A 115,343-nucleotide genomic window follows, 5' to 3' on the forward strand; every position below is an offset into this window, starting at 1 on the left:
ATAACCCTATTTATTTGGCCAGTAAAAAATGATATAGTAGTCTCAAAAAGGTTATATGTCTAATGTCAGAGGTCTGACTCTTACAGGAGATCATGTGGAGGACGTTGTCATGTCAATCAAATCAGACAACCGCCATCTGTACTTGCAAGTCATCGACCGTTTGAAACACGATATTGAAACTGGCGTGTACAAAGAAAAGCAAAAGCTGCCGTCTGAGTTTGAGCTTGCCAAACAGCTTGGCGTCAGCCGGGCGACATTGAGGGAAGCGCTCAGGGTGCTGGAAGAAGAAAACATTATCATCCGCCGCCACGGCGTCGGAACGTTTGTCAACGCCCGGCCGCTGTTTACGTCCGGCATCGAGCAGCTCTCAATCATCACGGACATGATCCGCCAAGCCGGACGAAAACCGGGAACGATTTTTTTGTCTTCTTCCATCCAGCTGCCGACAGAAGACGATATGCGCCGTTTTCAATGCCGCCCGGACGACGAGATTTTGTTGATCGAGCGGGTGCGCACCGCCGACGGGGAGCCGGTCGTCTATTGCCTCGATAAAATTTTGAGCAAGTATTTGCCAAAAGGCATTTCGTACGAACACGAATCGTTGTTTGAAAACTTGCACAACCAAACGCATCGCGACATCGCCTATGCGGTCGCGCGCATCGAGCCGCTCGGCTATCATGAAAAAGTGTCGCCGATTTTGCAATGCGACCCGGAAACGGCGCTGCTTGTGCTCAAGCAAATGCATTTCGACAAAAACGACGAGCCGATTTTTTATTCCGTCAACTACTTCCGCTCCGACAAGTTCAGCTTCCATGTCATGCGGAAGCGGTTCAGCTTTTAAGGGGGTGAAAATGGGTACATAGAAAGAGAGCGGAAGCTTTATACTAATTAAAGAACAAATTTTCAAGCCAGGGGGTAGTGAATGTGAAAAAGCGAATCGGATTGGTGTTGTCCGTCCTGTTTGCCGCCGGCACGCTGCTTAGCGCCTGCGGACAAGCCGGCAACAATGCGGGAGGCGGCAATCAGAAAGATACGTTCAGTGTCGCCATGGTCACCGACGTCGGCGGCATTGACGACAAATCGTTCAACCAGTCGGCTTGGGAAGGGCTGCAAAAGTTCGGCAAAGACAACGGGTTAGAAAAAGGCCGCGGCGGCTACGACTACTTGCAGTCATCGAGCGACGCTGACTATGCCACGAACTTAAACAAGCTTGTGCGCAGCGACTTTGACTTGATTTTCGGCATCGGGTATTTGATGGGCGACGCGGTGAAAGAAGTCGCGAAGCAAAACCCGAAAAAACATTTCGCCATCGTCGACACGGTTGTTGACGAGCCCAATGTCGCCAGCATCACGTTCAAGGAGCATGAAGGCTCGTTCCTTGTCGGCGTTGTTGCCGGTTTGATGACGAAAACGAATAAAATCGGCTTTGTCGGTGGGATGGAGATTCCGTTGATCGAAAAATTCGAAAGCGGATTCCGCGCCGGCGTGAAAGCGGTCAATCCGAAGGCGACTGTGAAAGTGCAATACGCCGGGGCGTTCGACCAAGCGGATAAAGGGAAAGCGATCGCCTCGAGCATGTACGCGTCTGGCATCGACATCATCTACCATGCAGCTGGAGCGACTGGGAACGGCGTCTTCTCGGAAGCGAAAGATTTGAAGAAGAAAGATCCGAACCGCGAAATTTGGGTCATCGGTGTTGACAAAGACCAAGCGCCGGAGGGAGAAGTGAAAGTCGGCGGCAAAACGTACAACGTAACGCTCACTTCGATGGTGAAACGCGTCGACGTCGCTGTCTATGACACGGCGAAACGGGCGAAAGAGGGCGACTTCCCGGGCGGCAAAACGATTGAGTACGGGTTGCCGGAAAATGGGGTTGGCATTGCCCCGACGCAAGACAACATTCCGGAGAACGTGTTAAAAACCGTTGACGAATGGAAGCAAAAAATCATCAAAGGCGAAGTGAAAGTTCCGACAAACCGGAAAGAGTACGAGCAATTCGCTGCGACGATCAAGTGACGAACAACGGCGAAGAAGGCTAGCGCGAGCCGCTAGCCTTCTTCAAAATCGTCAACTACTCCCACTTCGCGAACGCTTGAAGTGGGGGCTTGCCACTCCCCAGAAGTGCAAACGGACTTCGTCCTCCTTTCCTTGACTTGGGGTTGCATCAGGGGGCAGGTTGACCGCTGCCCAACGACGCAGGTCATGCCTGCATCGTTGCCGATTCTCTCGGTGTGTCTGTTGGCAGTACTTGGCTTCCACACACAACAGACGGACCTACGCTCGATGTTTGACGGTTACAACGTTTCCTGCAGCCAACTCCATCCATCGAGCAGCCGTGATTGGAGTGCCTTTATTGAACGGTTTTCTCCACGTCTTTATTCGATCATACACAAAAGAAAGGGGGAACGCGCATTCCTCTCCCACTTACTCCCTTTGGTCGTTGAAGTGGGAGTCTCCTGCGCGAAATAGGATGAAGGGCGGCCGTTTCGCTGTCGCCTTTCATTTTGTGATTTTGACCTTGCTTGAGTAAGGAGTGAATCGCTTGGAATACGTGATTGAAATGCTCAATATCCGCAAAGTGTTTGGCACGTTTGTCGCCAATGACAACATTACGCTGCAAGTGAAAAAGGGGGAGATACACGCTCTGCTTGGCGAAAACGGGGCCGGCAAATCGACGCTCATGAACGTGCTGTTCGGTTTATACCAGCCGGACGGCGGCGAAATCCGTGTGAAAGGAAAGCCGGTGCGCATCACCGACCCGAACGTCGCCAACGATCTTGGCATCGGCATGGTGCATCAGCACTTTATGCTCGTCGATACGTTCACGGTGACGGAAAACATCATCTTAGGCAGCGAACCGACGCGGGTCGGAACGATCGATATGAAGCGGGCGGAGCGGGAAGTGCGCGAATTGTCGGAACGATATGGACTCGCGGTCGATCCGACAGCGAAGATCGCCGACATTTCCGTCGGCATGCAGCAGCGCGTGGAAATTTTAAAGACGCTTTACCGCGGCGCCGATATTTTGATTTTTGACGAACCGACAGCGGTGTTGACGCCGCAGGAAATCCGCGAGCTCATCCAAATTATGCGCACGCTCGTCCGCGAAGGAAAATCCATCATTTTAATTACACACAAACTTAAAGAAATTATGGAAGTGTGCGACCGCGTCACCGTCATCCGCCGCGGCAAAGGAATTGCGACGCTCAATGTGGCGGAGACGAATCCGAACGAACTGGCGGCGCTCATGGTCGGCCGCGAGGTGCAGTTTACGACCGCTAAGAAACCGGCTGAGCCTGGAAAACCGGTGTTGGAAATTAAAGACTTAGTCGTCAAGGACGCGCGCGGGATCAAAGCGGTCAACGGTTTGAACTTGACGGTGCACGCCGGCGAGATCGTCGGCATTGCTGGAGTTGACGGCAACGGCCAGACCGAGCTCATTGAAGCCATAACCGGGTTGATCAAAGCTGAATCAGGGACAATCCGCCTCAACGGCCGAGACATTACGAATTTGCCGCCGCGCAAAATCATCGAAGCCGGCGTCGGCCATATTCCGCAAGATCGGCATAAGCACGGGCTTGTCCTTGACTTTCCGATCGGCGAAAACATGGTGCTGCAAACGTACTATCAGCCGCCGTACTCGAAACGGGGTCTGTTGAATTTTCAAGCCATTTACGAAAAAGCGCGCCAGCTCATCCGCGAATTTGACGTGCGCACGCCGGATGAATATACGAAGGCGCGGGCGCTGTCGGGCGGAAACCAGCAAAAAGCGATCATCGGCCGCGAAGTTGACCGCGACCCGGATTTGTTGATCGCCGCCCAGCCGACAAGGGGGCTTGACGTCGGCGCGATCGAGTTTATCCATAAGCGGCTCATCGAACAGCGCGACCGCGGCAAAGCGGTGCTGCTCGTCTCATTTGAGCTCGATGAAGTCATGAACGTCAGCGACCGGATCGCCGTTATTTATGAGGGGAAAATTGTCGCCATCGTCGATCCGAAAGAGACGACGGAACAAGAGCTCGGGCTGCTGATGGCCGGAAGTAAACGGAAGGAAGCAGGTGTGTCGTGATGAAGTCAAACCGTCTCCAGCAATTGTTGATTCCTGTATTGGCTGTCTTGCTCGGCATGGCTGCCGGATCCATCGTCATGCTCGTGAGCGGCTACAACCCGATCGCTGGGTTTTACGCTCTCGTGTACGGGGCATTTGGCGATACGTACTATATCGGCGAAACGATCCGCCAGACGACGCCGTACATTTTAACCGGGTTGGCGGTGGCGTTTGCTTTTCGCACCGGCTTGTTTAACATCGGGGTCGAAGGGCAGCTGATCGTCGGCTGGCTGGCGGCCGTCTGGGTCGGCGTGTCGTTCGACTTGCCGAAAATCATCCATTTGCCGCTCGCCATTTTGGCGGCCGCCCTCGCCGGAGCGCTTTGGGGGCTGATCCCGGGCGTGCTAAAGGCGTATTTAAAAGTGCATGAAGTCATTATTACGATTATGATGAACTATATTGCTTTGCATGTAACGAACGCCATCATCCGTTCCGTTTTGTCCGATGAGGGATTTAAATCAAAGCCGGTGAAAGAAAGCGCATCGCTTCACTCTGACTTTTTTGATGCCATTACGTATCATTCCACCATGCATTACGGCATTTTCATCGCTGTCGCCGCCGCATTTGTCATGTGGTTTTTGCTTGAGCGAACGACGAAAGGGTTTGAGCTGCGGGCGGTCGGGTTCAACCAGCATGCCTCCCAGTATGCCGGCATGAACGTGCGCGCCAACATCATTTTAGCGATGGTCATCTCCGGCGCTTTTGCCGGCGTCGCCGGGGCGATGGAGGGTCTTGGCACATTTGGAAACATCTCGACGAAAGCCGGCTTTACCGGCCTCGGGTTTGACGGCATCGCCGTCGCCTTGATCGGCGGCAACAACGCGTTTGGCATTTTGCTCTCCGCCTTGTTGTTTGGCGCCTTAAAAGTCGGGGCGTTGGAAATGCCGTCAAGCGCCGGCGTGCCGACCGAACTCGTCGATATTATTATCGCGCTCATCATTTTCTTTGTGGCATCGAGCTATATGATTCGATGGCTGTTATCTCGCTGGAAAAAGGGGGCGGAGTAAGTGAGCGTGTATGACGTGTTGCAGACGATTATCCCGACAGCGATTTTCTTTGCGGCTCCCCTCATTTTCACGGCGCTTGGCGGTGTGTTCAGCGAACGGTCCGGCGTCGTCAACATCGGGCTTGAAGGATTGATGACCATCGGCGCGTTTGTCGGCATCGTCTTTAATTTGACGTTTGCCGATCGGTTTGGCGAATGGACGCCGTGGCTTGCCTTATTGGCTGCCATGGTGGTCGGCGCTGTATTTTCCCTGCTGCACGCTGTCGCGTCGGTTACCTTTCGCGCCGACCAAGTCGTCAGCGGGGTGGCGATCAACTTTTTGGCGCTTGGCCTGTCGCTGTTTTTAGTCAAAAAAATGTACGGCAAAGGCCAGACCGACCAAATTCAAGTCGGGTTTGACAAAATCGATGTGCCGGTGTTGAGCGACATCCCGGTCATCGGCCCGCTGTTGTTCTCCAATGCGTATGTGACGTCGTACATCGCCATTTTGTTGGCGTTTGTCTCTTGGTATGTGATTTATAAAACGCCGTTTGGCCTGCGGCTGCGTGCGGTCGGCGAACATCCGATGGCGGCGGATACGATGGGGATTCATGTCGCCAAAATGCGCTACATCGCCGTCATGATCAGCGGGGCGCTCGGCGGTTTGGGCGGTGCGGTATACGCGACGATCATTTCCCGTGATTTTAGCCATGCGACGATTTCTGGGCACGGATTTATGGCGCTCGCCGCCATGATTTTTGGTAAATGGCATCCGATCGGCGCGATGGGAGCGGCGCTCTTTTTCGGACTGGCGCAAAGCTTAAGCATTGTCGGGCAAACCATTCCGTTTTTGAAAAACGTTCCGACGGTTTACTTGCTCATCGCCCCGTACGTGCTCACCATTTTGGCGCTCGCCGGCTTCATCGGGCGGGCGGAGGCGCCGAAAGCGGCCGGCACGCCATATATCAAAGGGAAACGGTAGAACTTGCAGCTGTCCGGCGCAACCGGACAGCTGTTTTTCATTCCCATGATGGCAATGTTTCCAAGCGCATCGGACGAACTAGGCGGATTTGTTTGCATTTGTCGCTTGGCAACAGGTATATTGTTGATAAGACATCTCACAATAAGCATGCCGCCCATTTTGCGACAGAAAAGGAGGAGTTGGATTGGTCGACGAAAAAGTCACAGCGGTCGGACCGGTTCGCGTCCATACGATTTCGACCGATAAGTACAAAACGAACACGATCGTTTGGAAAATGAAGGCCCCTCTTGCTAAAGAAACGGTCACGCTGCGCGCGCTTTTGCCATACGTCTTGCAAAGCGGCACGGCCGACTATCCGAGCGTTAAGGCGCTGCGCACCTATTTGGATGAACTGTACGGGGCGACGCTGAACGTCGATTTAACGAAAAAAGGCGAACATCATATCATGACGATTCGCATCGATGTCGCCAATGAACGATTTTTGCCGGAGCAAACGCCGTTGCTTTCGAAAGCGCTTCAGCTCTTGGCCGATCTTCTGTTCCGCCCGGCTCTTGATGGCGGGCGGTTTGTCACCGACATTGTCGAGCAGGAAAAGCGGGCACTCCGTCAACGCATTCAGGCGGTGTATGATGACAAAATGCGCTATGCGAACATGCGCCTTGTAGAAGAAATGTGCAAAGGCGAACCGTACGCGCTCTCGCCTAATGGCGAGCTCGAGGATGTCGACGCCATTACAGCGGAAAGACTGCACCGCTATTATGAGCGGGCGTTGGCTGAAGATGAGCTTGACTTGTATGTCATCGGCGATGTCGACGAAGAAGAGGTGCTCAACACCGTCCGTCAGCGCTTTTTGCTGCCCGACCGCGCAGAGCCGGCGCGTACGCCCCAAGCTCAGGCAAAAGCGCGTGGGGAAGTGAAGGAAGTGATCGAACGGCAAGACGTCAAGCAAGGGAAATTGAACATCGGCTACCGAACGAATGTCACATACGAAGATGACGATTACTACGCCTTGCAAATGTTTAACGGCATTTTTGGCGGTTTTTCCCATTCGAAGCTGTTCATCAACGTCCGCGAGAAGGCAAGCCTTGCCTATTATGCCGCCTCAAGGCTTGAGAGCCATAAAGGGATTTTGATGGTCATGTCCGGCATTGAACCGTCCAACTATGAGAAGGCGCGCCGCATCATCGATGAGCAAATGCAGGCGATGAAAAACGGCGATTTCACAGATGAAGAAATGGCGCAGACGAAAGCGGTCATCCGCAACCAGCTGCTTGAGACGCTCGATACGCCGCGCGGGCTTGTCGAGGTGTTGTACCATAACGTCGTCTCAACGCGAAAGCGCCCGATCGATGAATGGATGGCCGGCACCGATCAAGTGACACGCGAGGATGTGGTGCGCGTCGCTGACAAGGTGGAGTTGGATACGGTGTACTTTTTGACCGGAATGGAGGCGACGGAAGATGGAAAAACGGGTGTATGAGACGCTGCGCGAAGAGCTGTTTTATGAAAAAATGGACAACGGTCTTGACGTGTACATTTTGCCGAAAAAGGGATTCAACAAAACGTACGCCGTGTTTACGACGAATTACGGTTCGGTGGACAACCAGTTTGTCCCGCTCGGTAAAACGGAGATGAAGCGCGTTCCGGACGGCATCGCCCATTTTTTGGAGCATAAGCTGTTTGAAAAAGAAGACGGCGACGTGTTTCAGCAATTCAGCAAACAAGGCGCCTCGGCGAACGCCTTTACGACGTTCACCCGCACCGCCTATTTGTTCTCAAGCACCGACAATGTCGAGAAAAACTTGGAAACGTTGATCGATTTTGTGCAAAGCCCGTACTTTTCCGACAAGACAGTGGAAAAAGAAAAAGGGATCATCGGCCAGGAAATCCGGATGTACGACGACAACCCAGACTGGCGCGTCTATTTCGGCGCCATCGAAAGCATGTATCACAACCATCCGGTCAAAATCGACATCGCCGGCACAGTTGAATCGATCGCCCAAATTACGAAAGAGTTGCTGTATGAGTGCTACGAAACGTTTTACCACCCGAGCAACATGCTTTTGTTTGTCGTCGGCCCGGTCGATGAACAAAAAATCATGCAGCAAATCCGCGACAACCAGGCGAAAAAGTCGTTCCCGCAAGCCCCGGAAGTGAAGCGGTTTGCGTATGAAGAACCGAGCGCAGTAGCGGAAAAGAAAAAAGTGATTCCGATGCATGTGCAGACGAACAAGTGCTTTGTCGGCATCAAAGCGCCGTCCGTTCCTGAAGCCGGCGAACAAAAACTTCGGCATGAGCTTGCCTTCCACGTCGCATTAGACTATTTGTTTGGAAAAAGCTCGCCGCATTATGAACGGCTGTACCGCGAAGGATTGATCGATGATACATTTATGTACGATTATACAGAAGAGCGCGGGTTCGGCTTCGCGTTGATCGGCGGCGATACAAGGGACGCTGAACGGCTCGCTTCGGAAATTCAAACGGTGCTGCTGTCGTTTGCCGCGGAGACTATAAAAAAGGAAGAATTTGAGCGGGTGAAAAAGAAAAAAATCGGCGCTTTTTTGCGCGCGCTCAACTCGCCGGAGTATATCGCCAACCAGTTTACGCGCTACGCGTTTTACGGCGCGAGCTTGTTTGACATTTTGCCGGCGTTGTCATCGTTGACGCTTGACGACGTTGCAGCCATTGCCGATGTGTGTTTCCGCGATTCGCAAATCGCCGTTTGCGAGGTTGTGCCAAAAGGGCAATGACAGGGGCTGACCGAAAGAGCGGTAATGCCCCTATCTGGGGCAGCATGGAAAACTAGACCACCCTGAAACCCCTGGTAAAACCAACGATTTCAGAGGTGGTCTCTTTCCCATGTTTTTCAGTTTCATTTCATCAAAAAGGGGCTTTTGCGTCAGCCCCTTTTTTGCGTCCAACAGAAGGAGGAGAACGTTCGATGCGCTATGCGTTAATTACCGGAGCGTCAAGCGCGATCGGGCAAAGCATCGCCCGCGAGCTCGCGCAAGGCGGCTATGGACTTTTTCTTCATTACTACCGGCGCCGCGCGCCCATTGAGGCGCTACAAGCCGAACTAACCGGCGTGCACACCGTGCCGGTGGAAGCGGATTTGTCGATGCCGGGCGGGGTCGACCAACTGCTTTCCCGCCTCGACCGCCCGATCGATGCCATCATTTATAACAGCGGGGCCACGTATTACGGGTTGCTTACCGACATGAATGACGAGCTGATCGAACGGATGGTGCGCCTCCATGTGACAAGCCCGGCGCAGCTTGTGAAAAAACTGCTGCCGCCGATGATTTCGAAAAAGCGCGGCCAAATTGTGTTCATTTCTTCGATTTGGGGGTTGTGCGGCGCCTCATGCGAAGCGGTGTATTCGATGACCAAGGGCGGGCAAAACGCGTTCGCCAAGGCGCTGGCGAAAGAGCTCGCCCCGAGCGGCATCCGCGTCAACGCCGTCGCGCCGGGAGCGATCGCCACAGATATGCTCCGGCCGTTCAGCGAAGAAGAATTGGCGGCGCTCGCCGATGAAATTCCGGCCGGCCGGCTCGGGACCCCTGAGGAAGTGGCGAAAACAGTGGCGTTTTTGTTGTCGGACGCCGCTTCTTACATCACCGGCCAAATCATCTCTGTCAACGGCGGCTGGTATTGTTGAGCGTATATTTTTTTTGCCCGCAGGCAAACTATCCTTGAAACGTTCATCAAGGAGGGAGGGAATGAACATGTCGGTACTGGATAACTTTGAACAATGGAAAGACTTTTTATCGGAACGTCTGCAGCAAGCGCAGCAACAAGGTTTGACCCAGCAAGTGATCTCAGATGTCGCCTATCAAATCGGGGACTATTTGGCGAAACACGTCGACCCGAGAAACCCGGAAGAACGGGTGCTCGCCGACCTTTGGAGCGTTGCGGATGAAAAAGAACAGCATGCCCTTGCCAACATGATGGTGAAACTTGTCCAACAAAATAACACCCGGTAAAGAGAGGGGCTCCCTCTCTTTTTTCTTTCCTCTTTTCGGTTGCTTTTCCGTTCGCGGTTATAGTAGTATGAACTTAGCATAAGGCGTTCGTGCGGACAGCGGCAAGGGAGGAGACGGGATGGGCAAGCAGGAGTGGTATTTGGAGTATGAGATTCATGTCAACCGTCCAGGGTTGCTCGGCGATGTCGCCTCGTTGCTCGGCATGTTGTCGATCAACATCGTGACGATCAATGGCGTCCGGGATTCGCGCCGCGGCATGTTGCTTCTTTGCGACAGCAACGAACAAATCGAGCGGCTGGCGACAATTTTGCGGACGATGGACAACATTACGGTGACGAAACTCCGCCAGCCGAAGCTGCTTGATCGTTTGGCCGTCCGCCATGGCCGCTACATTCAGCGCGATGCCGACGACAAAAAGACGTTTCGCTTCGTTCGCGACGAGCTTGGGCTGTTGGTCGATTTTATGGCAGAAATTTTTAAAGAAAAAGGGCATAAGCTCATCGGCATTCGCGGGATGCCGCGCGTCGGCAAGACGGAGTCGATCGTTGCTGCGAGCGTATGCGCCAATAAGCGGTGGCTGTTTGTATCATCGACGCTGATCAAGCAGACCGTCCGCACGCAGCTGATGGAAGACGAATATAGCGAGGACAACATTTTCATTGTCGACGGCATCGTTTCGACGCGCCGCGGCAATGAGCAGCACTGGCAGCTCATCCGTGAGCTGATGCGCCTCGAGGCGACGAAGGTCGTGGAACATCCGGACATGTTTGTCCGCCATACGGAATATACGCTTGATGATTTTGACTATATTATTGAGCTGCGCCATGAACCGGATGAAGACATTTCCTACGATGCGATTGAACGCCCGTCCTTGCTGGGCGGAGACGGATTTTCCGAATTTGGATTTTAATTTTAACAAGTGGAAGGTGTTGGCTGTTGACGGAACTGGGAAAACGTTTGCGGGAAGCGCGAGAGGAAAAAAACATCAGCTTGGACGAGCTGCAAGAGATGACGAAGATTCAGAAGCGGTATTTGATCGGCATTGAAGAAGGGAATTACGCCATTATGCCGGGCAATTTTTATGTGCGCGCCTTCATTAGACAATACGCCGAGGCGGTCGGCCTCGATCCGGATGAGCTGTTTGAACAATATAAGCAGGACATTCCGCAATCGTACCAAGATGATCTTCCGCAGCCGCTGTCGCGCGTGAAAACGCGCCAACAGCTTTCCGCCGAAGGGACGAAATGGCTCGACTGGCTGCCGAAAGCCTTGATCGCGGCGGTCGTCGTCGGGGCGGCCGTTCTTGTTTGGGTGCTGCTCCAGCGCGGCACGGCAAACGAGCCCCCGGCGAAAACGAGCCCGGAGACGGCGGAAGTGGAAAAGCCGAAACAGTCGCCGCTTGAACAGGCGAAACAAAAGCAGTCGGCGAAGGAAACGGACGAGAAGGAAACGAATGAAAACGGACAGCAAAATGAACAGCCAGCGCCGACTGGCGAAGAAGAACAGCCGGCTGCGGCGATGAATGTGACGGAAAAGCGCGGCAACACGGCGACGATTGAAGTCGCCAGCTCTGGCGCGTTTTCCATCGAGCTTTCATCCAAAGGAACGTCATGGGTCGAAGTATACAATACGAAAGGCCATACGTTTTACCGCGGCAACTTGACAAGCGGGCAGACGAAAACGTTCGATCTGTCGGCCGAAAGCGAAGTATGGGTGAAAATCGGGCGCACGCTCGATGTTGAGATGAAGGTGAACGGCCAACCGTTTGCCTACCCGTTTGCCCCGAAAGAGGAAGTATACCAAAAGCTGCATTTCGTGTTGAAGAAATGATGGAACACGGCGCTTTTCCGCAGGAAGGCGCCTGCTTTTCGCACGGACTGAACTATGTTGAATGAGCGGAGGTATTTGTGGTGAACTTGCCGAATAAAATTACGGTAGCGCGCATTATGCTCATCCCGTTTTTCTTGATCGTGATGCTCGTTCCGTTCGGGTGGGGAAGCATCCAAATCGGCGGGACAGAGCTTCCGGTTGCCCATCTTGCCGGCGCGCTCATTTTCATCATCGCCTCAGCCACGGACTGGATCGATGGCTACTATGCCCGCAAATACGGGTTGGTGACGAATTTAGGAAAATTTTTAGATCCGCTTGCCGATAAACTGCTTGTGTCAGCAGCGCTCATCGTGCTCGTTGAACTCGGCGCCGCTCCGGCTTGGATGGTGATCGTCATCATCAGCCGCGAATTTGCCGTTACCGGCCTGCGGCTCGTGCTCGCCGGGGAAGGGGAAGTCGTCGCTGCCAACATGCTTGGCAAAATCAAGACATGGACGCAAATTGTCGCCATTTCCGCTTTATTGTTACATAACTTCCCATTCTCGCTCATTTCGTTTCCGTTCGCTGAATTGGCGCTGTGGGTGGCGGTCATTTTTACGATTTGGTCTGGCTGGGATTATTTTGCGAAAAACAGACATGCGTTTTCCCATTCGAAATAGCCGGCCACAAAGGGGGAGAAAAGTCTGTTGAACGCGGAGATCATTGCTGTTGGCTCTGAGCTGTTGCTTGGGCAAATCGCCAATACGAACGCCCAGTTTTTGTCGCAGCAGCTGGCGATGTTTGGCATTAACGTCTATTTCCATACCGTCGTCGGCGACAACGCCGACCGCCTTGAGCAGGCGGTGAAAACGGCGCAAACGAGAGCGAACCTCATCATTTTCACCGGCGGCCTCGGCCCGACGAAAGACGATTTGACGAAGGAGACGATCGCCCGTTTGCTTGGCCGCCGGCTCGTGATCGACGAGGAAGCGCTCCGAGCGATTGAGGTGTATTTTGCCCGCACAAACCGGCCGATGACAGAAAACAATAAAAAGCAGGCGCTCGTCTTGGAAGGATCGACGGTGCTGAAAAACGAGCACGGCATGGCGCCAGGGATGGCGCTTGTGGCAGACGGCATTACGTACATGCTGCTGCCCGGGCCGCCGAAAGAAATGCGGCCGATGTTCAAAAAATACGGAAACGCCTTTTTGCGCCGTACGTTTTCGCTTTCCGAGCGCATCGAGTCGCGCGTCCTCCGCTTTTTCGGCATCGGCGAGTCGGCGCTCGAGACGGCGATCGCCGACTTGATCGACGCCCAGTCGAACCCGACGATCGCCCCGCTTGCAAACGACGGTGAGGTAACGCTCCGTCTGACGGCGAAACATCGGGATCAGGCGAAAGCCAAGCGGCTGCTCGACGAGGCGGAAGCCGCCATTTTGACGCGCGTCGGCCGTTATTGTTACGGGTATAATGATGAAACGCTGTTTACAAAGACATTGGCACGGTTAAAAGAAAGAGGATGGACAATCGCTGCAGCGGAAAGCTTGACTGGAGGCATGTTCCTTGAAGAGCTGACAGCTGTGCCGGGGGCGTCGGCTGCTGTGCGCGGCGGCGTTGTCTGTTACACAAACGGCGTAAAAGAACACATCCTTGGCGTGCCGCGGCCGCTGCTGGAGACGGACGGAGCGGTAAGCGAACCGTGCGCACGCCTGCTCGCTGAGAACGTGCGCACGATGTGCGATGCGGATATCGGCATCAGCTTCACCGGCGTCGCCGGCCCCGATCCGCTTGAGGGCCATCCGCCGGGCACCGTGTATGTCGGCATCGCCATGCGCGGGCGCGACACCGTCGTCCACCGCCTCACCTTATCCGGCACGCGTGATGCCATTCGCATCCGCACCGCCAAATACGGCTGTTTTTTTCTGCTTGAGATGCTCGCGGCCGACTGCTGATCGGCCTCCCCCTTCCTTCTCCATTCTCCACCGCACATCGTTTTTTCCACCGCATGAGTATGGCGATTGTTGCTAGTTTCTCCACCGAAAAAACGAATGGACGTTCGTTTTTTGCTTGGCAATGGCCGCAAAACGCGGTATAGTATAAGTAGTCCTAGAATAAGGAGGAGTAGGTTAGTGAACCAAGATCGTCAAGCTGCATTGGAGCAGGCATTAAAACAAATTGAACGACAGTTTGGCAAGGGGGCCATCATGAAGCTCGGCGAGCAAGTCGACCGCAAAGTGTCGGTCGTGCCGAGCGGTTCGCTAGCGCTCGACATCGCGTTAGGCGTCGGCGGCTATCCGCGCGGGCGGATTGTGGAAATTTACGGCCCGGAATCGTCCGGGAAAACGACCGTTGCCCTTCACGCGATCGCTGAAGTGCAAAAGCGGGGCGGGCAAGCAGCTTTCATCGACGCAGAGCACGGTGCGACCTGTTGCTGACTGAAGTATGGCGGAAACGCCGTGCGAAAAGTCAGCGGGACTGAGCATGAGTAGGTCCTAACTGCATCACCGAGAGCTCGGTGAAAATCCGAGACGGGAATGAAGGTTGGCATTCCCGCCCTAATACCCCGACGTGCGGTCATGGTGCGCAACATGACTGTACGAAGCTCGGAGAGGACGGCGAAAAGCAGACCTGAGAAGCGGTTAGCGAAGTAGCCGGGGGTCCATAAAGCTCCTATGGCTAGAGAACGCATAGCGTTGGAACGAACCACCGGAAGTACGGCTCGTAAGGCGTGGGGCGCCGAAAAAAGAAGGCGCTCACCTCCTAAGTGAGGTTCAGCCCTGGATGAGGTATTCGTGTTTGCCGAGTCTGGATTGATCCCGTAGAGGATCTTTGCCTTGAGCCCTCCAACCATGGGTAGAAAGGCGGCTGACGGGTCAGAGGTGGAGCCTAAGGGAGCATGCAAGGATAGGTGATGCGGTACAGGTGAACCACCCCAGCGGATGCCAAGGGATGCGCATCCCGATGCCGCTAAGCAGGAGGAAATGACTGCTGAAGGGGTGGGGCAGCAGCCCGTAGTAGTGATGAAGCAGGGTAACTCCTGCGGAGCGAAGGGGCATAGTCGAGTACCCTAGGTTACTAACCCAGACAATGATTAGGAAGCCGTGAGGAAATCCGTAAGGGTTTCGGTGAGCAAAACTGACTAAAAACGTGTATGGTACAAATCCGCTAGAAAGGATTTGATACTATCAACCAAACGTTTCAAGAACTAATCATTCCTAGGTCGGAGCAGGAATTCCGCGACCTACAAGACAAGATGTACGCCATTACACAATAAGTAAACTCGAGGAATACAGAAAGTGCGTACACTATATAGATGCAACGAAGAAGTTTAACATATCCTTGACGGAAAAGCGGTTTGTCCATTTTCGACTGTCGAAGGCAAGCCCTAGACTTCTCCGTCACGCCAAGGCGTGACGGAAGACCGAACAACCACCTGCTTCACAGACCCATATATGGGTCTGTGAAGCGGCGTTGTTCGGTCGCCTGACAGTCGATAAAAGCTGCAAATGGGAAATCTTCAAATTGCATCTATCCTGAAAATACCCGAACTCCAAAATGTGTAAAGTTGTAAAATTCAACATAGAGGTCTTTTCATCCTTCCGATGGTGACGAAATTTTTTTGTCATGGGAGTCTATATAGTAAAGTCTAGAGCGGATTAGTAACCGGGGTACTCGATGGAACGCCGTGTGCGGGGAAACTCGCACGCACGGTGTGAAGCGGGGGAAAATAGCCCCTCCGGGTAATGCCGAGGGTGACTATTACCTATCGCTATCGCTCGACCCCATCTATGCACAAAAATTAGGGGTCAATATCGATGAATTGCTGCTTTCCCAGCCTGACACGGGCGAGCAGGCGCTCGAAATCGCGGAAGCGCTCGTGCGAAGCGGCGCGGTCGATATTATCGTCATCGACTCGGTGGCGGCGCTTGTGCCGAAAGCGGAAATTGAAGGGGAGATGGGCGACGCCCATGTCGGCTTGCAAGCGCGGCTTATGTCCCAGGCGCTTCGCAAGCTGTCCGGCGCCATTAACAAGTCAAAAACGATCGCCATCTTCATCAACCAAATTCGCGAAAAAGTCGGCGTCATGTTTGGCAATCCGGAAACGACGCCGGGCGGGCGGGCGCTCAAGTTTTACGCTTCCGTCCGCCTAGAGGTTCGTCGCGCCGAGCAAATCAAGCAAGGCAATGATATGGTCGGCAACAAGACGAAAATCAAAGTCGTCAAAAACAAAGTCGCGCCGCCGTTTAAAACGGCTGACGTCGACATTATGTACGGCGAGGGCATTTCCCGCGAAGGGGAAATCATCGATATGGCGTCTGAACTTGACATTGTGCAAAAAAGCGGCTCATGGTATTCGTACAAAGACGAACGGCTCGGCCAAGGGCGGGAGAATGCAAAACAATTTTTGAAAGAAAACCCGCATATCGCCGAAGAAATCGCCCGCGCCATCCGCAAACATTACGGCATCGATGATGGCGAAGCAGGCGGCGAACCGATGCAAGACGAATTTGGGCTGCTTGAGGAATAACAGACGGAAGGCGTCCTGGCATGACTGGGGCGCCTTTTTCCTAGCTGCCGAAACGGAACGGCCATTCACGTCCCTTTGCAGGATATGCCGGAGGACGCCCGACTAACTTGCAGGCGGTTCTGTTTCTTTTCGCATTTTGCCAAAAAGAAGAGGAAGAGCAGAACGCTCTGTGTGTCGCGGCTTAAGAAGGGCTCCTGTGTAATATCTTGACAATTCCTACCGCCGCCTTTACAATGAACATGTATATTTATCCATGTACACGGCAGGGTCGCGTGACCGCCCGCAGCGGCGTACTGCTTGGATGCGGGGGCGCGTGGAAATGGCCAGGCAAACGACCAAGCCAATGGGTTGAAAACGGGAATGTCCATCTGCGTCGGACGATGGCGCGAAGAAGGCGCAAGGGAAAACGAAACAGCAAGAGGAGGTGAAACGATGGGTTCGATCATCATCTCCGCTTTGCTTGCCTTAGTCATTGGTGCCGTTGTTGGCTTTTTTGTTCGCAAATCGATTGCCGAAGCGAAAATCGGTGGCGCGAAAGCAGCTGCCGAGCAGCTGATTGAAGAGGCGAGACGCGAGGCGGACGCCTTGAAAAAAGAGGCGCTTCTCGAAGCGAAAGACGAGATTCATAAATTGCGGACGGAAGCGGAGCGCGAAATCCGCGACCGGAGAAGCGAGCTCCAAAAACAAGAAAACCGCTTGATGCAAAAGGAGGAAAACCTCGATCGCAAAGATGAAGCGCTCAACAAACGCGAGGCGCTGCTTGAAGCGAAGGAAGAAGCGTTAAACGAAAGACAACAGCATATTGAACAAATGGAAAGCAAAGTGGAAGCGCTCGTGAAGCAGCAACAAACCGAACTCGAACGCATTTCCGGCCTGACGCGCGACGATGCGCGCCAGCTCATTTTGGAACGCGTTGAAAAAGAACTGTCCCATGAGATTGCCATGATGATCAAAGAGGCGGAAACGCGGGCGAAAGAGGAAGCGGACAAGCGGGCGAAAGCGATTTTGTCGCTGGCCATCCAGCGCTGTGCCGCCGACCATGTCGCCGAAACAACGGTGTCCGTCGTCAACTTGCCAAACGATGAAATGAAAGGGCGGATCATCGGGCGCGAAGGGCGGAACATTCGCACGCTTGAGACGCTGACTGGCATCGATTTAATTATCGATGATACGCCGGAAGCGGTGATTTTGTCCGGATTTGATCCGATTCGCCGCGAAACGGCGCGCATCGCGTTAGACAAGCTTGTGCAAGACGGACGCATCCACCCGGCGCGCATTGAAGAAATGGTGGAAAAGGCGCGCCGCGAAGTCGATGAGCACATTCGCGAAGTCGGTGAGCAGACGACGTTTGAAGTCGGCGTCCATGGCTTGCATCCGGATTTGATCAAAATTTTAGGGCGGCTGAAGTTCCGGACGAGCTACGGACAAAACGTCTTGAAACATTCGGTGGAAGTGGCGTTTTTAGCCGGACTGATGGCGGCCGAACTCGGAGAAGACGAAATGTTGGCGCGCCGGGCCGGCTTGCTTCATGATATCGGCAAGGCGATCGACCATGAGGTTGAAGGCAGCCACGTGGAGATCGGCGTCGAGCTGGCGACGAAGTACAAAGAACATCCCGTTGTCATCAACAGCATCGCCTCCCACCATGGCGACACCGAGCCGACATCGGTCATCGCGGTGCTTGTGGCGGCGGCGGATGCGCTCTCCGCAGCGCGGCCGGGAGCGCGTAGTGAGACGCTGGAAAACTATATTCGCCGCTTAGAGAAACTGGAGGAAATTGCGGAATCGTACGAAGGCGTGGAAAAATCGTACGCCATCCAGGCCGGCCGCGAAGTGCGCATCATGGTCAAGCCGGATATGATCGACGATTTGGAAGCGCACCGGTTGGCGCGTGACATCCGCAAACGGATTGAAGAAGAGCTCGACTACCCGGGCCATATTAAAGTGACCGTCATCCGTGAAACGCGCGCGGTCGAATATGCGAAATAAAGTGGCATCCTATTGCCACTTTATTTTTCTTTGAAAATAATGAATCCATGAGCGGTTATTTTCATGCTTGGGTGGCGAGTAAAAGCTTACTCATGGATGTTTTTTGTGCGTAAAATGAGAAAGTACAATGGATCCGCGCCACCTTTGAAGCGAAGCGCCATATTTTTTTGATTAGAAAGGGATCGATCATGAGAATCTTATTTATCGGCGATGTCGTCGGTTCGCCAGGGCAAAAAATGGTCGAGCATTATTTGCCGAAATTAAAAGAAAAACACCGTCCCGATATCGTCATCATCAACGGTGAAAATGCCGCCGGCGGGAAAGGGATCACCGAGCCGATTTACCGGGCGTTTTTGGCCCAAGGAGCCCATGTTGTGACATTAGGCAACCATGCGTGGGACAAGCGTGATATTTTTGAATTCATCGATCAGGCGAAGGCGCTCATCCGCCCGGCGAACTATCCGCCCGGCACACCGGGAAAAGGCATCGTCTACGTGCCGACCGAGCAAGGGGAGGCGGCGGTCATCAACTTGCAAGGGCGGACGTTTTTGCCGGCGATTGACTGTCCGTTTCAAAAAGCGGATGAATTGATTGCCGCTGCCTCGACGCGCACGTCGGTCATCATTGTTGATTTTCACGCTGAGGCGACAAGCGAAAAACAGGCGATGGGCTGGCACTTGGATGGGCGCGTGTCGGCCGTCATCGGCACGCATACGCACGTTCAGACGGCGGACAATCGCATTTTGCCGAAGGGTACGGCGTACATTACCGATGTCGGCATGACCGGCCCGTATGACGGCATTTTAGGGGTTGACCGCGACGCGGTGCTGCGCAAATTTTTAACCGGACTGCCGGTCCGGTTCGGCGTCAAGGAAGGACGAAGCCAGCTGAACGCGGTGCTTGTCGATGTTGATGGAAAAAGCGGGCGTGCGCTTGGCATTGAACGGTTGATCATTAATGACGACCACCCATATTTTGAATAATCGTTTCTTTAAAAAATTTTAAAAACAAGCTTCTCCTCAGCAGGAATAGTTGTCGAAACAGTGAATATAGTTACAGTGAAGACATTTTACCGTAATCTATTTTTCAAGGGGACGAGGGAGGAGCTAGAAATGGAAATATTAAAAGTTTCAGCAAAGTCGAATCCGAACTCTGTAGCCGGTGCACTTGCCGGGGTGCTGCGCGAGCGCGGCGCGGCGGAAATTCAGGCGATCGGTGCAGGTGCATTGAACCAAGCCGTTAAGGCAGTAGCGATCGCACGAGGGTTTGTGGCACCAAGCGGCATGGACTTGATTTGCATTCCGGCGTTTACCGATATTATTATTGACGGAGAAGAGCGGACCGCCATTAAATTAATCGTCGAACCTCGTTAACTCGATGATGAGTCAATGGTAAAATATAACCTGTTGGCGCCTTCGCTGTAGAAGGCAGGCAGGTTATTTTTGCTTTTTTAAGGGGGAAAACGAATGATTTTCGATGTCCACTGTGATGCGCTCATGAAGCTATGGCAAGACCGGTCGTTGTCGTTTCACGATGGGGCGCCGCTTCATGTCACCTTTTCTGGCATGGCGGAAGCGGGAATAAAAGTGCAATGTTTTGCCATTTACGTGCCGGAAACCGTGCCGGAAGAAGCCCGGTTCACAGCGGCATTGGAGATGGTGGACATTTTCTTTGCCCGCATCGTCGAGGCGTTCCCGTCCGTCAAGTTTGTGCGGACGAAGCAGGATATCGCCGCACTGAAAGAAGGGGAAATTGGCGCGATGTTGACGCTCGAAGGATGCGACGCCATCGGTGCCAACCTTGTCAAGTTAAAGACGCTTCTTCGCCTCGGCGTCGCTTCTGTCGGCCTGACGTGGAACTTTCCAAACGCCGTCGCCGACGGGGCGTGGGAGAAGCGCGGCGCCGGCTTGACCGCGTTTGGCCGGCAAGTCGTCGAGCTGCTCAATGAAACAAAGCGGTGGGTCGATGTGTCCCATTTGTCGGAAAGAGCGTTTTGGGATGTGATCGAAACAGCCTGTTTTCCGATCGCTTCTCATTCGAACGCCCATCGCCTCTGCCCGCATCCGCGCAATCTGACGGACGAGCAGCTGAAAGCGCTGATTGAAAAAGACGGGATGATTGGCATCAATTTTGTCCCGTACTTTTTAACGAAGGACAAACGGAGAGCAACGATCGCCGATGTGCTTCGCCATCTTGACCATGTATGTGCGCTCGGAGGGGAAAACAACGTCGGGTTCGGCTCCGACTTTGACGGCATTACGGAAACGGTTTCCGGTCTTGAAACGGTGAAGCAATACGACCAGCTCGTCAATGAGTTGTACAAGCATTACTCCGCCGAACAAGCATCCCGCTTTTTATTCGGCAACTTCTACGCCCATTTACCGGAGTGACGAATATCACGGAGTATCGGATCTGCGTATCCTAAAATATATAGATGCAATTTGAAGATTTACCATTTGCAGCTTTTATCGACTGTCAGGCGACCGAACAACGCCGCTTTACAGACCCATATATGGGTCTGTGAAGCAGGTGGTTGTTCGGTCTTCCGTCACGCCTTGGCGTGACGGGGCAAGCCATAGGCTTGCCTTCGACAGTCGAAAATGGACAAACCGCTTTTCCGTCAAGGATATGTTAAACTTCTTCGTTGCATCTATCCTGAAAATACCCGAACTCCAAAATGTGTAAAGTTGTAAAATTCAACATAGAGGTCTTTTCATCCTTCCGATGGTGACGAAATTTTTTTGTCATGGGAGTCTATATAGAAGACAGGGCATCCGCGGTGCCGGCTGAAAAAGGCGTTCAAAATGATAGTTTCCTTGTCAGAAAAGTGGTACAATAGTAGCGAAAGGCTGGAGTGAATATGAAGGGGTGTAAGCATGATCGAACAGCTGTCATGGAAGGTGGGCGGCCAGCAAGGGGAAGGAATTGAAAGTACAGGAGAAATTTTTTCCACAGCGCTGAACCGCCTCGGATATTACTTATATGGATACCGTCATTTTTCTTCACGCATCAAAGGGGGTCATACGAACAACAAAATCCGCGTCAGCACGAAGCCGGTGCGGGCGGTCGCAGACGATTTGGACATCTTGGTGGCGTTCGACCAAGAGACGATTGACTTCAACTTTCACGAGCTGCACAGCGGCGGCATCGTCATGGCGGACGCCAAGTTCAATCCGGTCATTCCGGAGCGGGAAGGGGTCGTCCTTTATGCCGTTCCGTTTACTGATATCGCCACAAGCCTTGGCAACTCGCTCATGAAAAACATGGTTGCCATCGGCGCGACGAGTGCAGTGCTCGGATTGGATCCGGCCGTGTTCGAAAGCGTTGTCGCCGACACGTTTGGCCGCAAAGGGGCGCAAGTCGTCGAGAAAAACATGGAAGCGATCCGCGCCGGAGCCGAATATATGAAAGAGCTGTTGGGCGGGCGCGTCGAACCTATGAAACTGGCAAAAGCGGACGGCAAACAGCGGATGTTCATGATCGGCAACGACGCGATCGCCTTGGGCGCCTTGGCCGGCGGGGCGCGCTTTATGGCGGCGTATCCGATCACCCCCGCCTCGGAAATTATGGAGTATTTAATTAAAAAGCTTCCGGATCTCGGCGGCACGGTCATCCAAACAGAAGACGAAATCGCCGCCTGCACGATGGCGATCGGCGCCAACTACGCCGGCGCCCGGGCGTTCACCGCTTCCGCTGGTCCGGGTCTGTCGCTCATGGCTGAAGCGATCGGCTTAGCCGGAATGACAGAAACGCCGCTTGTTGTGGTTGACACGCAGCGCGGCGGCCCGAGCACCGGCTTGCCGACGAAGCAAGAACAATCGGACTTGCTTGCGATGATTTACGGCACGCACGGGGAAATCCCGAAAATCGTCATGGCGCCAAGCACGGTTGAAGAAGCGTTTTATGACATGGCAGAAGCGTTCAACTTGGCTGAAGAATATCAGTGTCCGGTCATTTTCTTGTCGGATTTGCAGCTGTCGCTCGGCAAACAAACGGTCGAGCCGCTTGATTACGACCGGATCGAGATTCGCCGCGGCAAACTCGTCAGCGAGGAATTGCCGCCGCTTCCGGGCAAAGACAACTTCAAACGATATGAGGTGACGCCGGACGGCATTTCGCCGCGGGTGCTGCCGGGAACGAAACACGGCATCCACCACGTCACCGGGGTCGAGCATGCCGAAACGGGCCGCCCGTCGGAAACGGCAGCGAACCGCCGGACGCAAATGGAAAAGCGGCTGCGCAAACTCGAGCACATCCACTTCCCGACGCCGGTGCACAAACAACTCCGCCACGAAGAACCGGATTTGCTCCTTGTTGGCTTTTTATCGACGCGCGGAGCGATTGAGGAAGCGATCGAACGCCTCGAGCAGGACGGTGTTAAAGTCAACCATGCGCACATCCGCCTGCTTCATCCGTTCCCGGTTGACGACGTGCGGCCGCTTGTCGAAAAAGCGAAGCGGGTCGTCGTCGTTGAGCAAAACGCGACCGGGCAATTGGCAAGCTTGTTGAAAATGCATGTCGGGCATGCGGACAAAATCGCCAGCGTCTTGAAATTTGACGGCAATCCGTTTTTGCCGGGCGATGTCTATACTAAATGCAAGGAGTTGTTAGCACAATGGCCACCTTTAAAGATTTCCGCAATGACGTGAAGCCAAACTGGTGTCCGGGCTGCGGCGACTTTTCCGTTCAGGCCGCCATTCAGCGCGCCGCTGCCAACCTCGGTTTGGAGCCGCACCAACTCGCTGTCATTTCCGGGATCGGCTGCTCCGGCCGCATTTCCGGCTACATTCATTCCTATGGGTTTCACGGCACGCACGGCCGCGCCTTGCCGCTCGCCCAAGGGGTGAAAATGGCGAACCGCAACTTGACGGTCATCGCCGCCGGCGGCGACGGTGATGGGTTTGCGATCGGCATGGGGCATACGGTTCATGCCATTCGCCGCAACATTGACATCACGTATATCGTCATGGACAACCAAATTTACGGGCTGACAAAAGGCCAAACATCGCCTCGCAGCGCCACCGGGTTTCAAACGAAAAGTACGCCGCAAGGGTCGATCGAGCCGGCGTTGTCGCCGCTTGAAATCGCGTTAAGCGCCGGAGCGACGTTTGTGGCGCAAAGCTTTTCAAGCGACCTAAAAGAGTTGACAAGCTTAATTGAAGAAGGCATCAAACATAAAGGATTTTCCCTCATTAACGTCTTCAGCCCGTGCGTCACGTACAATAAAGTCAACACGTACGAATGGTTTAAAGAGCGGCTGGTGAAAGTGAGCGACATTGAAGGGTACGACCCGTCCGACCGGGCGATGGCGATGCAGACGGTGATGAAATACGACGGGCTTGTCACCGGGCTCATTTACCAAAATAAAGAGCAAAAATCATACCAAGAACTCGTCCCGGGCTACCGTGATACACCGCTTACTGAAGCCGATTTGAAATTGAGCAAAGAAAAGTTTGCCGAGCTTGTAGCAGAGTTTATGTAACATATAGAAAGATTGGAAGTGATTCACACTCGATGGGGGGCTTGCCTCATCGGGCGTTTTTTGTTATCATGACGTGTTCCGGACATCCGGAATAAATCCCATTGTGTTTCATGACGGTTGACGCTATACTATGGTAGTGTGTGATGGAAGAAATTTGCGAGGAAGGCGGGCGGCCAACAAAGCGCCTGCGATCTACATTATTACGAATGAGGAAAGGAGATTGCGATGAACGAAAAACAACGGTTGGAACAAACAGCGCAAATTGAGACGGCAAGCCATCCAGCGGACAGAAAATCCGCCTTGGACCGGCTGAAGGAAAAAACGACGAAAGACTACGAGAAATATTTCACGAAAGTGTTTTTGCCGCCGAATTTGAAAGAAGCGAAAAAGCGCGGCAAAGAGGAAGTTCAATATGTAAAAGACTTTGCGATTCCGGACGAGTTCCGCGGCATGGGGCGCGGGCGGAAGTTTTACATCCGCACATACGGCTGCCAGATGAACGAACATGATACGGAAGTGATGGCCGGCATTTTCATGGCGCTCGGCTATGAGCCGACCGACCGTCCGGAAGAGGCAAACGTCATTTTGCTCAACACGTGCGCGATCCGTGAAAACGCGGAAAACAAAGTGTTCGGCGAGCTCGGCTACTTAAAGCCGCTCAAAACGACCAATCCGGACTTGCTTCTTGGCGTGTGCGGCTGTATGTCGCAAGAAGAAGCGGTCGTTAATAAAATTTTAAAGCAATACCAATATGTTGATATGATTTTCGGCACGCACAACATCCATCGACTTCCTTACATTTTGCATGAAGCATATATGTCAAAAGAAATGGTTGTCGAGGTGTGGTCGAAAGAAGGCGACGTTGTCGAAAACTTGCCGAAAGCGCGAAAAGGCCGCATTAAAGCATGGGTCAATATTATGTACGGCTGTGACAAGTTTTGCACGTATTGCATCGTTCCGTATACGCGCGGCAAGGAGCGAAGCCGCCGTCCGGAAGACATCATCCAAGAAGTGCGCCAGCTCGCCGCCCAAGGCTATAAAGAAATCACGCTGCTTGGGCAAAACGTCAACGCTTACGGGAAAGACTTCACCGACATCCAGTACGGCCTTGGCGATTTAATGGATGAGCTGCGCAAAATTGACATTGCCCGCATCCGCTTCACAACGAGCCATCCGCGCGACTTTGACGACCGGCTCATCGAAGTGCTCGCCAAACGCGGCAACTTGGTTGAGCATATCCATCTGCCGGTGCAATCGGGCAGCACAGAAATTTTAAAAATGATGGGCCGCAAATATACGCGCGAGGAGTACTTGGAGCTCGTCCGCAAAATTAAAGCCGCCATTCCGGACGTCGCGTTGACGACGGACATCATCGTCGGCTTCCCGAACGAGACGGACGAGCAGTTTGAAGAAACGCTGTCGCTTTACCGCGAAGTGGAGTTTGATTCAGCGTATACGTTCATTTACTCGCCGCGCGAAGGCACGCCGGCGGCGAACATGAAGGACAACGTGCCGATGGAAGTGAAAAAAGAGCGGCTCAAGCGGCTCAACGACCTTGTTCAAGAAATCGCGGCCAAGAAAATGAAGCAATACGAAGGCCAAGTCGTCGAAGTGCTCGTCGAAGGCGAAAGCAAAACGAACCCGGACGTGCTGGCCGGCTACACACGCAAAAACAAGCTCGTCCACTTCGTCGGCCCCAAATCGCTCATTGGCCAATTGGTCAACGTGCGCATTACAGAAGCGAAAACGTGGACGCTGACGGGCGAATTCGTGAATGAAGCGATCGAGGTGAACTGATATGGCGAAATATACGCGGGATGAAGTGCTGGCGCAGGCGAAGCAGTTGGCGAAAATGATCGCCGAAACCGAGGAAGTCGACTTTTTCAAACGAGCGGAGGAAAAAATCCACCAAAATGAAAAAGTGCGCACATTGATCAACGAACTAAAATCGCTGCAAAAACAAGCCGTCAACTTGCAACACTACGGCAAACATGAGGCGCTCAAGCAGGTCGAGGCCAAAATTGACGCCATTTACGAGCAGCTCGAACAAATTCCGATCGTGGGCGAGTTCCAGCAGTCGCAAGCTGAGGTGAACGACCTGCTTCAGCTCGTCGCCTCGACGATTTCGAATACGGTGACCGATGAAATTCTCGCTTCGACGGGCGGCGATGTGCTGCGCGGCGAAACAGGTGCTGCCCTTCGCTACAACAAGCACGGCGGCTGCCATTAATGGCATGCGGCTCAAAAGCGTCCTTCGGGGCGCTTTTTTTCTTATGGGCGCGCTCTCCCTTCCCCCAAACCGCGGGCGGCTGCCTGGCGGCAAAAAAGAAGGCACATCGAACGGAGCAGGCGCATACAATGAACTATACGGAATAATGATTCATTTGCTGTGCACATTAGCGGAGATGGCGCATAGGATGAAATGAAGATTCATTTGAGGAGGGTTCCGTTCGATGTCTGAATACAGAGAAATTATTACGAAAGCCGTTGTTGGCAAAGGCCGCAAGTTTACACAATCGACCCATACGGTGACGGCGCCGAACCGCCCGTCAAGCATTCTTGGCTGCTGGATCATCAACCACCGTTATGAAGCGAAAAAATGCGATAAAACGGTCGAAATTCACGGCCATTATGACATCAACGTCTGGTATTCGTACAACCACAATACAAAAACCGAAGTCGTCACCGAAACGGTGTCGTATACGGACGTCGTCAAATTAAAATATCGCGACAAAGATCATTTAATCAGCGATGACACCGATGTCATCGTCCGCGTCATCCAGCAGCCGAACTGCCTCGAATGCACGATTTCGCCAAACGGCAATAAAATCGTTGTCGATGTTGAGCGGGAGTTTGTCGCCGAAGTGATCGGCGAAACGAAGGTGTGCGTTGCCATCAATCCGGAAGGATGCGGCAAGGACGACGATTTTTGCGACGAGGATGACCTTGATGAAGAATTAGAAGATTTAAGCCCAGATTTGCTGCTTGGCGAAGAAGAATAAAACTAGGAAATTTCTTTCCTAGTTTTTTCTTTTGCCGCTTGTTATAATAGTAGCGCAATCAACGAGCCTTCGGGCCGAAAAGGTTGGGGAGAAGCGATGCCATCGTACACACCGATGATCCAGCAATATTTGCACATTAAAGCGCAATATCCGGACGCGTTTTTATTTTTCCGGCTTGGCGATTTTTACGAACTGTTTTTTGACGACGCCATCAAGGCGGCGCAAGAGCTGGAAATTACATTAACAAGCCGCGACGGCGGCGATGAACGGGTGCCGATGTGCGGGGTGCCGTACCATTCGGCGCAAGGATATATTGAACAGTTAATCGAAAAGGGATATAAAGTCGCCATTTGCGAACAAGTCGAAGACCCGAAAACGGCCAAAGGCGTCGTTCGCCGCGAAGTGGTGCAGCTCATCACCCCAGGGACGCTCATGGAAGGCAAAGGGCTCACCGAGAAGGAAAATCACTACTTGGCGGCGCTCACGCCGTTTGCTGATGGTACATACGGATTGGCTTACGCCGATTTGTCGACCGGCGAGATTCGGCTTACGCTTCTTTCTTCGTGGGAGGAAACGGCAAACGAATTGCACGCCGTTGGAGCGCGGGAGATCATCGTTGCCACAGACAGCGGCGAAGAGTGGGTGCGCGAGCTGAAAGAGCGGTACGGGGCGGCGGTCTCTTATGAGGACGACACATCGCTATGCGACGAATGGAACGGCGTCATCGGCCATGTGGTGCAAGAAAAGCTGCGGCAGGCCGCAGCCCGTTTGCTTCATTACCTCGTCCGCACGCAAAAGCGGCGGCTCGATCATTTGCAGCCGGCTGAGTTGTATCAAGTTGACCACTATATGAAAATGGACCGACATTCCAAGCTGCATTTGGAATTGGTCGAAACGGTGCGGTCAAAAGGAAGGAAAGGCTCGTTGTTATGGCTTTTGGATGAAACGGTGACAGCGATGGGCGGGCGGCTCTTAAAACAATGGCTGGACCGGCCGCTCATTGATCGGCGCGAAATCGAACGGCGCCTCGATTTTGTGGAAACGTTGAAAACGAGCTATTTTGAACGGCAGGAGCTGCGCGACAGGCTGCGCGGCGTTTACGACATTGAGCGCCTTGTCGGCCGTGTCTCCTACGGCAACGCCAATGCCCGCGATCTCGTGCAGCTGAAAAAGTCGCTTCTTCAAGTGCCGGCGCTCCGTCAGACGGTCGGCGCGCTGCCGCTCGCTGAAGCGGACAAGCTGTGCGAGCGCCTTGACCCGTGCGAAGAGCTCGTCGATTTGCTCGAGCGCTCGATTCAAGAACAGCCGCCGCTTTCCGTCAAAGAAGGGAACCTCATCAAAGACGGGTATGACAAGCAGCTCGATCGCTACCGCGATGCGAGCCGCAACGGCAAAGCGTGGATCGCTGAACTTGAGGCGAAAGAGCGGGAAGCGACCGGCATCAAATCGCTCAAAGTCGGCTACAACCGAGTGTTTGGCTACTATATTGAAGTGACAAAGCCCAATCTCCCCCTTGTTCCGGAAGGACGTTACGAGCGGAAGCAGACGCTCGCCAACGCCGAGCGGTTTATCACCCCGGAGTTGAAGGAAAAAGAGGCGCTCATTTTGGAGGCGGAAGAAAAAAGCATCGAACTCGAATATGAACTGTTTGTCGCCATTCGCGAGCAGGTGAAGCAATACATCCCGCGCCTGCAGACGTTGGCGAAAGCCATTGCCGAGCTTGATGTGCTTCAATCATTCGCAACGATCAGCGACGAGTATCGCTACGTGCGTCCGCAGTTTTCCACGGAGCGCGTCTTGGTGATTCAAGGCGGCCGCCACCCGGTTGTCGAAAAAGTGCTCGGCGCGCAAATGTACGTGCCGAATGACTGCTACATGAACCGCGAGCGGGAAATGCTGCTCATCACTGGACCGAACATGGCTGGAAAAAGCACGTACATGCGGCAAGTGGCGCTCACCGCCGTCATGGCGCAAATCGGCTGTTTCGTTCCCGCCGAGCGGGCGGTGCTGCCCATTTTTGACCAAGTGTTCACCCGCATCGGCGCCGCTGACGACCTGTCGGCAGGGCAAAGCACGTTTATGGTCGAGATGCTCGAAGCGCGCCGCGCCATCGCTCATGCGACGCAAAACAGCCTCATTTTGTTTGATGAAATCGGGCGCGGCACATCGACGTACGACGGCATGGCGCTCGCCCAGGCGATCATTGAGTACATTCACGACCATATCGGCGCGAAAACACTATTTAGCACCCACTACCATGAACTCACCGCCTTGGAGCGTTCGCTCCCGCGGCTTTCGAACGTCCATGCCCGCGCCATCGAGGAAAACGGCAAAGTCGTCTTTTTGCATCAAATCGCCGACGGGCCGGCCGACAAGAGCTACGGCATTCACGTCGCCGAACTGGCCGGGCTGCCGGCTTCGCTCATTGAACGCGCGCGGTCCATTTTAGCGGAACTGGAGAAAGCGGCGGGAAAACAGGAAGCCGCCGCAGGCAGGATGGACGATGGCGCTTTGGCGGAAGCGGGTTTGGCTTTTCAGGGGAACGAAGCGTTAGACGTCGGCAGCAAGGTTGAGCGCGAGAAGGCCTCCCGTCCGTCAGCCGGCGCGGCGCGGGATGGCGTTTTGGCGGAAGCGGCGTTTGAGCAGCTGAGCATGTTTCCTGACCTTGCCCCGGCGCCTGTGGAGCCGCCGCTTTCAAGCAAAGAGAAAAAGGCGCTCGCGGCGCTGAAAGAGATCAATTTGCTCGAGATGACGCCGCTTGAGGCGCTCAACAAACTGTATGAACTGCAAAAGCTCCTCAAGTAAAGGAGCATTCCCGTTAGGAGCTTTTCCGGGGACTTGATCAAAAAAAGCCCTCTTGGTATGATGCAGGGGTGTCAACCACATCACTCACCATACCAAGGAGGACTTCAGATGAATTGTACACAAAACTATAAAATTGATCAAGTAACCGAACAAACGCTTGTCGTGGGTATTGATATCGCGAAACGAACCCACTACGCCTGCTTCGTGGATGACCGGGGGCGCGTGCTTCGCAAGTCGTTCCCGATCTTCCAGTCGAAAGAGGGGTTTCAGCAGCTGTATAAAGCGATTCAGGAGGCGATGCAAGCGTTTGGGAAGTCAGAGGTGATCGTCGCSGTGGAGCCGACCGGGCACTACTGGTTGAACCTGGCCTACTTCCTCGAGGAGCACGGGATCCCGTTGGTCATGGTCAACCCGGCGCATGTGTGCCGGTCGAAAGAACTTGATGACAACCTGCCGACGAAACACGACGCCAAAGACGCCCTGGTCATTGCCAGACTGGCAAAAGACGGACGATTCCTCGTTCCCCGGCTGCTGCACGAGATTGAAGCCGATTTGCGCGTGGGGAGCACGCTCAAAGAGAAGCTCCGCAAGGAACAGACGGCGGTGAAAAACGCGATCGTCCGCTGGACGGATCGGTATTTTCCAGAGTTTTGGACCGTGTTTCGTGACTTGGGGAAAACGGCGCTTTCGGTGTTGGAGTGGACGCCGCTTCCGGCTGATATGGCCGGCCGGACGGTGGAGGAGCTTCTTGAGGTGTACCGGCAAAGCGAAGGGATGAAATGCCCGCAGAAGGCCAAAATTCAGGCGTTGATCAACACCGCGAAGGACTCGATTGGGGTGACGGAAGGGACAGCGATGGCCCGGTTTGAGATCGCCGCGCTCGTCCGCCGATACCGCCAATTGGAGGCGGAGATCGCTGCACTGGACGCCGAGTTGAAGGCATTGGTTCAAACGACGATGGAGTACCAATGGTTGAAAACGGTCGACGGGTTGGGAGACGCCACGATCATCGATCTGCTGGCGGAGATCGGCAGCTTCGCCCATTATCGGGACCCGCGCCAATTGGTGAAGTTGGCGGGCCTGACGCTCAAGGAGAACTCCTCCGGCCAGCGCAAAGGGCAAAAGCACATCTCCAAACGGGGACGGAAACGGCTGCGCTCGGTGCTGTTTCGGGCGATGATTCCGCTGATTCGGCAYAACGAGGCGTTTCGCGAGCTGCATGAGTATTATACGACCCGATCCGTCAATCCGCTGACCGGAAAGCAGTCCATCGTCGCCTTGTGCCGGAAGCTGTTGAATGTGCTGTTTGCGATTTGTACGAAGAAACAAGCGTTTGACGCGGAGCGAATGAAACAGGACGTCTTGTCCCAGGTGCAACGGGCGGCCTAAGGCCTCCCCCTGCGAACGGAAGAATCGTTGGACAACGAGATGACACCGGAGAAGCTGGCGTGATTTTATCCATTCGACCTTGAGTCCCCAAAGGAGCTTGGCCGGCCTCCGCCTGATGACGAGACCGAACGAGGGAATGTTGGCGCGAAGACGCCCGGAGACATGGGAGGGTTCGTCCTCATCAGCGACGCGGAGATCCAAAGGGTGCATCGAATACGCTTCCCCCACGGCAGGAAAATATAACCAGCCGTGGCCGCGAAGCGCACCCTAGGTCTGTAAGATATCCACAAAACTGAAAAAGGATGTAAGAGATTTTGTCGAAAAATATTTTTTGGACACCCCTGAGGGGCCGAAAAGCCTTGATAAATCAACATTTCTAGAGGGAGGATGAGAGACATTGAATATTGAAGAGCGCCTGCAGTGCATTGCTGAACAGCCGCGGGCTTACGTGCAAGGAACAGCGGAGTTTGTCAACAATGAATGGGTGTTTTTTGATGAGGAAGCAGAGGAAGCGGTGTTAGTCGAGGAGATGGCCCAGCAAGGGATTAAACTGTTCCGCTATGGGCATTGGCTGTCCGGACGGTGGCAGGAAAACGGCACGATCGCGACCGACCTCGGCATCTTCCCCCTCACTGACGGCGACCGCATCCGCTTCCGCAAACAGCTGACATACGCGTACCGGCAATGGCTTGCCTCGCTTCCCAATCCGTCCTTTTTTCAATACGTCCAATGGCTGAACCATCTTGGGTTTTCGCTTTACGACTGCCTGTACTGCTACAACGGCTTATTGTTTGCCAAATCATCCGGCGTCAATTTTATGATCTATGACAATACAGAGCAAATCGCCAGCGTCCATCATTACTATGAACGCGGGCCGATGCCGGCCGACCGATTTGAAATAACATTCAACAGCGGCGAACGGGCGATTTGCGCCCAAATAGGCTGAGGACAAAAGCGGCAACCAATAGAAGGCTGCCGCTTCGCTTTAGAATAAGTCAAAACCAAGCGGCAGCAGCAGGCCAAGGAACAGCGTCACCACAAGGGCAATGACCCATTGCGTCCATCCTGCCGCCGCGCTTTTTCCTTTTTTTACAGCTGCTAAAACCATTTCCATCGCTCCGATCACCCACAGCCCGGCAAGCGCTTTTAGCCAATAAAGCGCGGATATCGAAGCAATGCTATGCAGCAAAAGCCCCCCCGTCGCGATCGTGAGAATGTAAAACAGCCGCAACACCATTTGCACGATCTTGGCTTTGCCCGCCCCTTGCCGCTCCATCGACACCGCAAGGAAAAACAAAACAATCGTGATGAGCCAGCTCGTAATATGGGCATGCGTCAACATCCATCCCTCCAACCATTCCTTGTTCCTTCCCATCATAGCACGGCGGGCGGACGGTTGACAAACTTCACGAAAACGAAAGACGCCCTTTCTTTCAAGAGGACGCCTTTTGAGCATCAATGGGGGCTTCCTCACTTTCGCCGTTTACTCTCCCACTTTGTTGCGCAACATGCCGATGCCTTCCACCGTCACCTCAATGACATCACCCGTCTGCAAAAAACGCGGCGGGTTCATCCCTTTGCCGACTCCAGCCGGCGTTCCTGTCGCAATGATGTCGCCCGGCTCAAGCGTAATGCCTTTGGAGATCGTCTCGATGATCGATTCAATGGAAAAAATCAACTGTTTCGTGCTCGCGCGCTGGCGCACTTCCCCGTTCACCCGCGTTTCAATGCGCAAGTCATTAGGATTCGGGACAAAACGGCGCGGCGCAAATGAACCGCCCGGTCGTCTCCTTGCGGCACGGCTCCAACAAACGTTTCTCCATCGAAAAGTGCGGTGATCAGTTTCATCGTGCCTCTCTCCCTTTCTTTGTTATGTAGCGGACGCTTCGTAAACTCTTCTCTTCCACCCGTCTTCATCATTTTGGCGCGTTGAGGATGATATTCGCCATCGAGGCGAAAAAGTCCTGTTTTTGTAGAATTTTGTCTAAATTAGTAAATTTATCACTTATTTTCCCGAATCGCTTCCTCTTTTCGTCGGGATATGTATAATAATGTTTAGTTTCCACTAGGGCGTCGATTGCGACTTTCGTCATGCAACAAACGTCTTGCATCGACGCGGCATGTCTTAACCAACATTTCAAACATTGATGGTGAAGGAAATGGTTCTGTTGCAAATTGAAGAAAAACGACAACAAATGATTGAATTGGCGCTCACGTATGGGTTCACGGCCAAAGAGACGATCGACTGCAGCCAAGAGCTTGACCAATTGATCAACCAATATTTGCAGCACACGAGAATGTTGGAATCGCCTTCCCCGTCCGTTCAGTAAGCGGGGGTTTTTATTACCCCGGCCGGCGGCGAAACGGCGGCCGCGTTCCGTATATCCCCCACCTCCACATCCACTCAACCGGACCATAATGAAAACGCGCAAACCAAAAGCGGCTTATCCACACTTGAGTCGCATACAAAGCAAACGCAATCAACATCTCCTGCCATGCGCTTGTGCGTCCGTACCACCCAAGCCCATAACCATAAAACAGCGACGTGCAAACGAGCGATTGCGCGAGATAATGAGTGAGCGACATTTTGCCAACGTCTTGCCACCACCGCCAAGCGCGCTGCCAACTTCGTTTCCCGCAGACGAACACGGCGGCCGCCGCGTAGAACACCGCCAATGCTGCGCCTCCAAAGCTGTCTTGGATGTACATGGTCAAGTCGTTGACCCCAGCCCAATACGGAATGGTTTTCAGTGCTAAACCAAAACATAGCGCCCACCTCATCAGGCGGCGCAGCTTCGCAGGCGAGTGACGATCGGCTTCAAGCCAACGTTGGTCGGCGGCATAGCCGCCAAGCAAACAAAACGGCAGCACGGTCAACACCGTAAGCAAAAGCCCTCCATCGCCGTTGATATACATCCAGTCGTTCCACCGTTGCCAAAACACGTCACGAAACGTTCCGTTTCGATAATGGCGAACCGCCGCGGCCGCCGCGGTCTCGTGGCCGCCGGCTGTCTCCATTTCTCCGGTCAATACATTGAGCGTTAACAACAGCGCCATGAGGCCGTGAAAAAGAAAAAAGACGGCAACAGCCGCCGTCCGCCACCAACGAGGCGGGGCGGCGAAAAAGAAAAGCATGATGAACCCGGCGACCGCATAGGGGATTAAAATATCGCCAAACCAAAGGCCAAACGCATGAGCAATGCCGATCCCAAGCAAAAGAAAGAAGCGGCGCAACAGAATCGGAATCGGCCGCTTTCCGCGGCTGCTGATCCGGCGGAACATGGTCATCGCCCCGAACCCGAATAAAAACGCAAACAACGGATAGGCGCTCGCTTCAAACAATACGTCGACGACCGCGTCCAAAACTCGGTCAAAAGCACCGCCCTTGACGCTTTCGTTGTATAACGCTGGCGAGGAAACATAACGCATGTTGACAAGCAAAATGCCGAGCAAGGCGAATCCACGCAACACATCCGCCGCAGCGATTCGCTCGGTCGATCTGATCATCGCTTTCTCCCTTCTTTCTACTGCCTAGTCGTCTGCGCAATCGGCGGCGCCTTACCGTCTTGCCGGCACGCCCGCCGCCTTATTCATTTCATTCGGCGCGCTCTCCTCTGTCCGTCTGAAGACACATGCCTGTATCATCAGTTGACATAGCGACCCGATTTTCCGATTGCATCCCAATATTGGCGGCGCAAGTGTACTTTCTGAATTTTTCCGGAGGCTGTTTTCGGCAGCTCATCAACAAACGTAACACCCGTAATGGCTTTGAAATGGGCTAGTTTTTCCCGTGAGAAAGCAATCAGCTCTTCCTCTGTCACATTGTACCCTGGTCGGACGACGACAAACGCATGCGGCGTTTCGCCCCATTTTTCGTGCGGCGCGGCAATGACCGCTGCCTCGAGCACAGCAGGATGTTCATAAAGCGCCCCTTCGACTTCAATCGACGAAACATTTTCTCCTCCGCTAATAATAATATCTTTTTTCCGGTCGACGATATCAATATGCCCGTATTCATCGACGGTCGCCATATCGCCGGTATGCAGCCACCCGTCACGGATCGTTGCGGCGGTTGCTTCTTCGTTTTTCCAATATCCTTTCATGACGCCATGGCTGCGGACGATCACTTCTCCAATCGTTCGGCCGTCCACCGGCACTTCCTCGCCGTTGTCATTCACCACCTTCACTTCGCAGCCGATCATCGGATAGCCGGCTTTTGCCTTGATCCGCTGCTTTTGCTCCACAGGCAGTCCGTCAAGCTGCGGACGAATGAGCGAAATCGTGCTGAGCGGAGATGATTCGGTCATGCCGTACACCTGGATAAACTCCCAGCCGAGCTTTTCCTCAACGCGTGCGATAAATGCCGGCGGCGGTGCGGAACCGGCGCTGACGACTGGGCGGCGAGCCATTCATCGTAATCGATTTCATCAATCGCCGCCTCTGTTTTATGGTGGACAATGATCTCCTCGACCGTTTCAAGCTTGTTTTTGACTGGTGCAATCAGCCCATACAGTTCCTGATCCACAAACAACACTTTCGTTTCGCTATGATTCAAAATAAAAACGTAATCATCCGATTTCAGCCGCGTATTCAGCGGCACCATCACCCCTCTCACCTCAAATACACCGTAAAACCCTTCCAGCATTTCCAGCATGTTCGGCGCGAGCTACGCCACGCGATCCCCCTTTGCGGATGCCGAGCTCACGCAACCCATTGGCGAGCCTCCGCACTCGTTCGCCAAGCTACCTGTATGTCACCGTCCGTCCGGAACAAATCATCGCCGGCTTGTCCCCGTACAGAGCGACAGCGCGGTCTAAAAAATGGGTCAGAACAAGCGGTGCGTTCATTCTCCCATCCCCCCCAAGCTTATATTTTAGAAAATTCATAATTATATTATAGATGAAGATGGACAAAAGAAAAAGACGGTCTTTTTGGTCATTCGGCCGTCTAATTGTTCCCTTTCGCTCCAGCGTCGAACACATCCGGGTCCACTGTATTGGTGACGCTGCAAAACGTATTCGTCTGCAAAAAGTCGCCCGTATTGCCGCCGCCGGCGCCTGAATTCGTCTTTGAGGTGCTTTTGGGAGCGATTTGCAGCACGTCGCCCATGTTCACCGTGCCGTTGCCGCCTACACTCGTTACTTTAATCCCGCCGATGACGATCGCTGGCATCGGTTGTCCCTTCCTTTCCATTCCTTCTCATTAGCATATGCTGACAACTTAACCTCCGATTGGACATCCGCCCCGCGTTGAACCAGTTACGTGTTTTTTTTATACAATATGCTATAACAATGGGAACAAAAGGAGGGGGAGCGAGTGCCTTCGTTTATCAGCGGACCGATTAAAATCACTCATGTGAGCGGAGATGGCACGGTCAATTTTGGCGATGTTTTGCAAATCGCCCCAAAGAGTACGTCCAAATCGCACACCGGCTCTGGGGGAAGCAACAACGGTGATTTCCTGCAAACGAACACATTTGTCAGCTTTACCAACACCGGCGATCCGGATATGATAGACGCGAACACAGCCGCGAACAATTAGGGCGAACGTCAGCCGGCTTGCGCCCATACACTATAGCAGCAACTGCGAAGCTGGGAAAGGAGCATGCCCCATGCCGGCTTTTGTCGGAATCGTGAAACTGAATAGCATCGGAAGCGGCGGCGTGTTCCATATCGGCGACGTGTTTGCGATTTCCCCGCAAAGCGTGACCAAAACGTTCGCCGGCGCCGGCTCGTTCAACACCGGCGACGGGCTTCATGTCTACAACTATTACAGCAATACGAATACGAATGACGCCGATGTCGCCGATGAAAATGTCGTCGGGAACGTATGAAGGAGGAGAAGGAGGTTGAATGTTTACATCAGCCAAAGCATTTGCATCCATCAATTGCGGATTGGCTCCGTCACCAACTCATCCGTTTTGCAAATCGGCAGCGCCGGCAGCATCCAAGCATTGTCAACGCTTGCCAACACCGGCGGTTTCACTGGCCCGGCTTCGCAAGCGACCGTGCCGCTTGGCACCGCCGCCCAGCCGTCCGCTCCTCTCGTTCCTCTCCATTCGACCACCCGCTAAATGCAGAGAAAAAAAGTGATGAGGACGACAGGCCGTCCATATATTGAAGTAAGAGGGGAATGTAGAGAGGATGATGGTGCACCATGAGTATATACGACTATTTCGTCCAACTGCGCCGCTATTTATTATGGCAGACAAACAAAGTACGGACACTCGAACGACGTCTTTCCGTTCTCGAATCCCGGCTGCGGGAGCTGGAATCGCAGCCGCGCACTACGATCGAGCGAATTGAATACAAATTTGACCAGCTGAAAGTGGAAACGCTCGAAGGAACGCTCAATATCGGCATCGCCCCACCGGGGGCCGGCGGCACCATCGAAGATTTCGCTGTCGAACCGGTGAAAACCGTCGTCCCAAAGCCGGAGCCGGTGTTGATGCGCCCGATTCAGGAAAAAGTAGCCGCCTACTTAAACAGTGAGGCGGCAGAAACATTGAAGCGGCTTGAGCAGCAATACAACCGCCGCCTTGATGATACGTACCGGCAGTTTATTTTGCAAGATATCGCCCGACAGACGGATGAACGCATCCGCTTTTATTTGCAAGAGAAAGCAAACCAAGGCTATGTTCCCGCGGGCGATCGCGATGAAACGGTCGAAAACGAGATCTTCCAAAAAGTGAAAGCGGATATTGAACAATCGCTCGACGCGTTTTTGAAACACTTGCCTTCAGGGGAGGAATCAACGTGAATTATACCGTCATTAACCGCGACGTGCATGTCGGGGACATCCGCTTGACAGCCGTCGCCAGCGCCTCGCTGTTTTTAATCGGCGATGCTGATGTGATCAACTTATCGTCCGCGTTTGATACGCCGCCGGAATCGCTCATCATCGGCCCGTTTGTCCCGCTCGTGCCGGCTCGGGGTGGGGCATCGTGAAACGGACATCGATCGTTCAGGCGCTCCATGCCGAAACGTTGATTATTAGCTCTGTGCTGCAAATCGGCGACTCTGAACGGATTTCCGCCCGCACACGCGCTTTAGCCGTGCAGCGGCAATACGAGCTGTTTTTCGAGCCAGAAGGGGAACAAACACTCCCGATTTTTACCAAGCCGATTCCACGCTGGTCTTCCCCGCCGCCGGTTGCATCACAACAGACGCTCCACGAATCCCCGGTCATTTCCGTCCGGTCGATCCGCGTGCTAGGGATCTCCTCTTCGGCCGTTGTCCACATCGGCTCAACCTCCATCGCTGAAGGCGAAGCGCGCATCAAACATATCCGCCAGCTGGCCGGCCCGATGTCGTCAGCAGCAGATATATAGAGGCAACGAGGAAGTTTAACATGTCCCCTGACGGAAAAACGGTTTGCCCCTTTTCGACTGTCGAGGGAAAGCCACAGGCTTCTCCGTCACGCCTTGGCGTGACGGAGGACCGAACAACCGCCTGCTTCACAGACCTATATAATGGGTCTGGAAGTGGCGTTGTTCGGTCGCCCGACAGTCGATCAAATACTCGGTAAAAGTTGCAAATGGTAAATCTTCAAATTGCATCTATCCTGAAAATACCCGAACTCCAAAATGTGTAAAGTTGTAAAATTCAACATAGAGGTCTTTTCATCCTTCCGATGGTGACGAAATTTTTTTGTCATGGGAGTCTATATAGAAAGGAAGAGCTGTAATGCCTTCATTCGTCGGTCCGATCAAAATCAACAACGTCGGCAGCGGCGCGGTCGTGCAAATGGGCGACTGCTTGTATATCGCACCAAAAGTCGCCACGAAAACGCAGGCTGGATCCGGCGGGTTCAACACCGGCGACTTTATCATGACAAACAACGCAATCAGCTTTACAAATGCGTTTGATCCCGATGTATCTGACCAAAACGTGGCCGCCAACAACTAAATGGGGGCAAAGACCGCCCCCTATCCCCCCGTTCCTTCAATCCAGTGGGCCGGACTAACCAGCCGGCGCAGCGGCCGCTGGCAACGCATCCGCCAAGCACTGCTCCCGACAGACGGGTTACATCCATTCAAGCCGGACGCGCGTGCCGGGGCCGGACGGCTCCGCCGGCTCGACAATGAGACGGCGCGGCAGCCGGTTGCGAATCTCTTGGACATGGCTGATGACGCCGACAGCCAGCTGCTGCGTATGCAACTTTTCCAAAGCAGAAACGACCGTATCGAGCAGCTCGGCATCCAATGTGCCAAACCCCTCGTCCAAAAAGAAAAACCGGAGCGGATATTCACCGCGCAACTGAATTTGCGCCGACAGCGCCAGCGCCAACGACAGCGATGTCAAAAACGTTTCCCCGCCGGACAGCGTCGACACCGGCCGCCGCACCCCCCCGTTGGCATCATCGCGAATCAAAAACCCGCCTTGCGAATCGAGCTCAAGCGCATAGCGATGGCGCGTCAACTGCTGCAGCCGCTCAGACGCCATGATGGTCACCTGTTCGAGTTGCTCTTCCGCCATAAATTCGACAAAACTATTGCCGCGAAGCAACGTTTGCAGCTGTTTGTACCGCTCAATTTGGCGGCCGAGAGTTGCCTGCCTCGCCTCCAATTCAACAAAACGGACATGTTTTTTTCTCAGCTCCGCCACTTTTCCGCGCACCGCGCCAAGCTGCTCGGTCATCATCTCAGTGTGCGCTTTCAACTCGTTGTATACTTGCTGCATCATCTCCCATTGTTCAGCGCTCACCGCTTCTTCGCCGATGACAGCCGCCAGCTGGGCGCGTCGGTGCTCAGCCTGCTCTACCTGGCGCCAGTAAAGGCGGATGGCTTCGTCCCATTCATCACATTGCGCTTTTGCCGCCCTCGACATTCGCACTTCTTCAGCATCAGCGAACACAGTGCCGGCCAAGGCGCGGCGCCAGCGAGCGAGCGCTTCTTCCTCGCGGCGGGCCGCTTCCTCGCACGCCTGCTTCGCTGCCTTCGCCTCACTTTCTGTCGCCTGGTATTGCTGTTGAGCGCGCTGCCATTCATCGTACGCCTGCTGTTCGCCGTTTTGCAGCCGGCGCCATTCGGCTTCCGCTTCCCGAAGCTGCACACCTGCCGGGCCAGGTCCGGCCTTCTCGCGCCGTTGCCGCTCATATTCTTTCCACAGCTCCTGTTTGGCGCTCATAAGCGATTCGAGGCGCACCCGCTCCGCCTCAAGCCGGCGACGCTCCTCAGCCGCCTGTTCTTTTGCTCTTTGTTTTTCTTCTAAAAATGGAACGCTGTCTTCAAGCCGTTTTTGTACATCACGCCACATTTTCTCTTGTTCGCGCAGCTGCTCGTAAACCACCGCGATCGTTTCCAGTGAAAAGGAAGGATGCGCCTCGCGCCACTGCCGTTCAAGCTGCTGTTTCTCCTCTTCAAGGCGCTGTTTCTCCGCTTGCAGCGCTTCGATATCCGCTGCCGCCCATCGGCAGGCGTTTTCCGCTTCACGCCGCGCCGCTTCCGCCTCATTCCACTGCGACAACGCCCGGTAAACCGCTTCCTTTCGTTCAATGACATCCTGCCCGAGCGCCCGGACTTCAACGGCCATATCGACGGTTTCGCCTGCCGGGCGGACAGCCGCCTGAACAGGGGGTGTCCCGTGGCTGGCCGCCAGCGCGGCAAGCTGCTCAAGCTGCGCCTTGAATGAGAACAGTGTCTGCAAATCTTGTTCGCAACGCTGCCGCTCTTGCTCGAGCTCAGACAACCGACCAGAGGCTACCGTCTGCGGCCTGGCGGACGGATGCGGGTGCTCACGCGAGCCGCACACCGGGCACGGTTCACCGGGACGGAGCCGCTCAGCCAGAACCGCTGCCAGTTCGGCCGTCTGCGCCTCTTCGATCCGTTGCTGCTCCGCCTCGATCTGTCGCCGCAAAACATGCAGCCGCTTTTCGATATCTTGTTGCCGGCTGCAGACGGAATGGTGCGTTTGTTCAACAAGCTGAAACAGTTGATGAAGGCGGGCGCCGGCAGCGGCGGCGCGGCACTCCCGCTCAGCCCGCTCTCGTTCGGCTTGGCGCCAGGCAGCTTCCTTTTGCTGGAGCTGCACATCGACGCGGGCGAGAGCGGACGCCGTTTGCTCAATGCGCCGCTTCTCTTCGCAGGCGCGCTCTATTTCGTCTTTGCCAGCGAGCGCAGCGGCATGCCGCTGCAACTCTTCTTTCAGCTCCTGTTGGCGCGCCAAGCCGCGCGCGTACCAGGCCTCCGCTTCCTCGAACTGACGCTGCACCGCTTTTTCCCGGTCCGCCAAGCGGTTCCACTCCTCATGGAGGGCGGCGAGCTCCGCCTTGAGTGTTTTCATTTGCCGTTCGAGCTGCTCCGCCTGCCGCAGCCGCTCCATTTGCACCAACAGCTCCGGCTCGCGCCGCGCTTTTTCCTGCCGCGCCTGCTCATAGCGGCGCACGGCATCCTCATAGTGGGCTTTGGCCGCCTCCAACTGTCGCAACGCCGCCTCCTGCCGCTGCAGCGCCGCGGCCTGCAGGAGGCGCATCTGTTCGTACTGCTCCCAGTACGGCCAAATGCGCTCCGCCTGCTCGGCCCGCCCTTTTTTCGCTTCAAGCGCCCGCACTTCGGGCTCCCGCCGGCGCAATGCCGATAATTCCGCTTCAACCGCTTCTTTTTCCTGCTGCCACGCCCGAAGCTGCCTCGCCCGTTCGACGTCTGCCTCGATTTTCTCAAGCTCTTTTTTGCGCTTGGCAAACAGCGCCGCAAGCTCCCGCTCTTCGGCTTCTGCCTGCTCAAGCGCCGCTTTCGAAGCATCGCCGAGTCCCGCTTTTTCCGCTTCGATTTTTTGCCATTCCTGCTCCGCGGCGGCGAGCCGCTCTTTTAACTTTTTATTCAACTCGTCACCGTATCGTTCAAGATGGAACAGGCGCTGCAGCATTTGCCGGCGCTCCGCCCCTTTGAGGGATAAAAACTCGGCAAACTTCCCTTGCGGCAAAACGACAGCGCGGGTAAAATCTTCCATAGTCAAACCAAGCAGCTGTACGACCGCCTTGTCTACATCAGAGAGCTTGTCCGCGAGCACGACCGGCTCGGCCTGATGTTCGATCAACCGGCAGACGGCGCTCCGCGTCCGCCATTCATCCGCCCTTTTCAAACTGCGTTCCACCGTGTACCGTTTTGCCCCAGCGGCATTTTCCAATTCGAACGTAAAGGAAACGAACAGTTCCTTTTCAGCGTGGTTGATGATCGCTTGTGTCCGATTGGCCGCCCGTCCGACACTTCCGAACAGCGCGAGCGTGATGGCATCCAAAATCGTCGATTTGCCGCTTCCGGTCGGTCCAAAAATGCCGAATACGCCGCCGTCGCAAAGGGCCGTAAAATCGATCGTTTGTTTTTCACGAAAGCTATGAAGCCCGGCGATCGTCAAGGAAATTGGCTTCATTCCTCTTCTCCTTCCCCTTCCTTCTCATCGGCCGCCAATTCCAAAAAAAGGCGCACGAGCTCTTCATCCGGTGTTTGTCCGCCGGTTTGACGTTCGTAAAAACGCCGGAACATTTCCACAAGGGAAAGCGGTTTGCAGTCTGTTTCAGCCGCCGCCTCCCGCTCCCGTTCCGGAAACACCGGGCGGATATGGATAAACCCTTGATGAAGCTTGCGCAGCCGTTGAATCTCTTCCATTGTCAACGGCTCGTTTACATGGACCTCTAAATCGATCCAGCACGACCGGTCTCTTCCTTCCTCGCACCAACGATACACTTGGGCAAGTCCGTCCGTCGCCTTCCAACGGACAAGCGGTTTGCCGGAAACAAGCGGAATCTCCGTCACGTTGGCCTTTCCGCCCGGATGGACGTCGACAACCGTCACCGACTTGGTGTGCCCAGCTTCGGAAAAGCTGTAAGCAAGCGGTGAACCGGCGTAGCGCGCCGCCGTCTCCGCCCGTCTGACGTCCTGCGGGCGGTGCAAATGACCGAGCGCCACGTATTGCGCCGCCCCGGGCAAACTGGCAGCCGCCACCGTATAGGCGCCGCCCACCTCAATCGGCCGCTCGGAATCGGACGTATGGCCGCCAGCCACGTATAGATGGCTCATCACAACATTGACAGTTTCATCGGCAAATGAGGCGGCCATCGCAGCGAACAACGCCCGGATGCGGTCGTCGTACCGATCGCGAAGCGCGGTTTCCTTATGGTCGGATGACAATAGCTCAGCGAGCCGCGATTCAGACGGGTACGCCAACGGCGCAAGCATCATCGCCTCGCCGCACGACGGAACGTCAATTCGGCAAACTTCCGCCTGTGGGCGGCCAAAAAGGAAAATGTTGTAGTCGGAAAGCAGCGGCCGGGCGGCGCTGATGCGGTCCGGATGGTCATGGTTGCCGCTGATGACCGCAACCGGACGCCGGCCTTTATCGGACAGTCGGGCCAAACTCTCGTAAAACAGCTGCTCCGCCGCCGCCGGCGGATTGACGGAATCGAACACATCGCCAGCCATCAAGACGACATCGATTTGTTCTTTTGCTACAATCTCGACAAGTTCGTCGATAAACGCCTCTTGCTCCGCCAACCGGCTTCGGCCTTCAAGCGTCCGCCCGAGATGCCAGTCTGCCGTATGCAAAATGCGCATCGTCTTTCCTCCTCCGCGTCATTCCACCGCGATAATGTATTGGCCGTCAAACGAATACAAATAGCACTCCGCTACCGGCACGCGCCAAATTTGCTCAATCGCTTGCCGATACAGGCGCATTTGCGTTCCGTAGCGGCCGAGCAAAAAGCGGGCGGCCTCCTCTTTCTGGCCGGCAAAACGGCCGGTCACCTCATCTGTTTTATAGTCGATCATCACATAACCGCGCTCATCCGCAAACACACAGTCAATCACCCCTTGGACAAGCACCCGGCGGTCGTCTTCCATCCCGTCATGCCCGTAAAGATGGGAAGCCGGAAGCCCTAGACTGAATGGCACTTCCCGGTGCACCTCGCGGGCGGCGCAAAGGCGGCGGCCGATATCCGTAGCGAAAAAGGCGGCGATCGCGGCCGCATCGACCGCTTCGGCTTGCTCGGCCGACAACAGCTCTTTTTCGATGAGCCGACCCATTTGCTCACGGATGGACGCTTCACTGACCGGCGCACGCAAGTCGAGATGGCGCATGACGATATGAAGCGCGGTTCCTTTTTCCGCCGGCGTCAACGTTTTTTCCTGCATAAAGCGCGGCCGCGAGAAAATCGGCGCTGTTCCTTGGCGCAGCGGCCATTCACTCGCCAGCTCGCCAAACAGCACCCGTTGCTCTTTCAGCTCCGACACCGACTGTTTGGCGCGCACAATCGTCCCTTTTTCATAGCGATACCGCCATAACAAACGCCGCTCTGCTTCCTCTTTCCAGCCGCCGCCAGCCGGAACAGGGCGGCCATGTTCAAGCGCAGCGAGCATGCTCTCGTCCGCCTGGCCGGCAGCCGCCTCGCCGCTGCGCAGCTCGGCCGCGGGCACAATGGCAATACGCCATACGGACGGATGGGAGGCGATTTCATCCGGCGCCTTCTCTCCCGCTAAAATGCGCCCGTCGCGGTGGCGAATGAGCGCCCGGCCGATCCAGTCTAAATAGGAACGGGCCGATGCCCGCACATCGTCGGGAAGCAGCCATTCGCGTTCTCCCGCAACGCCTTTCCATTTTTCGATCTCCTTATCGGCATCGTTGACCGCGGCGAGCAAATAAAGCTTCTCTTTCGCTCTTGTCAGTGCAACGTACAAAATGCGCATTTCCTCGGCGAGCAACTCGAGCCGCTTTTTCACTTGGATCGCCAGCAATGGCAGCGTTGGATAGCTGATGCGCAGCTGTGGGTGGACAAAACGGGCGCCAAAGCCGAGCTCTTTATCCAGCAAGTACGGATGATGCAAATCCCGCGTATAAAACGGGCGGGCGAGTCCGGCCAGAAAGACGACCGGAAACTCGAGCCCTTTGCTGCTATGGATCGTCATCACCCGCACGACATCTTCCTGCTCACCAAGCGGCCGGGCTGCTCCTAAATCATCGCCGCGCTCCTGCAGCCGCTCAATAAAGCGGAGAAAGCGGAACAGCCCGCGAAAGGCCGTCGATTCGTATTGGCGAGCGCGATCATACAAGGCGCGCAAATTGGCCTGCCGTTGCTTTCCACCCGGCAGCGCGCCGACAAAATCGTAAAATTGTGTATCGCGATACAGCTGCCAGATGAGGTCGGCCAACGAGCGGCGGCGGGCCATCGTGCGCCAGCGCCCGAGCTGCTCCAAAAACGCGGCCGCTTTTTTCTTGGCTGCCTCCTCCTCATCCGTTTCCGCCGGCTTTTGCCGGAACAACTGAAGCGCCTCATAAAACGTTCCTTTTGGATCGGCGAGGCGGATCATGGCCAGCTCGTTTTCATCAAAGCGAAACAACGGCGAACGGAGCACAGCGGCGAGCGGAATGTCTTGGTGCGGGTTGTCAATGACTTTCAGAAGCGACAGCATCACCGAAACTTCCGTCGCCTGAAAGTAGCCGGACGATAAATCGGCAGCCGCCGGAATGCCGTGCGCCTGCAGCTGCTCGATCATTTGCGGGGCGTTCGTCATCGAACGGACGAGCACAACGATGTCTCGGTACATGGCACGCCGCGGTTGCCCGCTTGAGCGGTCATGCACATAAAATGGCCGCGACACGATTTCTTTGATTTTCTCGGCCATTAGGCGCGCCTCCAGCTCGGAGCCCTCAAGCTCCGCTGCCTCTTCGTCCTCTTCTTCCGCCGCGCGCTGCCGGTTGATGATCATCACTTCCGGAACAGTATCCGCCCCATCCGGATAATCGGCGCCATACTTAAGCTGGGCTGCTTCATCGTACGCCATCTCCCCAACGGTTTCCCCCATGATTTGTGCAAAAAGGAAGTTCGTTCCGTCCAGCACCTCGGCGCGGCTGCGGAAATTGCGCGCCAAATCAATTCTCATTCCCCCTGCGTCCCCATCAGCGGCAAACCGTTTGTATTTGTCCAAAAACAGCATCGGCTCGGCGAGGCGAAAACGATAAATCGACTGCTTGACATCGCCGACCATAAATAAGTTGCCAGTCCGCTCGCTTCCTTTTTTAACGAGCTGCAAAATCGCTTCTTGCACAAGGTTCGTATCTTGATACTCATCGACAAGCACTTCATCAAACTGCGCTTGGTACTCCAAAGCGGCCGCCGATGGCTGCCATTCGCCCGTTTTCGGGTCGCGCTGCCGCAAAACATGCAGACAATAATGTTCCAAATCAGAAAAGTCGACGATCCCTTTTTCACGTTTCACGGCTTGAAACCTATCGGAAAAAGAGCGGACAAGCGCAACGATCGTCTCAACCGCCGGCTTCATCTCCCGCATATGGCGGATCCAGACAGACGGGGGCAGCGAAAATATGTTGTCGCGCAGCGCTTCCAGTTTCTTCTTCGCCTGGTCGCGAAGCGATTTCGCCTCATCAACGAGCCACTTATCATAGCCATCGCCGCGACAGCCCGGAAGCCGGCCGAACGCCAGCGACTGCAAAGCACGATACAGTCCTTCCCACGATTGCGACCGCCATCTTTCAAGTTCAGCGACAACGGCGGCATCCTCGCGCAGCCGTTTCTCATACGGCCGCGGCCCGCCCGGTTCCTGCGCAAGACGCAACGCCCTTTCGATGAGCCGTTTGGCCGCTGCCAGCTCCATCGCCGCATGTTGGTTGATATAGCGCGATGGCAAAAGCGACTCGGGCGGCGTCTGTTCATCGACCTCATACATGGATACAAGGCCTTTCAGCCATTCATCGGGCGCGGGGTGGGAGCGGGAGAAGTCATGCAACGCGAAAATCATGTCTTGCAGCTCGGCATCGCTCCGGTCTCCGGTGTAAGCATCAATGACGGCAAAAAAGCGCTCATTATCCGCCTTTCCATATTCCTCCTCAAGCAGCTCCTCAAGGACGTCCTCTTTCAGCAGTTCGATTTCTGTCTCATCAGCGATGCGAAACGACGGATCCAGATCGAGCAAATAATAATATTTGCGGATGACATCTAAGCAAAACGAATGGAGCGTCGAAATCGAGGCGCGGTTGAGCAGGCTGAGCTGGCGCCGCAAATGGAGCGAATGCGGCCGCTTGGCGAGTTCGCGCTCGAGCGCCTCGCCGATCCTTGCTTTCATCTCAGCCGCCGCAGCGTTCGTAAACGTGACGACAAGAAGGCGGTCAATATCGGTCGCCTCGTCTTCCGCCGTTACTTTTTGGATGATTCGCTCAACAAGAACGGCCGTTTTTCCAGACCCGGCCGCCGCAGCGACGAGAACGTCCCGGCCGCCGGCCACGATGGCTTTCCACTGTTCATCCGTCCACCGGCTTCCGGCCGGCTTCGGGCGAAACGCAACGCTCAAGACTCTCCCCTCCCTTTCGTTATATTCTTCATCACGTCTTCCCCCGTCTGTGGGGCAAGCTTTCGGAATTCGTTGCCGGACAGCGCCTCGTCAAATTGGCATATGGACTTAAAGGCGCAAAAGTCGCACGCTGTTTTGCTTTTCAGCTTGTACGGGGCAATCGATACAATGCCGTCAGCGATTTGTCCGCCAATATCGGCAAACAGACGGCGGACGTGCTGGCGAAGCGCATCAAAATCAGAAGCGCTCGCGACCGAAGACTGCGAATGAATCGCCCCGCTGCTCGTCAGCCTAACCGGCACAATCAGCGACCGCTGCCCTTTTTCCAATTGACTGTCCATCAGCCGGATTGCCTCCACATCGGCAAGCAGCAGACCGCGCATCCGAAACGGCTCAAGAAGTTGTTTCGCCATCTCCGCTTCATCGTCAAGCCACTGCTTCGCCTTCACAATCGGATTATGGACATGGAAATAGAGCACCCCGGCCGGCAGCGCCGGCTGTTTGACAAGTTGCTCAGCATACGTGAGCACAATGTCCAAATAGGTAAGCATTTGCAACGCCAAACCGTAATACACTTCCGTCAAATCAAGCGTTTTGGCGCTCGATTTGTAATCGATGATGCGAAGAAATACTCCTTCGCTGCTTTCTGCCTTTTCAACGCGGTCGATTCGCCCGACAAGCTCCATAACCGTCCCGTCGCGAAGTTGAAAGCGAAGCGGCGGCAAATCGCCGCCCGGTCCAAACGCCAGCTCGAGCCCGATCGGAACAAAGCCGCTCGCCCGCGCATGCTCGCTCAACACGTGGGTCGTGCGGGCGACAACGTGTTTTAATTTCCGTTTCATATATTCATAGCGAGACGAACTGGACAGCACTTGCTGTTGAATGAGGGGGGCAAGCCGTTCGACCGCTTCATCCGACAGACGCTCGCAATCCGGTTGGGACAGTTCGCTCCAATCAACGTGCTGTTCGCGCAGTCGGTCGGCGATTTGTTTAATGGCCGCATGGAACAACTGGCCGACATCCGGCGCCTCGAGGCGGAAAATGCTTCGCTCCTTCAAGCGCAGCCCGTGTGAAATAAAATGGGCGTACGGGCATTTTTGAAACTGCTCCATGCGCGAGACGCTCGCCTGAATTTTTTTTCCGTACAACCGCCGGCTCCATTGTTTTTTCAACGGCGCGGCTTTGTTTGTATAAAACAGCGCCGACACCGCCTTTTGCACCCTCTCGTTCCATTCCGGGCGGGCGATGAACACGTTGTACACATCCCACCAAAGCGGATCGATGCCATAGTTTCGCTTCCATGCGCGCAGCTGGCTGACCAAATACGTTTGTGTCGCCTGCGGCGCTGTCACAAACGCCTCCGCCTTCTCTTCCGGGGCATCGAACGGATCGTTGCCGCACAAGCGCACCTTCACCTTCGGGAACAGCTCCGACAATTGTTTAATCAGCGGCGATGGCATGAGCGCTTTCCCTTCGCCATCGGCCAGCGGGTATGTAACATACAGCCGTTCGCTTGGACAGGCAAGCGCCAGGTAGATAAAAAACGGATCGTAAAACAGCTGTTCCCGGCTCCCCGGCGCAAGCGCCACACCGAGTTCGCGCAGCTGCTCCCGTTCGATTTCCGCCATAAGCCCATCCTCTTTCGCCCTGGCTGGAATGACGCCATCGTTGGCGCCAATGACAAACGCATACTTCACGCCGATGAGACGCGAACGGTCGAGCTGGGCGACGATCACTTGATCGATGGCCGGCGGCACAAGGGAGAACTCAAGCCGGTCAAGCCCGGCCTCGATAATTTTAGCAAATTCGGCTAACGACAACGGTTCCGCTCCGAGCATTTCAACGTATTGGTCAAGCAAATCGATGACCGCGTTCCACACCTGCTCATGCTGGCGCGCTTCCACGAGGCGGCCTTCCGCTTCCGCCTGCGCGCTCATTTGTTCCAGCTTTTTCGGAATCTGCAATTCTTCTAACAAGAGATATAGCGCCGTGCAATACCCGCGCCCGTCCTTAGCCCGGCGCAAACGGCGCTCAAGGCGGCGGAGCGGGGCGGCCAGCGTCTCCCGCCATTCGTTCAACTTGTCCTCAAATTGCCGTTCTTCATCCGTCTGCGGCACATTCAACCCGTCAAGCGCCCGGTAGCGCCGATACGGCCAGCGCTCGCCGCTCGTCCATTTGTCCCCCTTCACCCCATAAGCAAGAACATAGTTTTCGAGTTTGTCGGCTGCCTCGCGCCACATGACCAAGTCACCGTCCAACGGAAAGAGCAAATCCGTCTTCACAGCGCGAAACACCGCCTCATACCGCCAGTTTGTGGAAATGGTTTCCAAAGCAGCGCGCACAAGTTCAATGAGCGGATGATGGTGCATCGGCTCTTTTTCATCCATAAAATACGGGATGCCAAAATCAAAAAACACCGTCTTCACAAGGTCGCGGTACGCCTCCGTTTGGCGGATGACGAGTGCGATGTCGCGATAGCGCGCCCCTTCGTCGCGGACAAGGCGGATGATTTCCCGGGCGACCGCTTCCAGTTCTGCGCGGCGGTTGGCCGCCTCATAAAGGCAGACCGCACCGTCTTCCGCTTCGTAAGGCGGCAGCGGGCGGCGATGAAACTGCGCCTCGAGATGGGCGAGCGCCCCGCTTTGATGACGTCGGTTTTCCGCGAGCACGACCGGCTCTTCAAGCAAAACATCGTTGGCCAAGGCAAGCTCGCGCAACTGGCGGTACGTCTGCGCCGGCAGATAAAACAAGTCGAGCTCGTCCGGCATCGCACCATCATACGGGCGGTCGACCGTCAGGCAAACGGTGACCCGCCGGCAATGACGAAGAAGCTGCTCAATCACTATGTATTCTTGCGGGGCAAAATGATGGAATCCGTCGATATAAACATCGGCATCACGCAAATAGCAGGAGCGGGGGATTTGTTCGGCGAGCAGGCGCAAATAATCTTCCGAATCGAGGTAATGGCCGCTTAAGCTCCGCTCGAGCTCTGCATAAACGAGCGCGACATCGCTGAGCTTATCGGCCAGCAGGCGCCGTCCCGGCCGGCTCGGCCCGCTTTCCAGCTCCTCGACACGGCGGCGAAGCTCGTCCGGCGTTAAGCAATACCGCTTGCATTCGGCGATCATCTCATGCAGCTGCTCGACAAAACCGCTTTTGTCCGCCGCGCGGCCAAACAGTTTAAGCTCCTGTTTCCGCTGTTCAATAATTTTGCGAATCATCATTTGCACGCCGACATCGTGGACGTGGTAGCGGTTCATGCCTCCCGTCTCCTGCAAGACGCGCCAGGCGAGGCGGGGGAAGCTGAACACTTGGGCGCGGATCATTCCTCCTGCTCCCTCGGTATGGATTAAGGCGTATTCACATTGAAACGTCATCTGCTCCGGAACGAGGTAAACAATCGTCTTTCCTCTCGGATCTTCCTGCAGCTTGCGGCGGATTTCCGCAAGACACATAGCCGTCTTCCCGCTTCCCGATCGTCCAAGCAAAAAGCGAAGCGACACGGCGATCACCACCATTCGTTTCCTTTATCTCTTCTATTTTAGCACATATGTTCGTATTTGGTAAAGAAAAACTGCCTTCCTTGAAAGCAACCGCTCCCTTAGGCAAAACCGTCGCCGCACCTCGATGCGCCATTTTCTCAAAAATGGAAAGCAATCTCCCGAAACGGCCAATAGCGGAGGTCTACCTTGCCGACCACTTGGCTGATTTTGACGAAGCCGAAATGGCGGCTGTCCCAACTGCTGAGCCGATTGTCGCCAAGGACAAAAATGCAGCCGGCCGGCACCCGCTTTTCTCCCGTCACCTCTTCAAGGGTAAAACCGCCTGTCAGCTTCCCGCTAAGGAGTTGCTGCTTATACGGCCGCAAATACGGTTCATCGACCTGTCGACCGTTAATATACAGCACATCGTTTTTGTACTCGATCCGATCCCCCGGCAGCCCGATGACCCGTTTCACGTAATCTTCCTTTTGATTGGCGTGAAACACGACGACATCAAACCGATGAATCGGGGCAATTTCATAACGGATCTTATTGACGATCAGCAAATTGCCGCTTTGCAGCGTCGGCATCATTGACTTTCCTTCCACCATATAATTGCTGAAAACGAAAAAACGGAGCATGGCGACAAACCCGACAGCGGCGAGCCATGGCCAGCGGCGTCCCCGCTTCTTTCCTTGTTTCCGTTTGGTCACTCCCTGTCCTCCTCGCTGCGTTGTTTTTCCGTCAACGAAAATCTTGCCTCTACTCGTTTTCCCGCATACCAAAGCAGCAGCACAACAACAGCGATCGCCGCCGTACGCAACGGCTGGCGGACAAGCGCCACCAAGTCATACCCGATAAAGCTGATCGTAAAAATCATGATCATCTTTCCAAGCAAGACCGCTAATACAAACTGCTGGCGGCTGATGCGTGACAGACCGGCAACGATATTGACAAGCGCCGACGGGGTGAAAGGAAAGCAATACAGCAAAAACAGCGGCCCGAATCCGTGCCGTTCAATCCAGTGCATAAACTGGCGCACTTTTGGATGGCGGCGGACAAAATGAAAGAAACGCTGCTGGCCGATCTTCCGCGTCAGCCAAAAGACGATGAGCGAGCCGAGCGAAGCGCCAATCCAAGAAATGAAAAACCCTTTCCACAACCCGAATGCCGCTGCGTTCGCCATCACAAACACAACCATCGGCAAAATCGGAAAAAACGACTCGAGCAGCGTCGCCGCAATGCCGGGAAATATGCCGAAGGAACGGTAATGGTCGAGTAAGGAAAGCACGTGGTCGAGCGTGAGCCATTGTTTCAAATTTTCCATATTCATCGTTCTTTCTCCATTCAAATGCCGTTTATATTTTTATTTTACACGCTCGGCCGCGCAATTTGAACTTTTGCTTGTGAAAACCCATTTTTTATCATGGCGGTTATTCCGTCACATGCTTTTCTTGCTGCATGCGATATATGTATTGCAGTTTGCGCTCTCTCGCCTCCATTCGCTCCGACAGTTTCGTCCGCAGCTGGGCTGTTCGGTGCAATTGGTTGATGAAAGATTTGCAGGACACATCGAGGACAACGCTTTTCCCGTTGCGGAAGTATACAACCGTCCGCTCATATTTCGCAGGCTCATACCGATAGACATGCATATGCGACAGCCAAACACAGCAGGAATCTTTCGGGGAAGCGGTGGGAAAGAAGTAAATTTCGTTGGACGGTTCAATGGCGATCGGCGCTTTGTGGGTGATGCCGATCACGGCCTTTGTTCCCTCTTTTCTGCCTTGAAAGCTGCAGCCATAATAATCGCAGCTATGTCTAATAATGTCGAGGGGCGTTTGTTTGACAATGTACTCGCCATCTTCCTCGACGACCTTTGCATACAGGTCATTGTTCAACAAATAAGGGAGAATCGCCATCGTATAACGGCTCACGACGAAATGGTTTAGGATGATAAATTCATTTACTTTCATCGTCTCATCTCCTCTCAACGAACTCACCACTCCTATCATACCACCAATAGTTATATTTTTCTATATTTTTAAAAAAGCCAGCGTTTTTTTGCGCAAAAAATCCCATGACGATCGTCATGGGCATTGTCAGGAGTTTTCAAACGTCTGGCCGATTTCTTTCATTGCTAAATACTCGTTCGCTTGCTCGAGCGCCGTATGTTCGCCGACCGAATCGCCTGCATACGTTTCCTCGTTCATCCACGATTGTTCAAAATGGAGATCGGTGCTGACGCGGAATTCGGCAGGGATTAGCTCCGGCAGACTATCTTTTTTCTTTTCCATTTCATCGCCTCCCTCCGTCTATAGAGTGCGCCAGCTTTTTCCTTTTATACGCAAAAAAGCCCGGTCAAACCGGGCTTCCGTCGATATACGGCAATAGCCGCCGTCAAGCGGTCGTAAACTGCTCCTCTTCCGTCGATCCTTTCAAGGCGACGGTGGATGCTTGACCGCCGGAGATGACTTGGGCGACTTCATCAAAATAGCCGGTGCCGACTTCGCGTTGATGGCGCGTTGCAGTGTAGCCATATTTTTCAGCGGCAAATTCTGCTTGCTGCAGTTCGGCGTATGCAGCCATGCCGCGTTCTTTGTAGCCGCGCGCCAGTTCAAACATGCTGTAGTTGAGCGCGTGGAATCCAGCCAGAGTAACGAACTGGAACTTGTACCCCATTTTGCCGAGCTCTTGCTGGAATTTGGCGATCGTTTCATCGTCCAATTTTTTCTTCCAGTTGAACGACGGTGAGCAGTTATAGGCCAGCAGCTTGCCCCGCCCCGGCATCAGCCACGATCGGAACAAAGTAGTCGATGTCTCCACTACCTTCCAAATATTGAATTTGATCAGCGCGCTGCAACGCCTGATTAATGCGTTTGACGACGTGCGGAACACTGTTGGACGGATACAAGCTTTGGTCCGGATACATTTGCCCGGCGAGGTTGGCGTCGGCTGCCACCTGCCATCCACTTAAATAAATGGCTTTCAACCCGGCTTTCACTTGTTGCACGGCCTGATTCCCCGTCAACACACCAAGCGCGTGGACATAGTCTTCGGTATGGAGCAGTTTCCATAGTTTTTCTGCGCCGCGCCGAGCGAGCGTATGCTCAATATCGATCGAGCCGCGCAGTTTAATGACATCTTCGGCGCTGTACGGGCGGACGATCCCTTTCCAGCGCTCTTCATTTTTCCAGCTTTCCTCTAATTGTCGGACACGTTCAGCAAATGACGCCATTTTTCCTTCCCCCATCTCTTTGTTATAATGCATTATTTTTATTTACGGTTTTATTATATAACAGAAAGAGAAAATGCAAGATTTTTTTGAAACTTTCTTTGAATTAGGAAAATAGACACAAACTGTTCGTAAACAACACCGTTTTCCTATCCGTACTTTTGGTATGATCATGAATAGAGGAGTGATGGGAATGAGAAAGTGGTATACGATAGCAACGTGCCTCGTACTGTTCGGAATCGGCGCCGGCATCTTTTACTTTACCGTTTATAAGCCATCTGCCGAGCGCCTTCCCCATGATGTCACAATGGAAACTGCCTGGGGGCGTCCGTATGCGTTCGGCGACTTGCCGCCGAAAGTGCGGCTCGTTGAGTTTATTTATACAAACTGTCCAGATATTTGTCCGAATACGACAATGCAAATGGCGAAACTGCGCGACCGGCTGGAAAGCGCCGGTGTATTTGGGCGGGATGTCGAATTTATCACCATCACGATTGATCCGGCCCGCGACACGAAAGAAAAGCTGCAAACATATGCCCGCACGTTTGGCGTAACCGGCGACGGGCAAGGCTGGGTATTTTTGCGCGGCAGCGAGGACGAAACAAAAAAAACAGCCGACGCCTTCGATTTTCAATACCGAGACCCGGGCAACGGGATGATTGTGCATACAGCGCTCGCGTACTTGCTTGACCGCGATGGCCGCGTCATTGAGCAGGTCGGGATGGGGACTTCGCGGTTTCACGTCGATGACGTATATGAAACCATTATGAATGAGTTGCCGTAATATCGCCGCAACAAACAGGTGTCCCGATCACTCGGGACACCTGTTTGTGCTGGATGATGTGTGTTCCAGGGAAATCCAGCGCCTTTTGCCCCCTTGCCAAAGACAGCATCATTCAAACGACGAGCGAATACAGACTGAGGACCGCAAACGCGGCAAGAACGACGACCATGACATTGGCCCCGAACCAAGCCGCGATGACAGCCGCCGCAAAACCAATGGCTCCGAACACAACATCATCTTGGATGAAAAAAACGTCAGGAATAATGAGCGCCCCAAGCACTGCATACGGCACGTTTTTCAGCACCCCTTGCCAAAACGGCGGCAGCTGGATGCGGCCGAGCAGCACAAACGGCAGCAGGCGGGGCAAGTACGTCACGACTCCCATGCCGATGATCATCCAGACGATCGTGCTATTCATCGCCGTTTCCTCCTTCTTTCGCCAGCCATTGAACGATGACAGCCGACAGCAACGTAGCCAACACGATCGACCATCCTTTCGACAAGTGAAGAACAAACGTGCCGATAGAATTAAACAAAGCGGACAGCCCCGCCAGCCATACGATTTTCCGTTGCTTTTTCAACGCCGGCACAAGCAGCCCGATAAACATGGCGTACAAGGCGATCGACATGCTTTCCTGTAGGCTTTCTGGCAGGCTCGCCCCTACGGCATGCCCAATGCCGGAATTGACCACCCAGCTGCCGTACGCCATGGCAATCAATCCAAACATATACGAAGCGTTGACCGTCCCCTCTTTCATCGCGGCCACTGAAAACGTTTCATCGGTGATGCCAAAGGCGTACAACGCTTTTTTCCAAAATGCATCCGGCTCGGCTTTTTCGCTCAGGGAAGCGGACAGTGACATACTCCCACCACCTACGCTTCGCTTAGAGGTGGGGGCTTCTCGGGTAATCCCATCTCATGATGGGAAGTTGACCGAGCGATCCCCGTGTGCCCCACGGTTCGAGGACAAATTAGACGATCGCCAATCGTTTCATGCCCTCATGTTTGATATTGATGGCCGCATTGACGTCCCTGTCGCTCTCGAATCCACATTCACAACGGAATGTCCGTTCAGAAAGCGATAGAGACTCCTTGACTCGACCGCAACACGAACACGTTTTGGACGAGGGGAACCATTTGTCGATTTTGATCAGCTTCTTCCCCTGTTCGGCCAGCTTGTACTGAAGGAAAGTGGTGAACATGCCCCAGCCGTTGTCATGAACGCCTTGACCGAAATGGAGGGCTTGTGACATCCCTTTCATGTTGAGGTTTTCGATGACCACGCAATCATACCGTTTCGCTAATTTGTGCGACTCCTTATGCAGAAAGTCCTTGCGCTGGTTGGCAATTTTCTCATGCAGCTTCGCTACTTTCAGACGCTGTTTGTGCCAACGATTCGAGCCTTTCTTTTTACGAGACCATTTACGCTGTTCTTTCGCTAATGTTTCCAATGCTTTGCGATAGAATCGAGGATAATTGGCTCTCTTACCCTCGCTATCGACATACAACGTACTCATGGAAAAGATCCATGGGCAATGGTTTGCCCTCCACCCAGGGATGAAAATCCCCCTTTTCTTCCCATAATGAAGAATAGGCGCAAACAGTTCAACAGGACGTTATGCTTAATGGTGGCTTAGACCCTGTACGGAAAAGTGTTTGAATCCACTGGGTGCACCACCCATTGTCCGCCCTTTCCCGATGCGGAGGAAAGGTGACGACGAACGGAAAACTGCCGCATTTCTCCCGTGGATTCGCTGTTTGCGCACTCGATCATCGAAAAGGAGGATTTTCATCATGGATGTCATCTATCCTCGCTGCGCAGGATTGGATGTTCATGCCGAAACCATCGTCGCCTGCGCGCTATGGGAAGAAGATGGACACATTCAAAAGGACATTCAAACCTTCTCCACGTTCTCGAAAGGACTTGGCGACCTGCTTGAGTGGCTCGAAGAACATGGCGTTACCCATGTCGCCATGGAATCCACCGGCGTGTATTGGAAACCGGTCTTCGCCTTCCTCGAGGGCTATGTCGACTTGACWYTGGCCAATCCGCAGCGGATCAAAAATGTCCCGGGAAGAAAAACCGATGTCTCGGACGCCGAGTGGATCGCCAAGCTGCTCCGCCATGGACTCGTTGAAAAAAGTTTCGTCCCCCCAGCGGATATTCGCGAATTGCGGGATTTTACCCGYCTCCGCAAAAAGTGGGTCGGACAGCTGACTTCGGAGAAAAACCGGATTCAAAAAGTGCTCGAGTCTTCCAATGTCAAACTCGGCTCGGTCCTCTCCGATCTCTTCGGCGTTTCCGGAAAAGACATCCTCGCCCGGCTGCTKGAGAAGGGATACGTGGACAAGGACGAGTTGGATCAATGCCTGCGCGGAAGGCTCAAAAAGAAAAAGCAAGCGGTGTACGATTCGCTGCTCGGCACCTTGACCGAACACGAGCTCCGTCTCCTTCGCCTCTTGTGGAAACACGTKGAGGAATTGGAGCGGCTCATCGAAGAAGTCGACCARCACATCGACCGCCTGCTCGAGCCGTATCGCGAGGAAGTGAACCTGCTGATGACCATGCCCGGAGTGAAAAAACAAACCGCCGCCGTCATCATCGCCGAGATGGGAACCGACATGAGCGTCTTTGAAACGCCGGAACGGGCGGCTTCATGGACTGGATTGTCCCCCGGCAACCATGAAAGCGCCGGAAAGCGAAAGAGCACGCGCACGACAAAAGGCAATCCCCATCTCCGATCGGCGTTATGCGAGGCGGCATGGTCAGCAGCTCGATCCAAGACGCATCCCTTGTCCCGAAAGTTTTGGTCGTTGGCGGCCCGGTGCGGGAAGAAAAAAGCCCTCATCGCCATTGCTCGGCGGATGTTGGTGATCATCTTTTGCATGATCTCCCGCAAAGAGCCGTTCCGCCAACCACAACTTATTTAGTCTAGCCAAAAGGCAGACAGGTTATACGAGATGCCTAAAATCGGGCACCTCTGCTTTCCTATTGCCTTTTTTGGCCATTTTCAGTATACCCTCACGGATCAGGAGCGTATACCGCACTCACCAAGTGGTGGGGATTTTCACGGAAAAAGAGACAATTTTAGGCTATACCTAACCAAAATTCATCTCCCACTTTCACTTCGTTTAGAAGTGGAAGACTTCTTTCGGAAAGATGTTAAAATTATGGTAAAACCCGCCTTTCGACGTATCGCTTTCCGCAACGATGCGGTCGACCGTCACGCCGTGGTAGCCGTATTTCTCAAATAAATGAAGCGCCGTATCGATAATGCGGTCTCTGAGCGGTTTGTCAGCCATAGAAAATCCCCTTTGCCATTTATAATACACTATTTTCTGAAAAAGTGAAATATTTTTTGTTTTTCCTTTACCATACCCGAACTGCACCATGATTGTCAACCATTGTTTCTCATGACCAACACGGTCGTACAGGGCCTGCTGATACATAATGGCCGCCATGTTTTCAAATGATAAAGATGGAGGTGGCTTCGATTGGAACCGATGCTATGCCCAAACTGCAAAACGAACCGGACGCGGTTTCATCTCATTGAGCAGCACCCGCGTGCGGTCAAGCTCGATCCGCACACCGGCGACATCGAGCACGAATACACAAACGAAGCGCTCGAACCGTTCCATCTCCCATACCGCGGCCCGAGCTACCGCGTCCAATGCGGCGTCTGCGGGCTGATCGAAGATGCGGACATGTTCATTCAGCGCGCTAAATCGTCTCCATTGAGGTGATTCGATATGGCGAACAAAAAACAAACACCTTCTTCCATCGCTGACCAAAAACAGCTCGTCAACGACAAGGCAAAAGCGATGCGGGAGCACGGCGGCGAGCACATTCGCCGCGGCACGCCCAACGGCGCAGACGGACAATAACCGCCAGCCTGCTTTTGTACACAAGCAAGCTGGCGGGACTTCCTCCCTTCTAACGGTACATCGCCCACAATCCGATATCGCGAAAACCAAGGCGATGGTAAATGCGGCCGGCGTCTGGATTGTCATAAAACAAGCACGGCATCTTCCTTTCAGCGAGCAAATCGCAAACGAGCTTCGCCACGACGGTGCTGGCATACCCTTTCCCTCGATGCTCCTGATCCGTGCAGACACCGACGATCATCGCCGACAATGAGAATTGAACGACGGATCTTGCCGCAAAAACGAAAATACTTGTTGATCGTCTTCGGCCGTTAACCGGCGAATCATAGAATTCCCCCGCTTTTCGAATGATATTTTTTCCATTATACTATGCATCATCCCTGTTGCCAATGGCATTTGTGGCGTCAAACCGAGAGGACTGCCGATGCCCCTAAGTCTGCATCGGCCAACTGCAAAGAAAGGAGGAAGCCCGCTCTCAAAAAAGCGAGGCGACGATGCCGATGAAGTTTATTGATAATCTGTACGAATACTATAAAGATCGACTGACCGGGGATGAAGAAGATGCCGAAGCGGTGGCGATGTCGATTTTAGATGAACTTAGCCGCCGCGATGTGCTCAAGCTGATTGGTGAGATGACTGATGAAGAGCTTCTCGGCATGTTCGGTTTGTATGTCCTGGAAAGCTTGAAAGCGAAAATGGCCCGCGAAGGCCTCGGCGCGACGCGGCCGCAAGATGCGCCGCGCGTGCATTGACAAAACAAAACGGCTGTCCCCCATGTCATAAGGAACAGCCGCTATGTTGGGCAAATGATGGTTTCGTATTCATGTGGCAGCCCTGTGAACATGATTTCGAAGACGGCTTTTCCACTGTTTGCTTAACAGACAGTGGCGAAACACAAACCGTTTTCCCACGCGCGCTCATCGGTAAAACTGTACATCATAGCCTTCTTTCAACAACACTTGGTAGATTTGCTGAATGTGGTCTTCGTTTTTTGTCTCGAGCGAAAAGTGAATTTCCGCCTGACCTGGCAGCACTTTGGCGCCGATGCGCTGATGATGAATCGACATCACGTTTGCCTCAAGCTCCGCAATAATGCGCAGCAGCTTGTTCAACTGGCCCGGCTTGTCGGAGATGACCGTTGTAAACGTCACAAATCGTCCGGCTTCGACGAGCCCCCGCTCGATGATGCGGGAAATGAGCGTCACATCGACGTTGCCGCCGCTTAAAATGGCGGCGACTTTTTTGCCGCGAAACGGCAGCTTTTGATACAACAATGCCGCCAGCGGACAAGCTGCCGCCCCTTCGATTAACAGCTTGTTCCGCTCGAGCACATACAGCATCGTCCGTGAAATTTCCGCCTCTTCCACGCACACAACGCCATCGACGTATTGCTCAATGTATTGGTACGTAATATTGCCCGGCTTTTTCACGGCAATCCCTTCGGCGATCGTATTCGATGCGGCAATGGAGACGGGCTGTTTATGGCGTATGGCCGCCGTCATGCCTGGGCAAGCCGATGACTCAACGCCGTACACTTCAACCGACGGCTTCAGCTGTTTTAACGTAAGCGCCACCCCCGCAAGCAACCCGCCGCCGCCGACTGGACAAAGAACGACATCGACGTCGGGAAGCTGCTCGATCAGCTCTAAGCCGATCGTCCCTTGGCCGGCCATCACCGCCAAGTCGTCAAACGGATGAACGAACGTCATCCCCCGCTCACGCTGCAACTCTAACGCATATTCCAAAGACTCGTCAAACACATCGCCGTACAGCACGACTTCCGCCCCGTAGCTTTTCGTCGCTTCAATTTTGCTGAGCGGCGCCCCTTTTGGCATGACAATCGTGCAAGGAATGCCGAGCATGCCGCTTGCGTAGGCGACCCCTTGGGCGTGGTTGCCGGCCGAGGCGGCGATGACGCCGCGCGCCCTTTCTTCTTCCGTGAGCGACATAATTTTATTGAATGAGCCTCTCACCTTAAACGAACCTGTTTTTTGCAAATTTTCCAATTTCATATACACGTCATTGCCGGACAGCCGGCTGAACGTCTGCGAATGCTCAAGCGGCGTTTGGTGGACGATGCCTTTCATTTTCGCTCGCGCTTGTTCAATGTCTGTTAACGTCAACATCATCAAACCACCCTTTCCGATCGGGCGACCGGTTCTTGTTCACCCCGCTTTATTATATACAAAACATTCCATCACCGACAAATGTTACTTTTCTTTAGTTGGTTTTGGATTATTTTTAGCATATAGTTTTGTTGCATAAAATCATGTTCAACAAACATCGCTGCAACCCGCTTCCTTTGTCAAACCGTTTGAACGTTGGACTTGTCCCAAAACATCAGAGTGTTTCTAGAGGAAGAGCTGTCTACGGTCTGTTCTTTTTCTTTTGTGAATATTGTTTATTTAGAACATTGTTCTATAGATTTGGCCAATTGCCAACGGGAAAAAGCGGCCAAAAAGATCGGCGATAGGCAAACGCGAAGGAATTTGCTAATATGAAAGAAAAGCATTCGGAAGACGAAAGGATGAAACGGTTGTGACGAAAAAGTTGTACTATACGGCGCCGGATGTTGACGTGTGGACGACAACGGTGACAAGCGTCCGCCAAGACGGCGAAACATACATTGTCACCTTGGCGGAAACAGCGTTTTACCCGGAAGGCGGTGGCCAACCGTCTGACGCCGGCACGATCGCCGGCTTGCCGGTGCTCGATGTGTTTGACGAAAACGGGGAAGTGTATCACCGCCTTCCTGCCCACCCGGGAATGGGCGCCGTTTCATGCGTCCTTGATAGGAAACGGCGCCGCGATCATACACAACAGCATAGCGGCCAACATGTATTATCCGCTGTACTCGTTGAACAGCTCGGCGCCGAAACAGTCGGTTTTCACCTTGGGCGCGAGGTCGTCACAATCGACATCACGGCGGGTGCGCTGACGGAAGCAGACATGCTGGCAGTGGAAAACCGGGCCAACGAACTCATTTACGCGAATCTCCCGGTCGAGACGTATTGGGTGACGCCGGAAGAAGCAGAACGGATGCCGTTTCGCAAGCGTCCCGATGTCCAAGGTTCTGTCCGTGTTGTCGAGATGAAAGGGATCGATTTGTCGGCGTGCTGCGGCACCCATGTGAAACGCACGGGCGAAATCGGCGTGATCAAATTGCTGAAAGCAGAGCGCCATCGCGGCATGACGCGTCTTTCCTTTCTTTGCGGCGGCCGGGCGCTTGCCGACTACCAGCAAACCCACCGCGTCGTGCAGGCGGCAGCAGGTCGGTTCGGGACAAGCCGCGATCAGCTGCTCGACGTGATCGCAAAATGGGAACAAGAGAAAAAAGAATGGGAAAAACGGCTGCGCCAATACGAGGCAATCGTCTTTGCCGTCGAAGCCGAACGGGCCGCCGCCGAATCAGGACGTGCAGTGATTGGCTGTTACGACCAATATGGGGCAAAAGAACTGCAAATGATCGCCCGTCTGATCGCCGACCGTTATGGCAAAACCGCGCTTCTCGCCTCCACCTCCGATTGGCGCGCCGTGATCGCCAAAGCACCGTCTTCCTTGCTCCATGCAGGGAACTGGCTGAAAGAACAAGCCGCCCTGTTTGGCGGCAAAGGGGGCGGCAACGAGCGGCAGGGGCAAGCTGCTTTTCCGTCCCTTGAGGCGCTTAGCCAGTTCCTTTCCCGCGTGGAAACGGCAGTCATCGATTGACGGCTCCTGCCCGCACCGCCCGGTTGCTTCGATTCGTTTCGTCCTCCCGTCGGATCGATGCGATGTCCGCCATAGCCGACGGAGGGCGGTTTTTGTAAAATGAAAAACGAAATGTGCAGCTAAGGAGTTTGAAGAGATGAACGATCGACTCGTACAATCGCAAATCGAAGAGCTCGAACGAAAGCTGCGCGCTTATGAGCGGCTCATCGAAACGCTTCCGTTTCCGTTCACCTTTGCCGATTACGAAAGTGGAATCGCCATCGAAAAAAAGCGCGGCGACGTCCGGCCGCACCTTCGCACCATTCCACCGTCCCTTGAAAAGGAAGCCAAATGGCAGTGGGATATTGACTTGTATCACGACGTACCGTTTGAAAAAGTGGAAGCCTTTTTGACGCCGCTGCTCGATCTCGTGCCGCACCATATCGTTTTTGTCGACGACAAAGGGATCATCACGCTTTGCAATTTGCAGGCGGCCATTGACACGGGCGTCGAGCGCGACGCCATCATCGGCAAACATATTCGCGAGCTGCTGAAGCTGCCTGACGAGCTGATCGCAACGCTCGAATCGCTTGAAAAAGGCGAGCCGCTCTACAATCACGAGGTGCTCGACCGATTTTACGGCATCGTCAACACCCGTTTTATTTACAACGATGACGGATCGATCAAACGAGTCATCAGTATGTTTCAGTCGCTCAATATGATGAAAGAAACGGAAAAGCTCGCCGTCGCCGGCCGCATCGCCGCCGGCATCGCCCATGAAATCCGCAATCCGCTGACGACGGTGCGCGGCTATTTGCAGCTGCTCAAAACCGAGCTGCCAGACCGGATCGCCTCGCTCGTCGAACGCCTGCTCATTCCTGAGCTTGACCGGGCAAACGGCATCATCACCGACTTTTTAAACATCGCCAAGCCGGCGGACGTGAAGATGGAAACGTTCCGGCTGCACCGTTTTTTGCGCGACGATGTCGGCGTTCTGCTGCAGAGCGAGGCGTTGCTGCACAGTGTGAACGTCCATTTTGACCTCGACGAACAACTGGACGATTACGAAATGAGCGGCGACCGCCGCCAGCTTTTGCAAGTGTTTTTAAACTTATTCCGCAACGCTGTGGAAGCCAAAGTGGCCAAAACGATGAATGTCACGGTGAGCAGCCGGAAAGTGAACCATATCGTCCAGCTTCGCTTCTGCGACGATGGGCCCGGCATTCCGCCGTCGGTCATCGACCATGTTTTCGATCCGTTTTTTTCAACGAAGGAAACGGGAACTGGGCTCGGCCTGTCGTTATCGAAAAAAATCGTCGAACTGCATCGCGGGACGATGAAAGTGCAAAGCGATGCACGCGGCACTTGTTTTTTGATCGAATTTCCGCTTTGCAGCCAACCGCCGTTTCTTTCGTCGTAAATTGCTTCCGAAGAGGGAGGCCATCCCGGCTTCGGAAACGATGAGGTTGATGATTTAGAACAATGTGTCACTTTATCATAGAAAAAGGGGGAACGATTATGACCACGCCCGCTCCGCCCAACGGCAAATGGCGGCGCCTGTTCGCCTTGTTTCTTCCCATTTTCGTTTCGCAAACGGGCCAATATGCCATGAACTTTGTCGATGTCGCCATGTCCGGCCACGCGAGCGCCGAAGATCTTGCCGGCGTCGCGATCGGCTCCAGCCTATGGGTGCCGGTGTGGACCGGCGTCGGCGGCATTTTGCTCGCCTTGTCCCCGATCGTCTCGCATCATCTCGGCGCCGGACGCCATGACTCAATCGCCCGCGCCGTCACCCAGGCGCTCTACTTGGCTGTCGCGCTTGCTGCTGCCATTGTCATGGCCGGCGCCGCTTCTGTGCCGTTGATCTTGAAACAGATGTCTTTGGACGAAAACGTTCGGCATATCGCCTTTCATTACTTACGCGCCTTGTCGTTTGGGATCGTCCCGCTGTTTCTTTATTCTGTGCTCCGCTATTTCATCGATGCACTTGGGCAAACGAACGTGACGATGTGGATTACGCTCACCGCCTTGCCGATCAATATGCTGTTCAACTGGCTGTTGATTTACGGGCATGGCGGGTTTCCGCGCCTTGGCGGCATCGGCACCGGCTATGCGACAGCGATCACGTACGCATACTGCTTCGCGGCCGCTGCCTTTGCCGCGGTGAAATTTCGCCGTTTGTCTCCCTATCGCGTGCTCGTCCGTTTTTACCGTCCGTCATGGGCCGCATGGAAAGAGTTGCTGAAAACCGGGGTGCCGATCGGATCAGCCATCTTTTTTGAAACGAGCATTTTCGCTGCGGTGACGCTGCTTGTCGGCCGGTTTGGCACCGAAACAGTCGCTGCCCATCAAAGCGCCCTCAACTTCGCTTCCTTGTTGTATATGATTCCGCTCAGCTTATCGATGGCGCTGACGATCGCCGTAGGCGTTGAAGCTGGGGCCAACCGTTATGAAGCGGCCAAACAATATTGCCTGATCGGCATCACCCTCGCCTTGGCGGTCGCTGCCGCCGCTGCATTGTTTCTTTCCATCTTCCGCGGCGATGTTGCTCGACTGTATACAAACGATCCGACAGTGGCGGCGTTGACGGGGAAATTTTTGCTCTATGCGATCTTCTTTCAAGTTTCCGATGCCATCGCCGCTCCCATCCAAGGAGCGCTGCGGGGCTATAAAGAGGTGAACGCTGTTTTTTGGTCCGCTCTTCTCGCCTATTGGGGCGTTGGCCTTCCGCTTGGCTGCGCGCTCGCTCTCTTGACTGCCGCCGGAGCGTTCGGCTATTGGATCGGCCTGATCGCCGGATTGGCAGCAGGTGCTCTGTTTCTCAGCTTTCGCCTGCGGGCCGTTTGGCGCAGACATGACAGCGGGCGTGCGCCGCTCGCCTCCTAAACGGCCGCTGCCCAAACACGGGCTGTTTTTCCTGAACCGAAACACCGCATAAATCGTTGTTTGCGCATATGCAGTCATAGGAAAAGGTGTCCCGCTCCTTTTGGGACACCTTCGCTTTTCATACAACGCCATTCATCCGCCCGACCAACCATGCAGTGATCGTTTTTATTTTTTTATTTTTCCCCCTGCGGCGACGGCTGCTGTTTCATATACGCGAGCACGTCAAGATCGATTTTCCCTTCTTCTAGTTCGCGTTCCTCAAAGTTTTCTGTATGTATATACGCTTTCAGCGCTTCGTGAAGCGCCTCGCTGTCGGCGGCGCGCTCTTTCGGCAAGTAGCCGAGCCGGATCAAGTGGAAAGCCGCCTCTTCCTTGACCGCGCCTTCCATTACAGCCACTTTTTCGGGGCGCGGTTTCTCAAAATAAAGCTGGCGCAGCTCATACAGGCGAATGAGCTCCTCGATCGGCCTCGGGTGGTCGTCAACGCGCAAATCGATATAGCGGTCATTGTACCCGCCATAGCCGCCCCTTTCTTTCACAACGAGCAAGGCAGCCGACTGTTGCCCGCGGCGGTCGCCCCCCGCCGCCTGACCAGCTTGAAGCGCCTTTAGCAATCGCTCGGCGAGCGGCCCTTTGGCCTGCTCGAATGTTCTTCCCATCGCCAGCACCGTTTCCTCCCCGGCTAAAATATTGCCTTGCGCTGCATAGTTCGGTCCGGTAATGCCGCCCGCCCACGGGTAACATTTTTTTCCGGTGAACGTTGCTGCCCGTCCTTTCGCATCCACGATGCCGACCTGGCGCAAATCGCGCTCGCTGTCATCGGCAACGAGCAACTCAAGCGTTTCTTGCGCCGTTTTCCCTTGTTCCATCCATTCGAGGCCGCGTGGGCCGTATGACGTGTTGGCATATGACTGCGTCGCCACGGCGCCGACGCCCGCTTTCGCCCACGGAACAACCGCACCAACGCCTAAAAATTTCGATTGAACAGCGATGCCAAGCTCCCCGGTCGCCGGATCGAACGCGACGATCGAAAACGTCGCGACGATGTCTTTTGCAATATGTGTCATTTCCCCGTCCTCCATATGCTTTCCATTTTCTCATCGTTTATGATTTCTCCACTTCCTTTCGTTGTTCCTGCCTGTTCACAAAAAAAGCGGGGGAAACAGCCGTTGCCCGGCCGTCTCCCTCCGCATGCCCATCATCCGCCTAGCACCATGTTGCCCCGACGATAATGAGCAAAATAAACAAAACGACGATCAGCACAAAGCCGTAGCCGTAGCCGCCATAACCCGGATAACCGAAGCCATAGCCGCCCCAGCCGCCATAAAAGCCGCATGTCATATTCGTCACCTCCTTGCTAGCAAGTAGGGTTCGTTAGTACACCCAACCACCGATACATGCGCATCCGACAATAATCAACAAGATGAACAGAACGACGATCAACGCGAATCCGCCGCCGTAAGCTGCACCCATTTGCCAACACCTCCTTTGTTTTTGTACTAGTAGACTATTCACAAACCAGGAAAATGGTTAGGGGTTTCGGCAAAAATAGGTATTTGCCGTAAAAACAAAAAAACGGCCCGTTCTCGGACCGCTTTTATGCTTTAAGCGAACTTCGCTTCCATTTTTTCTGCCCTGGCGCTTGCTTGATTTGAACAACGGAAAACACGATAAGCGCCGTCCAAATGCAGCTGAATGCGTACAAATGGGCTCGCGTAAACGGTTCGCCGAACAAAAAGACACCAAGGAGAAGACTAATCGTCGGCGACTAGCCGCACTGTTTGACCCGTCTTCCCCTTCTTTTCCGTCCGGCTTCCTACCAGGCGACACATACACAACCGACAATAATCAACAAAATGAACAAAACAATGACGAGCGCATAACCGCTGCTGACCAAACTGCTCATGGCGGACACCTCCTTGGTCCCGTTGATGGGACCATCATATGCGTCCGCCCGCCCAAACGACCGGGCCAACGCCCATTTTTGCAAGCTGGCGCCTATTTTTCTTTCGTCCCAGTCTCCCCCCACCAACCTTTGCGCTTAAAATACAGGGCAATGAGGACGGCGACGGTCGCCATCAGCAGCAGGGCGAACGGATACCCGTACCGCCATTTCAGCTCGGGCATAAACGAAAAATTCATGCCGTAGATACCGGCAATAAACGTCATCGGCAAAAATATGACGCTCACCAATGTCAATGTTTTCATAATGACGTTCATATGATCGGATTTGAGCGACAGTTGCAAATCGAAAATGGCGGACAATGATTCCTTAAACGCGTCGAGCGCCGCCGGCACGCGGGTGAAACGGGAGGCCACCTCATCGATGTATGGATTCGTTTCCGCGTTGATGTACGGCAGCTCGGCATGGCGGATCGTTTTGATCGCCTCTTCCTGCGCTTCGGCCACTTGCCGCAGCTCATGAAGATGGGTTTTCATCCGGTAAATTTCACGCCCGATTTCATTGGCGAACGGCGTCGCAAACACTTGCCGCTCAAGCGCCTGAATGCGGTCGGCGATTTGGTCGATCACCTGCAAAAAGCGAGCGACGGCTAAGTCCAGGAAATGGTAAAGAACATATCCAGGGTACAGCGCCTGATCGCGATGATCCAACAGCCGTTCTTTCACATGGCCGATAAACGGGTCATCTTCATCCATATAACTGATGATATGCCGCTCGGCGGCAAGCAGGCGAATGTTTGCCGTTCGGCCGGACGGACGGATGATAAACAACGATACAAAAAGGAATCCTTCGTACTCATCGACCAGTGGAATGTCTGTTCCACCTATAAGCCGTTTTCGGGCGAGCGGATGAATCGACAGCGAGGAGAGGAGCCGTTCCAAATCCGGCTTGGCGGCGGCGGTGAAATGAAGCCAGCACGACTGGCCGCCCGCCGGCGCATGCCGTTCGTATATTCCGCCAAGCGGCAAGCGGGGGTTCGGATGGATGGCCATACACGAGTCTCCTTTCTAACTGATGCGTTTATTCGTATTGTTTGCCGTTTGCCGAAAAACTACTCCTCGCCGGCCGCCGAAAAAACGGCCGGAACATCGGCGCAGCAACGCCGCCCCGTGCCCGCCGAAAGCCGCTTTTGTCCGCCGAATGGAACGATGCCTTAACAAAGCAGGAGCGTCCATCGGACGGCAGCATTCGAAAAAAAAGGAGGACCATCCCTCCCTCTTGATCGGCAGGCGGTTGGGGCGCGACGGCCGCGCCCCCGTTTGCTTGGCCTCCGCTCAGCGCACCGCTTCCGGCTCCACATGAACGTGCGTCGCCCGGATGTTATGCCGTTTTTTCATTAAACGCTCGACCTCGTCGGCAATTTCATGGCTTTTCACTACCGTCAACTGCGAATCGACGCGGATGGTTACTTCGAGCACAACGTCATCGCCGAGCATGCGCGCCTTAATATCCGCGACATCGCGCACCCCGCTGACCGCAGCGATTTCTTGCCGGTAAATGGCGAGCTTTCTTTCATCAAACCCGTCGGTCAACGCATGGGCCGTTTCCATAAACACCTCCCACGCCGTCTTGCAAATGAGCACACCAATGACGAGCGCCGCCAACGGGTCAAGCCATGCCCACTCAAGATGCGCGCCGACAATCCCAAGCGCGGCGCCAATGCTGACGAGTGCATCCGATAAGTTGTCTTTCGCTACGGCCGCCAGCGCCATGCTGTTCGTCCGCCGCGCCAGCCGCACATTGATGACATAGATGATGAACATCACTGCTGCTGAAGCAAGGGCGACCGCTGCCGCCAGCCAATCGGGGGCGGCCTCCCTCCCGCCGCCAAGAAGCGTGCGGGCGCCGTCTGTAATCACATCAATACCGATGGACATCATGAAAAAGGCGGCCAACAGCGACGAAATGTTCTCCGCCCGCGAATGTCCGTACGGATGATTGCGGTCGCGCGGTTTTTTGGCAATTTTCATGCCGATATAGACAGCGACGGAAGCCATCACATCGCTCAAATTGTTCCATCCGTCCGCTTTCACTCCGTCCGATCCGGCTGCCGCCCCGGCCAAAAGCTTGCCGGCTGCCAGCAGAAGATAGATAAAGAGGCTTAACAACACCCCAGCCTCCGCCCGTTGTTTCCGTTCCACTCCATTCACCAACCTAGCGTTCTCGTTCTTGCACGTATCAGTGTACCAGCTTGATAGCGGTTGGGTCTATAGCAACAAAATTGCTTTTTTTCATGAGTATAGGGACAAGCCAATTTTTTTGCTCAAAGACAAAAAACGGCTCTCTGGCATATGATAAACCAACTGAGTGAAAAAGGAGAGAATGCCATGATGACGTATTTGGACTGGTTGGCGGACATGGGGATTGACGGCGCCCACCCCGGCGGTTTTGAGTTGACAAAACAAATCTTACGTAAACTTAATATTGACCGCTCAACCGCCGTGCTTGACGTCGGCTGCGGCACAGGGCAGACAGCGGCGTATATCGCTAGACAGTACGGCGCGGACGTGACGGCCATCGATCTCCATCCCAAAATGATCGCCAAGGCGAAGCAGCGTTTCGGTGCCATGGCGGTTCCGGTTCGCCTGCACCAGGCTTCGGTCGAATCGCTGCCGTTTCCCGCCGGCACGTTTGATCTTGTCCTTTCCGAATCGGTGCTCGCCTTTGTTTCAGTGCCTGCTGCCCTTGATGAAATCTGCCGCGTGCTGAAGAAAGGGGGCACATTCATCGGCATCGAAGCATGCCATAAGCGGCTCACCGCCGCCGAGCAGCAGCGGATCGCCGCGTTCTACGGCTTCAAGCGGCTGATGACGCCCGGCGAATGGAAAAAAACGCTTGAACAAAACGGATTCCGCTGCCGCCATTTCTTTTACAAAACGGCGGCGGAGGCGGCGGGCGAAGGGGCGCCGGCCGTCATCGTCTTCCCGACGACGCCGGAGATGGCAAGCATGTGGCAGAAGCATCAGCAGCTGACAGCGCAATTTACCGACCGGCTCGGGTACTGCGTGTTTTGGTGTGAGACATAGGGGCTGCAACAAACGAACACGGGTGCTGACTCAAAAGCCCCTTTTTGATGAAATGGAACCGAAAGTATGTAAAAAAGAGACCACCTCTGAAACCCTTGGTTTTACCGGGCTTTTCGCGGTGGTCTGTTTTTCCATGCTGCCCTAGATAGAAGCATTGCCGCTCTTTTGGGCCAGCCCCGTCTTTACACTTTTTTTACCGCTTGAAAATATTCTTCCATTGTCATGCCGCGCTCTTTCATCACGGCGGCGGCCTTCCGCCCGACATAGCGAAGATGCCACGGCTCATACTTGTAGCCGGTCACCGCTTCCTTCCCTTTCGGATAGCGGATGATAAACCCGTATTCGTGCGCGTGGGCAGCGACCCACTGTCCTTCTTTTGTCGCCCCGAACGCCTCGGTCAGCTGGCAGCCGATCGACCGGCTGCTAATGTCGACTGCAAGCCCTGTCTGGTGTTCGCTTTGTCCCGGGTGGGCGACGGCCTGGACGGCGTTTTTCTCCCCTTTTTGCCGCACCTCCTCCGCAAAAATCGCCTTCTGCCGCTCATACGACCGGTAAGCGGACACCATGACAAGCTCGATGCCATCGCGGCGGGCGGCGGCAAACATTTCTTCGAGCGCGGCGGCCGCCTCGGCCCGCATACGCCGCTTTTCTGCATTCGGGTCGGCAAACGAAAACGGCACGCGCGGCACAACCAAATCGGCCGGCTTGTAACCGGACGGAAGCGACTGCTCTTTATTGACGAGCACCAAAATGTTGTCCGGATTCATAATGACCTTTTGGCCGTTTCGCACCTCGATGACGTTCCAATATTTCGCTTCAAGCTGCAAATCCGGGTCAACCGGCCGGTTGAGTTCCTCTCGTTCATGAACGCTGGGCGGCGCCGTATGTTCCGCCGTCTGCCCGGGCGAGCCGGCCGCGCCGCCGTCACCGCTTCCTCCCGTTTGGCAGCCAACGAGCAACAGGCACATAAGCGCCGCCGTTTGCCAACGCTGATTCATTCATCTTCCCCTTTTCTGTTTCCCGGGGCGCACCGAACAGCCGCCGCATCATCAGCTGCTGCGAACCGCCGCTTCGAGCGCCACCTCGATCATTTCGTTAAACGTCGTTTGCCGTTCTTCGGCTGTCGTCTCCTCGCCGGTTAAAATATGGTCGCTGACCGTCAGCACCGACAGCGCCCGGCAGCCGAATTTGGCCGCCAACGTATAGAGCGCCGCCGTTTCCATCTCGACGGCCAATACGCCGTAGCGCGCCCACGTTTCCCAGTTTGGTTCGTCGTTGTAAAACATGTCGGCGGTAAAGACGTTGCCGACTTTGAGCGCCAATCCTTTTTCCATTCCAACGTCGTATGCCGTCCGCAGCAAGTGGAAATCCGCCGTCGGCGCATAATCGCGGCCGCGGAAAATGAGACGGTTCATGTTAGAATCGGTGGATGCGCCGATCGCCAAAATGACGTCACGCACGCGCACATCCGGTTGAATGGCGCCGCATGTTCCGACGCGGATGAGCGTCTTTACTCCATAGCTTTGGATCAATTCGTTGACATAAATCGAAATGGACGGCACTCCCATCCCCGTCCCTTGGACGGAGACGCGATGCCCTTTGTATGTCCCCGTAAATCCGAACATGCCGCGCACTTCATTGTAGCACACCGCCCCTTCCAAAAACGTCTCGGCAATGTATTTGGCGCGCAGCGGGTCGCCCGGCAGCAAAATGCGTTCGGCGATGTCCCCTTGTTTGGCTCCGATATGTACGCTCAAACTCGATTCCTCCTTATGACTTTGAACGGTTATGGTTCGGCCATGCCCTTGTTTATCATATCATATGTTTGCGGAAAATGGCAGTCTTGCCTCGAGTAGCTTGAGCGAAAGGCGGGCATACTATTCGTGCCCACACGGCGGGAAAGGAGGAAAGACGGTGAAAAAGAAACTTGAGCAGGCGGTGGAGTACGCCAACAAAACGAATCCATCCTCAAAAGCGAACAACCAGCCGTCAACGTCCAAAAAAGAAAAAACAAAATTTTAAGGGAGAGCTGCTCTCCCTTTTTAAGACGTTTTTGAACGATAATCGTCGCGATAGCGGCGCGCAAGATACCTTTCGTTGATATACAGCACCTTTTTGTCTTTGCTGCGCGTATATTTTTTCTCGCGCCCGCGCCGCCTGGCGAGCAGCCAGCAGGCGAACAAATAAAGCGGCAGGACAAGCTGCGTTGTTCCGGCAAATACATACCAAAATCCATCGATGTCGGCCAAATCACGCAAGTAGACGCCGATGCCGCTCAGCCGATAATAGGCAGCCGCAACAATGGCCGCAATGATGACGATATTGGCCGCATGGAGAACAGGAACGTTTCTCCAGCGAAACAAAACGCGCTCCACCTGCTCTTTGAGCCAAAGCGACGCGGCGATCGAGACGACGCACAGCGCCAGCGCCAATGCGGCCATATTCCGTCCCCCTCCCAGTTCCCTTCAGTCTCCGCTCCGCCCGCCCGGCGCCGCCTGCAAACATTTTCCGTCGATGAACCGCCCTTTTGCCGCATACACTAACGACAACGACAGTTCAAGGAGGGAAAACGATGGGCAAAAAGCATCGCAACCGCATCAACGGGCAGAAAAAGAACAACCATATTCCAAAAGAGGCGTTGATCGCCGAAGACGCAGCGCACGCCAAGGAATACTCGGCCGCCGGCGGCCGGAAAAACGGCCCGGGCCATCACGACAATCCCGAATCGTAACAAACCCGGAGAAACCCTTGTGCCGCACAAGGGTTTCTATTTCGATCAGGGCTCCGACGGCTCGACTTCGTCCCACGCCAGTGTGACGACTTTCGTATAGTCTCCGCGCTCAATTTCCTCTTCCGTCGCCTTTTCGTTCAACACTTCATCATCGTCAATTCCCGGCGCTACCGTCGGCGTGTCGCGCCGTTGTCTTTGCTCTTCCATCTGATCCGCCCCCTTTCCTTTCTTATCCGTTCCCTAAACGGCCGGGCTTTATTCGATGTTATTGCTATTATACCATCCCCAATCGGTTGAAGGCGACTGTATTTTTGAATATTCCGTCAACAGACAAGCTGGCGTTCCACCCGTTTCCAGCCATCCGGGCAGAGGCGGTAGTACGTCTGTCCTTTCCGCCCTTCGTCGATCAAGACAATATCGCCGGTCCCCATAAACCGAGCTTGGCAGTTTTTCGGAATCAAATCAGCCACGTTAAACATTCGGTACAAAATCGACAGCGCCTCATGATGATCGGCGGCCGTCACGGTCAACCGGCATACTTGACGGTATCCTTTCGTTTCCCCGAAGCGCGGTGTTTGGAAAATGACCGCCTCATACGCGCGTTTGGCCAGCCACACCTTTTTCCCCCATAAGCGAACCATTGTTTTCCTCTCCCTTCCCCCAATAAATCGAACGTTTGTATCTTATACTATTGGTGATCATGCTTGTCGAATCCTTCAGCAAACTATATAGACTCCCATGACAAAAAATTCGTCACCATCGGAAGGATGAAAAGACCTCTATGTTGAATTTTACAATTTTACACATTTTGGAGTTCGGGTATTTTCAGGATAGATGCAACAAAGAAGTTTAACATATCCTTGACAGAAAAGTGGTTTGCCCATTTTTGACTGTCGAAGGCAAGCGTGTGGCTTGCCTCCGTCACGCCTTAGCGTGACGGAAGACCGAGCGACGACGAGGCGGCGGCCGTTGCTATGATTCGGCAGAAAACAGCGGAGCATAACCTCAACAACATCACGCGCACAGCCGCCTATTTCACGTTTTTTGAACGCCACCCAGAAGTGCATTGGGCATTTTTGGCCCATCTCGTTTCGCGCAACGGCGGCTGGAACATGACCGACTTGCGTGGCAGCCTGCTCCCGTTGTTGTTGCCGGAAAAGACGATCGCACCCCTTTTTTTGTTTTTGGAACGGGCCAACGCCCTCATTTTTCACGATGCGTATCCGCAGCTGCTACTGTATGAAGAAAGCAAGCGGAGAAGACGGGCGCCGCCTTTACAGCCCCCGTCTTGAGGCAGCTTGGCCGGATCTCACCCATTCTTTTGACGATCGGCGCGACTGGTTCACCGACGACACGATCATGCGGGCGCTCGAGACGCTTCCGCTTCCGGCCTCAGGCGAGATGACCGACCGCTACGAGCGGCATTTGGCCATGATGAAAGCGGCCGCCATCGCGGCGGCCGAGTAATTGTAAAAACGACGACGGTTACTCGTCGTCGACATCAATCTCTTCGTCGATAATGCATTTTTCCAGCAAATAGTCAAACGTAATATCCGCGAGCTCTTCCAGTTCCTCCTGCGTCGGCACAAAGCCGCGGCGGATGAGTTGTTGGTAAAAAAATTCGGCGATCTCCTCCGTATCAATAATCACTTCAATCTCCTTCACTCCATCTCGCCCCCTTTGTAATGTTGTATGTCGCCGCCTTCCGTTTTATGTCAAAAATCATGTTGTACTACTTTTTCCGCTTCCTTCATACCATATGTACCAATAAAACAAAAAAATACGGAGGCGGAACAAAATGGACAAGTTGACGATTGCAGATAAAATAATGGAAACAATTGTTAACAGAATGGCTGCGTTCGTCCTCTTCGCCGGCATTCCCTACTTTCTCTTTGTTCTTTGTCAGTTCCTATTATGGTAGTTTACAATCGTTTGCAACCGTTGAACAACCGTTTCCATCATTCGTTTGTATTGGTCATCGCCGAACCATTCATACAGCGCTTTGTAGTCATTGTACATATCAAGCAGGTCGTCAACCGACGGCCCACTCTTTTCGCCGGCGGACGGCAGCGCGATCGAGGCCTTCATCGGCGCGGCGATCACGATATCTTGCACGAGCGTGACGGACGTTTCGTCCCCATCGGCCAGCGGAGTCATATCTTCGAGATGGACTTCAATTTCCCAGCCGTCCGTCAGCCGTTTCAATTCATAAATCGTCTCTTCCCATCCTTCCCCATAATAGCGGTAAATTTCTGTCCGCACTCCAACGACTTTGAACAATTGGCCGCCATAATCGCGGACGCGGACAATTTCGCCAAGGAAAAACGGCAGCTCAATTTCAATTTCTTCGGCAATCCACAAATCGCCGGTAAATTCAGACAACAACACGAGCGTCTGCTCAGCAAACAGGCTATGGCCATGGTTGATTTCGTACAAAAACGTGCCGTCTACTTGCTGAATATCGGTGACGGTTCCGACTGTTCCGTACAATGTATTGACGACGATATCGCCGACAGAAAATTTCGGGCGTTTCGGCGCGCTCATTGGCATCTCCCACCCTTGTTGAACAAATGGTTAGTATAGTATATGCATGCATACAAGGGTGGACACCTTTGCCAGCGCGGAAAAACGATTGAAAGCGCTGTCAATATTCGGAGCAAAACCCTCTTCCATGTTATGCTTCGTGTAAAAACTGCTCCCATAGTTCATCAAAGAGAACCATGCTTTCCAAATAATCGCCATGCACCTCCAAATACCCGCTGAGCTCCTCGTAGTCGGCCGATCCTTTTGGAAAGCTGTGGTCATCGTACGCCCCGTTCGCAAACCGGACGATTGGATCTTCTTCACACCCGTGGCGGAAGCGCAATAAGTAACGATAAAACGATCTTGCCATGTTTTCCCATCCCCTTCCTTTCTCTTTGTTGCTATTATAATGAGCTTTTTTCTGTTTGTGAAGCTTTTTTGCCGCTTGTATTGCCATCGTACGCGCCACGTTCGCGTTTCATGCCAACCATCGGGCCGCTGTTTCCATAAAATCCCCGTCCTTCTAGAAGCCGTTTCCAATGACCGATCCCGGACTAGCCATATGAAAAAGGGCTGACCCAAAAGAGCGGTAATGCTCCTATCTGGGGCGACATAAAAATAGACCACCACGAAAAACCCGGTAAAACCGAGGATTTCAGAGGTGGTCTCTTTCACATACTTCGGTTACATTCCATCAAAAAGGGACTTTTGAGTCAGCCCCGTCAACCGTTACACCACCCCGGCGGGCGGTGCTGGGGCAAATTCAATTTCAAATCCGAGATCTTCCTCCGCGGAGCAGCGTCTCCTTATCAACCATTTTGTACGTTTTCACGGGCGCCGTCGCTACGGCCGACTGGGAACAGTAGCCGCAATTTTCCGGACAGAGACCGGACTTAGCGTTAATGATCATATTCAGTTTTACCTTGTTGCCATAGTACGCCGAGCGGATGCGGTATGCCCCTTGCAAAAGAAGGAGCAGCTCCTCGTCCGGACAATCCAATATCGCCAGCGCTTCCTCGTCGGTCAGTTCATGGCCGTCGAGCACTTGTTCAGCCAAATGAAGCCAATTTGCCATCGTTCCTCTCCCCTTTCCACATCATTACATTTATCGTAACGAATCGGGCGATTGATTGTCAACCTAAATTGATTTTAAGTTTACTTTTCGGGCGAACGCCCGCCGATGAACCATCCGATGCAAAACAAGGCAAGCTTCCGTTTCGGACAGCCTGCCTTGCCGCCTTCAGCTTAGCGCGTCAATTTTTCGACGATGTCGCGGGCGATCCAGACGCCGCAAGCGCTCGCTTGGGCAAGGCCGCGCGTAATGCCGGCACCGTCGCCGCCAACGTACAGCCCAGCAATTTCTGTTTCAAACCGGTCGTTTAGCTTCGGGCGCGCCGAATAAAACTTCGCCTCGACGCCATAAAAGAGCGTATGTTCCGACGCCAGCCCCGGGGTGACGTGATTGAGCGCTTCCGTCATCTCAATCAAGCTTTTCATCGTGTTGTACGGCAACACAAGGCCTAAATCGCCCGGCACCGCCTCTTTTAGCGTTGGTTCAATAAATCCTTCTTTAATCCGCTTTTCCGTCGACCGCCGTCCTTTTAAAATGTCGCCGTATTTTTGCACGATGATGCCGCCGTTTGACAACGCGTTCGCCAGCCGGGAAATTTCATGGGCATACTCGTTCGGCTTGTCAAACGGATCGGAAAATTTATGCGAGACAAGAAGGGCGAAGTTCGTGTTGTTGCTGCCAAGTTTCGGGTCTTTGTAGGCGTGTCCGTTGGCGAGCATAATGCCGGAATGGTTTTCGACGACGACATGCCCGGACGGATTGCTGCAAAACGTCCGCACTTGCGTCCCGACCGACGTATTGAAAATAAACTTCCCCTCATACAAATGCTCGTTGATTTCCTGCATGACGATGTTCGATGTCTCGACGCGCACCCCAATGTCCACTTGGTTGTTGATCATCCGCAAGCGGCGTTTGCGCAGCACTTTGCTCAGCCAAACCGATCCGTCGCGCCCCGGGGCGATGACGACTTTTTCCGCCGTCAGCGTTTCGCCGTTTTTCAGCACTACTCCTTTGACAACATGGCCGCTTTCCGTCCGCTCCGTCAAAATATCGTCCACTTCCGTCTGAAAGCGCATCGCAATCCGCTCGCGCAAATACTCAAAAATGCTTTTTAAAATTTCTAAGTTTTGCTCCGTGCCCAAATGGCGGACATAGGCGCGCAGCAGCTTCAGCCCGGCGGCATACGCGCGCCGCTCAATCTCTTTCACTTTGTCGGTCATCGGGTCGGTGATCGATGTCGTCGCCCCATGTTTTAAGTTGATCTCATCCACATAACGGATGAGGTCAAGCACGGTTGAGGCAGGCAAATAATCGGTCATCCAACCGCCGAATTCGCTCGTGATGTTGAATTTGCCGTCCGAGTACGCTCCGGCCCCGCCGAACCCGTTCGTAATCGAACAGGCCGGCACGCAGCCGGCATAGTCTTTTTTACCGGCCGGCGGCGGGCATTTCTCAATTTTTTTCTGCAAAATCGGACAGTTTCGCCGGTATATATCATGCCCTTTATCAATCAAAAGCACGTTCGCTCCAGGCAGTTTCAGCGTCAGTTCGTAACAGGTGAAAATGCCAGCCGGCCCGGCGCCGACCACGATGACATCGTAATGGTTGTTCATTGCGCCATCCCCCACTTTTCGTATTCCACTTGGAAAGTATACGGAATACGAGGCGGTTCGTCAAGGTAAAATACGAACTTTTTTACCGTTTACACTTATAAATGTTCGACATTTTAAAAGCGTTGTCGGCAAAAAGAAAAACTGGTATGGTAGGAAAGGAGCAGCTTCCCGCTTGTTTCCGTCGATCGAAGTGGGGAGCTCCGCGCCAAAGAGAATGAAGGAAAGGGGAGCAAACGGATGCGCTTTTTGGCCAAAAATTTCCTAAACGGCATGTTGACGATCGTGCCGATTTTCGTAGCGGTCTATGTGTGCTACAAAGTATTCACCGTTTTGGACGGATTGCTCGGTCAATACGTCCGCCCGCACCTAGACGGCCGCTACGTCCCCGGCCTTGGTTTGCTCGCAACGGTTGCGCTCATCACGGTCTTCGGCTGGCTGTCGACGCAATACGTGAGCGGCCGCCTCATTCGACTGATCGACCGGTTGCTTGAAAGCATTCCCTTCCTGAAAACCGTTTATTCGGTCGCCAAAGATACGATCGCCTCTTTGATCGGGGAAAAACGGTCGTTTTCCAAAGTCGTGCTCGTCACGCTGCCGGAAAGCGGCTGGAAATGCCTCGGCTTCATTACGATGGATGACGTCGGCGCCTGGCACGATCCGCTGGCCGATTATGTGGCCGTCTATGTTCCGCAGACGTTTCAAGTTGCGGGGCTGACGCTCCTCGTTCCAAAAGAACAAGTTGAAGTCATCGACATGGCGCCGGAAGAGGCGATGAAGTTTATCCTCTCCGGCGGAGTGGCGGCAAGAACGCAAAAACGGCTGCCCGAACAATAGGGCAGCCGTTGTTCCGCCGGCCGTCAAAAGTATCGCTTTTTCCAAAAGATGTACGCCGTCGCCGCTGACAGTAAACCGGCGAGCGCCATCGCGATCAAAAAGGCGTACGGAGAGTGTTGGTACGGAATCGGTACGTTCATGCCGTAGAAACTCGCCACCATCGTCGGCAGCGAAATGACGATCGTAATGGCGGTCAAAAACTTCATCACAATGTTTAAGTTGTTCGAGATGACCGAAGCGAACGCATCCATCATGCCGCTTAAAATGCTGCTGTATACTTCGGCCATTTCAATCGCCTGCTTGTTTTCAATAATGACGTCTTGCAGCAAATCTTGGTCATCTTCGTACATGCGCAAATAGTTGAGGCGCATAAGCCGCTCCATGACGATGTTGTTCGCCTTGAGCGACGTCATAAAGTAGACTAAGCTTTTTTCCATGCTAAGGAGCGAAAACAGCTCTTTGTTTTTCATCGACTGGTGTAGCTCTTTTTCAATTTCGCTCGTCCGCCGGTTGATTTGCTTCAAGTAGCGCAAATAATACGTGGAAATCATGTACAGCATTTGCAACGCAAACCGCGTCTTCATAAACGTGTAAAAGTTTTTGATTTTGTTTTTTGAAAATTCCTCAAAAATCGGATTTTCTTGCAAACAGACGGTGATAAAGCATGTGTTCGTAATGATCATGCCGATCGGAATCGTTTCATAAATCGGGCCGTCCACTTCATCATGGGCGACGATCGGAATGTCGACGATAATGAGCACATGGTTGTCTTCCTTTTCGACGCGCGACCGCTCCTCGTCGTCCAACGCGTCTTTGATCGAATCGATCGGAATGTCCAAATGGTGGGCGATGTAGCGAATTTCGTCCTCGGTCGGAGCGACGAGATTGATCCAGCAGCCGTTTTCGATCCGGTCAATTTCGCGCATTTTGCCGCTCGCATCAGACAAATACATTTTCATCATCTGGCATCCTTCCTCCTTTTCATGCGAGGAAGGCGGCGCCTCTTCCTTTCCGTCCGGAGCTCGTTTTCGTATGATGAGCAGCGGGCGGAAAAAGGAACAGGCCGCGTTCCCCGCTATATTCCGGTTCCGGTTCGTTCGGGCTCGAACTACTCATATACGAAAACGCCACTCCTTTCGAAAAAGATGTCCCTCAAGTAATGATAACGCGGACCGGCCCGTTTGTATAGTAGTTGCCATGAAAAAAAGCAGCCTACTGGCTACTTTATTCACAAAACAGCGCGATGTTCAACCATCGCCCGTTCGATTCGGCTTTTTTATTCGCTCGATGGCGTCGTGTTGAAAAAATCAGGCGCTTGTTTGCCCGTTTGCCGGCTGTCCGAGCGGCGCGGATGCTTTTCATTGCTTTTCCCCATCAGTCCGTCGGATTCGTAGCTGAGCGGAAACGTCCGCTTTTTGCCCACCGCCCTCACCCCCTTCGCTTTTACTGTTTGCCGCCAGCCAGCGTTTTACTCCAACCGATGAAAACAAGGACACCGCCACTTTATGGAAAGCGTTTTATCCTAAAATTGTCAGCTAATGTTCACACAATCGTTTTACAGGCGCCGTCCATTCACTTATAATAAACAAGGTAGCGTCAAAAGTTCTATGAAAACTCCACACAGATCATACCATTGAGCATCGTGGGGCATGCGGAGGGCCGGATTCGCCCTTGACCAACACCCGCCAAAGGTGGGAAAGAGTCGTCAAGGGCGACGGGGACAAAAAGAAGGCAATAGGAAAGCCGCCCTTGCCATGACCGAATTTTACCTTTGGCGGTGTTCGGTTGGTCAAGGGTTCGCTTCGCCGAATCCGGCAGGAGTTCTGTTCAACGGGCTCCGGCGGACAAAAAAGTCAGGCCGCCTCTTGTTGGAGAAACGCTTGTGCCATGGCGATGAGCTTCGTCCACCGGGCCGGCATATGCGGAAGATCCGCCAGTTCCGGGATGACGACCGGGACCCGGCCTTCGAGTGCGCTATGCGGGCGCAGGAAGTTGAAATACGCCACAAACAGCGTCACAAAGGACACCGAGCCTTCTTCCGCACCAAACCCATGGGTCGGGCGGTAGTTGCCTTTAAAGGTCCGGTTGAATCGCTCGATGATCTGTTTGAGAGGGCGAAACTCTTCCGAGACCGGATCTTCGTTGGTTAGGCCGATCACCTGGCGGACGTCAAACGAAATCCCGTGCTGGGCGAAGAAGTGTTGCGCCAGCCGGTAAATCGGGTTGCCATCCACGACAAACGACAAGTCGTCTGGGAGGGACGGCAGCTTTCGCAGGACATCATCGATGGCCTGGATGGCCGAGAGCGTGTCCCGCTTGGGCGAGACGCGATACGACAGCACGATCTTTTTGACGGCATCAAACATAAAGAACAGGTAATGCCAGCGCCCTTTGACGCGAATATACGTCTCGTCCCCGCAAAACGAACCGGACAGCTCATACGGGAACCGGTCGACAAAGGGCTTGATCCAAAGCGCGACGCTGTTGGCGTAGTTGAGCACCGTCTGATGGGAGATCGAGACGCCATGGATGTCCTTCATGGCGGCGGCGGTCTCCCTCGAGGACATCCCAAAGTTGACGTAGTACGTCAACACGAGCCCCAACACGTGCGGCGACGCAGCCAGCCGGGACAAATCGACCTTCGGYTGGATGGGCGACGAGGAAGCCAACGGGAGAAAGTCAAACAAGAACTCTCGAAACAAATACCGCACCTTGAAGGCTTGAGGATCCTGTTGAAACTGTTGGCGCTCCTTCTTGGTCATCCGGCGAAGGTTGGCCTGGTAAAACGGGCAATCGTTGTTCTTGCACTTATAGATGTKGTATTCTTTGCGTTCCTTGATYTTTTCCAGCGTCTTTTTGCAGTGCGGGCAGCGAAAGACCGCTTGCTTGGTGAACCGATTTCGGTGGTTGAACCGGCACTGGCACACTTTGCATTGGTATTGCCCKTTTCCGCCGTTATTGGCGTACAGGTAAGAAGAGGGAGCCTGGCAGCGAGGGCAGGTCAACGAATCCGGAACACGGTGTTTCGCATTCGCGCGGCGCTGGATGGGCCGTAAAGGACGTCCGTGCTGGGCTTCATAGTCTGCCAACAGCTTCCGGTAATCAAGGGTTTCCGGCACATCGATGATCGGAAGGTCATCGACCTGAAGTTTCCGGTACGGCTTTTGGATGGGTTCGTCCAAGTCCTCGAGATTCAAGGATTTTCCCACGATCACACCCATCAAATACACAATGATTTGATATTGGGTCTTGATTATTTCGAGCAAATAGGCTAATAATTGAGGTAACAAAGCTTGTCACTCCTTTGTTTTGGCTGTTGGGTGTCGTTACCTCAATGATGGCCGAAAACAACGGGGGTGGCAAGCTTTTTTTCTTCCAACCGTTGAAACTCAAGGTAAAACCGTGAGTGTGGAGGATAAACTTTTGACAATACCAGCGACGCACAGGAGGGAAAAATATGCTCATCATTGCCGTTATTGTGATCATATTCGCACTCGTTTATCTTGATGACAAGCTTGGCCGGCTGATCCTCCGCAACGGGCGCAAAAAAGTCGTGTACCCAAAGCGGCGGAGCGATATGGCCTTGTATGTGAATGGACGGCATTTATTTGCCGATTATTTTGCCGAGCTGCGCCGCGCCCGCGATCATATCCATATTTTGTTTTATATCATCAAGCATGACGAAACGACGGCGCCATTTTTCCAACTTTTAAAGGAAAAAGCGGCGGAAGGGGTGGAAGTGCGCTTGTTGACGGACTGGGTCGGCAGCCTCGGGTTGCCGAAAACGCTCATCCGTTCGCTGAAGGCAAGCGGTGTCGAATTCGCCTACGCCCGCCCGCCGCGCTTTCCGTTTTTCATTTACCGCCTCAACCGCCGCAGCCACCGAAAAATTACGGTCATCGATGGAAAGGTCGGGTATATGGGCGGTTTTAACATCGGCCGCGAATACAGTGGAAAGGACGCTAACATCGGAGAATGGCGCGACTATCACTTAAAAATCAGCGGAGAAGGGGTGCACGACTTGCAAGAACAATTTTTGCACGATTGGGAGGAGGCGACGGGCAAAACCGTCGCTGACAAACGCCGCTACTTCCCACCCCTTCACGCCGGCGCCATCCGCCACCAGCTTGTCGCGACTGACGGCGCCGCGCTTGAAGAGCAGTATATCGATGCGATCCGGCAGGCAAAACGAGAAATTATGATCGGCAGCCCCTACTTTATCCCGAGCCGGCCGTTGTTTGACGAGCTTATGCGCGCGATCCGGCGCGGGGTGCGCGTCACGGTCATTGTGCCGCTGCGGGCGGACCATTTATTTGTCCGCGAGGCCGCTTACCCGTATTTTTATCAAATGCTGAAGGCCGGAGCGCGCATTTACCGCTTTTACCAAGGATTTTACCACGCCAAAACGATTGTCGTCGATGAGGAATGGTGCGATGTCGGCACCGCCAACTTTGACCGGCGCAGTCTGTTTCTCAACGGCGAAATCAACTGCTATGTATTCGACCGCGCGTTCACGCAGGTGGTCAAGCGGGCGATCCAACGCGACCTGACGCGTGCCGAGCCGCTGACGCTCGATTTTTGGCGGAAGCGTTCGCTCCTTGACCGCGGCAAAGAATCGATTTCCCAGCTGATTTCCGCCTGGTTGTAGGCAACACGAAAAAAGCCGGCGATGTTCATCACCAACCCGCCTAACAGCGGCTTTCCCCGAGGAGGAACTTGGCAAAATCAGCTTTTTTCGTGCAAAACCCGGCGCTTGGACGAACGCCCGGACAAAAGGGCAAAGGAATCCCAGCCGAAACCGCCAAACAAAAAACCCGGCCGGCTCCATGTTGGCGATGTGAGATCGCTGCGGGTGCCGGCCGGGATTGAATCAGTTGGCCATCCTGTATCTTCTATTCATTTCCAAAACAATGTCAACCATTGAAACAGCCGCATCCCAAGATACACTCCAACAATGCCGGCAATGCCAGCCAACGCCGGAGGGGCCGGAATCGGCAGGCGGAACAGCGTGAACAAAAAACCGACAACGATGCCGGTGACAAGCGACAGCACCACTTCTTTCACAAGCAAATCCTCCATCGTTGTTTTTCCTTATGATGCCCAGACAAAAAGGGAAGCAGTCGCTCCCCTCCTTTGTTGCATCTGTTACATTTGTTCCGGGGCGGAAACGCCGATCAACGCCAACGCGTTTTTCAGCGTAATTTGCACCGCCTTCACCAACGCGAGGCGGGCTTTCGTTTTTTCGATGTTGTCCAAATCAAGCACTTTTTCCGCGTTGTAGAAGCTATGGAGCGCCGAAGCCAGCTCAAACGCATAGGCGGTGACGCGGTGCGGCATCCGCTTGAGCGCTGCCTCGGCGACGACGTCCGGGAAGTCGCCGAGCACTTTGAGCAGCTCGATTTCTTTTTCCGTTTCCACAAGATGGTGAAGCGCTAAGTCGCCGTCATAGGAAATGTGTTGTTCCTCCGCTTGGCGAAGAATGCTCGAAACGCGGGCGTGCGCGTATTGGACGTAGTAAACCGGGTTTTCATTCGACTGCGACACGGCCAAGTCCATGTCAAAATCCAAATGCGTATCGCCCGAGCGCATCGCAAAGAAATAGCGGACGGCATCGACGCCGACTTCTTCCATCAGCTCGCGCATCGTCACCGCCTTGCCGGTGCGCTTGCTCATTTTGACGCGCTCGCCGTTTTGGTATAAGTTCACCATTTGGATGATTTCGACTTCGAGCGCCTCCGGATCGTAGCCGAGCGCGGCGATCGCCGCTTTCATGCGCGGAATGTAGCCGTGGTGATCCGCTCCCCAAACGTTAATCAGCTTGGTAAATCCGCGCCGCAGCTTGTCTTGGTGGTAGGCGATGTCCGGAAGCAAGTACGTATACGTGCCGTCCTGCTTAATTAAGACGCGGTCTTTGTCGTCCCCAAACGCCGTCGAACGGAACCATGTCGCCCCGTCCTGCTCGTAAATGTAGCCGCGCTCGCGCAAAGTGGAAAGCGCTTCGTCGATTTTGCCGCTTTCATAAAGCGATGTTTCCGAGTACCAGACGTCGAACGGAACACGGAATGCGGCCAAATCTTGTTTAATTTTGTCGAGCTCATAACGAAGGCCGTATTCGCGGAAGAAAGCAAGCCGTTCCTCTTCATCGGCGTGGACGAACCGATCGCCATATTCCTCAGCAAGTGTTTTGCCGATTTCGACAATGTCGTCGCCGTAATAGCCGTCCTCCGGCAACGGCATATCGACACCGAGCGCCTGGAAATAGCGGGCTTCGACCGATTTCGCCAAGTTGTAAATTTGCTTGCCGGCGTCGTTAATATAGTATTCGCGCGTCACGTCAAACCCGGCTTTCGCCAAAATGTTGCAAAGCGAATCGCCGACCGCCGCGCCGCGGGCATGGCCCAAATGCAAGTCGCCGGTCGGGTTGGCGGAGACGAACTCGACTTGCACTTTTTCCCCGTTGCCGACGTTCGATTCGCCATACGCTTGTCCCGCCTGCAAAATCGCCGGCACGACCGCCGTCAAATAGCGGTTGTCCATGTAAAAGTTAATAAATCCCGGACCCGCCACCTCAATGCGCGCCACCGATACGCGCTCGCGATCAAGCTGCCCGACGATGGCTTCGGCAATCGCCCGCGGCGGCTTTTTCGCAATGCGGGCAAGCTGCATGGCGATGTTCGTTGAGTAATCGCCATGCGCCTTGTCGCGCGGCACCTCCAGCAAGACGTCCGGCAGCTCATCAGCCGAAACGAGCCCGGCTTTCACCGCCGCCTGGCGAATTTCTTCTTTCAGCTGTTCTTTCATTTGTCCGACAATGTTCATCGGCTTATACCCCCTTAAATGTCAACGTCAACGTATGGCGTCCGCTCCGCTCGTTTTGCAAGAAAAGCTCGTAGGAGAGAAAGAGCCGCCCCCGCTTCCGCTTATCGTCATAGTGAAATTCGATCGCATCCGTTTTCGCCGCCATCGCCCACCGCCCAAACAACGTTCCGTAATGGCCCGGCGTTTCTTGCCGGCGGCGGAACGTTTGCCGCATCTCGACCGCTCCGGAGCGAAGGATGGTCACCTCGTCAGGCGCGATTTTCACAATGTTGTTCACCCGCCCGAGTTCGTTTTCCTCCTCAAACTGCAAATAGCCTGTTTCCCCTTTTATGTAATACACCCCGTCCGCCTCAAGCACAACCGTCTCTTGGCGCGGACCGTCGCGAATGACAGCCACTTGGCGGAGGCGCGCCGGGATGCCGTTTATTTCCTTCATATCGATGAACACACCTTTGCGAACAAACAGTCATAGTTTATAGTATAATGAACTGTTCCGCTCCATTCAAGAGGGGACAAACCCGATGGCAGATTTCCGCTCCAGTGGGCAAAAAAAAGGGGCTGGCCCAAAAGGTTGTTTTTCCTTAAACAAAACACAACATATCGTTATCTTAATGATTGTTTTATGCCTACATACGGTAATAAGAAAAGGTGTCCCGATCCTTTTGGGACACCCTCTGTTCCATCGGTATTTTATGATGACGCCCGAACATTTTTTAACACGTTAATAGCAAAAAGAATGACACCTATCACGACGAGCACCCCGCCAATCGCTGTCACCGGCACGAACGCTTCGTTGCCGTAAACGACGAAAATGAGACCGATCATCATGACCGGCAGGCCGATATTGTGCAGCCAGAAATGCACTTTCGCCCATTTCGTCGCCGCCGCTTGTGGAAGTGAACTACCCCCACTTAATTTTCTAGCGAAAATTTGAAGTGGGGGCTTCCAAAGAAGTTTGACTGCTTCAAGCAATCCTTATTCTTTGAGGCGTGTCCACTTCGCCGCTAGAGCATAAGACACTCAGGTCTACAGCTTTACTTTTCTTTAAGATGTTTAATGCGCCATTGACATCAGCATTCATTAGTTTGCCAGACTTTGTTCGATACAAGCCGCGCTTAATACGTTTGCCGCTGAACTTATATTCTTTTGGATTGTCGGCATTATATTCAGGAATCTCATCGCCGTCAAAAAAGCTGGCTTGAGACGTATAKGATTCTTCCTGTTTCAAGAATTCAATGCCGTAAAATTCACAAAGATATTCTAGTTTTTCTTTTATGTTACCGAGAGGAATATTGACAAAGTTTTGATTTGTCTTTTTTCCTAGATTCATATTGCGTTGCCATGTTTCCGCATAGCCAATGACAAGTTTGCCAATTTGATTTTCAATACAGTAGTTAATGATGTAACGGCAAGTCTTGTTGATATAATCATTCACTTTATTATTGCGATTCATAGCAAGCAAAGCCTGTTTACGAGTGGTGCCTTTGATTTTTTGCTTATCTTTTATGCTTTGAAGTCTGGCATTTTCTTTGTTAAACCATTGATTKATACTTTTTAATCTCCGCCCATCAATGATGAATGATCTGCCGTCTGATGTGACACAAGTGGCAACATTGTTTAATCCTAAATCAATKGCCAGTGCTTTTTGGTCATTTAATTCTCTTTGATCTTCAGGCATTTCATATTTGTACTGAATCTCAAAGAACCTGGCATGATGCTTAGGAATGATTTCAATCTGCTTAATCTTTTTGTCCAGTAACACAGGCGGAATCGTTATCGTGATAGGCTTGTGAGTCTTTTTAAATAGGCGAGAATACGGTATCGTGAATTTGTTGCCGTCTATACGAATCTGGCCAATGATCAGTGAATGAAAGCCATCTTTTTTAAGATATTTTGGAATACTGATAGCCTTGTGGTCATATTTTCCTTGTTTGGCAAGACTGATCAAACCAAAGAAAGATTTAAAGGCTTCATTGACCTTTTTTAAAATTTGCTGTGCCATGTTGCTGTTTAACAGCTTATAGTTTTCGTTAGTTTTTGCAAGATGATMRTTTTTCTCATAATTAAGAAATTCCTTGTGTTCAAAATAGTATTGTCTGACATTGTACAATCCGACGTTGTACATGTTCTTGGCAATATGGCACAGTTCTCGAAGAGTCAAGTATTCTTCTTTGGTCAAACCATTTAGCTGTTGTTTGATACAAAAATACATTTTTTCACCTCCCATCTAACTATATTATACTATATTTTACTGAATCTATCCTATTTTCAGCAAAATATAGTTAAGGCGATTCATCTCCCACTTACTCCGCTTCGCTTCGTTGAAGTGGGAGTCTTCTCGCCTAATTAAGATAAAAAAAACGAGCCTTTTACGAGGCCCGCTCCGCCAATCCACGGATGAATGCGTATGTGTTCGGCGCTACCGCCCGCAGCGTGTGCCGCGTCTCTTCACTTGCGTAATAATAGGCAAACGACTCGGCAAAATACTCTTCTGGATAGGTCAAAAAATAAGATTCGCCAGGAAAAAGCCGCGGCGCCTCCTCCCGCCAAATCGCTTGAAATTCGTCCGTTTCATGAATGCGGTCAAATACGATGTAATCGAGCGAATGAGCAAACTCATGCAGCTCCAAATTGACCGAGCCGTGTCCTTTCCCTTTTTCGCTATGGCCGAGACGGACGAGCACCAAATGCGACCCGCCGATGCCCGGCACGTCATCCCATGTTTTGGATCCCGGCGCATAGCCGCGCGGGGTTTTCCCACGCAAGTGGCGAGCTGTCGGTTCATTCGTAATAGGGCCTGTCAACAGCTGAATGTAAATATGATGAGCAGCCGCCTGCTCTAAAATGCTGCGATCTATGCGGGCAAGCGTCTGAATGGTCTTGTTCGCCTCCGCAGCGGGAAACGCTGTCTCGGGCACGATCACAATGCGGCCGAGCACGTCACGGGACGGAATGTCCCGAAGATCAAGGCCGCTTTCTTGAAGCAGCACGCCGTGGGCGGCCGGGTACGGCGAAAGCGATAGAAGCGGAATCGCGAACAGCGCTGCCAACAAACTAGTCCACAATCGTTTCATGGTGTTCCCCCGCTTCTTTTATTCTATGAAAATGATATCATAGAACGAAGCAGGGAAAAACGCGCAAAATCAGGAAAGAACCGCAAGCGGTTTATGTGCGCCAATTCGGCGGCGTATTTTTGGACCAGTAGATTTTCCCGAGTTCATAGTGAGCTTGAAAGCCATCATCGCAAGTATGATAGTGAAATTGAAACCAGTACCCGTCCTGCGGCGGATGTTCGCGGCGGACGTGAAAGCGAATGACATCTTCTGCCGTATCGGCGCGGTAAATATGGAAAATGCGTTCCCCTTGCCCGCCGGACGGATTTTCCGATACGGCCAAATAACGGAGCTCTTCTTCCGGACAGCGTTCAGCCAGCCCGGCAATCACCTCTTCGATGCGCGGCAAGATGACGGTGCGAAATTCATCTTCAATAACCGGGGCGATTTTGCGGCCAAACTTTTCGTACGACTGCGCCACTGCCTTTTCCATCGTCTCTTCGATAAACTGTTCACGAGTTAACGAAACAGAAACAGCTTCTGCCGCATGGTCTGCTTGGGAATGCTTCCAATCGGGAGACGGGGCGTCATCTGACGGCGGCTCTTTGGCCGCGAGCAGCGAAGCGGGCGGTGTGACGAGTCCAAACGTGCAGACGGTAATGGCGGCAACAAGCGTTTTTCGAAGCCAAGACGGCAGCTTCATCGCCTTCACCTCCCACTACCGCCGATCAGCGGCTAAAGACGCAAACAAACCGGTCGCTTTTAATTTGGCGACCGCCCGGCGCAACACCGCCTCCGGCTGGACGAGGGCGATGCGCACATAGCCCTCGCCGCTTGGCCCAAACGCGTGCCCGGGCGTGACGACGACGCCCGCTTGGTCGATGAGCGCCTTCGCAAACGAAAGCGATGTAAAGCCGTCCGGAATTTTCGCCCACACGAACATACCGGCTTGCGGACGGTCAACCGCCCAGCCGATGTCGGCCAACCCGTCAACGAGCGCATCGCGGCGCGATTGATAGATCGCGCGGCTTTCGGCGCAAAAGTCGGCCCCATGACGCAGCACTTCGGCCGCCGCTTTTTGAATCGGCCAAAAGACGCCATAATCCAAATTCGACTTAAACTCGGCGAACGTGCGAATCACCTCGGCATTTCCGCACAAATAGCCGACCCGGCAGCCGGCCATGTTGTAGCTTTTGGACAACGAATTGATCTCCACGCCAACGTCCTTTGCGCCTGGAACAGAAAGAAAACTCACCGGTTTGTTTCCGTCATAATACAGCTCGCCGTAAGCAAAATCGGACACAACGAGAATATCGTACCGCTTCGCAAACTCGACCACTTCGCGATAAAACGATTCTGTCGCTATAGCTGGAACTGGATTTCCAGGGAAGTTGATAAACATGATTGTCGCCCGTTTGGCAATGTCCTCCGGGATCGCACGCAAATCCGGCAAAAAGCGGTTTTCCTCCCTCAGCGGCAGAAAATACGGCTCCGCTTCCGCCATTGCCACCCCCGCCGCATACGCCGGATACCCGGGATCCGGCAATAAAATGACATCCCCCGGGTCGGCGAACACCATCGGCAAATGCACGAGCCCGTCCTGTGATCCGATGACGTACGTTACTTCCGTCTCCGGATCGAGCACGACGCCATGCGCCGTGCGATAATAGTCGGCGACCGCTTCACGAAACTCGCGAATGCCCCTTAATGTGTAGCCGTACGCATTCGGCTCGTTGGCGTAGCGGGCGATCGCCTCACGCACAAACGGCGCCGGGGGCAAATCCGGGCTGCCGACGCTTAAATCGATCCACTCGTCATGAAGATGGCACCGCTGTTGGCGATACGCCGCCAATTCGGCAAAAATCGATGCAGAAAATGCGTTCATTCGTTTCGCCCTTTTCATCGTCTTTCCTCTCCCTTGCCAAAACAAAAACCGCTTTTCCTTTTCACTTTTGGTTGGTATATACTATGATTACATGAATAGTGTATCATATGTTCAAGGGGAAAACATAGACAGAAAGGCGGGAAAACAGCGATGACAACCATCTTTTTTGCGGCCAGCCTCATTACGTTGTTGTATTTCATTTACAGCTGCATCGCCAATGCCTGACGGCGGCAGCGAAAACGGAGCTCCGCACAGGAGCTCCGTTTTCTTTCAGTCGATTTTCGTTTTTTTGCGCGCAGAATCAAGCTCGTAGGCGCCTGTTTCCGTTTGCGTCGTGCCTTGTCCCCTCACCTCCGGGGCGCTGACGCCCGTTTTCGAACGGTCTTTTTTCCGCTTCGGCATGCCGATCACCTCCGCCCTTATCGTTCCCCGGCGCCGGCAGTGGTATGCAAGGCCTGGGAAGGCATAAGGCATCAGTTACAATATTTGTCAAACGCAGCCAAAATGTTTTCCATCACGTCCTCCATCGAGTGAAACTCGATGTCTTCGCGCGGGATAAAATGAACAACTTCCTTTCCTTTTAAGAGCGCCATCGACGGCGAGGACGGCGCATAGCCGACAAAGTACTCGCGCATTTTCGCCGTCGCCTCTTTGTCTTGGCCGGCGAATACCGTCACAAGATGATCCGGCTTTTTCTCGCTCCTAAGCACCGCCTGCGTCGCGGCCGGGCGCGCCAGTCCGGCGGCGCAGCCGCACACTGAGTTGACAAAGACAAACGTCGTTCCTTCCACTTGTTCCATAAACTGCTCGACTTCCTCACTCGTGCGCAATTCGCGGAAACCGGCGCGGACAAGCTCATCGCGCATCGGCTGCACGAGCTGACGCATATATTCTTCATATGCCATCGACATGGCCATCATCCCTCCATATGATCATCGTTGTGCTATCAGCATACTATACTTCGCACGAAAAAATCAATGAAGACGGCTGCCAGCGGCAAGTGAAAAGCCGATGGCCGGGGGAAGACGCCCCTCCAAATCAGCGCCGGCTGGGAAACAGCCGCAAACCCGAAAATGAAGTGGCTGCCGTCAGTGACTGCAGCGTGGAACATTCAAATAGAATGAACGTATCTTGAGCACAACCGTGACGACTTAACAAGAATCGCTTGTTTGGCCAAAGAAAGAGACGCGCCGGCCGGCGCGCCTTTTTTTATTTCTCCGTCTTGTTCTCTTTTTTTCGACTTTCCGTCATTTGCTTCCAGACGGAGCCTTTCGCCTCTTCGCCGCCTTCAATCCGTTCGATCGCCATTTTCACTTGCAAGCTGACCTCAAATTCCGGATCGTTTTCCGCCGCTTTTAACGCCGGCAAGGCCGATTCATCGCCGACTTCGTACAAAAACATAGCCGCGCGCCAACGAACGAGCTTGCTTTCGTCCTTGAGCGCCTCGATCATGGCCGGAATGGCGTCCGGGTCGCCGATGTCGGACAAACAGTCGCCGGCAGTGCGGCGGACAGCGACAGCCGGATCTTTTAGCGCTTTGTACAAATACGGAAGCACCTTTTTCCCGCCGATCATGCCAAGGTATGCCGTCGCCAGGCGGCGAATCGCCATTTTTTCATCCTTGAGCGCCTTGGCCAACACCGGGATATCGTCCTCGGTCGGCTCGGCCATCTGTTCGAGCGCGGCATACCGTTTGCGCCAATCCGGGTCATCGAGCATCTCGCTCGTCACTTTGAGGCTTGGACGCTTTTGCACCGTTTTTTCCTGCTCGCCGCGGCGGAACATGTTGACGATCCGCTCCAGCCGCTCGGGCGGATAGGCTGCCGACAGCTCATCGACGGCAAGCGTTACCCCTCCTTGCCTTACAGCAGCTTTTCAATTTCCTTTCTCAGCTCGCTTGGCTTTGTTTGCGGTGCGAAACGAGCTACAACCTTGCCGTTGCGGTCGACCAAAAACTTCGTGAAATTCCATTTGATCGCCTTTGTTCCCAATGCCCCCGGCGCCTCTTCTTTCAAATATTGAAACAGCGGATGGGCGTGATCGCCATTCACATCCACTTTCGCAAACAGCGGGAACGTCACACCGTAATTCAACTGGCAAAATTGTTCAATTTCCTCTTCCGTCCCCGGCTCTTGGCCGCCGAACTGGTTGCACGGAAAGCCGAGCACAACAAACCCGCGATCGCGATATTCGTCATACAGCTCCTGCAGTTCTTTATACTGCGGGGTGAAGCCGCAACGGCTCGCCGTGTTGACAATCAACAGCACGTTGCCTCGATAGACGGAAAGCGGTTGTTCCTCTCCGCGAATCGTTTTGACGCTGAATTCATACACACTCATCGTTCTCACCTCACCCCCATCATAGCCGATTTCTCCGTTTGTTTCCACTTTTTGCACCGTTACTGGCCGGCAAATGGCTGCAGCTGTTCGAGCGAGGAAATCATATACGGCACCATTTCCGGTAAATCGGCCGCGTTTTTTTCGTAAATGAGGCGGGCAAATTCGACCACGGCTTCATTTTCATACGAGCCGCGTTCATGCGGAAACGGAAAGCGGAGCGTTTGCCGAATGATTCGCTCCTTGCCCCAAATCGTCCGCAGCGTTCCTTCGATAAGCGCACAAACGGACAGGCGGCGCACCGGCAAGGCGAACGAGACCGCAAGCCGGCAGCCGGCCTGGCCGTGATGGAGCCGTTCATTCACCAGTTCGGCAAAATCGATCGTAAGCCGCACCGTGCAGACGACCGGCGGTTCAGGCGCACCGGCCTGTTGAAAGGAAATGGCGTACTCGCGCGACAGGCGGGCCAAATCGGCGAGATCGCGGCGGTCGGTGACGGCAATGCGCCCTTGCAAGTCGGCATCATAGACGGCTCCTTCCAACACCGTTTTTAAATTGTCAAAGGCGGTCGGATCCAATCGGGATTCCCCCTTTTTGTTCACAAGCTGTTTTAAGGTCAAAAAATCAATTGAAGAATGTTGACAAAGTTTTTATAATTAAGGTATTTAGTAACGAGACGGAAACGGAGGGGACACCATTGCCAATCAACATTCCAAAAGACTTGCCGGCGAAAGAAATACTCGAACAAGAAAACATTTTCGTGATGGACGAAGAACGGGCGTATTCGCAAGATATCCGCCCGCTCAATATCGTTATTTTAAACTTAATGCCGGAAAAAGAAAAAGCGGAAACGCAGCTATTGCGCCTGCTCGGCAACTCGCCGCTGCAAGTGAACATCACCTTTTTGCGCCCGGCGACCCATGAGCCGAAAACGACAAGCAAACATCATTTAGAACAATTTTACACGATTTTCCCGCACATTCGCCATCGCAAGTTCGACGGGATGATCATCACCGGAGCGCCGGTCGAGCAAATGCCGTTTGAAGAGGTCAACTATTGGGGAGAATTGACGGAAATTATGGAATGGACGAAAACGAACGTCACGTCAACGTTGCACATTTGTTGGGGGGCACAAGCTGGCTTATATTATCACTACGGCATTCCGAAATACCCATTGCCGGAAAAATGCTTCGGTGTGTTCAACCATACGGTGGAAGTGAAAAACGTAAAACTATTGCGCGGTTTTGACGATGTGTTCCGCATGCCGCACTCCCGCCATACGGATGTCAAACGCGAGGACATTGAAAAAGTGCCGGAGCTGACGATTTTGTCGACCGCCGACAAAGCCGGTGTTTCTCTCGTCGCTTCGAACGACGGGCGGCAAATTTTCTTGACCGGCCATCCGGAATATGACGCGACGACGTTAAAGGACGAGTATGAACGCGATTTGGCGAAAGGGCTGCCGATTCACATTCCGGAATCATACTTTCCGAACGACGACCCAAGCCAGCCGCCGCTCAATACATGGCGCTCGCATGCGAACTTGTTGTTTGTCAACTGGCTGAACTATTACGTGTATCAGGAAACGCCCTACGTTTGGGAATGAAAGGAAAATATCATTCGACAATAACGCCTTTGCTTTTCCTAGCAAGGCGTTTTTCTTATTTTGTCATTTTCCGACAATTGCCCCGTTCCTTCGTGCAATGAATGGCATACCATATAGTAGATTTTGCAGGGAGGTGAACGGGATGGGCGCTTGGCATGGCAATGGCTTTGCGCTGATCGTTGTCTTGTTTATTTTGCTCATTATTGTCGGGGCTGCGTTCGGCGGCTACGTTTACTAAACCGTAATCCCTTTCTCCGGCCGCCGTGTTTGCCAGCACCCGGCCGTCATCACCGCGGGCGAGCGCCAGAACGGCGTTCCCCGCGTTTTTTCATGTTGCGGCGGAATAAAAAGGGTTCGTCGGTCTATGCTAATGGTATGGTCAGCGTGCCTAAAGGAGGTGTGACGTATGACGAAACGACCGAACAACGGAAGCCGGAATCAAAACGCGCCGACGCAAGACCCGATGGCATTGCTTCACGGCCCGATAACCGGCGACAACAGCAAAGGACGGCGGCAGCATAAAGAGCAAAGCGATAAAACGGATACGGACCGATAAATGGAAAAAGGTGTCTCAAAAGTAGCGAGACACCTTTTTCGTATCGAACCGGTTCGTCGTTCATATTGTGCCTTTCCCCGAAGGACAGACAGCCTTTTAAGCCGGCCCCTGTTAGTCGCTAAAATTCGATTCCTTTCATGGCTTTCGTCCCTTGTTCATAATCATGCTTGATGAGCGCCATCTCGGTCGCGATATCGGCGGCGGCAATCAACTTCGAATCAGCGCTGCGCCCGGTGATGACAAGATGAAGCGCCGGCGGACGCGTCCGGATTGCCTCGAGCACCTCCTCGACCGATACAATGTCGTGAACCGGAAACCGATCGATAGCGAGAGCATTGTTCAATTCGTCCAGCACAATAAGGTCATACCGGCCGGAATGAATATACTGTTTCGCCAGCGCCCATGCGTGTCTCAGCGCTTCACGGTGGATGTCCGGCGTTTTCGTCCAAGTGAAGCCAGCGCCGAGTTGGCGCACCTCGACGCCGAGGCGGCGAAGGGCGAGCTGCTCGCCGTACGTGCGCTCTGGAGACTTGACAAATTGCAAAATGGCGACGTTCATTCCCCGCCCAACCGCGCGCAGGGCAAGCCCCAATGCGGCCGTCGTTTTTCCTTTCCCATCGCCCGTATACACGATGACACGCCCTCTACGACGAGGCGTCGGCATTGCCCACGCCTCCTTGCCCCTCTGGAAACCATCGAATCGTCTCACGCAGGCGAACGACATCGCCGATGATGATGATGGCCGGATGGGAAATGCCCGCCTGTTCCGCCTCGTCCGGCAACGTCGCCAGCGGCGCCGCCACGGTGCGCTGCCGCTCAGTCGTCCCCCATTCAATGACGGCCGCCGGTGCATCCGACGGCTTGCCCGCCGCCATCAGCCGGCCGCAAATATCCGGTAAATTGGCCGCTCCCATGTAGACAAGGATCGTATCGCATCCGCGGGCGATCGCCTCCCAATCGACTTGCTCGCTCCGATGCCCGCTGACGATCGCCACCGAGTCAGCGTAATCCCGGTGGGTGACCGGAATGCCGGCATACGCCGGAACAGCGATGCCGGATGTCACCCCGGGAACGATTTCAAACGGAATGCCGGCTTTCGCCAACACTTCCGCTTCTTCGCCAACGCGGCCAAACACACACGGATCGCCGCCTTTTAAGCGGACGACCGTTTTGCCTTGTTGCGCATGCCAAACGAGCAGCTCGTGAATTTGTTCTTGAACGGTGTCATGTTTTCCCGGCTCTTTGCCGCAGTAAAGAACCTCAGCGCCCGGCTTTGCGTAGCGCAGCAGCTTCCGGTTGATGAGCCGGTCGTAAATAATGACATCCGCCCGCTCTAGGCATTCGCGGCCGTAAACCGTGATGAGCTTTTCATCGCCCGGCCCGGCGCCGACTAAATACACTTTGCCGATGGTCATTTCCCGTTCTCTCCTTTCGCATCAGCGGTGGAAACGCCCGCCGAAGCGAATGTCGCCATTTCGTTCACCATCGCCGTCGCGGACACCAAGAGCGGAAACGCCACAGCAGCTCCGCTTCCTTCGCCAAGGCGCAGGCCAAGATCCAAAAGCGGCTCTTTCCCAAGCAAACGAAGGGCTATGCTGTGCCCCGGCTCTTCGGAACGATGGCCGGCAATCATATAGTCGGCGACGTTCCCGGCAAACTGGCGGGCCACAAGGGCAGCCACCGTGCAAATAAAGCCGTCAAGCAAAATCGGAATGCGCCGTTCAGCGGCTGCCAACATCGCCCCGGCCATAGCCGCAATCTCCAACCCGCCGATTTTCGAAAGCCATTCAACTGGCTTCGCCGGATTGGGGCGATGAAGCAAGAGCGCCCGGCGGATGACGTCCCGTTTATGGGCAAGCATCTCCTCTTGAATGCCGCTTCCTTTGCCAACGATGCGCTCAAGCGGCTCCTCGGAGAGCGTGGCCAATAAAGCGCTCGCAGCGGTTGTATTGCCGATGCCCATTTCGCCGACAATAAGCGTGCGGGCGCCTTGTTCAATGATGGACGCCGCCTGTTCGTAACCGACATGAAGCGCCTGTTCGGCCTCGGACGGCGTCATCGCTTCCGTTTTGGCGAAATTGTTCGTTCCCGGGCGCACCTTCTTCTGAATGACACGCTCATCAGCAATTGGCACGGCGACACCGACATCAATGACTTGAAGCAACGCGCCGATTTGCCGGCTGAAGGCGTTGATTGCCGCTCCGCCGTTGGCAAAGTTGTACACCATTTGCGCCGTCACTTCGGCTGGATAGGCGGACACCCCTTCTTCCGCGACGCCATGGTCGGCCGCAAACACGAGCACTCCGGGCGGAGTGACGCGTGGGAGCAGCTCTCCAGTCATACCGGCAAGCGCGGCCGCCACTTCTTCCAGACGGCCGAGGCTGCCGGGCGGTTTCGTCAGCTGATTGATGTAATCACGTGCTTGTTCCACCATTTCACGGCGGATCGGTGGGATGGAAGCATTCATCACGGTCGCACCATATCCCCATCAAGCGGGAATAGGCGCTTCCTCCTTTCTCGTCTATGATTGAGGGGCGAAAAAGCAGCTTTCCCCCGTCACGCTTTAGCGCAGTGGAAGGCCGGCCACCCCCCGCTTTACAGAGGAATTCGCACCCCCAAACCGAGCCAATCGCTCGGCAAAAGCGGGCCATATCGGCCGTTCCTCCGCACCACCATTTTCCATATCGATCACAGCCGCTGAAATTGACGCATCATCTGTTCGATCCGTCCGACGTCGACATGCTCGCGGACATGGGCGGCAAGCCGGTCAAACATCGCTTCCTTACGGGTGTGAAACGATACAGCGCCGTGCAACGGAGCTCCCTTTTCGCGGCGAATAGCATTCAAAAAAGCGGTGCGGAACGCATCGTTATGAAACAAATCGTGCATGTACGTGCCCAGCACCCGCTCATCACTGTGCTTCGCCCCTTCATGACGGCCGTCCGCCTCAATAAGCGGCGCATAGCCAGAAAGCGGCGCCGAGCGGCCCATATGAATTTCGTATCCTTGCACGGCAAATCGCTCTCCGCCCCATGTAAGCACTCCTTCGGAACGGATCGTGATTTTCGTCCGCTCAAGCGTCGTTTCCATCGGCAGCAACCCAAGCCCTTTGACTTCCAAAAGCGGCGTCTCGACTCCATACGGATCGCGGATGACGGCGCCAAGCATTTGGTAGCCGCCGCATAAGCCGACGACCCTCGCTTTTCCTTCATTGACAAGCGACACAATGCGGGAAGCGAGTCCTCTTTTCTTCATATAAATCAAGTCTTCGATCGTGTTTTTGCTTCCCGGCAGCACGATCACATCCGGCTCGCCGAGTTCACCCACGTGCGTCACCAACCGGACGCGGCAGTCCGGTTCGGCCAAAAGCGGGTCGATATCGGTGAAATTGGCGATTTTCGGATAGCGGATGACGACGATGTCAATCGCTTCCTCTCCCCCGACAGATGAAGCAAACCGCTCAAGCGACAGCGAATCTTCCGCATCGATCGTCAAATCCGGCAAATAGGGGACAACGCCGAGCACCGGCACACCGGTGTGCTGCTCAAACCAATCAAGCCCCGGTTTAAGCAGTGACACATCGCCGCGAAACTTGTTAATGATGACCCCAATGACCCGCTTTCGGTCCTCAGGCTCAAGCAGCGACAGCGTTCCGACGAGGCTCGCGAACACCCCGCCCCGCTCAATATCGCCGATCAACACGACCGGGGCGTTGGCGAGACGGGCGATGCGCATGTTGACGAGCTCACGGTCGTTTAAATTCACTTCCGCCGGGCTTCCCGCTCCTTCGATGACAAGCCGGTCGTATTCGTTCATCAGCGTTTCAAGCGACTGGCGAATGACGGCCAGCCCTTGGTCGAAAAACTCGTTTCGGTAGGCGAACGCCTGCATATTGCCGTACGGTTTGCCAAGCACAACGATTTGCGATTCATGCTCGCGGCTTGGCTTAATCAAAATCGGATTCATCTCAGCGCGCGCCGCCACTCCGGCCGCTTCGGCCTGAATTCCTTGCGCCCGTCCGATTTCGTTTCCGTCCGGCGTCACGTAGGAGTTTAACGACATGTTTTGCGACTTGAACGGCGCCGTCTTCCAGCCGTCTTGGGCAAACATGCGGCAAAACGCGGTGGCGATGACGCTTTTGCCGGCATCAGAATGGGTGCCTTGAAACATAATCGGCAGCGCCTTAGCCATTGATGGTCACCTTCTCGCATTCGGCGAGCCATCGTTCAGCCATCGCCGGGGCGGACGCGAAATGGAAATGGACGTAGCCGGCGACAAGCCGGTGCATTAGACAACCGTCCGGCTTTATTCCTTTCCGGCCGCTCGTGTCATAAGCAAACGGCATCTCGCTCCGCGGTTCGTACACCGAATAATGGAATTCATGTCCGCGCGCTGTTTCTCCTTCCGGCAATAGAAAATTCCCTTTCCGCCCGCGCACTTCGCGATACCCAAGCGCCGCCAGCGTCCGCTGCATGACGACCCGCCCCGGAATGACGCCGACCATGTCGTACGCCTCCCCGCTCGTCGTCACAAGCTGTTCAGTGAGAAACATAAATCCGCCGCACTCAGCCAGCGTCGGCAAACCGGATTCAATCGCCGCCCGGATCGACTGTTTCGCCGCCGTCTGCCGCGCCAGCTCAGCGGCAAATTCCTCCGGGAAGCCACCGCCGATATACAGCCCGTCGGCGCCTTCCGGAAGCGGCTCGCCGGCGAGCGGAGAGAAATAAACAAGTTCCGCGCCATAGGCGGCCAATATCTCCAAGTTTTCTGGATAGTAAAAGTGGAAGGCGGCATCCTTCGCCACCGCGATGCGAACCGGATACGTCCGGCTTGGCTGGACAAGCGGCGCAGGCGCCTCCAGAGGCGGAGCGGACTCGGCGATTTGAAGCAGCGCCTCCCAATCGACTGTTTCCGCTACTTTTTCCCCAAGGGCGGCAAAAAAAGCATCCAATTCGCCGCGCTCCACCGACGGTACGAGCCCTAAATGCCGCTCGGGCAACGTCAGAGCCTCGTCTTTTGGCAAATAACCGACCGCCGGGATGCCGCACATTTGCTCGATGGCCGCCTGAATCAGCCGGAAATGCCCTTCGCCGCCGACGCGGTTCGCAAACACGCCGGCAATGCGGACGTTGGGGTGAAAAGTTTGAAACCCGCGGACGATGGCAGCAGCGCTGCGGGCCATGCCGGCGGCGTCAATGACAAGCAGCACCGGGCTTTCCGTCAATGCCGCAATATCGGCTGTCGATCCTTCATCAGACAGCGGCTGCTTGCCGTCAAACAGCCCCATCACCCCCTCGATGATGGCGAGATCCGCCCCTTGGCAGCCGTTCGCCAACATTTGGCGCACGTTCGCACGGCCGGCCATCCAGCTGTCCAAGTTGCGCGCCGGCCGGCCGGTGACCGCCGTATGGTACGTCGGATCAATGTAGTCTGGTCCGCATTTAAACCCTTGCACCGTATATCCTTGCTGCCTCATGGCCGCCATCAAGCCGAGCGTTACAGTCGTTTTGCCGGCTCCGCTTCCTGGCGCAGCGATGACAAGCCGTCGCATGGCTCGCTCTCCTTTCTGCGTCTGTGATCGATCAGTGCCACCGAAATCGTCACGTTGCCCGATTTCTTTTTCACGAGCGCCATTCGATCGGCCCCGCTGTACAATTTCGCCGCCGGCTCGCTCACCCCGTAGGCGCCGGTGTAGCGAAACACGGTCTCCGACGGCGCTTCGATCGGCACCGTGTTCAGCTCTTCTGGCGTATATGCAACCAATTTCCATCGATATTTGTTGACTACCTCCAAAAGGCCTTGTTCATCCTTTTTCAAGTCAATGGTGCACACCGCTTTGACGCTTTTGAGCGAAAAGCGCAGCTCATTGAGCGTCTCGCGGATGACCGCTTCGATTTCGTCAGCCGATGTGCCGCGGTTGCAGCCGATGCCAAGGGCGATCACTTTCGGGCGATACAAGACGCCGTTTTGCAAAATCGCTTCTTCTTCCGGCGCAAGCAGCCGGTGAGTGACCACAAGCGCCGCCGTCGGGCGAGCGGACAGCGTCTCCGCGATCGAGCCGTACACGGTGATGTTTTTTGGCAGCGGGCGGCCCGCCGGCCACCAATTTGGTTCTCCTGACTCTTGCACAATGGCGACCGGTTCTTCATTGACAACAGCCGCGCTCACCGGCGTCAAGTTGTCATCCGACTCCCATTCCCAGCCGAATTCGCGGCCGAATAGATCAACAGCGATCGTCTGCTGCACATCGGAAGCGGTCGTAATGACCGGGCGGGCGCCCAATATGGCGGCCACACGCCGCGTCAGTTCGTTGGCGCCTCCTAAATGGCCGGATAATACGCTGATGACATGTTCTCCTTTATCATCAATGACGACAACCGCCGGATCGGTCTTTTTATCTTTCAGCAATGGAGCGATCATCCGGACGACCGCGCCGAGCGAAATGATGCAAATGAGCCCGTCGTAGCGGGCGAACAGCTCCGGCAGCAACGTCTTCACGTTGCCGGAAAACAAGCGGATCCCGTGCTCGGCTTCATCGCCGCGGGCGAATTTCTCCGTATAATACACATCCGCTCCAACTAGCGCGCCGCCGAGCCGGCGGGCGATCTCGACCCCGTGTTTCGTAATGGCCACGACCGCATAGACGCCGTTCCTTTCGTTGTTTATGGAAACATCCCCCACCTTACGCCTCCCCCTTTCGATATCCGTGCGTAAACGTCCGGTCATACAGCTTCGACCGATAGCCTTGTCCATGAATATGCGGATCGAGCGCCCAGCCGGCTAAGATGATGGCGTGCTTCGTCACGCCATAGCGCCGCATATCGTCAGCCATTGTGGCAACGGTGGAACGAATCACCACTTCATCCGGCCATGTCGCCTTATAGACGACCGCCACCGGCGTATCACCGCTCCAGCCCGCGTCAAGGAGCGCCGCGCTTACTTTTTTGGCAAGCGTCGCGCTTAAAAAAAGGACAAGGGTGCAATGATGCTGGGCCAGCTCCTGCAATTTCTCACGCGGCGGCACCGGCGTCCGCCCCTCGGCGCGGGTGAAAATGACCGTCTGCGTCAATTCGGGGACGGTGAGCTCGGCCTGCACCGAGGCCGCGGCCGCAAACGCCGAACTGACACCGGGGACGATTTCGACTTCAATTCCTTCTCCTTTCAATAAGGCGATTTGCTCGAGCGTCGCCCCGTAAATCGATGGATCACCCGTATGCACGCGGACGACGAGCCGGCCTTGCCTCACCTTGTCGGCCATCATCGCCACCATTTGTTCCAAATGCATGCCGGCTGTATGAAACACCTCTGCCTCCGGCTTCCGGTAACGCTCAATCAGTTCTTCGCTCACTAACGAGTCGGTGTAAAAAATGGCGTCCGCCGCGGCCAACAGCTCCGCTCCTCGAACGGTGATCAAATCCGGCGCTCCCGGCCCCGCTCCGATGATATACAGCTTCACTTTCTCACCACCATCAATGTCAAATATTCGAGTTCCGCTCCGTCGAGCTCCTCGACCTTCCACACGACTTCCTCGCCGGACGTCACTTTCGTCACAACAGCGGCGCGATGAAGCAAATCGAGTTCCCGCAACAGACGAATCAGCAAATCGATCACTTTCGCCACTTTAAAAAAGACAACGCAATCGTGCTCAAGAAGCACTGCTTTCATCGCCTCAACATCGTCGCGGGCGGGCACGATCGCCACGGTTTCATCGCCGTCCGCAAGCGGCAGGCGAAGCCGGGCGGCGGCGGCGTTCGCCGAGCTGACGCCGGGGACGACTTCGATCGGCGCGTCTGGATAGCGTCGCTCCATCACATGCATCAAATGGATGAACGTGCTGTACAACAGCGGATCGCCTTCGGTGACAAACGCCACATCGCGCCCAGCCGACAGTTCCGCCCAAATGGCGTCGGCTGCTTCGTTCCATTTTGGTTCAAGCACGGCCACGTCTTTTGTCATCGGAAAATGAAGCCCAAGCCGGCGTTTTTCCTCCGGCGCAAAATACGCGTCGATAATTTGTTCGGCATAGCTTTTGCTTTGCCGCCCTTTTTTTGGATAAGCGATGACATCCGCTTCTTTTAGGCGGCGGTATGCTTTCACCGTCATGAGCTCTGGATCGCCCGGGCCAACACCGATGCCGTACAACGTGCCGGTCATTCGTCTCCCTCCCGCTTGGCTGTCATGATATACACTGGATTGAGCGCCTCAAAGCGCGTCAACTCTAAAATGGGCTTGCTTCGCGACACTTGCGCGAGCGTGATGTCAACATGAAATCCACGGCTGCGCAGCTCGCGGCCCGCTTCAGCAAGCGTCTCAACCGTTGCCGCGTTGATCACGATGCGTCCATTTTTCTTCAGCCGTTTCGCACAGACGTCCAACAACGGCGACATCGCGCCTGACGTGCCGCCGATAAAGATGGCATCCGGGTCGGCAAACTCATCGAGCCGATCGGGCGCCCTGCCGTGCACAAGTGTGATATCGACGCGGAATTTGCGCAAGTTTTGCCGGCAAAGTTCGATATCTTGTTCATTTTTTTCAATCGCAAACACGGCGCCGTCGCGGGCGATTTTCGCCGCTTCAATCGCCACCGAACCGGTGCACGTTCCAATATCCCAGACGACGCTGTCCGGGCGCAAGCGCAAGGCGCTTAGACTTAAAACTCGGATTTCTTTTTTCGTAATCAATCCTTTGTCCGGCTTGCGCTGAAAAAACTCGTCATCCTCAATGCCGAACGGCCAAACCGGGCTTGGCGCTGTCTGCCGCAAAATGACTATATTTAATGGAAGAAACTCGGCTTCCGCCATCTCTTCCAACGAAAACAAGCGGCAGCGCTCGTTCGGGCCGCCGAGCTCCTCGCCGACAAACGCCTCATATTCCGTCATGCCGTACTCGAGCAAATAGCGGGCGATGACGGCCGGCGAGTTCGTCTCATCGGTTAAGATGGCGACTTTGCGCCGCCCGTCGATCCGTTGCACGAGGCCGGTGAGCGGGCGGCCATGGGCGCTTACAAATGCGGCATCTTGCCAAGACTCCCCCATTTTCGCAAACGCCCATTGCACCGAGCTGATCGCCGGATACACCTCAATCGGCAATTTGCCGGCCAAATAGCTGCCGATGCCGTAAAAGAGCGGATCGCCAGACGCCAGCACGACAGTACGGCGCGTCTCGTGCCGAAGCCGCTCCACCAGCTCCGCCAGTCCGCGGCGGATGACGATCGTTTCTCCTTTGTAATCGGGAAACATCGCCAGCTGCCGCTCGCCGCCGACAAGCAGTTCGCTTTCATCAATCCAGCGCCGATACAGCTCAGGAAGACTTGCCTTCCCGTCAGCTCCCACGCCGATCAGTTTCATCGTCCCCATCAATTTGCACCGCCTTTCCTAATCGTTGTCCGTTCAAGGTGTAAATGGACGTCGCCACCGTCAAGCCGCCTCCGACTTCGTTGAGCGCTGCCCGGCAACACGCCTCACACAACAGTTCGAAAAACTTCGTGCAGCCGGCTTCTTGCATCATGTCGCCGACTTGCGCCGCCGTGTTCGCGCCGCGCACCGCGGCCACCAACGCGGAAGAGGCGCCGGCTTGCTCAGCGAGCGCCGCCAAAAAACCGAAGTCAACCGGAGCGCTTTTCGAGTGCACCATCATCATCCCTTGGGCGACTTTCGAAAATTTCCCCATCATCCCGACCATCGACACCATCTTGATGCCAAGCCGTTTGCATTGCTTCAGCGTAAACCCGACAAAATCACCCATTTCAATAAATGCTTCTTCCGGCAAATGCGGATACTCTTGCATGGCATATTTCTCGCTCCGCCCCCCGGTCGTGATCACGACATGGCGGCAACCGTTCGCTTTCGCCACTTGAAGCGCCTGTACGATGCTCGCCCGGTAGGCGGCGGTCGAGAACGGAACGACGATGCCCCGCGTTCCTAAAATCGAAATGCCGCCCATAATGCCAAGCCTCGGATTCAACGTTTTTTTGGCGATTTCCTCGCCGCCGGGCACGGAAATGACAACGTTCACCCCGCGATGTAAACCGTATTGCGCCAATACTTCGTTGACTGCTTCGCGGATCATTTGCCGCGGCACTGGATTGATCGCCGCTTCCCCGACCGGCACCGGCAAGCCGGGTTTGGTGACACGTCCGACCCCTTCCCCGCCGTCAATATGAACGCCCGGCGACGAAGCCCATGAGACAGTGGAAACGATGAGCGCGCCGTGCGTCGCATCCGGATCATCGCCGCCATCCTTCACGACCGAGGCCGTCGCCGTTTCGCCTTCGAACGAACAAGAGGCAAGTGAAAAGGTGACGACCCGCCCGATCGGAAGGCGAATCGTCGCGTCTGTCTGCACTTGGCCAGTGATGAGGGCTGTGAGCGCGGCTTTCGTGGCCGCTGCCGCGCACGATCCGGTCGTATATCCTTCACGCAGCGTTTTTTTTGTTTCCATCGTTCGTCACGCTCGCTCGGCAAGCAGCGATAACGCATTCAAAGCGGCGACCGTCACGGTGCTTCCTCCTTTGCGGCCGCGGTTGGTGATGAACGGCACATCGAGCTTCGCCAATTCTTCTTTCGATTCCGCCGCCGAGACGAATCCGACCGGCAAGCCGATCACAAGCCCCGGCCGCGCTTCTCCTTCTTTGATGAGACGAATGAGCTCCAACAGTGCAGTCGGTGCGTTGCCAATGGCAAAAATGCCGCCTTCCGCTTCTTTCACCGCTTTGCGCATCGCCACAATCGCCCTCGTCGTATTCAACCGTTTCGCTTCCGCGATCACGTCTTCATCAGAAATATAGACACGCACCGCGCTGCCGAACTTCGCCAACCGCGCTTGATTGACGCCGGCTTGCACCATTTGCACATCGGCGACGACGAGCTTGCCGCTGCGAATGGCATCAATGCCTGAGCGGATCGCATCCGGGTGGAAAATGAGGCTTTTGCCCAGCTCAAAATCAGCCGATGCATGGATGACGCGCTGAACGATTCGGTATTGTTCTTCTGTAAATGAATGCTCGCCGATCTCTTCATCAATGATTTGAAAGCTGCGCGCTTCAATTTGTTCCGGCTGCACCGTCGCCGGACAAAATGTTGTATGGAAGTCCATGACAATTCTCCTTTCTTCATGATCGCTGGCATGAGCGGCCACTAGAATCCCATTCTTTACACGGCCGGAAGCGGCGCATGCTGCTTCAACGCCTCGAGCACGCCGGCAAAATCGTGATGCACGATGCCGTATGACAACCGTGGGCGGCGGATGACGATGACATCAATGCCGAGCTCCTCGGCGGCAGCGATTTTCTCATCGACAAACCCGACTTTGCCGCTTTCTTTCGTGACGACGACCGTGACGCCAAAATGGCGGTATAGCGCCCGATCGAGCTCTTTCGTAAACGGCCCTTGCATCATGACGATCTGCTCTTGGGAAAACCCGAGCCGCTCGCATTTGTCGAGATTGTCTTTCCGCGGCAGCATCCGCACAATCACCTTGACGTCCGGGCGACCGATGAGCCTCGCGGCGAAAATGTCGAGCGTTTTGCTGCCGGTCGTCAGCATCACGACGCCGCCTTTTTCCGCCGCCAGCTCGGCGGCTTCTTCATAGCTATCGACAAATGTCACCTTCTCGGATGAAAGCGAAGACGCCTGCCGCTCATAGCGGATGTACGGCAATTCGGCAGCGGCCGACGCTTGCATGGCGTTTTTCGACGCCTCCTCCGCAAATGGATGGCTCGCATCGACAATCGCTTTGGCTCCCTCGGCTTTGGCCAGATCGGCAAGCTGGGACGCATCCAAGCGGCCGACATAGGCGCGAATGCCGGATGACCGAAGCTGTTCGGCCGCGTGATCGGTGACGACCGTCGCCGTGACCGAATAGCCAGCTTGTTGGATCATCACCGCCAATTCGCGGGCATCGCTCGTCCCTGCCAACATCAAAATCATCAGCGCTCCCCCTTTTTGTTTTTTAGTGATGATGGTGATGATGATGGTGAGAAACGTGCAGCCGGTATTGACAGATGTCGCAATTCATCGCCACCGTTTGATCGAGCACTTCTTGCAGGCGGTCAAGCACGATATCGATCAGTTTCGGATGAAAGCCGACATAATCGGCCAGCGCAAATGAGACGTGCGGGTGATCGAGGCGGTATTGCGCCACTTGCTGTTCAAGCCGCTTGATGAGCACACCGGTGAACAAAAAATACGGCAAAACGACGATCCGCTTCGCCCCAAGCATGAGACAGCGGCGGACGGCGTCATCAAGCGACGGCGTCGTCACCCCCATAAACGCCGGCTCGATGAGCGCATAGCCCGTTTGTTCCCAAAACAAGCGGGCGATTTTATACAAGTCGCTGTTCGCGTCCGGGTCGCTCCCGCCGCGGCCGAGCAAAATGACCGCTGTGCCGTCGTCTGGCTGCTCCGGCCGCTCGCCGATTTCTTGCAATCGTTCGCGCAAAATAGCAATTGTCTGCTCATGGACGCCGATCGGCCGTCCATATCGAAACATGATGTGCGGATAGCGCGCTTTCGCCTCATCGATTTCCGCCGGGATGTGCAGCTTCGAATGCCCAGCCGGCAATAAAATGAGCGGAATGACCGCCACTTCCGCCGCTCCGGCCTCAACGCACCGCGCGATCCCTTCGCTGATCGACGGACGGCCAAACTCTAGAAAACTCGTTTCAACATGGAAAGAAGCAGAAAGACGCGGCCGCAGGCGGTCGACAAACTGCTGTACTTGCTCATTTCCTTCCGGGTCGCGGCTTCCATGGCCGACAAACAAAATGGCTCTCATATTCGCTCTCCTCTCTTTTATATCGCTCCATCCGAGGTTACTCACCGCATGCCGGCGTTTCGATATTCGCCGCCGTCTTGGCCTCCTCGTACGAAAAGCGGCCGATTTGTTTCACGCGGGCAAAAAACTTATGAAATCGTTCGTTCGGGTAAGCATGTTCTTTGTACTGTTCAATGATGTCCGCCACAATGGCCACCATCTCTTCCGGCGGGATGCCTTCCGCGACGAGCTGGCCGGGATGGGCGTTGCGGCCGACCGTTTTCCCGCCCAAAAACAAATCAAATTTCCCTTTCCGGTACACAAGCCCGATGTCTTCGTGCACCGCGCCGTAGCACGCCATCCCGCAGCCGTTGATGCCAAGCTTCAACTCTTTCGGCAGCGCCATGCCGCCAAACCGGCGCGCCAATTCCTCCGCGTATGGAATGGCGTCTTTTTTCTCTCCATCGCAAAAGTCGCATGCCTTCACCGTCAGCACATCACCAACCGGCATCACCATCAGTCCGACAGCAGCGAGCCGATCGACAAGCCCTTTTGGATTCTCTGTCACCCGCTCGATTTTGATATAATGATCCGGCGTGTACGTCATTTTCCCGTCCGGTCCGACCGCTTCGGCAAGCGCGATGAGCTGCTCCGGAGTAAACTGCTTGTTGGCCACCCCTGGGCTCACTGCCGCTTCGAACAGCACGGCGGACGCCTTCTTTGTCGTTCTTCTTTCCAATGCTGCAAGCGCGTCCTCCGCTGTTTCTCTCACCCGATGCAACAGAGCGGATGACGGCCGGTTTTCCGTTTGGACGAATGGCTCCTCCGGCAGCGGAAAAGCGGAAGCTGCCGGCGCCAATCCAGCTTCCTTCGCGGCCGCGTCCACAGCCGGCGGCAAAACCGCTACGGCGGCAAAACCGCGGTCTTTCTCGTCGCCGAAAGCGGAGGCAGCCGCGGCAAACGGCCGAAACGCTTCTCCGTTTTCTTCGTCCGGCTCTCTCAGCGGCTTCGTCTGGTCGAGCGCCCATGGCTCCGCCTCTTTGCGCAGCCGCTCATGCGGCTTGAGCGGCTGGACGGCGGCAGTCAACTGGTATTTGCGCTGGTAGCCGCGCGGCGTGATCATGAGCCCGTCGTAAACAAAAGTCGTCGAGTTGCCGATAATGACCGTCGTCAACATGCCGATTTCATGGTCCAGCATATGCGCCAAGTCGGTGAGGACGATATGCTGACGCTCGCGATACGCGCTTTTTACCAGACCGACCGGGGTCTCCGGAGACCGGTGGCGAAGCAGGATGCGCTGCGCCTCCACAATCTGCCGAGTGCGCCGCCCGCTTTTCGGGTTGTACAGCGCGATGACAAAATCGGCCGCCGCCGCGGCGTCAATCCGCTTTTCAATCAGCTCCCACGGCGTCAAATGATCGCTCAAACTGATCGTACAGGCATCGTGCATAATCGGGGCGCCAAGCAGCGCCGCGCACGAATGAATCGCGGAAATGCCGGGGATGACTTCGACTTCAATCGGACTCGCTTTCGTCCACCCTTTTTCGATCAACACTTCATACACGAGCCCCGCCATGCCGTACAACCCGGCGTCGCCGCTGGAGATGACGGCAACCGTTTTGCCGCGCTCGGCCCACTTCACCGCCGCTTGGGCGCGGCTCACTTCTTCGGTCATGCCCGTGCTAATGATCTCTTTTCCAGCAATGAGATCGCGCACAAGTTCGATGTACGTTTTGTAGCCGATGATGACGTCGCTTTCTTCAATCGCTTCCCGAGCCCGTTTCGTCATATGGTCGACGCTTCCCGGGCCGAAGCCGACAATGAGCAATTTGCCGCTCATCATGATCCCTCCTTTTGCCGACTAGCACCCATTTTTCACACTCCATTCGCCGCTCATGTCCCTTTCACGGCGCAACACATCGGGGGACGATCTTTTCCTCTGGCCGCCATGCTTGCCAAAGCCGCACGAACAGCGGAACATCCAAGCGAATGTCCAACAGCTGCTGACGGTCGGCGAATACGTCTTCGGGCGCCCCTTGCATCACGATCCGTCCTTCGTGCATGACCGCGACGACATCCGCCCACTGCCAGACGAAATCCATGTCATGGGTGGCGATCAACACAGTCGTTCCCGCCTGGTGAATGGCGTCAATTTGTTTGAGAAACTGCTTTGTCTGATGCTGATCCAAATAGGCGGTCGGTTCGTCCAATACGAGCAAGTCCGGCTTGGCCGCCATCGTACAGCAGAGCGTCAGCCATTTTTTCTGTCCGAGACTGAATTGATGGGTCGGGCGGTCCAGCCAAGATTGAAGGTGGTATTCCGCCGTAATCGCGGCAAGCGCCTCCCTCATTTTTTCTCGATCGATTCCGGCATGGACTAAGCTGATCGCCAATTCATCACGAACGAGCGGGGCGAGGATTTGATGCTCCGGGTTTTGAAAGACGATGCCGACTTCACGCCGCCATTGCGTCCAATCAGCGCCGCGTTCATACATGTTGCGCCCTTTCCAATACACCGCTCCTTCCTGCGCCCGCAGCAGCCCGTTCAAATGAAGAAACAACGTCGTTTTGCCGCAGCCGTTTGGCCCGATCAAGGCGCATTTTTTTCGCTCTGGAATTTCCCAATCAATCCCATTCAGCACGTACCGTTCTGCTTGATAAGCGTATTTCACTCGTTCCATTCGCAGCAGCAACGTTTTCACCCTTTCCGCCATGCCCACCCAAGCAGCAAGGCCATGATGATGCCGGCCGCAACATCGACAAGAGGCACATGCGCTTTTTCCCGCTGATGCGTATGCCCAGCCGACGCGACGCCTCCACGCGCCGCAAGCGAACGGCTGAACGCTTCATACGACTGCCACGTTTTCATCCATAGTTGGTACATCAGCATCCCGCCATGCCGCCAATACGTTCCCCCGCTGCGGGCCCGCAACGCCAGCATCAGCTCTGCGGCCGCCTGCTCGAGCAAAAAGATAAAGCGATACATAAGAAAGCAAAGTTCCACGAGCGCCGCCGGCAGCCGCATTCGCCTCAGCACCGCAATCAAGTCCGGCGCCGGCGTCGTAATGAGAAGGAAAAACAAGCACGACCAGGCGGCAAGGGAGCGGACGGCGAGCTTTGCAGCCGGCTGCAGCTGGCTGTCGATGAAAGTTATTTGAAAAGGAACCGACACGGACACAACGAGCGTCAGCAGGCTGAGCCCTAAAAAAACGGAGGCGGCGAGCATCGCTTTTCCATACACGGAAAACGGCACTCGTGCACGAGCGACAATCCAATACGCCATTCCGATGAGCACAAGCCATTGTTCGCGCCAGCCGCCCATCATGACAACGGCAAGCATAACAAACGCCACGATCAGCTTCCACTCCGCCCGCCATGCCCGCAGCCGGTTGTCATACGCCCAACGGTCAAACTCGCGAATCATGGCTGTTTTTCCGCTCCGAACGCCCTTTGTACAACCCGACGACGTAGCCGATCACGCCGGCGCCAAGCGCGGCTTGCAGCGAGAACAGAAGCGTTTCGACTTCGCCGCCTGGAGGGGTGAAGATCGACTCAAACCACGGCCGATAATGCGGGTTGAGCGTTTGAATGGCTTTTTCCGCCTGATCGTCCGTTCCACCGAATTCCGATCCGCGCGCCCACCAAAGAGGAATGATGACAAGCAAAGCAGCCAGCAACACGAGCAAGCCATTTTTCTTCATCGCATTACGCCTCCTTTTCCTTTTGGAACAGCGGAGAAGCTTGATAGGAGGAAAGCCAGTTCCAGACGATTACCGTTATGATGCCTTCCGTCACCGCCAACGGCACTTGAGTAATGGCAAAAATGCCGGCGAATTTCAAAAACGAGGCGGTGACTCCCCCATCAGGAGACGGAAACGCCAGGGCAAGCTGCAGGGACGTCATGACATATGTAGCCAAATCAGACAAACAAGCGGCAAGAAACAAAGCCGCTCGATTGGATACCGCCCCTTTTCGGCACAGTTGATACACTCCGTACGCGACGAACGGGCCGACGATCGCCATCGACATCGCATTGGCCCCAAGCGTCGTCACTCCTCCGTGGGCAAGAAGCAGCGCTTGAAAGAGAAGAACGACTGTGCCGATCACCACCATCACCCATGGTCCAAACAAAACCGAGCCGAAGCCGATCCCGGTCGGATGCGAGCTGCTGCCGGTGACGGATGGAATTTTCAACGCCGACAATACAAATGTAAACGCGCCAGCTAACGCCATCAGAAGCTTATGTTCGGGGTGCTGCTTCAGCGTATGCACAAGCCGCCGCAATCCGAACACAAAGAACGGCAAAAACAACAGCCACCAAAACAGCGCCCATTTGACAGGCAAAAATCCTTCCATAATGTGCATGGCATACGCTTCATTTTCATTCGTCAACAAAAAATAGGAAACGAACAAAGCCGCCATTTTGCTCCATCGAACCGCTCTCTTCATTTATCCCTTCACTCCTTTCGCAGCATGTTCCGTTTTCCGTTTTCCGCTTGGCGCCTCCCGTTCGCCGGCTGGCGTCAACACCAATTCGCCTTCGTATTCATACGTCGCCCACTCCCGCATCGGAACCCCCTCACCCAAATGAGCGCGCACAACCTCCTTCGCCCGCTCCGGCGTTATCTGTCGATACCAGACGCCTTGCGGATAGACGATCATCACGCACGCGTCTTGGCATCGTCCGTTGCAGCGCGTCCTTGTTGTATGGACAGCGTCGTCAAGCCCGAGACGGGCGATCTCCTCGCGCACCGCCGTTGTCACATCATCCCCGCCATGGCGGAGGCACGTCCCTCCGTTGCAAATGAGCACATGATGCTTCATTCCCCGCAAATCCCATGTCGCCACCGAATCCCCCCTTTTTGGCTAGAATGATAGAATTTAGACGCAGACAGACGGGCAGGTTTTCGGCAAAAGAAAAAGCACCTCTACAGCAGAGGTGCAGAAAAATGTATACGAAAGCCGTAAACGGCCCAAACAGGCCCAATGCAGCCATCATTCTCCCGCACGTCTGCCTATAGTCCCGTAGGCATCCGTCCGATCCAAACAAGGCAGGTCTCCTGACTTAGGATCATCGCTTGACGGCGTCTTCCCGAAGCATCCTTCAGTGACTTGTTGCCGCAAAGCTCCCCATCACAGTGGCGGGCACCGTGCCGGATTTTCACCGGGCTTCCCTTTTCACCCAAACCCTAGAGCAGGCTTAGGCACCTTGTTTGTCTTACCGCCATATATGCGCTGTCATGGAACAAGCATCTGTTTTCATCGTAGTACAACCAATGCGTTGCCGTCAACCGTTTTTTGCCGACCAATCTTCGCGGGCGACGACAACGCCGTCGGCATCGGCGTACACGTATGCGCCCGGCTCCCAGCGGACGCCGCCGAACTCGAGCACAACGTCGCGGGCGCCTTTTCCTTCTTTTTTGCTTTTCACTGGGCACGTGCCGATCGCCATGACCCCAAGCGGCATGCGGCCGATTTCCGCCGAATCGCGAATGCAGCCGTGGATGATGACGCCGGCAAGCCCCCGGTCGCAGGCGATTTGCGCCAACCGGTCGCCTAATAGCGCCACGCGGCGCGAGCCTTTTCCATCGACCACGAGCACCGTCCCCGGCAGCACCGTCTCGAGCGCTTCACGGACAAGGACGTTGTCCTCAAACACGTCGACCGTCGCGATCGGCCCGGAAAACATCCGTTTTCCGCCGTACGATTGAAACGAAAGTTCGCACACTTGCAACTCATCTAAACATTGATCGCATAAATCAGCTGTTTTCATGATCCTCTCCCCTTTCGTTTTTTTCATTCGCCACCATTCGTCAAAATCCTGCCGACACCACATTTTTTTGCGGCGCTGCTTCTGCTCGGGCATCGGATGCGTGTCCTTGCGGGGCCGCTGAAAACGATAAAAAGATGTTCTCGTCCCCGCTTTCCGGCGAACGAAAAAACGGCCCCGCACAACATGGCGGAAGCCGTTTTGGCCGCCGGGACGAACGAGCCCCGTCCGGCGATTCAGCTGGGCTAGCTGGATTCGAACCAGCGCATCACGGAGTCAAAGTCCGTTGCCTTACCGCTTGGCTATAGCCCAACGTTTTGTTGTCGTTTACAGTATGCGACATGATGGTGCACGTTATGCATCAACCTGAATATTCTTTTGCTTGATGTGCGACACTATCGGTACAAGCACCCTTTCCCCACTATATCACCCCGTATTCCCCTAATACTTGTTTTCCTGATATGATACTGGAAGGGAAGAGATGTCTATGCGCCGGATCACGGTTTTTCGCATCTATCTTTGCGCATTGTTTTTGTTATCGCTGCCGATCGTCTTAGCGGCCGCGGCTGCCTGGCAGCCACCCAGCCAGCCGAAAACCGCCGTCATCGCCCACCGCGGCGCGTCCGGACACGCGCCGGAGCATACGCTCTCATCCTACCGCCTCGCCGCCCGCATGAATGCCGATTATATCGAAGTCGATGTGCGCGCAACGAAAGACGGGAAGCTCGTTGCCCTGCATGATGCGACGCTCGCCCGGACGACAAATGTCGAAACGGTTTACCCACACCGGTCGCCATGGCGGGTCAGCGATTTTTCATTGCGTGAGCTCAAAAAATTGGATGCCGGATCGTGGTTCGATCCACGCTTTGCCGGCGAATGCGTTCCGACGCTTGATGAGGTGGTTCGGATGCTGAAAGCGGAACGTGTAAACGTTCCGTTGTACGTCGAAACGAAACAGCCCGGCATCGAACGGGCGGTCGCCCGCCTATTGCAAAAACACGGCGTTCTCCAGCGCGGAAGCGTCATGTTTCAATCGTTCCATCCAGAAAGTTTGCAGGCGCTCCGCCCGCTCATCCCGCGCGGCGTCCCGCTCATTCAATTGGTCGGCGAAAAGGAAGCGCGAAGTGGCCGCGACGAGCTGTTGCAACAAATCGCCGTCTATGCCGATGGCATCGGCTTGCCGCTCCCAGCCGTCACCGAAGAGTGGGTGCGCGCCGCCCATGGCCGCGGGCTCATGGTTCACGTCTATACCGTCAATGAACCACACGATCTCGCTCGCCTATGCGCCATGGGCGTGGACGGTGTGTTCACCGATTATCCAGACCGCCCTGGCCGCATTGCCGCCTGCCGTCGTTTGCCCCGTCATTGACCCGCCTTCAGGGAGCCAGGGGGAGCTTATTTTTTACATAATGTTATTATGGTTACCCGTGGTGCTAGATAAACTTGGGCAAGCATAAAAATAGCCCTTGCTGGCGGATCTCCTGTAG

At 54.5% G+C, this 115,343-nt stretch carries 115 protein-coding genes, 1 tRNA gene, 12 pseudogenes and 1 riboswitch; of the genes and pseudogenes, 53 read left to right on the plus strand and 75 right to left on the minus strand.

Annotated features, from left to right (window positions below; translation table 11 throughout):
* Positions 1-109: 109 nt before the first annotated feature.
* The 27 genes and pseudogenes from AP057_RS07620 (at position 110) to AP057_RS07750 (ending at position 32,008) form a co-directional block, all read left to right on the plus strand.
* On the plus strand, positions 110-841 hold the full coding sequence (locus AP057_RS07620) for a GntR family transcriptional regulator (RefSeq protein WP_055358430.1): 732 nt from the start codon (positions 110-112) through the stop codon (positions 839-841).
* Positions 842-924: 83 nt separating this feature from the next.
* On the plus strand, positions 925-2,016 hold the full coding sequence (locus AP057_RS07625; protein ID WP_055358431.1) for a BMP family protein: 1,092 nt from the start codon (positions 925-927) through the stop codon (positions 2,014-2,016).
* A gap of 526 nt (positions 2,017-2,542) precedes the next feature.
* A complete protein-coding gene (locus tag AP057_RS07630; protein WP_049624702.1) occupies positions 2,543-4,069 on the plus strand; it encodes an ABC transporter ATP-binding protein in 1,527 nt (508 codons plus the stop codon).
* Positions 4,069-5,115 carry an ABC transporter permease gene (locus AP057_RS07635; protein ID WP_033012199.1) on the plus strand — a complete coding sequence of 349 codons (1,047 nt, stop codon included), beginning with the start codon at positions 4,069-4,071 and terminating at the stop codon, positions 5,113-5,115. Before AP057_RS07630 ends, AP057_RS07635 begins: the two co-directional genes overlap by 1 nt.
* Positions 5,116-6,075, plus strand: coding sequence for an ABC transporter permease (locus AP057_RS07640; RefSeq protein ID WP_033012197.1), 960 nt, complete (start codon positions 5,116-5,118; stop codon positions 6,073-6,075).
* A 184-nt stretch (positions 6,076-6,259) separates the two neighbouring features.
* Positions 6,260-7,555: an EF-P 5-aminopentanol modification-associated protein YfmF gene (yfmF, locus tag AP057_RS07645; RefSeq protein ID WP_055358432.1), complete on the plus strand. Its 1,296-nt coding sequence runs from the start codon at positions 6,260-6,262 to the stop codon at positions 7,553-7,555.
* Positions 7,536-8,825 carry an EF-P 5-aminopentanol modification-associated protein YfmH gene (gene yfmH, locus AP057_RS07650; RefSeq protein WP_049624705.1) on the plus strand — a complete coding sequence of 430 codons (1,290 nt, stop codon included), beginning with the start codon at positions 7,536-7,538 and terminating at the stop codon, positions 8,823-8,825. Before yfmF ends, yfmH begins: the two co-directional genes overlap by 20 nt.
* A 191-nt stretch (positions 8,826-9,016) precedes the next feature.
* Complete coding sequence (gene ymfI, locus AP057_RS07655; protein ID WP_033012192.1) at positions 9,017-9,733, plus strand: elongation factor P 5-aminopentanone reductase; 717 nt, start codon at positions 9,017-9,019, stop codon at positions 9,731-9,733.
* 67 nt (positions 9,734-9,800) lie between these two features.
* Positions 9,801-10,058, plus strand: a complete 258-nt coding sequence (locus tag AP057_RS07660) for a DUF3243 domain-containing protein (protein ID WP_055358544.1) — start codon at positions 9,801-9,803, stop codon at positions 10,056-10,058.
* A gap of 118 nt (positions 10,059-10,176) precedes the next feature.
* Positions 10,177-10,968: a DUF3388 domain-containing protein gene (locus AP057_RS07665; RefSeq protein WP_055358433.1), complete on the plus strand. Its 792-nt coding sequence runs from the start codon at positions 10,177-10,179 to the stop codon at positions 10,966-10,968.
* A gap of 26 nt (positions 10,969-10,994) precedes the next feature.
* Positions 10,995-11,888, plus strand: a complete 894-nt coding sequence (locus tag AP057_RS07670; protein WP_049624707.1) for a RodZ domain-containing protein — start codon at positions 10,995-10,997, stop codon at positions 11,886-11,888.
* An 80-nt stretch (positions 11,889-11,968) separates the two neighbouring features.
* Positions 11,969-12,547: a CDP-diacylglycerol--glycerol-3-phosphate 3-phosphatidyltransferase gene (pgsA, locus tag AP057_RS07675; RefSeq protein WP_033016861.1), complete on the plus strand. Its 579-nt coding sequence runs from the start codon at positions 11,969-11,971 to the stop codon at positions 12,545-12,547.
* A gap of 27 nt (positions 12,548-12,574) precedes the next feature.
* Positions 12,575-13,819 (plus strand): competence/damage-inducible protein A, encoded by a 1,245-nt coding sequence (locus AP057_RS07680; protein WP_055358434.1) that lies wholly within the window; start codon positions 12,575-12,577, stop codon positions 13,817-13,819.
* Between the two features lie 177 nt (positions 13,820-13,996).
* Positions 13,997-14,284 (plus strand): annotated as a pseudogene (locus AP057_RS07685) (DNA recombination/repair protein RecA); the annotation flags it as partial.
* 1,295 nt (positions 14,285-15,579) lie between these two features.
* Positions 15,580-16,395 (plus strand): recombinase RecA, encoded by an 816-nt coding sequence (gene recA / locus AP057_RS07690; protein ID WP_230847153.1) that lies wholly within the window; start codon positions 15,580-15,582, stop codon positions 16,393-16,395.
* A gap of 432 nt (positions 16,396-16,827) precedes the next feature.
* Positions 16,828-18,384, plus strand: coding sequence for a ribonuclease Y (gene rny, locus AP057_RS07695; protein ID WP_055358435.1), 1,557 nt, complete (start codon positions 16,828-16,830; stop codon positions 18,382-18,384).
* A 188-nt stretch (positions 18,385-18,572) separates the two neighbouring features.
* Entirely contained in the window at positions 18,573-19,367 is a 795-nt protein-coding gene (locus AP057_RS07700; protein WP_033017459.1) for a TIGR00282 family metallophosphoesterase, read from the plus strand.
* Positions 19,368-19,496: 129 nt separating this feature from the next.
* On the plus strand, positions 19,497-19,757 hold the full coding sequence (gene spoVS / locus AP057_RS07705) for a stage V sporulation protein SpoVS (protein WP_003251598.1): 261 nt from the start codon (positions 19,497-19,499) through the stop codon (positions 19,755-19,757).
* Between the two features lie 93 nt (positions 19,758-19,850).
* Entirely contained in the window at positions 19,851-20,774 is a 924-nt protein-coding gene (locus AP057_RS07710; RefSeq protein ID WP_033017458.1) for a dipeptidase, read from the plus strand.
* Positions 20,775-21,260: 486 nt separating this feature from the next.
* Positions 21,261-23,033, plus strand: a complete 1,773-nt coding sequence (locus AP057_RS07715) for a 2-oxoacid:acceptor oxidoreductase subunit alpha (protein WP_055358436.1) — start codon at positions 21,261-21,263, stop codon at positions 23,031-23,033.
* Complete coding sequence (locus AP057_RS07720) at positions 23,000-23,866, plus strand: 2-oxoacid:ferredoxin oxidoreductase subunit beta (protein ID WP_055358437.1); 867 nt, start codon at positions 23,000-23,002, stop codon at positions 23,864-23,866. The genes AP057_RS07715 and AP057_RS07720 overlap by 34 nt, the downstream gene beginning before the upstream one ends.
* Before the next feature lie 225 nt (positions 23,867-24,091).
* Positions 24,092-25,663 carry a tRNA (N6-isopentenyl adenosine(37)-C2)-methylthiotransferase MiaB gene (miaB, locus tag AP057_RS07725; protein WP_050368533.1) on the plus strand — a complete coding sequence of 524 codons (1,572 nt, stop codon included), beginning with the start codon at positions 24,092-24,094 and terminating at the stop codon, positions 25,661-25,663.
* A 1-nt stretch (position 25,664) separates the two neighbouring features.
* Entirely contained in the window at positions 25,665-26,096 is a 432-nt protein-coding gene (locus AP057_RS07730) for a RicAFT regulatory complex protein RicA family protein (protein WP_033012165.1), read from the plus strand.
* Positions 26,097-26,319: 223 nt separating this feature from the next.
* A complete protein-coding gene (locus AP057_RS07735; protein ID WP_015374452.1) occupies positions 26,320-26,868 on the plus strand; it encodes an outer spore coat protein CotE in 549 nt (182 codons plus the stop codon).
* Between the two features lie 96 nt (positions 26,869-26,964).
* Complete coding sequence (gene mutS, locus AP057_RS07740) at positions 26,965-29,673, plus strand: DNA mismatch repair protein MutS (protein WP_055358438.1); 2,709 nt, start codon at positions 26,965-26,967, stop codon at positions 29,671-29,673.
* A gap of 108 nt (positions 29,674-29,781) precedes the next feature.
* A complete protein-coding gene (locus tag AP057_RS07745; protein WP_055358439.1) occupies positions 29,782-31,062 on the plus strand; it encodes an IS110 family transposase in 1,281 nt (426 codons plus the stop codon).
* A gap of 397 nt (positions 31,063-31,459) precedes the next feature.
* Positions 31,460-32,008: a DUF2777 domain-containing protein gene (locus AP057_RS07750; protein WP_033013813.1), complete on the plus strand. Its 549-nt coding sequence runs from the start codon at positions 31,460-31,462 to the stop codon at positions 32,006-32,008.
* Between the two features lie 39 nt (positions 32,009-32,047).
* On the opposite strand, the gene AP057_RS07755 is transcribed toward AP057_RS07750, so the two are convergent.
* The 3 genes and pseudogenes from AP057_RS07755 to AP057_RS18045 form a co-directional block, all read right to left on the minus strand.
* Positions 32,048-32,401 carry a YisL family protein gene (locus AP057_RS07755; RefSeq protein WP_025950975.1) on the minus strand — a complete coding sequence of 118 codons (354 nt, stop codon included), beginning with the start codon at positions 32,399-32,401 and terminating at the stop codon, positions 32,048-32,050.
* Between the two features lie 144 nt (positions 32,402-32,545).
* Positions 32,546-32,827 (minus strand): annotated as a pseudogene (locus AP057_RS07760) (fumarylacetoacetate hydrolase family protein); the annotation flags it as partial.
* Positions 32,776-32,910 carry a hypothetical protein gene (locus AP057_RS18045; protein ID WP_255350133.1) on the minus strand — a complete coding sequence of 45 codons (135 nt, stop codon included), beginning with the start codon at positions 32,908-32,910 and terminating at the stop codon, positions 32,776-32,778. The pseudogene AP057_RS07760 and the gene AP057_RS18045, both read right to left, overlap by 52 nt.
* A 311-nt stretch (positions 32,911-33,221) precedes the next feature.
* Between AP057_RS18045 and AP057_RS07765 the strand changes: the two genes are divergently transcribed.
* On the plus strand, positions 33,222-33,392 hold the full coding sequence (locus tag AP057_RS07765; RefSeq protein ID WP_055358440.1) for an aspartyl-phosphate phosphatase Spo0E family protein: 171 nt from the start codon (positions 33,222-33,224) through the stop codon (positions 33,390-33,392).
* Positions 33,393-33,405: 13 nt separating this feature from the next.
* On the opposite strand, the gene AP057_RS07770 is transcribed toward AP057_RS07765, so the two are convergent.
* From AP057_RS07770 to AP057_RS07780, 3 genes and pseudogenes are all read right to left on the minus strand, one after another.
* Positions 33,406-34,569 (minus strand): DUF418 domain-containing protein, encoded by a 1,164-nt coding sequence (locus AP057_RS07770; protein ID WP_055358441.1) that lies wholly within the window; start codon positions 34,567-34,569, stop codon positions 33,406-33,408.
* Positions 34,570-34,706: 137 nt separating this feature from the next.
* Positions 34,707-35,909: pseudogene (locus AP057_RS07775) on the minus strand (class I adenylate-forming enzyme family protein).
* Positions 35,910-36,009: 100 nt separating this feature from the next.
* A complete protein-coding gene (locus tag AP057_RS07780; RefSeq protein ID WP_033013815.1) occupies positions 36,010-36,234 on the minus strand; it encodes a spore germination protein in 225 nt (74 codons plus the stop codon).
* Positions 36,235-36,378: 144 nt separating this feature from the next.
* Between AP057_RS07780 and AP057_RS07785 the strand changes: the two genes are divergently transcribed.
* From AP057_RS07785 to AP057_RS07815, 7 genes are all read left to right on the plus strand, one after another.
* Positions 36,379-36,603: a spore germination protein gene (locus AP057_RS07785; RefSeq protein ID WP_055358442.1), complete on the plus strand. Its 225-nt coding sequence runs from the start codon at positions 36,379-36,381 to the stop codon at positions 36,601-36,603.
* A 70-nt stretch (positions 36,604-36,673) separates the two neighbouring features.
* Positions 36,674-36,895, plus strand: coding sequence for a spore germination protein (locus AP057_RS07790; protein ID WP_055358443.1), 222 nt, complete (start codon positions 36,674-36,676; stop codon positions 36,893-36,895).
* Between the two features lie 15 nt (positions 36,896-36,910).
* Positions 36,911-37,135, plus strand: a complete 225-nt coding sequence (locus AP057_RS07795) for a spore germination protein GerPB (RefSeq protein WP_055358444.1) — start codon at positions 36,911-36,913, stop codon at positions 37,133-37,135.
* Positions 37,136-37,218: 83 nt separating this feature from the next.
* Entirely contained in the window at positions 37,219-37,821 is a 603-nt protein-coding gene (locus AP057_RS07800; RefSeq protein ID WP_055358445.1) for a spore germination protein GerPC, read from the plus strand.
* Complete coding sequence (locus tag AP057_RS07805; RefSeq protein WP_033011648.1) at positions 37,818-38,009, plus strand: hypothetical protein; 192 nt, start codon at positions 37,818-37,820, stop codon at positions 38,007-38,009. Before AP057_RS07800 ends, AP057_RS07805 begins: the two co-directional genes overlap by 4 nt.
* Complete coding sequence (locus tag AP057_RS07810) at positions 38,006-38,392, plus strand: spore germination protein GerPE (RefSeq protein WP_055358446.1); 387 nt, start codon at positions 38,006-38,008, stop codon at positions 38,390-38,392. The genes AP057_RS07805 and AP057_RS07810 overlap by 4 nt, the downstream gene beginning before the upstream one ends.
* A gap of 355 nt (positions 38,393-38,747) precedes the next feature.
* Positions 38,748-38,969, plus strand: coding sequence for a spore germination protein (locus AP057_RS07815; protein ID WP_055358447.1), 222 nt, complete (start codon positions 38,748-38,750; stop codon positions 38,967-38,969).
* 117 nt (positions 38,970-39,086) lie between these two features.
* Here the strand turns inward: AP057_RS07815 and AP057_RS07820 are convergent, their stop codons facing one another.
* The 9 genes and pseudogenes from AP057_RS07820 to AP057_RS07860 all read right to left on the minus strand — a co-directional run bounded on the left by AP057_RS07820 (position 39,087) and on the right by AP057_RS07860 (position 54,076).
* Entirely contained in the window at positions 39,087-42,431 is a 3,345-nt protein-coding gene (locus AP057_RS07820) for an AAA family ATPase (RefSeq protein WP_055358448.1), read from the minus strand.
* Positions 42,428-43,612: an exonuclease SbcCD subunit D gene (locus AP057_RS07825; RefSeq protein ID WP_055358449.1), complete on the minus strand. Its 1,185-nt coding sequence runs from the start codon at positions 43,610-43,612 to the stop codon at positions 42,428-42,430. The genes AP057_RS07820 and AP057_RS07825 overlap by 4 nt, the downstream gene beginning before the upstream one ends.
* Positions 43,613-43,630: 18 nt before the next feature.
* On the minus strand, positions 43,631-47,359 hold the full coding sequence (gene addA / locus AP057_RS07830) for a helicase-exonuclease AddAB subunit AddA (protein ID WP_055358450.1): 3,729 nt from the start codon (positions 47,357-47,359) through the stop codon (positions 43,631-43,633).
* Positions 47,356-50,862, minus strand: a complete 3,507-nt coding sequence (gene addB / locus AP057_RS07835; protein ID WP_304437678.1) for a helicase-exonuclease AddAB subunit AddB — start codon at positions 50,860-50,862, stop codon at positions 47,356-47,358. The genes addA and addB overlap by 4 nt, the downstream gene beginning before the upstream one ends.
* 137 nt (positions 50,863-50,999) lie before the next feature.
* The gene (gene lepB, locus AP057_RS07840) at positions 51,000-51,554 is read right to left on the minus strand and encodes a signal peptidase I (RefSeq protein ID WP_033013823.1); all 555 of its coding nucleotides are present in this window, start codon (positions 51,552-51,554) and stop codon (positions 51,000-51,002) included.
* Positions 51,551-52,174, minus strand: a complete 624-nt coding sequence (locus AP057_RS07845; protein WP_033013824.1) for a TVP38/TMEM64 family protein — start codon at positions 52,172-52,174, stop codon at positions 51,551-51,553. Before AP057_RS07845 ends, lepB begins: the two co-directional genes overlap by 4 nt.
* Before the next feature lie 100 nt (positions 52,175-52,274).
* A complete protein-coding gene (locus AP057_RS07850; protein ID WP_033011628.1) occupies positions 52,275-52,814 on the minus strand; it encodes a competence protein ComK in 540 nt (179 codons plus the stop codon).
* A gap of 126 nt (positions 52,815-52,940) precedes the next feature.
* On the minus strand, positions 52,941-53,135 hold the full coding sequence (locus AP057_RS07855) for a hypothetical protein (protein ID WP_033011626.1): 195 nt from the start codon (positions 53,133-53,135) through the stop codon (positions 52,941-52,943).
* Positions 53,136-53,238: 103 nt separating this feature from the next.
* A pseudogene (locus AP057_RS07860) lies at positions 53,239-54,076 on the minus strand (hypothetical protein).
* A 190-nt stretch (positions 54,077-54,266) separates the two neighbouring features.
* Between AP057_RS07860 and AP057_RS07865 the strand changes: the two are divergent.
* The gene (locus tag AP057_RS07865; protein WP_055358452.1) at positions 54,267-54,857 is read left to right on the plus strand and encodes an SCO family protein; all 591 of its coding nucleotides are present in this window, start codon (positions 54,267-54,269) and stop codon (positions 54,855-54,857) included.
* A 112-nt stretch (positions 54,858-54,969) separates the two neighbouring features.
* Here the strand turns inward: AP057_RS07865 and AP057_RS07870 are convergent, their stop codons facing one another.
* From AP057_RS07870 to AP057_RS07880, 3 genes and pseudogenes are all read right to left on the minus strand, one after another.
* Positions 54,970-55,275: an AzlD domain-containing protein gene (locus AP057_RS07870; protein ID WP_055358453.1), complete on the minus strand. Its 306-nt coding sequence runs from the start codon at positions 55,273-55,275 to the stop codon at positions 54,970-54,972.
* A pseudogene (locus AP057_RS07875) lies at positions 55,268-55,714 on the minus strand (AzlC family ABC transporter permease); the annotation flags it as partial. The gene AP057_RS07870 and the pseudogene AP057_RS07875, both read right to left, overlap by 8 nt.
* 115 nt (positions 55,715-55,829) lie before the next feature.
* Positions 55,830-56,381: pseudogene (locus tag AP057_RS07880) on the minus strand (RNA-guided endonuclease InsQ/TnpB family protein); the annotation flags it as partial.
* A 271-nt stretch (positions 56,382-56,652) separates the two neighbouring features.
* Between AP057_RS07880 and AP057_RS07885 the strand changes: the two are divergent.
* Positions 56,653-57,789, plus strand: a complete 1,137-nt coding sequence (locus AP057_RS07885; RefSeq protein WP_011229840.1) for an IS110-like element ISGka2 family transposase — start codon at positions 56,653-56,655, stop codon at positions 57,787-57,789.
* A gap of 207 nt (positions 57,790-57,996) precedes the next feature.
* Here the strand turns inward: AP057_RS07885 and AP057_RS17835 are convergent.
* A pseudogene (locus AP057_RS17835) lies at positions 57,997-58,320 on the minus strand (TetR/AcrR family transcriptional regulator); the annotation flags it as partial.
* A gap of 33 nt (positions 58,321-58,353) precedes the next feature.
* Here AP057_RS17835 and AP057_RS07890 point away from each other — a divergent pair.
* On the plus strand, positions 58,354-58,602 hold the full coding sequence (locus AP057_RS07890) for a hypothetical protein (protein ID WP_013145420.1): 249 nt from the start codon (positions 58,354-58,356) through the stop codon (positions 58,600-58,602).
* A 6-nt stretch (positions 58,603-58,608) separates the two neighbouring features.
* Positions 58,609-58,743, plus strand: coding sequence for a hypothetical protein (locus AP057_RS18050; protein WP_020755515.1), 135 nt, complete (start codon positions 58,609-58,611; stop codon positions 58,741-58,743).
* Between the two features lie 49 nt (positions 58,744-58,792).
* Here AP057_RS18050 and AP057_RS16215 read toward each other — a convergent pair whose 3' ends face one another.
* Positions 58,793-58,984, minus strand: coding sequence for a GNAT family N-acetyltransferase (locus AP057_RS16215; RefSeq protein ID WP_082432201.1), 192 nt, complete (start codon positions 58,982-58,984; stop codon positions 58,793-58,795).
* 253 nt (positions 58,985-59,237) lie between these two features.
* On the opposite strand from AP057_RS16215, the gene AP057_RS07895 reads away from it, so the two are divergent.
* A complete protein-coding gene (locus AP057_RS07895; RefSeq protein ID WP_049624278.1) occupies positions 59,238-59,495 on the plus strand; it encodes a DUF6154 family protein in 258 nt (85 codons plus the stop codon).
* Positions 59,496-59,660: 165 nt separating this feature from the next.
* On the opposite strand, the gene ilvA is transcribed toward AP057_RS07895, so the two are convergent.
* The gene (gene ilvA, locus AP057_RS07900) at positions 59,661-60,869 is read right to left on the minus strand and encodes a threonine ammonia-lyase (protein ID WP_055358454.1); all 1,209 of its coding nucleotides are present in this window, start codon (positions 60,867-60,869) and stop codon (positions 59,661-59,663) included.
* 412 nt (positions 60,870-61,281) lie between these two features.
* On the opposite strand from ilvA, the gene AP057_RS07905 reads away from it, so the two are divergent.
* From AP057_RS07905 to AP057_RS07915, 3 genes are all read left to right on the plus strand, one after another.
* Entirely contained in the window at positions 61,282-62,451 is a 1,170-nt protein-coding gene (locus AP057_RS07905) for a DHHA1 domain-containing protein (RefSeq protein WP_055358455.1), read from the plus strand.
* Positions 62,452-62,587: 136 nt separating this feature from the next.
* The gene (locus AP057_RS07910) at positions 62,588-63,850 is read left to right on the plus strand and encodes a nitrogen regulation protein NR(II) (RefSeq protein WP_033012220.1); all 1,263 of its coding nucleotides are present in this window, start codon (positions 62,588-62,590) and stop codon (positions 63,848-63,850) included.
* A 98-nt stretch (positions 63,851-63,948) separates the two neighbouring features.
* The gene (locus AP057_RS07915) at positions 63,949-65,316 is read left to right on the plus strand and encodes an MATE family efflux transporter (protein ID WP_033015246.1); all 1,368 of its coding nucleotides are present in this window, start codon (positions 63,949-63,951) and stop codon (positions 65,314-65,316) included.
* Positions 65,317-65,489: 173 nt separating this feature from the next.
* Here AP057_RS07915 and AP057_RS07920 read toward each other — a convergent pair whose 3' ends face one another.
* The 7 genes and pseudogenes from AP057_RS07920 to AP057_RS07930 form a co-directional block, all read right to left on the minus strand.
* A complete protein-coding gene (locus AP057_RS07920; RefSeq protein ID WP_055358456.1) occupies positions 65,490-66,383 on the minus strand; it encodes a DUF1028 domain-containing protein in 894 nt (297 codons plus the stop codon).
* A 139-nt stretch (positions 66,384-66,522) separates the two neighbouring features.
* On the minus strand, positions 66,523-66,657 hold the full coding sequence (locus AP057_RS16220) for a YjcZ family sporulation protein (protein WP_080985683.1): 135 nt from the start codon (positions 66,655-66,657) through the stop codon (positions 66,523-66,525).
* A gap of 33 nt (positions 66,658-66,690) precedes the next feature.
* Positions 66,691-66,789 (minus strand): YjcZ family sporulation protein, encoded by a 99-nt coding sequence (locus AP057_RS16225; protein WP_011231081.1) that lies wholly within the window; start codon positions 66,787-66,789, stop codon positions 66,691-66,693.
* A 124-nt stretch (positions 66,790-66,913) separates the two neighbouring features.
* Positions 66,914-67,084, minus strand: a pseudogene (locus AP057_RS17840) (EamA family transporter RarD); the annotation flags it as partial.
* Positions 67,085-67,132: 48 nt separating this feature from the next.
* Positions 67,133-67,222, minus strand: a complete 90-nt coding sequence (locus AP057_RS16235; protein WP_080706518.1) for a YjcZ family sporulation protein — start codon at positions 67,220-67,222, stop codon at positions 67,133-67,135.
* A 92-nt stretch (positions 67,223-67,314) separates the two neighbouring features.
* Entirely contained in the window at positions 67,315-68,271 is a 957-nt protein-coding gene (locus AP057_RS07925) for a magnesium transporter CorA family protein (RefSeq protein ID WP_049624275.1), read from the minus strand.
* A 282-nt stretch (positions 68,272-68,553) separates the two neighbouring features.
* A complete protein-coding gene (locus AP057_RS07930; RefSeq protein WP_049624273.1) occupies positions 68,554-69,432 on the minus strand; it encodes a cation diffusion facilitator family transporter in 879 nt (292 codons plus the stop codon).
* A gap of 174 nt (positions 69,433-69,606) precedes the next feature.
* On the opposite strand from AP057_RS07930, the gene AP057_RS07935 reads away from it, so the two are divergent.
* Positions 69,607-70,305 carry a class I SAM-dependent methyltransferase gene (locus AP057_RS07935; RefSeq protein ID WP_049625746.1) on the plus strand — a complete coding sequence of 233 codons (699 nt, stop codon included), beginning with the start codon at positions 69,607-69,609 and terminating at the stop codon, positions 70,303-70,305.
* A 182-nt stretch (positions 70,306-70,487) separates the two neighbouring features.
* Here AP057_RS07935 and AP057_RS07940 read toward each other — a convergent pair whose 3' ends face one another.
* From AP057_RS07940 to AP057_RS07950, 3 genes are all read right to left on the minus strand, one after another.
* Positions 70,488-71,303 carry a D-alanyl-D-alanine carboxypeptidase family protein gene (locus tag AP057_RS07940; protein ID WP_049625556.1) on the minus strand — a complete coding sequence of 272 codons (816 nt, stop codon included), beginning with the start codon at positions 71,301-71,303 and terminating at the stop codon, positions 70,488-70,490.
* 51 nt (positions 71,304-71,354) lie between these two features.
* Positions 71,355-72,062: a purine-nucleoside phosphorylase gene (gene deoD, locus AP057_RS07945; RefSeq protein ID WP_033009203.1), complete on the minus strand. Its 708-nt coding sequence runs from the start codon at positions 72,060-72,062 to the stop codon at positions 71,355-71,357.
* Between the two features lie 285 nt (positions 72,063-72,347).
* Positions 72,348-72,746 carry a hypothetical protein gene (locus AP057_RS07950; RefSeq protein ID WP_055358457.1) on the minus strand — a complete coding sequence of 133 codons (399 nt, stop codon included), beginning with the start codon at positions 72,744-72,746 and terminating at the stop codon, positions 72,348-72,350.
* Positions 72,747-72,877: 131 nt separating this feature from the next.
* Between AP057_RS07950 and AP057_RS17435 the strand changes: the two genes are divergently transcribed.
* Complete coding sequence (locus AP057_RS17435; protein ID WP_017437412.1) at positions 72,878-73,036, plus strand: hypothetical protein; 159 nt, start codon at positions 72,878-72,880, stop codon at positions 73,034-73,036.
* Between the two features lie 45 nt (positions 73,037-73,081).
* Here AP057_RS17435 and AP057_RS17440 read toward each other — a convergent pair whose 3' ends face one another.
* The gene (locus AP057_RS17440) at positions 73,082-73,243 is read right to left on the minus strand and encodes a hypothetical protein (protein ID WP_162839633.1); all 162 of its coding nucleotides are present in this window, start codon (positions 73,241-73,243) and stop codon (positions 73,082-73,084) included.
* A gap of 116 nt (positions 73,244-73,359) precedes the next feature.
* Positions 73,360-73,677: a hypothetical protein gene (locus tag AP057_RS07955; protein ID WP_055358458.1), complete on the minus strand. Its 318-nt coding sequence runs from the start codon at positions 73,675-73,677 to the stop codon at positions 73,360-73,362.
* Positions 73,678-74,010: 333 nt separating this feature from the next.
* On the opposite strand from AP057_RS07955, the pseudogene AP057_RS17845 reads away from it, so the two are divergent.
* Positions 74,011-74,301 (plus strand): annotated as a pseudogene (locus AP057_RS17845) (DUF2515 family protein); the annotation flags it as partial.
* Positions 74,276-74,503, plus strand: coding sequence for a DUF2515 family protein (locus AP057_RS17850; protein WP_235468503.1), 228 nt, complete (start codon positions 74,276-74,278; stop codon positions 74,501-74,503). The pseudogene AP057_RS17845 and the gene AP057_RS17850, both read left to right, overlap by 26 nt.
* Before the next feature lie 18 nt (positions 74,504-74,521).
* On the opposite strand, the gene AP057_RS07965 is transcribed toward AP057_RS17850, so the two are convergent.
* From AP057_RS07965 to AP057_RS07985, 5 genes and pseudogenes are all read right to left on the minus strand, one after another.
* Positions 74,522-74,701 carry a YozD family protein gene (locus AP057_RS07965; protein ID WP_033015276.1) on the minus strand — a complete coding sequence of 60 codons (180 nt, stop codon included), beginning with the start codon at positions 74,699-74,701 and terminating at the stop codon, positions 74,522-74,524.
* A 237-nt stretch (positions 74,702-74,938) separates the two neighbouring features.
* Positions 74,939-75,580, minus strand: coding sequence for a hypothetical protein (locus AP057_RS07970; protein ID WP_055358460.1), 642 nt, complete (start codon positions 75,578-75,580; stop codon positions 74,939-74,941).
* Positions 75,581-75,710: 130 nt separating this feature from the next.
* Complete coding sequence (locus tag AP057_RS07975) at positions 75,711-75,929, minus strand: YozE family protein (RefSeq protein WP_033015279.1); 219 nt, start codon at positions 75,927-75,929, stop codon at positions 75,711-75,713.
* 417 nt (positions 75,930-76,346) lie between these two features.
* A pseudogene (locus tag AP057_RS07980) lies at positions 76,347-76,634 on the minus strand (biotin synthase BioB); the annotation flags it as partial.
* A 170-nt stretch (positions 76,635-76,804) separates the two neighbouring features.
* The gene (locus AP057_RS07985) at positions 76,805-78,244 is read right to left on the minus strand and encodes an NAD(P)/FAD-dependent oxidoreductase (protein ID WP_047818304.1); all 1,440 of its coding nucleotides are present in this window, start codon (positions 78,242-78,244) and stop codon (positions 76,805-76,807) included.
* A gap of 237 nt (positions 78,245-78,481) precedes the next feature.
* Between AP057_RS07985 and AP057_RS07990 the strand changes: the two genes are divergently transcribed.
* The gene (locus tag AP057_RS07990) at positions 78,482-79,078 is read left to right on the plus strand and encodes a DUF502 domain-containing protein (RefSeq protein WP_033015295.1); all 597 of its coding nucleotides are present in this window, start codon (positions 78,482-78,484) and stop codon (positions 79,076-79,078) included.
* A 23-nt stretch (positions 79,079-79,101) separates the two neighbouring features.
* Here the strand turns inward: AP057_RS07990 and AP057_RS07995 are convergent, their stop codons facing one another.
* The 3 genes from AP057_RS07995 to AP057_RS08000 form a co-directional block, all read right to left on the minus strand.
* Positions 79,102-80,040, minus strand: a complete 939-nt coding sequence (locus AP057_RS07995; protein ID WP_050368646.1) for a magnesium transporter CorA family protein — start codon at positions 80,038-80,040, stop codon at positions 79,102-79,104.
* Between the two features lie 314 nt (positions 80,041-80,354).
* Positions 80,355-80,501, minus strand: coding sequence for a hypothetical protein (locus AP057_RS17445; RefSeq protein WP_013145445.1), 147 nt, complete (start codon positions 80,499-80,501; stop codon positions 80,355-80,357).
* A 430-nt stretch (positions 80,502-80,931) separates the two neighbouring features.
* The gene (locus tag AP057_RS08000; protein ID WP_055358462.1) at positions 80,932-82,368 is read right to left on the minus strand and encodes a DDE-type integrase/transposase/recombinase; all 1,437 of its coding nucleotides are present in this window, start codon (positions 82,366-82,368) and stop codon (positions 80,932-80,934) included.
* 167 nt (positions 82,369-82,535) lie between these two features.
* Here AP057_RS08000 and cls point away from each other — a divergent pair, with 167 nt between their 5' ends.
* A complete protein-coding gene (gene cls / locus AP057_RS08005; protein ID WP_055358463.1) occupies positions 82,536-83,726 on the plus strand; it encodes a cardiolipin synthase in 1,191 nt (396 codons plus the stop codon).
* Between the two features lie 248 nt (positions 83,727-83,974).
* Here cls and AP057_RS08010 read toward each other — a convergent pair whose 3' ends face one another.
* The 13 genes and pseudogenes from AP057_RS08010 to AP057_RS08065 form a co-directional block, all read right to left on the minus strand.
* The gene (locus AP057_RS08010; protein ID WP_033010756.1) at positions 83,975-84,142 is read right to left on the minus strand and encodes a XapX domain-containing protein; all 168 of its coding nucleotides are present in this window, start codon (positions 84,140-84,142) and stop codon (positions 83,975-83,977) included.
* Positions 84,143-84,223: 81 nt separating this feature from the next.
* Complete coding sequence (gene argS / locus AP057_RS08015) at positions 84,224-85,897, minus strand: arginine--tRNA ligase (protein ID WP_055358464.1); 1,674 nt, start codon at positions 85,895-85,897, stop codon at positions 84,224-84,226.
* 4 nt (positions 85,898-85,901) lie between these two features.
* A complete protein-coding gene (locus tag AP057_RS08020) occupies positions 85,902-86,333 on the minus strand; it encodes a DUF1934 domain-containing protein (RefSeq protein ID WP_055358465.1) in 432 nt (143 codons plus the stop codon).
* A 254-nt stretch (positions 86,334-86,587) separates the two neighbouring features.
* A pseudogene (locus AP057_RS08025) lies at positions 86,588-86,791 on the minus strand (cytochrome-c oxidase); the annotation flags it as partial.
* A 70-nt stretch (positions 86,792-86,861) separates the two neighbouring features.
* Complete coding sequence (locus AP057_RS08030; protein ID WP_055358466.1) at positions 86,862-88,109, minus strand: RNA-guided endonuclease TnpB family protein; 1,248 nt, start codon at positions 88,107-88,109, stop codon at positions 86,862-86,864.
* A 157-nt stretch (positions 88,110-88,266) separates the two neighbouring features.
* Positions 88,267-88,971 (minus strand): hypothetical protein, encoded by a 705-nt coding sequence (locus AP057_RS08035; RefSeq protein ID WP_033014073.1) that lies wholly within the window; start codon positions 88,969-88,971, stop codon positions 88,267-88,269.
* Positions 88,972-89,062: 91 nt separating this feature from the next.
* Complete coding sequence (locus AP057_RS08040) at positions 89,063-89,653, minus strand: YpjP family protein (protein ID WP_033014071.1); 591 nt, start codon at positions 89,651-89,653, stop codon at positions 89,063-89,065.
* A 15-nt stretch (positions 89,654-89,668) separates the two neighbouring features.
* A complete protein-coding gene (locus AP057_RS08045) occupies positions 89,669-90,853 on the minus strand; it encodes an LL-diaminopimelate aminotransferase (RefSeq protein WP_055358467.1) in 1,185 nt (394 codons plus the stop codon).
* Positions 90,854-91,105: 252 nt separating this feature from the next.
* Positions 91,106-91,237, minus strand: coding sequence for a YuzL family protein (locus AP057_RS16245; protein ID WP_080729592.1), 132 nt, complete (start codon positions 91,235-91,237; stop codon positions 91,106-91,108).
* Between the two features lie 71 nt (positions 91,238-91,308).
* Positions 91,309-91,746, minus strand: coding sequence for a BrxA/BrxB family bacilliredoxin (locus AP057_RS08050; protein ID WP_033010047.1), 438 nt, complete (start codon positions 91,744-91,746; stop codon positions 91,309-91,311).
* Positions 91,747-92,044: 298 nt separating this feature from the next.
* Positions 92,045-92,674: pseudogene (locus AP057_RS08055) on the minus strand (HEAT repeat domain-containing protein); the annotation flags it as partial.
* A gap of 23 nt (positions 92,675-92,697) precedes the next feature.
* Positions 92,698-93,174 carry a glutathione peroxidase gene (locus tag AP057_RS08060; protein WP_055358468.1) on the minus strand — a complete coding sequence of 159 codons (477 nt, stop codon included), beginning with the start codon at positions 93,172-93,174 and terminating at the stop codon, positions 92,698-92,700.
* A 59-nt stretch (positions 93,175-93,233) separates the two neighbouring features.
* Positions 93,234-93,749 carry a hypothetical protein gene (locus AP057_RS08065; protein ID WP_055358469.1) on the minus strand — a complete coding sequence of 172 codons (516 nt, stop codon included), beginning with the start codon at positions 93,747-93,749 and terminating at the stop codon, positions 93,234-93,236.
* A gap of 119 nt (positions 93,750-93,868) precedes the next feature.
* Between AP057_RS08065 and metA the strand changes: the two genes are divergently transcribed.
* The 3 genes from metA to AP057_RS17450 all read left to right on the plus strand — a co-directional run bounded on the left by metA (position 93,869) and on the right by AP057_RS17450 (position 95,333).
* On the plus strand, positions 93,869-94,777 hold the full coding sequence (metA, locus tag AP057_RS08070; protein WP_055358470.1) for a homoserine O-succinyltransferase: 909 nt from the start codon (positions 93,869-93,871) through the stop codon (positions 94,775-94,777).
* 142 nt (positions 94,778-94,919) lie between these two features.
* Positions 94,920-95,015: a YjcZ family sporulation protein gene (locus AP057_RS16250; protein WP_020959919.1), complete on the plus strand. Its 96-nt coding sequence runs from the start codon at positions 94,920-94,922 to the stop codon at positions 95,013-95,015.
* A gap of 168 nt (positions 95,016-95,183) precedes the next feature.
* Positions 95,184-95,333, plus strand: coding sequence for a hypothetical protein (locus tag AP057_RS17450; RefSeq protein WP_193442140.1), 150 nt, complete (start codon positions 95,184-95,186; stop codon positions 95,331-95,333).
* Between the two features lie 118 nt (positions 95,334-95,451).
* On the opposite strand, the gene cobO is transcribed toward AP057_RS17450, so the two are convergent.
* From cobO to AP057_RS08175, 21 genes are all read right to left on the minus strand, one after another.
* Complete coding sequence (cobO, locus tag AP057_RS08075; protein WP_055358471.1) at positions 95,452-95,997, minus strand: cob(I)yrinic acid a,c-diamide adenosyltransferase; 546 nt, start codon at positions 95,995-95,997, stop codon at positions 95,452-95,454.
* Positions 95,978-96,748 (minus strand): uroporphyrinogen-III C-methyltransferase, encoded by a 771-nt coding sequence (cobA, locus tag AP057_RS08080; protein WP_055358472.1) that lies wholly within the window; start codon positions 96,746-96,748, stop codon positions 95,978-95,980. The genes cobO and cobA overlap by 20 nt, the downstream gene beginning before the upstream one ends.
* Positions 96,745-97,800 (minus strand): nicotinate-nucleotide--dimethylbenzimidazole phosphoribosyltransferase, encoded by a 1,056-nt coding sequence (gene cobT / locus AP057_RS08085; RefSeq protein ID WP_055358473.1) that lies wholly within the window; start codon positions 97,798-97,800, stop codon positions 96,745-96,747. The genes cobA and cobT overlap by 4 nt, the downstream gene beginning before the upstream one ends.
* Before the next feature lie 221 nt (positions 97,801-98,021).
* Complete coding sequence (locus AP057_RS08090) at positions 98,022-99,524, minus strand: cobyric acid synthase (RefSeq protein ID WP_055358474.1); 1,503 nt, start codon at positions 99,522-99,524, stop codon at positions 98,022-98,024.
* Complete coding sequence (locus AP057_RS08095; RefSeq protein WP_055358475.1) at positions 99,517-100,884, minus strand: cobyrinate a,c-diamide synthase; 1,368 nt, start codon at positions 100,882-100,884, stop codon at positions 99,517-99,519. The genes AP057_RS08090 and AP057_RS08095 overlap by 8 nt, the downstream gene beginning before the upstream one ends.
* Positions 100,830-102,059 (minus strand): cobalt-precorrin 5A hydrolase, encoded by a 1,230-nt coding sequence (locus tag AP057_RS08100; RefSeq protein ID WP_369813958.1) that lies wholly within the window; start codon positions 102,057-102,059, stop codon positions 100,830-100,832. The genes AP057_RS08095 and AP057_RS08100 overlap by 55 nt, the downstream gene beginning before the upstream one ends.
* Positions 102,016-102,789, minus strand: a complete 774-nt coding sequence (gene cobM, locus AP057_RS08105; RefSeq protein ID WP_055358477.1) for a precorrin-4 C(11)-methyltransferase — start codon at positions 102,787-102,789, stop codon at positions 102,016-102,018. The genes AP057_RS08100 and cobM overlap by 44 nt, the downstream gene beginning before the upstream one ends.
* Entirely contained in the window at positions 102,786-103,487 is a 702-nt protein-coding gene (gene cobI / locus AP057_RS08110) for a precorrin-2 C(20)-methyltransferase (RefSeq protein ID WP_055358478.1), read from the minus strand. Before cobI ends, cobM begins: the two co-directional genes overlap by 4 nt.
* Positions 103,484-104,689, minus strand: a complete 1,206-nt coding sequence (locus tag AP057_RS08115; RefSeq protein WP_055358479.1) for a bifunctional cobalt-precorrin-7 (C(5))-methyltransferase/cobalt-precorrin-6B (C(15))-methyltransferase — start codon at positions 104,687-104,689, stop codon at positions 103,484-103,486. The genes cobI and AP057_RS08115 overlap by 4 nt, the downstream gene beginning before the upstream one ends.
* Positions 104,655-105,773, minus strand: coding sequence for a cobalt-precorrin-5B (C(1))-methyltransferase (locus AP057_RS08120; RefSeq protein WP_055358480.1), 1,119 nt, complete (start codon positions 105,771-105,773; stop codon positions 104,655-104,657). Before AP057_RS08120 ends, AP057_RS08115 begins: the two co-directional genes overlap by 35 nt.
* Before the next feature lie 6 nt (positions 105,774-105,779).
* Entirely contained in the window at positions 105,780-106,427 is a 648-nt protein-coding gene (locus AP057_RS08125; RefSeq protein WP_055358481.1) for a precorrin-8X methylmutase, read from the minus strand.
* Positions 106,428-106,483: 56 nt separating this feature from the next.
* Positions 106,484-107,260, minus strand: coding sequence for a precorrin-6A reductase (gene cobK, locus AP057_RS08130; RefSeq protein WP_055358482.1), 777 nt, complete (start codon positions 107,258-107,260; stop codon positions 106,484-106,486).
* 22 nt (positions 107,261-107,282) lie between these two features.
* Positions 107,283-108,107 carry a sirohydrochlorin chelatase gene (locus tag AP057_RS08135; RefSeq protein ID WP_055358483.1) on the minus strand — a complete coding sequence of 275 codons (825 nt, stop codon included), beginning with the start codon at positions 108,105-108,107 and terminating at the stop codon, positions 107,283-107,285.
* A 37-nt stretch (positions 108,108-108,144) separates the two neighbouring features.
* Positions 108,145-109,926: a precorrin-3B C(17)-methyltransferase gene (cobJ, locus tag AP057_RS08140; protein ID WP_061580591.1), complete on the minus strand. Its 1,782-nt coding sequence runs from the start codon at positions 109,924-109,926 to the stop codon at positions 108,145-108,147.
* A gap of 64 nt (positions 109,927-109,990) precedes the next feature.
* Positions 109,991-110,788 (minus strand): energy-coupling factor ABC transporter ATP-binding protein, encoded by a 798-nt coding sequence (locus AP057_RS08145; protein WP_055358485.1) that lies wholly within the window; start codon positions 110,786-110,788, stop codon positions 109,991-109,993.
* Positions 110,785-111,510, minus strand: a complete 726-nt coding sequence (locus AP057_RS08150; RefSeq protein WP_055358486.1) for an energy-coupling factor transporter transmembrane protein EcfT — start codon at positions 111,508-111,510, stop codon at positions 110,785-110,787. Before AP057_RS08150 ends, AP057_RS08145 begins: the two co-directional genes overlap by 4 nt.
* A complete protein-coding gene (locus tag AP057_RS08155) occupies positions 111,494-111,787 on the minus strand; it encodes an energy-coupling factor ABC transporter substrate-binding protein (protein ID WP_011231298.1) in 294 nt (97 codons plus the stop codon). The genes AP057_RS08150 and AP057_RS08155 overlap by 17 nt, the downstream gene beginning before the upstream one ends.
* 4 nt (positions 111,788-111,791) lie before the next feature.
* Positions 111,792-112,508, minus strand: a complete 717-nt coding sequence (locus tag AP057_RS08160) for an energy-coupling factor ABC transporter permease (protein ID WP_230581405.1) — start codon at positions 112,506-112,508, stop codon at positions 111,792-111,794.
* Positions 112,509-112,535: 27 nt separating this feature from the next.
* Entirely contained in the window at positions 112,536-112,934 is a 399-nt protein-coding gene (locus tag AP057_RS08165) for a ferredoxin (protein ID WP_033016979.1), read from the minus strand.
* 184 nt (positions 112,935-113,118) lie between these two features.
* Positions 113,119-113,313: riboswitch (cobalamin riboswitch) on the minus strand.
* 60 nt (positions 113,314-113,373) lie between these two features.
* A complete protein-coding gene (gene rraA / locus AP057_RS08170) occupies positions 113,374-113,859 on the minus strand; it encodes a ribonuclease E activity regulator RraA (RefSeq protein ID WP_049626337.1) in 486 nt (161 codons plus the stop codon).
* A 237-nt stretch (positions 113,860-114,096) separates the two neighbouring features.
* Positions 114,097-114,168, minus strand: a tRNA-Gln gene (locus tag AP057_RS08175).
* A gap of 175 nt (positions 114,169-114,343) precedes the next feature.
* On the opposite strand from AP057_RS08175, the gene AP057_RS08180 reads away from it, so the two are divergent.
* The gene (locus AP057_RS08180; protein WP_200910061.1) at positions 114,344-115,225 is read left to right on the plus strand and encodes a glycerophosphodiester phosphodiesterase family protein; all 882 of its coding nucleotides are present in this window, start codon (positions 114,344-114,346) and stop codon (positions 115,223-115,225) included.
* Positions 115,226-115,343: the final 118 nt, after the last annotated feature.

Source organism: Geobacillus sp. Sah69 (genome assembly GCF_001414205.1).
Taxonomy (GTDB): domain Bacteria; phylum Bacillota; class Bacilli; order Bacillales; family Anoxybacillaceae; genus Geobacillus; species Geobacillus stearothermophilus.

Coding starts and splice junctions, on each gene's coding strand:
- AP057_RS07620 (WP_055358430.1), top strand. CDS start 110: ATGTCAATCAAATCAGACAACCGCCATCTGTACTTGCAAGTCATCGAC.
- AP057_RS07635 (WP_033012199.1), top strand. CDS start 4,069: ATGAAGTCAAACCGTCTCCAGCAATTGTTGATTCCTGTATTGGCTGTC.
- yfmH (WP_049624705.1), top strand. CDS start 7,536: ATGGAAAAACGGGTGTATGAGACGCTGCGCGAAGAGCTGTTTTATGAA.
- ymfI (WP_033012192.1), top strand. CDS start 9,017: ATGCGCTATGCGTTAATTACCGGAGCGTCAAGCGCGATCGGGCAAAGC.
- AP057_RS07660 (WP_055358544.1), top strand. CDS start 9,801: ATGTCGGTACTGGATAACTTTGAACAATGGAAAGACTTTTTATCGGAA.
- AP057_RS07665 (WP_055358433.1), top strand. CDS start 10,177: ATGGGCAAGCAGGAGTGGTATTTGGAGTATGAGATTCATGTCAACCGT.
- rny (WP_055358435.1), top strand. CDS start 16,828: ATGGGTTCGATCATCATCTCCGCTTTGCTTGCCTTAGTCATTGGTGCC.
- AP057_RS07700 (WP_033017459.1), top strand. CDS start 18,573: ATGAGAATCTTATTTATCGGCGATGTCGTCGGTTCGCCAGGGCAAAAA.
- spoVS (WP_003251598.1), top strand. CDS start 19,497: ATGGAAATATTAAAAGTTTCAGCAAAGTCGAATCCGAACTCTGTAGCC.
- AP057_RS07710 (WP_033017458.1), top strand. CDS start 19,851: ATGATTTTCGATGTCCACTGTGATGCGCTCATGAAGCTATGGCAAGAC.
- AP057_RS07715 (WP_055358436.1), top strand. CDS start 21,261: ATGATCGAACAGCTGTCATGGAAGGTGGGCGGCCAGCAAGGGGAAGGA.
- AP057_RS07720 (WP_055358437.1), top strand. CDS start 23,000: ATGGCCACCTTTAAAGATTTCCGCAATGACGTGAAGCCAAACTGGTGT.
- miaB (WP_050368533.1), top strand. CDS start 24,092: ATGAACGAAAAACAACGGTTGGAACAAACAGCGCAAATTGAGACGGCA.
- AP057_RS07730 (WP_033012165.1), top strand. CDS start 25,665: ATGGCGAAATATACGCGGGATGAAGTGCTGGCGCAGGCGAAGCAGTTG.
- AP057_RS07735 (WP_015374452.1), top strand. CDS start 26,320: ATGTCTGAATACAGAGAAATTATTACGAAAGCCGTTGTTGGCAAAGGC.
- mutS (WP_055358438.1), top strand. CDS start 26,965: ATGCCATCGTACACACCGATGATCCAGCAATATTTGCACATTAAAGCG.
- AP057_RS18045 (WP_255350133.1), bottom strand. CDS start 32,910: ATGAAACTGATCACCGCACTTTTCGATGGAGAAACGTTTGTTGGAGCC.
- AP057_RS07765 (WP_055358440.1), top strand. CDS start 33,222: ATGGTTCTGTTGCAAATTGAAGAAAAACGACAACAAATGATTGAATTG.
- AP057_RS07770 (WP_055358441.1), bottom strand. CDS start 34,569: ATGATCAGATCGACCGAGCGAATCGCTGCGGCGGATGTGTTGCGTGGA.
- AP057_RS07780 (WP_033013815.1), bottom strand. CDS start 36,234: ATGCCAGCGATCGTCATCGGCGGGATTAAAGTAACGAGTGTAGGCGGC.
- AP057_RS07790 (WP_055358443.1), top strand. CDS start 36,674: ATGCCGGCTTTTGTCGGAATCGTGAAACTGAATAGCATCGGAAGCGGC.
- AP057_RS07800 (WP_055358445.1), top strand. CDS start 37,219: ATGAGTATATACGACTATTTCGTCCAACTGCGCCGCTATTTATTATGG.
- AP057_RS07815 (WP_055358447.1), top strand. CDS start 38,748: ATGCCTTCATTCGTCGGTCCGATCAAAATCAACAACGTCGGCAGCGGC.
- AP057_RS07820 (WP_055358448.1), bottom strand. CDS start 42,431: ATGAAGCCAATTTCCTTGACGATCGCCGGGCTTCATAGCTTTCGTGAA.
- AP057_RS07825 (WP_055358449.1), bottom strand. CDS start 43,612: ATGCGCATTTTGCATACGGCAGACTGGCATCTCGGGCGGACGCTTGAA.
- AP057_RS07845 (WP_033013824.1), bottom strand. CDS start 52,174: ATGAATATGGAAAATTTGAAACAATGGCTCACGCTCGACCACGTGCTT.
- AP057_RS07850 (WP_033011628.1), bottom strand. CDS start 52,814: ATGAAAGTAAATGAATTTATCATCCTAAACCATTTCGTCGTGAGCCGT.
- AP057_RS07855 (WP_033011626.1), bottom strand. CDS start 53,135: ATGGAAAAGAAAAAAGATAGTCTGCCGGAGCTAATCCCTGCCGAATTC.
- AP057_RS07865 (WP_055358452.1), top strand. CDS start 54,267: ATGAGAAAGTGGTATACGATAGCAACGTGCCTCGTACTGTTCGGAATC.
- AP057_RS07870 (WP_055358453.1), bottom strand. CDS start 55,275: ATGAATAGCACGATCGTCTGGATGATCATCGGCATGGGAGTCGTGACG.
- AP057_RS18050 (WP_020755515.1), top strand. CDS start 58,609: ATGGCGAACAAAAAACAAACACCTTCTTCCATCGCTGACCAAAAACAG.
- AP057_RS16215 (WP_082432201.1), bottom strand. CDS start 58,984: ATGATCGTCGGTGTCTGCACGGATCAGGAGCATCGAGGGAAAGGGTAT.
- AP057_RS07895 (WP_049624278.1), top strand. CDS start 59,238: ATGCCGATGAAGTTTATTGATAATCTGTACGAATACTATAAAGATCGA.
- ilvA (WP_055358454.1), bottom strand. CDS start 60,869: ATGTTGACGTTAACAGACATTGAACAAGCGCGAGCGAAAATGAAAGGC.
- AP057_RS07910 (WP_033012220.1), top strand. CDS start 62,588: ATGAACGATCGACTCGTACAATCGCAAATCGAAGAGCTCGAACGAAAG.
- AP057_RS07915 (WP_033015246.1), top strand. CDS start 63,949: ATGACCACGCCCGCTCCGCCCAACGGCAAATGGCGGCGCCTGTTCGCC.
- AP057_RS07920 (WP_055358456.1), bottom strand. CDS start 66,383: ATGACACATATTGCAAAAGACATCGTCGCGACGTTTTCGATCGTCGCG.
- AP057_RS16220 (WP_080985683.1), bottom strand. CDS start 66,657: ATGACATGCGGCTTTTATGGCGGCTGGGGCGGCTATGGCTTCGGTTAT.
- AP057_RS16225 (WP_011231081.1), bottom strand. CDS start 66,789: ATGGGTGCAGCTTACGGCGGCGGATTCGCGTTGATCGTCGTTCTGTTC.
- AP057_RS16235 (WP_080706518.1), bottom strand. CDS start 67,222: ATGAGCAGTTTGGTCAGCAGCGGTTATGCGCTCGTCATTGTTTTGTTC.
- AP057_RS07925 (WP_049624275.1), bottom strand. CDS start 68,271: ATGGCCATCCATCCGAACCCCCGCTTGCCGCTTGGCGGAATATACGAA.
- AP057_RS07935 (WP_049625746.1), top strand. CDS start 69,607: ATGATGACGTATTTGGACTGGTTGGCGGACATGGGGATTGACGGCGCC.
- AP057_RS07940 (WP_049625556.1), bottom strand. CDS start 71,303: ATGAATCAGCGTTGGCAAACGGCGGCGCTTATGTGCCTGTTGCTCGTT.
- AP057_RS07950 (WP_055358457.1), bottom strand. CDS start 72,746: ATGGCCGCATTGGCGCTGGCGCTGTGCGTCGTCTCGATCGCCGCGTCG.
- AP057_RS17435 (WP_017437412.1), top strand. CDS start 72,878: ATGGGCAAAAAGCATCGCAACCGCATCAACGGGCAGAAAAAGAACAAC.
- AP057_RS17440 (WP_162839633.1), bottom strand. CDS start 73,243: ATGGAAGAGCAAAGACAACGGCGCGACACGCCGACGGTAGCGCCGGGA.
- AP057_RS07955 (WP_055358458.1), bottom strand. CDS start 73,677: ATGGTTCGCTTATGGGGGAAAAAGGTGTGGCTGGCCAAACGCGCGTAT.
- AP057_RS17850 (WP_235468503.1), top strand. CDS start 74,276: ATGAAGAAAGCAAGCGGAGAAGACGGGCGCCGCCTTTACAGCCCCCGT.
- AP057_RS07970 (WP_055358460.1), bottom strand. CDS start 75,580: ATGAGCGCGCCGAAACGCCCGAAATTTTCTGTCGGCGATATCGTCGTC.
- AP057_RS07975 (WP_033015279.1), bottom strand. CDS start 75,929: ATGGCAAGATCGTTTTATCGTTACTTATTGCGCTTCCGCCACGGGTGT.
- AP057_RS07985 (WP_047818304.1), bottom strand. CDS start 78,244: ATGAACAACCATTACGATGTCATCGTGGTCGGCGCCGGGCCGGCTGGC.
- AP057_RS07990 (WP_033015295.1), top strand. CDS start 78,482: ATGCGCTTTTTGGCCAAAAATTTCCTAAACGGCATGTTGACGATCGTG.
- AP057_RS07995 (WP_050368646.1), bottom strand. CDS start 80,040: ATGATGAAAATGTATTTGTCTGATGCGAGCGGCAAAATGCGCGAAATT.
- cls (WP_055358463.1), top strand. CDS start 82,536: ATGCTCATCATTGCCGTTATTGTGATCATATTCGCACTCGTTTATCTT.
- argS (WP_055358464.1), bottom strand. CDS start 85,897: ATGAACATTGTCGGACAAATGAAAGAACAGCTGAAAGAAGAAATTCGC.
- AP057_RS08020 (WP_055358465.1), bottom strand. CDS start 86,333: ATGAAGGAAATAAACGGCATCCCGGCGCGCCTCCGCCAAGTGGCTGTC.
- AP057_RS08035 (WP_033014073.1), bottom strand. CDS start 88,971: ATGAAACGATTGTGGACTAGTTTGTTGGCAGCGCTGTTCGCGATTCCG.
- AP057_RS08040 (WP_033014071.1), bottom strand. CDS start 89,653: ATGAAGCTGCCGTCTTGGCTTCGAAAAACGCTTGTTGCCGCCATTACC.
- AP057_RS08045 (WP_055358467.1), bottom strand. CDS start 90,853: ATGAAAAGGGCGAAACGAATGAACGCATTTTCTGCATCGATTTTTGCC.
- AP057_RS16245 (WP_080729592.1), bottom strand. CDS start 91,237: ATGCCGAAGCGGAAAAAAGACCGTTCGAAAACGGGCGTCAGCGCCCCG.
- AP057_RS08050 (WP_033010047.1), bottom strand. CDS start 91,746: ATGTCGATGGCATATGAAGAATATATGCGTCAGCTCGTGCAGCCGATG.
- AP057_RS08060 (WP_055358468.1), bottom strand. CDS start 93,174: ATGAGTGTGTATGAATTCAGCGTCAAAACGATTCGCGGAGAGGAACAA.
- AP057_RS16250 (WP_020959919.1), top strand. CDS start 94,920: ATGGGCGCTTGGCATGGCAATGGCTTTGCGCTGATCGTTGTCTTGTTT.
- AP057_RS17450 (WP_193442140.1), top strand. CDS start 95,184: ATGACGAAACGACCGAACAACGGAAGCCGGAATCAAAACGCGCCGACG.
- cobO (WP_055358471.1), bottom strand. CDS start 95,997: ATGCCGACGCCTCGTCGTAGAGGGCGTGTCATCGTGTATACGGGCGAT.
- cobA (WP_055358472.1), bottom strand. CDS start 96,748: ATGACCATCGGCAAAGTGTATTTAGTCGGCGCCGGGCCGGGCGATGAA.
- cobT (WP_055358473.1), bottom strand. CDS start 97,800: ATGAATGCTTCCATCCCACCGATCCGCCGTGAAATGGTGGAACAAGCA.
- AP057_RS08090 (WP_055358474.1), bottom strand. CDS start 99,524: ATGGCTAAGGCGCTGCCGATTATGTTTCAAGGCACCCATTCTGATGCC.
- AP057_RS08095 (WP_055358475.1), bottom strand. CDS start 100,884: ATGCGACGGCTTGTCATCGCTGCGCCAGGAAGCGGAGCCGGCAAAACG.
- AP057_RS08100 (WP_369813958.1), bottom strand. CDS start 102,059: ATGACCGGACGTTTACGCACGGATATCGAAAGGGGGAGGCGTAAGGTG.
- cobI (WP_055358478.1), bottom strand. CDS start 103,487: ATGACCGGCACGTTGTACGGCATCGGTGTTGGCCCGGGCGATCCAGAG.
- AP057_RS08115 (WP_055358479.1), bottom strand. CDS start 104,689: ATGGGGACGATGAAACTGATCGGCGTGGGAGCTGACGGGAAGGCAAGT.
- AP057_RS08120 (WP_055358480.1), bottom strand. CDS start 105,773: ATGGAAACAAAAAAAACGCTGCGTGAAGGATATACGACCGGATCGTGC.
- AP057_RS08125 (WP_055358481.1), bottom strand. CDS start 106,427: ATGGACTTCCATACAACATTTTGTCCGGCGACGGTGCAGCCGGAACAA.
- cobK (WP_055358482.1), bottom strand. CDS start 107,260: ATGATTTTGATGTTGGCAGGGACGAGCGATGCCCGCGAATTGGCGGTG.
- AP057_RS08135 (WP_055358483.1), bottom strand. CDS start 108,107: ATGAGAGCCATTTTGTTTGTCGGCCATGGAAGCCGCGACCCGGAAGGA.
- cobJ (WP_061580591.1), bottom strand. CDS start 109,926: ATGAGCGGCAAATTGCTCATTGTCGGCTTCGGCCCGGGAAGCGTCGAC.
- AP057_RS08150 (WP_055358486.1), bottom strand. CDS start 111,510: ATGATTCGCGAGTTTGACCGTTGGGCGTATGACAACCGGCTGCGGGCA.
- AP057_RS08155 (WP_011231298.1), bottom strand. CDS start 111,787: ATGAAGAAAAATGGCTTGCTCGTGTTGCTGGCTGCTTTGCTTGTCATC.
- AP057_RS08160 (WP_230581405.1), bottom strand. CDS start 112,508: ATGGCGGCTTTGTTCGTTTCCTATTTTTTGTTGACGAATGAAAATGAA.
- rraA (WP_049626337.1), bottom strand. CDS start 113,859: ATGAAAACAGCTGATTTATGCGATCAATGTTTAGATGAGTTGCAAGTG.
- AP057_RS08180 (WP_200910061.1), top strand. CDS start 114,344: ATGCGCCGGATCACGGTTTTTCGCATCTATCTTTGCGCATTGTTTTTG.